Genomic DNA, 111,297 nt, shown 5'->3' with positions numbered 1-111,297 from the left:
CAAACCGGATGCGAAGCTGTCCGACATCGTCGCTTTTCTCGCCCAGAACCAGCTGAAGATCGTCGGCGGGCCGACCGCCGACGGCGTCTTCCGCCTCGGCGTCCCGGCCAAGACCGGCGCCGACTATCAGAAACTGCTTGGCCTTATTGCCGCCCAGCCTTTCACCGAAGCTGCCCTGGAGGGAAGGAAACCGGCTGATGGCGGCTAAGGCGGTCACTCGATTGACGGCGGCGATGACAATCTTCGCCACGTCTGCCGTCGCACAAACCAACGATCCTAACCTCACCCAGGCGGAGATCGACTGCCTGAATCGGGAAGTGCTGCCAACGCCGACTGCGCCAAAGGCGGCTGCTCGGCAACACGCTGGTGCGCTTCGGCATTCCGGATGGCCGCCCGGTCGGCGTCATGCAGGCACAGCTTGCCGCCGACGGCCGCATTTTGCGGCGTGAGGCCAACCATGTCTACTCGCTGCAGCAGGCGGCCAGCATCGTCAATTATGCGTTCGAACGCATCGCGCTCGACGCCAACGAAGCCAGCGGCGAGAATGTGCGTGTTGGCGTCATCGATACCGGCATCGACGACAAAAATCCGGCGCTCTCCGGTGTCATTGCCGGGCAGTGCCATACCCGACGTGCCGATCAAGGCGCGCGACCACGGCACTTCGGTCGACGGACTGATCGCCGCCAATCTGTTGCATGCGGCCCCGATCGCTCCGCCGAATGGGTCGAGAAAGCGCTCGCCGGCACGGCAAGGGACCTCGGCCCCAGGGGCCGCGACAATGATTTCGGTTTTGGCCTGCCGGACACCAAAGCGGCCGAGGCGGCCAAGGAATAAGTCCAAAGCTCTAACGCTTCTGCATTTGTGCATGCCGTTCTCCCGGAGCCGCTGCATAATGTTGGGCATCAGATATTGGGGCAAAACTCAATCGGCCGGTTACCTCAAATGACCTATATGGGTTCGAACTCGGTCGCTCAGGGTCATTGAGTTTTGATCCCTAGGCCGGGGCGCCGGCTACCGATCCCCTGACCACCAGGTCGACCGGCCAGACCTCGCCGCGAGCGCCCTGCTCCAGGCCGGAAATCCGCGCCGCCAGCCGTTCGGCGATGCGTGCGCCCGCCAGGCGGATCGACGAACGTGTCGTCGACAGCGGCACCGAAAAATTTTCCGGCTTCAGCCAGGGAAAGACGTCGTCATGGGCGATCAGCGACAGGTCGCCCGGAATGGTCAGGCCGAGATCGCGCACCGCGCGCACCACGCCGAGTGCCATAATCAGGCTGGAGCAGGCGATCGCCGTCGGCGGGTCGCTTTGTTCCAGCAGACGCCTGGCGGCGCGATAGCCGTTCTCCTCGGTCATTGTCAGGGAACAGACATGCTGATCACGAAGCACCAGGCCGCTTGCCGCAAGCGCGCGCCGCACGCCGCGCTCGCGATGTATGGCGAAGGTCTCGCGATCGTCGCCATTGATAAGCGCCAGACGCCTGTGACCGAGCTGCACGAGAAGCCGCGCCGCCTCGTGGAAGGCGCCCTCATTGTCGATGTCGGTGAAGGGGTAGTCGAAATCGAAGCCTTCGCTGCGGCCATGGACGATGAAGGGAATGCCGAGCGTGTTGACCAGCGCCACCCGCCGGTCGGCCGGTCTCGGGGAGGAGATATAGACCGCGTCGACCTGCCGGTTGGCGACAATGCGGCGGTAGGTCGTCTCCTGGTCGTCGGCATCGGCCGGTGACAGCACCAGGTCGAGTTCGTGCGAACGCGCATAGTCGCCGAGGCCGGACAGGAACTCGACGAAATGCGGGTCGATATCGACGGTCGCTCCCGTCGGCAGCACATAGCCGATCATGCCGGTCTTGCCGGTCGCCAGCCGGCGGGCGCTCGGATTGGGGCGATAGCCATGACGCTTGGCGGCATCGACCACCCGCCGGCGCGTTTCCTCGTTGACTTCCGGGTAGCCGTTCAGTGCGCGGCTCACCGTTGTCTGCGAAAGCGCCAGCATGTGGGAGAGCTGCTTGAGGTTCACCGGAGGCCTCCAAACCTCAAAGCGCTTTTAATCTGAAACGATCTGGCCCTACGAACCGCGTTGCCGAGCGCAGTGACCATACGCAGGGTTCGGACCGGTTTGAAGCCGAATTTGCTGCTGCACCGCCAGAAAACTGTGCTGCAGCGCACTTTTGCCGGCACCCGGCCGGAAAAATTAAATCGATTAGCCTGGCTTCCTATTGACTCGCGGTCAATTCAGTGGCGAGATCAAAATGACCAAAGCGCTTTGGAAGACTCCACGAAAGGTTGCAGTTCCTTTCCGACTGAGTCACAGTCCTGCGGCGCCGGCGGACGGAATGGAGGTTTCGTTCGGTGTTTGTCACCACTGGGAGGGAATACCGATGAAGAAAATGCTTCTGCTGGGCGCTGCGTTTGCCACGCTCGCCCTGGCCATGCCCGCGCAAGCCGAACTGAAGTTCAAGCCGGGCGAAGATCCCCGTTTCAACTGGGCCAACTACGACGAGCTCAAGAAGGTCGACCTCAAGGGCGAGACACTGACGATCTTCGGGCCGTGGCGCGGCGAGGACGAAGGGCTTATCCGCACCGTTCTCGATTATTTCTCCGAAGCCACCGGCGCCGAGATCAAGTATTCCTCGTCGGAGAATTACGAGCAGCAGATCGTCATCGACACGCAGGCCGGCAGCCCGCCCAACATCGCCGTGCTGCCGCAGCCGGGCCTGATCCAGGATCTGGCATCGAAGGGCTTACTGACGCCGCTCGGCGACGACACGGCCAACTGGGTCAAGGACAATTACGGCGCGGGCCAATCCTGGGTCGACCTCGGCACCTTCAAGGACAAGGACGGCAAGCCCGGCTTCTTCGCCTTTCCTTATAAGGCCGACGTGAAATCGCTGGTTTGGTACTCGCCGGACAATTTCGAGGAAGCCGGCTACAAGGTGCCGAAGACGCAGGAAGAGCTTGCCGAGCTCGAAAAGAAGATCATCGCCGACGGCGGCACGCCATGGTGCATCGGGCTTGGTTCGGGCGGCGCCACTGGCTGGCCGGCGACCGACTGGGTTGAAGACATCATGCTGCGCACCCAGACGCCCGAGACCTACGACAAATGGGTGAAGAACGAAATTCCGTTCAACGATCCGGCCGTGGTCAACGCCATCGACATTTTCGGCAAGATCGCGACCGACGACAAGATGGTCGAGGGCGGCGCCAAGGCGGTTGCGGCGACCGATTTCCGCGACAGCCCGAAGGGCCTCTTCTCGGTGCCGCCGAAATGCTATCTGCACCACCAGGCATCGTTCATCCCGACCTTCTTCCCGCAAGGCACCAAGATCGGCGAGGATGCCGACTTCTTCTATTACCCGCCTTACGCCTCCAAGCCCGAGCTCGGCACTCCGGTGCTCGGCGCCGGCACGCTGGCCATGATCACTAAAGATAGCAAGAGTGCCCGCGCATTCATCGAATTCCTGAAGCTGCCGCTCGCTCATGAGATCTGGATGGCACAGGGCGGCTTCGTGACGCCGTTCAAGTCGGTCAACAAGGACGCCTATGCCAGCGACGCGCTGAAGAAGCAGGGCGAGATCCTGGCCAACGCCTCGACCTTCCGCTTCGATGGGTCCGACCTGATGCCGGGCAAGATCGGCGCCGGCGCCTTCTGGACCGGCATGATCGACCTTGTCGGTGGCAAGTCCGCCCAGGACGTCGCCACCGACATCCAGAAAAGCTGGGACGCGATCAAGTAAGCGGCCGGCTCGAGTCCCATGTGATGCGGTCCGGGCCTCAAACGGCCCGGACCTTCTTCGGTGCTTGGCGTCGCGTCGATTGTCGTGAGCACGACGCATTCCGGCATGACGCGCGCCCAGTGACCTGCTTTTCGGCTGGTCGCGCTCCAGACAACTGAATCGGCGCATGATCCCGTCGCCAAAGCCATTCTCGACTGGCGGATCCGTGCGCAGGGGGAGGGACCCATGGCGGCTCAGATTTTTTCGGCGATATTCGTCATCATCATCGGGGTGGGCGGCTGCGTCGCCTATTTCTGGGGTGCCAACAAGGCACTCGACACGATCTTTCCGGCACGCGGCGTTTCCGGCAAGGCGGCGATCAACAATCTGCGCCGGCAGGGGGTGATCCGGCCCTGGCTGTTCGTCGGCCCGGCGATGATCATCCTCACCATCTACCTGATCTACCCGGTGGTGGAGACGCTGAGGCTGTCGTTCCTCGATCGCGGCGGCGCCCATTTCGTCGGCTTGGCCAACTATCAATGGGCGTTCGGCGACCGCGAGTTCCGCAATTCGATCCTCAACAACATCATGTGGCTGGCGGTGGTGCCAGCCGCCTGCACCTTCCTCGGGCTGATCATCGCCGTGCTCACCGACAAGATCTGGTGGGGCACCATCGCCAAGAGCCTGATCTTCCTGCCGCTCGCCATCTCCTTCGTCGGCGCCAGCGTCATCTGGAAATTCATCTACGAATATCGCGGCGAGGGCCAGACACAGATCGGCCTGCTCAACGCCATCATCCAGTATTTCGGCGGCCAGCCGCAGGTCTGGATATCGCTGCCGTTCTGGAACAACTTCTTCCTGATGGTCATCCTGATCTGGATCCAGACCGGCTTTGCCATGGTCATCCTGTCGTCGGCCTTGCGCGGCATTCCGGAAGAGACGCTGGAAGCCGCCGTCATCGACGGCGCCAACCCTTTCCAGATCTTCTGGAAGGTCATGGTGCCGCAGATCTGGGGCACCATCGCCGTCGTCTGGACCACCATCACCATCCTGGTGCTGAAGGTTTTCGACATCGTGCTGACCATGACCAACGGCCAGTGGAACAGCCAGGTGCTGGCCAATCTGATGTTCGACTGGATGTTCCGCGGCGGTGGCGACTTCGGCCGCGGCGCCACCATCGCCATCATCATCATGATAGCGGTCATTCCGATCATGGTCTGGAACATCCGCCAGGCGAACAAAGAGACGGAAGGACATTGAGATGACTGTCTCGACCGGAAAGTCCTTTGTCAGCCGTTTCGGCGTCCATATCGCCGTTTTCATCTTCGTTGCGATCTGGACGATCCCGACGCTCGGCATTCTGGTCTCGTCGCTGCGCGACAAGGACCAGATCATCGCTTCGGGCTGGTGGAACTCGTTCACCAGTTCCAGCCAGACGGAAGCCGGACGGCTGCCGCCCGCCTCGGCGCAGGTCGAGAAGGACGGCAAGTTCGTCCTGCAAGGCAACATCTTCGGCGACGGCCCGGCCCGTAATATCAGCGCCTTCGGCGTCAAGTCGGCAGCGCCGACGCAATATCCCGCCGGCACGACAGCCGATCTCGGCGACGGCGTGACCCTGCAGCTCAATGCCGACGGCAGTTTCGTCATGACCTCGCCGAAGGCTTTCGAAGGCGAACGCGGCCAGCGCGTCTATTACGCCTCCTCGGCGCCGCCGAAATTCACCACCGACAATTACGACACGGTGCTGTTTTCGGAAGGCATCGGCCGCTCCTTCATGAACTCGCTGACCGTCACCATTCCGGCGACCGTCATCCCGATCCTGATCGCCGCGTTCGCCGCTTACGCTTTGGCCTGGATGCGCTTTCCCGGCCGGGCCCTGCTCATCGCCGTCATCATCGGCCTCCTGGTCGTTCCGCTGCAGATGTCGCTGATCCCGCTGTTGAAGCTCTACAACGGCGTCGGCAGCTTCTTCGGCGTGCCGTCGAAGACCTATCTCGGCATCTGGCTGGCGCATACCGGCTTCGGCCTGCCTTTCGCCATCTATCTGTTGAGGAGCTATATCGCCGGCCTGCCACGCGAGATCATGGAGTCTGCGCGCATCGACGGGGCCAGCGATTTCGAGATCTTCGTCAAGATCGTGCTGCCCTTGTCGTTCCCGGTGCTGGCCTCGTTCGCCATCTTCCAGTTTCTCTGGGTGTGGAACGATCTGCTGGTGGCGATGGTTTTCCTTGGTACCGAGGGCGACCAGATCGTGCTGACCGCCAAGCTCAATGCGTTGCTCGGCTCGCGCGGCGGCGACTGGGAGATCCTGACGACGTCGGCCTTCGTTACCATCATCGTGCCGCTGATCGTGTTCTTCTCGCTGCAGCGCTATTTCGTCCGCGGGCTGCTTGCCGGCTCGGTGAAAGGAGGTTGAGATCATGCAATCCGCTTTGAAGGCCACACCGAAGCCCGATCTCGCTATCGATCGCGACTGGTGGCGAGGTGCCGTGATCTACCAGATTTACCCGCGCAGCTACCAGGATTCGAACGGCGACGGTATCGGCGACCTCAGAGGCATTATCGGCCGGCTGCCCTATATCGCCTCGCTCGGCGTCGACGCCATCTGGATCTCGCCGTTCTTCAAATCGCCGATGAAGGACTTTGGCTACGACGTGTCGGACTATTGCGATGTCGATCCGATGTTCGGCACGCTGGCGGACTTCGACGCGCTGACCGCCGAGGCGCACCGGCTTGGCCTCAAGGTGATGATCGACGAGGTGCTCTCGCACACCGCCGACGTCCATCCCTGGTTCAAGGAGAGCCGCTCCAGCCGCAGCAATCCAAAAGCCGACTGGTATGTCTGGGCGGACGCCAAGCCGGACGGCACGCCGCCCAACAACTGGCTCTCGATCTTCGGCGGCTCGGCCTGGCAGTGGGACACCAGCCGCCAGCAATATTACCTGCATAATTTCCTGGCCGAGCAGCCCGACCTCAATTTCCACAGCCGCGCGGTCCAGGATGCGCTGCTCGACGTCACCCGCTTCTGGCTGGAGCGCGGCGTCGATGGTTTCCGCCTCGATACCATCAATTTCTACTTCCACAGCCAAGGCCTGGAAGACAATCCGCCGCTGCCGCCCGAGCAGCGCAACGACCAGACGGCGCCGGCCGTCAACCCCTACAACTACCAGGACCATCTCTACGACAAGAGCCGGCCTGAAAACCTCGGCTTCCTCGAACGCTTCCGCGCCTTGCTCGACGAATATCCGGCGACGGCCGCGGTTGGCGAAGTCGGCGATTCGCAGCGTGGGCTGGAAGTCGTGGCGGCCTATACGGCCGGCGGCAAGCGCGTCCATATGTGTTACTCCTTCGACTTCCTGGCGCCGGAGAAGATCAGCGCGGCGAAGGTGCGCTCGGTGCTGGAAACCTTCGGCAAGGTGGCCAGCGACGGCTGGTCGTGCTGGGCCTTCTCCAACCATGACGTGATGCGCCCTGCCTCGCGCTGGGCAGCCGCCGAGCCGGACCCGACCGCGTACCTCAAGGTCATCTCGGCGCTGCTGATGTCGTTGCGCGGCTCGGTCTGCATCTATCAGGGCGAGGAGCTCGGGCTCAGCGAGGCCGAACTCAGCTTCGAGGATCTGCAGGACCCGTACGGCATCCGCTTCTGGCCGGAATTCAAGGGCCGCGACGGCTGCCGCACGCCAATGGTTTGGGACGGCGCTGCCCGCAATGGCGGCTTCTCGACGGCAAAGCCCTGGTTGCCGGTGCCGGCCAAGCACCTTGCGCAAGCGGTCAATGTGCAGCAGGGCGACGACGGCTCGCTGCTCGAGCACTACCGGCGCTTCCTGGCTTTCCGCCGTGCTCATCCGGCACTGGCCAAGGGCGATATCGAGTTCATCGAAAGCGAGGGCGACACCGTCGCCTTCACACGCCGCGAAGGCAACGAGCAGATCGTCTGCGCCTTCAATCTCGGCGCAAAGCCGGCCGAGGTCGATCTTGGCGGCCGCTCACTGCAGCCCTTGCCGGGACACGGCTTTTCGGGACAGACTGGCGCCGGCACTATCCGCCTCGGCGGCTATGGCGCCTGGTTCGGGCGTATCGACTGAATTCAAGGAAGAACTGGAGAGTACCATGGCCGATGTCACGCTAAGGCAAGTGAGGAAATCATATGGCAATCTCAACATTCTGCACGGCGTCGACCTCGACATAAAGTCGGGCGAATTCATCGTCTTCGTCGGTCCGTCTGGTTGCGGCAAGTCCACCTTGCTGCGCTGCATCGCCGGGCTGGAGGAGATCACATCAGGCGAGCTCAAGATCGACGGCGAGATTGTTAACGACGTGCCGCCGTCAAAGCGCGGCATCGCGATGGTGTTCCAGTCCTATGCGCTCTATCCGCACATGACCGTCTACGACAACATGGCGTTCTCGATGAAGATCGGCAAGGAAAGCAAGGCCGAGATCGACAAGCGGGTGCGCCAGGCGGCCGAGATCCTGCAGCTGACCAAATATCTCGACCGCCTGCCCAAGGCGATGTCGGGCGGCCAGCGCCAGCGTGTCGCCATCGGCCGCGCCATCGTGCGCAATCCCAAGGTCTTCTTGTTCGACGAGCCGCTATCCAACCTCGATGCGGCGCTGCGCGTCGCCACTCGCATCGAGATCGCCAAGCTCAAGGAATCGATGCCGGCCACAACGATGATCTATGTCACCCACGACCAGGTCGAGGCCATGACGCTGGCCGACCGCATCGTGGTGCTGAAGGAAGGCCATATCGAACAGGTCGGCACGCCGATGGAGCTCTACAAGCGGCCCGGCAACCTGTTCGTCGCCCAGTTCATCGGCTCGCCGGCGATGAACATGCTGCCGGCGACGATCGACAGGACCGGCAACCCGACGGTCGTCAGCCATGTCGGCGGCCGCAAGGCAACGGTGCCGATCGCAACGCCTGCCTCGGCGAAAGGCGCTGCGGTGAGCTTCGGGGTGCGGCCGGAGGATCTGATGATCGCAGCCGGCGCCGACTATTTGTTCGAAGGGACGGTCGATTATGTCGAGCAGCTCGGCGAGGTCCAACTCGTCTATGTCGACATCGGCCGCGCCGACCTGCCGCTGGTGACCAAGCTGCCGGGCAATGTCGAGGTCAAGCGCGGGGCGTCGATGCGGCTGACGGCGGATGCCGGCGACCTGCATATTTTCGACGCGGACGGACACTCCTTCGCGCTCCATGAAGCAGAAGCAAAGGCGGCTTGAGGCAGGCGTTTTTTCCGCCACGCAGAGACAAGAGCGGCGGGCATGGCCCGCCGCTCTTGTTTTTAATTTCCGGTTCGGCTGTTAGTTGTTGCCGAAGAGGTTGCGGTCGGCGCCCTGAGGCGCGGACTTGGGCACATCGCCAGACGAATTCAGCAACTTGTAGATCGGCGAGTTGCTGTCACGCACCGAATATGTCTGCGTCTTGTCGACATTGACGGTCGACTGCTTGTTGATGTCGCTCCCGCCAACATTGTCGTTTTGGGCATAGGCGCCGCCGGCGGCAATCAAGAGAGCGGCGGCAGTAAGAACAATCTTTTTCATTTGGATACTCCTGGATTTTCGGATCAAAGCGGCGGGCATGCCCGCCCGCCTTGATGGTGGGATCGGCTGTTAGTTGTTGCCGAAGAGGTTGCGATCGGCGCCCTGGCCGACCGGCTGCTTTTCAGCCTGATCCGACTTCTTGAGGGAGGCCGTGTACGAGCTGTCGACCGCGACAGCCGGCTGGTTGGCTCCGTTGGAACCATAATTGTCGCTGCCGGCGAAGGCGCTGCCGGTGATGGCCAAAACGGCGACGGCGGCAAGAAAGATCTTTTTCATTTCAATACTCCTGAATTTTTTCAGATCCCGGGCGGCGGATATGCCCGCCGCCCTGATGCTGGGATCGGCTGTTAGTTGTTGCCGAAGAGGTTCCGGTCGGCGCCCTGGACAGGCTGCTTGTCAGCATCAGCCGGCTTCTGAATGGAAGCCGTGTACGAGCTGTCGCCCGAGGCGGCAGGCTGGTTCGCACCATTGGAACCATAATTGTCGCTGCCGGCGAAGGCGCTGCCGGTGATGGCCAAAACGGCGACGGCGGCAAGAGCGATCTTATTCATTTTTAGTACTCCAGTATCTTAGTCTCAGTCCGTCTAGCGGCGTGTCTTGGGAGGAGTTCGCGTCGTTCGGACCGCCCCGATGTGGGAAAGCCAATGGCCAGTTTCCAATCACGAAGTTGTTTGGTGTGGACCAAGAATCTACACCTTGAAATTGTGCCACGGATTCCCTCCGCCACATTTTTATTATTTAATATCAGCGAGATATCCCATCGCCTCGGTCTGGCTGCAAGGTGACTTGGGAGGCAGCGTTCACAGCGTCCTGCACGCATTGTCAACAGAAACGAACCGTTCGGTTCGATTTTTTAAACCGATAAAAGTCACAGCCGGGGTTGTTTGTCGAATCGTTAACCATTTCAGCCAAGCGCGGCCTCGCCGTTCCGCCGGTTTTCGGCCCGTTTAGGCCGGCCGGCAAAGGCAGCAACCGGGCAAGCAGAACCGGTCAGACCCCGTAGCGTTCGGTGCGGATTAGAGCCGCAGGCACCCCGGCATCGATCAGTGCCTCGGCGGCGGCCGTCACGAATGCGTTCGAGCCGCAGACAAAGGCCAGCTTCGGCGGCGCGGGCAGCCTGGTCATGGCTTGCACCATCATCGCGGCGTCGACCCGCCGCGCATAATCCGCCGGACGGCGGGCCGGCTCGCGCGTCAGCGTCAGCACCAGGTCGAAGCCATCCCGGCGCTCGGCGAGGTCGATCAGCTCGTCGCGAAAGATCACCTCGTCCCAGACCCGCGCCGAAACCACCAGGGCGGCGGCAACCAGCGACCCCCGCATCGCCCGGTGACGGACCATCGACATCAGCGGCACCACGCCCGACCCACCGCCGGCGAGCAGGAGCGGTCCGCCATCGCCGTCGGACCAGACGAAATGGCCGCCGAGCGGCCCGCGCAATTCGAACTCGTCGCCCACTGCCGCGATCTCGTGAAAGAACGGCGAGACCTCGCCGTCCTCGAGTTTTTCAATCGCCAGCTCGATGGTCTCGCCGGTCTCCGGTGCCGAGGCGATGGAGTAGGAGCGCCGCGCCTGATAACCGTCAGGCGCCGTCAGCCTGACATCGACATGCTGTCCGGCACGGTAGGCGAAGGGCCGCGACGGCTGCAGGAAAAAGCTGGTGACGCGCGGCGTGCGCTTTTGGATGCGGGTGATGGTGACTATCTGCCAGGGCGACTGCGCCGCCGGTGCGTCGCTCATGGATCGTTCGTGTAGCGCTGCTCGCGCCACGGGTCGCCATAGATATGATAGCCTCGCAACTCCCAGAAACCCGGCTCGTCACGCTCGGTGAACTGCAGCCCGTTCAGCCATTTGGCCGATTTCCAGAAATAGAGATGCGGAACGAGCAGCCGCGCCGGGCCGCCATGGTCGAGGGTGATCGGCTTGCCCTCGTAAAGCAGCGCCACCATCGCCTTGCCGCCGGTGAGATCCTTCGTTGGCACGTTGGTGGAATAGCCGTCGAAACCCAACGCCAGCGTGAAGGCGGTGGGCGGCTCGATGCCGGCGTCGGCAAGGATGTCGTCGACCAGCACGCCCTGCCACGCCGTGTCGAACTTGGTCCATGCGGTGACGCAATGGATGTCGCGCGTCATCTTGGTCAGGGGCAGCGCGTTGAACTCGGCCCAGTTCCACTTCTTGATCGGCCGCGGCCCGTGCTTAAGCGTGAACGACCAATCCTCGGTGCGCACATGCGGCGTCGGGCCGGCCGACAGGACCGGGAAACCTTGCTCGAGATATTGCCCCGGCGGGAGACGTGCACCCGTATCCGTCGGCGGCTTTCGTCCAGAAGAGAAGCCTCGGGTAGCCATCGAGAATATCCGTTGCGCAAGGTCCAATCGACCTTTGTCAGTTTTCTCGAAGACGCGCGCGCGGGCAACCGAAATCTTGGCTCGGCCGGCAATGCCCTCCATCGATCTTGGCAGCGCGGCGCCTGCCTCAGCCACTGGCGAAGGGGACGGCAACAAACATCTGGGCGTCGCCGCGCTGGACAAGCAGCAGCACCGATTTCTTGCCGGATTTGGCAGCCTGCACGATCGCCTGGTTAGCCTGCCTGGCGCTTCTCACCGGATGCTGGTCGACGGCGACGATGATATCGCCGGGCTGGATGCCGGAAGCCGATGCCGCCTTGTTTGGGTCGACGCGCTCGACCAGTGCGCCGTGCTGGTTGCCTGCCAGGTTCATTGCCTGGCGTACATCCGGGGTGACATCCATCAGGCGGAGACCGAGCGCCGGTGCACGGAGGCCCTGCTCCGTCGACGGCTGACCCTGATCGCCGGTCACCGATCCCGTTGCCATGTCGTCTTCGTTGCGCCCGATCTCGACGGAGATCTGCAGGCTTTGGCCCTTGCGCCAGACATTGAGGGTTTCCCTCGTGCCGGGCGCAACGTCGGCGACGGCGCGCGACAGGTCCCTTGGGTCCTTTATGTCGCGATCGGCGAAGCTGGTGATGACGTCGCCGGTCTCGATGCCGGCCTTGGCGGCCGGCGATCCGTCGCTGACCTGCGCGACCAGCACGCCGGCCGGGTGATCGAGGCCGATGGCGCTCGCCATATCAGGCGTCACCGGCTGGATCTGGACGCCGAGGTAGCCGTACTGGATGGAGCCGCCCTTCATCAGCTTGGCGACGACCTTTTGCGCCTGGTCCGAGGGGATGGCGAAGCCGACGCCGACGCTGCCGCCATTCGGCGAAAAGATCGCCGTGTTGATGCCGACGACATTGCCGTTCACATCCGTCAGCGGGCCGCCGGAATTGCCCCGGTTGATCGGTGCGTCGATCTGGATGAAGTCGTCAAACGGCCCGCTGTGCAGGTCGCGGCCGCGCGCCGAGACGATGCCGGCCGTGACCGTGGTACCAAGGCCGAAAGGATTGCCGAAGGCGAGCACCTGGTCACCCGGCATGAGCTTGTCGGAATCGCCCCATCTGACGGTCGGCAGGGGCTTGCCCGCTTTGACCTTGAGCACGGCAAGATCGTTCTTGGCGTCATGGCCGATCAATTTGGCGGGAAGCTCGGTGCCGTCGTCGAGCGTCACCTTGATCGATTGGGCGCCATCGACAACGTGATTGTTGGTGACGATGGTGCCGTCGCTGGCGACGATGAAGCCTGAACCGAGGGCCTCGGTGCGCGGCGCCTGTTCCGGCGGTGTTTTGGGAGCGGGCAATCCCTGGTCACCGAAGAAATGGCGGAAATAGTCGTCGAAAGGAGAGGTTCCGCCAAAGGGAGAGGCGTCGCTCATGGTGTCGGGCTGTTGTACTTTCATGACCGTCGTGATGGTCACCACCGCCGGTTTATCGGCCGCCACGACCGGCGCGAACGAGCCGCTCGGCGCCGTCATGCCGGTGACGGGAGGGGTGACCGTTGCCGCCAGGACATCATTCAGCCTGGGAGCGAGAGGCAGGGCGAAAGGGCTGACGATCAGCGCTGCGCCCAGCAGAGCGGCGACGCGATGTCTGCGAAGGGTCTGGATTGGTGACATGGCCGTTGTCCGGGCGAGAGATTGGTGAAGCGCCCTAACGTTCCGTCACCGGAACAATTCATCGGCGCGTCGGTCGTCGGCCTTGCCTGTCTCGCCTGTCAGGCAGCCGACCGGATCGACAGCCCCGCATCTAGGGCGCCGATCATGGTTTCCAGATAATGTTACGAAGATTTAATTTTCGGCTGGCAACCGCCGTGCCGGGCTGGCGCCGAAACCCGAAAACAAAAACCCGCCTTGAAGCGGGTCGTTGGGGCAGATCAGCACCATAGCCAAATTACTAGCATAGCTGCCGGCACAAAGCAAGAACAAAATAGCTGCCCAAGCCAAATCGCTTCAGGCCGCCCCTCACTGCCCCGCCAAGGCTTCTATGCCGCTGTCCCGTCCGTTCGCCTGAGATACGCCGAGGCGATCTCGTGCATCCGCCTGCCGTCGAAGCTCGGTCCATGACCGCCATGGCCGATCCGGATCGGCAGGTCGAGCAGCCGCTGCATGGTGCGGCGGTAGGCGGCACGATCGGAATCCGGCAGGTCGTCGATCAGCGTGGCGTCATAGATGGCGTCGCCGGCGAAGAACAGGCCGTCTGCCTCATCGAACAGCGCGATCGAATCCGGAGAGTGGCCTGGCAGGTGCAGGACGCGGAATTGCCGGTCGCCGAGGTCGATGCTATCGCCCTCGTCCAGGGTCCGGTCCAACGGCGCCGGGGGAATCTTGTAGTCGGCCGCTTTCCAGCCCTTTGCCGGCAGTCTGGAGACGGCGCCTGCCAGATCACGGAACATGTAGGCGTAGGTCACCGCTTCGTCCATGCTGTCGAACTGCGTGGCGCTGTGGCGCGGACCTGCCCGCAACGGAAACTCGTGCAACGAGCCGACATGATCGAGATGGATATGCGTGGCGACGACGAGCAGCGGCTTGCCGGCCGGCGTGTCGATCTGCGGCGCCAGCGGGCAGATCCCCATGCCGGTGTCGACCAGCAGGTCGACATCGCGGCCGCGCACATGCCAGATGTTGGCGCGCACGAAATCATGCACGAAGGGCTCGGTCAGCATCGTCGTCTTGGCGTCGACGATGGTTTTGCTGAACCAGCTGTCCATCAGATCAAGGCCGGCATCAGACGAACGGCTTGCCGACCTTGTACTTTCGCGGAACCAGCCGCTTCAGATAAGCCATGCCCGCATCGGACAGCCGGTTGACGTCGGGCAGCATGAAATCATCCGGCATATGGCGCGTCTTGCCGGCGACGTTCTTCAGCGGCACCTTCTTCAGCACGGTTTTCTTGCCGTCATATTGCAGCGCCACCGAACCGCCGCCCTCGTCGGCCACGGTGACGGCGAAGGCGCCGGCATCGAAGGCCTCCTGCGCGTCCACCGCGCTGATGGCGCCGACATAGCCGCGCGGCATATAGCCGAGCGCATCGACGCGCGCCCGCTTGCCCGGCAATCCTTCGGCGAGCGCGCGCTCCAAGGCTGCCGGCAGGTCGCTGCCCGACAGCTTGACGTTGCCGTGCTGGTCGCGCTCCAGCCTTTCCGGCGGCACCAGGCTTTCGACCAGCGCCTTGCCGTCGGCGGTGCTGACGCCTTCGGAGACGGCAACGATGCAGCGCTTGTGGCAGTCGAGCGTGGCGCGCACGTCGTCGATGAAACCGGCCGCCGAGAACGGCCGCTCCGGCACGTAGACGAGATGCGGGCCGCTGTCCTGGTCGAGCTGCCAGGCCGCGGATGCGGCCGTCAGGAAACCGGCATGCCGCCCCATGACGATGCCGACATAGATGCCCGGCAGAGCGCGGAAATCGAGATCGACCGAAAGGAATGCTCCAGCGACGAACTCGGCCGCCGACATGAAGCCGGGCGTGTGATCGTTCTCCTCGAGATCGTTGTCGATGGTTTTCGGCGCATGCACGAAGGCGATCTTGCCGCCGGCGGCGTCGGTGAGGATCTGCTGCGTACCCGAGGTGTCGTTGCCGCCGATGTAGATGAAGGCGTCGGTACCGGCTTTCTTCAAGCCATTGAGAATGAGGTCGCAATAGGCGGCATCCGGCTTGTCGCGCGTCGAACCAAGCGCGGCGCTCGGCGTCGCCGCGATCAGCCGCAGGCGGTCCTCGGGGATGGCGGAAAGATCGACGTAATTGCCGTCACGAATGCCGCGCACGCCGTGGATGGATCCCAGCACCTTGGCGCCGGGATGCCGTTTGCGGATTTCGAGCGCAGCACCCACCACGGTTTGGTTGATGACGGCGGTCGGGCCGCCGCCCTGCGCGATGACAAAAGTTCCGGCCATTGTTCACGTCTCCCGGGCGATGAAATCGCAGGCACATTCGCCTGTCTTGCGGCATCGCGCAACGGCAGAGTGATCGCTGAAGGCGAAGCCGCCGTTCAGACGACGACGACCGGGTTTTTCTTGGAGACGCGGCTGTAGAGATCGATGACGTCCTGGTTGATCAGGCGCACGCAGCCCGACGACATCGCCTGGCCGATGCTCCACCATTCGGGCGAGCCGTGGATGCGATAACCGGTGTCGCTGCCGTTCTGATAAATGTAGAGGGCACGCGCGCCGAGCGGATTGTCGAGGCCGCCCGGCTGTCCGCCTTGCCACTTCACCAGTTCCGGCCTGCGGGCGATCATCTCGGGCGGCGGGGTCCAGACCGGCCATTCCTTGCCGTACTGGATGTTGGCGCGGCCGGACCAGCGGAATCCGTCCTTGCCGATACCGACGCCGTAACGGATCGCCTCGCCGCCGGGCTGCACCAGATAGAGCAGCCGTTCCTGCGAGTGAACGACAATGGTACCGGGCTGCTCGCCGGTCGGATCGACGACGATCTGGCGGCGAAACTCCGGCTTGATCTTGAAGTAGGGCACCTCCGGCACGTTGAAGCCACCGTCGGTAAGCGAAGCGTACATCACGTCGGGGCTGGTGATGTTCTTGTCGACGCTGATGCTCGGACGGACGGGCCGGATCGAGCCGGTGGTGACGTCGTCGAGCTGGAGCGACGGCAGATCCAGCGTCTGGCTGCAGCCTGTGACGCCGAGCAGCGCCAGCGCGCCGGCGCCGGACAGCACCGTGCGGCGGGAAAGCTGTAGTTCGGTTTCGATTGCGTCGCCATTATGCGGCAGCGACAGACCGTGCGGCAACTCACGCATTTACCCAAACCCTACGCTGTCGGCGGGAAACACGGTCCGGCCGGATAGCAGGCATTTTCACCAATCATGGTTGAAAAAGCGTGAAGGCCAACCGCCTGGCGTTAAGGAGGGGCTTTTTCGATTCTTGCCTCTTTACATCTGCGCGAGGCCAAGGATTTATCCTCTTCTTTAAGCTCAAGGAGAAGAAAATGTCCTTCGAAACCTGGGCCGCGTTTGCCGCCGCCTCGGCAGTCCTTCTGGTCATTCCAGGCCCGACCATCCTGCTGGTGGTTTCCTATGCACTCGGCCAAGGCTGGCGCACCGCGCTGCCGATGGCAGTCGGCGTGGCGCTCGGCGACTTCACCGCGATGACACTGTCGATGCTGGGCATCGGCGCGCTGCTGGCGGCGTCGGCCACCGTATTCACGGTGCTGAAGGTGATCGGCGCCGGCTATCTGATCTATCTCGGCATCAAGCTGTTTCGCGCCGGCGGCGCGCTCCGGGCCGAACCGCGCACCGATGCGGTGTCATCGGCGAAAATGGCGGCGCATGCCTGGCTGGTTACTGCGCTCAATCCGAAAAGCATCACCTTCTTCGTCGCCTTCCTGCCGCAGTTCCTCGACCGGCATGCGGATTTCTGGACACAGATGCTGATCTTCGAGACGACCTTCCTGACGCTCGCCTTCGCCAACGCCTTCGGTTATGCGCTGATCGCCGCAAGGGCGCGCAACGTCGTGCGCAATCCAAAGGCGATCCGCATCTTCAACCGCACCGGCGGCACGCTGCTGGTCGGCGCAGGCATCGCCACGGTCGCGATGCGATCGGGTAACTGAGGACACGCCATGGCGGTCAGGGATGCATTCGGCCTGACACTGTCTGGCGCGACGGAGGCCGGGTTTTCGTCCTACAGCCAGGCCGTGCGCGAATTGCAGTGCTTCATCGGCGATCCGGTCGGCTCCATTGACCGGGCAATCGCCGACGATCCCGGCTTCGTCATGGCGCAGGTGTTCAAGGGTTATCTCTTTGGCCTCGCCACCGAGCGTGAGGCGACGGCGGTGGCCAAGGCATGTCACGAGGCGGCGCTGCCGCTTGCCGCGACGACACGTGAGCAGGCGCATGTCGCCGCCCTTGGCCACCTTGCGGAGGGACGCTGGCACGAGGCCGCCCGCGTGCTGGAGGATATCGCCATCGAGTTTCCGCTCGATGCGCTGGCGCTGCAGACCGGGCACCAGATCGACTTCTTCACCGGCAACGCGCGCATGCTGCGCGACCGCATCGGCCGCGCGCTGCCGTCCTGGCAGAGCGGCATGCCGGGCTATCACGCCATACTCGGTATGCAGGCCTTTGGCCTGGAGGAAATGGGCGATTACGCGCGCGCCGAAAAACTTGGCCGTACGGCGGTCGATCTCGAGCCGCGCGACGGCTGGGCCCAGCATGCGGTGGCCCATGTCATGGAGATGCAGAGCCGGCAAAAGGACGGCATTCTGTGGATGCGCGCCAATCCCGAAGCGTGGACGCGGGAAAGTTTCCTGCAGGTGCACAATTGGTGGCACCTGGCGCTGTTCCACTACGATCTCGGCGAAATCGACGAGGTGCTGGCGCTCTATGACGGGCCGATCTATGGCGAGCGCTCGACGCTGGCGCTCAACATGGTCGATGCCTCGGCGATCCTGTGGCGGCTGCATCTCGGCGCCGTCGATGTCGGCAGCCGCTGGGCGGCGCTCGCCGCCAACTGGTTGCCCAAGGCCAGCGCCGGCCATTATGCCTTCAACGACGCCCACGCAATGATGGCGTTTGTCGGTGCCGGCCTCGACGCGCCGGCCAGCGGCTTGCTCGAGGCGCAGCGCGAGGCGATGCGCGGCAAAGACGACAACGCCGCTTTCACCCGGGATGTCGGCCATCCCCTGACGCTCGCCATCAAGGCATTCGGCGAGGGCAATTATGCCGGGACGATACGCCTGATCCGGCCGATCCGGGCGATCGCCCATCGCTTCGGCGGCAGCCACGCCCAACGCGACGTCATCGACCTGACGCTGATCGAGGCGGCATTGCGTTCCGGTGATGGCGCGCTGGCAAGGGCGCTGGCGGCGGAACGCGCGCTGGCGCGGCCGGACAGCCCGTTGTCGGCACTGATTTCACGGCGCGCAATCGCTCTCGCCGCGAATTGACCAAGACTAAATCTTGCCTTAATAACTGCCCCGGCCAGATTTTTTCGAGCGTCGAAAAAATCTTCGCGTGTTGACTGGAGCGTTTTTCCGGCAGCACGATTGCCGGGATATCTTCGCCGCCCGTGTCGCAGGACTGGGCCGGGGAGCAAGAAAGACCGTCGCCGCCAGGCCTGACGGATATGGGAGGAAGCATGTATCTCGGCCTCGATCTCGGCACGTCGGGCGTCAAGGCGCTGCTGATCGATGCAAGGCAGGGCATCGTCGGCTCCGGCCATGCGCCGCTCGATGTGTCGCGCCCGCATCCCGGCTGGTCCGAGCAGAACCCGGCCGACTGGATTCGCGCCTGCGAAGCGGCGATCGCCGAGCTGAGGTCCATGCATGCGAAGGAGCTCGCGGCCGTCAAAGGCATCGGCCTTTCCGGCCATATGCATGGCGCCACCCTGCTCGATGCCGCCGACCAGGTGCTGCGCCCCTGCATCCTTTGGAACGACACACGCAGCCACGCCGAGGCGGCTGCACTCGATGCCGACCCACGCTTTCGCAAGCTGACCGGCAACATCGTCTTTCCCGGCTTCACCGCGCCAAAGCTCGCCTGGGTGAAAAACAACGAACCGGCTGTTTTTGCCAAGGTGGCAAAGGTCCTGCTGCCGAAAGATTTTTTGCGGCTCTGGCTTGCCGGCGACCATATTTCGGAAATGTCGGATTCGGCTGGCACGTCGTGGCTCGATGTCGGCAAACGCGCCTGGTCCTCCGACCTGCTCGCCGCGACGTCGCTCGACGAAAGGCAGATGCCGTCATTGGTCGAAGGCACGGCCAAGGCCGGTGCCTTGCGCGGCGAACTGGCTGCGAAATGGGGCATGCAGACGGGCATCCCGATCGCCGGCGGCGCCGGCGACAACGCGGCCTCGGCCTGCGGCATGGGCACGGTCGGGGCCGGCCAGGCTTTCGTCTCGCTCGGCACGTCGGGCGTGCTTTTTGCCGCCAACGCGTCCTATCTGCCCAATCCGGAAAGTGCGGTGCACACATTCTGCCACGCACTGCCCGGCACCTGGCACCAGATGGGCGTCATCCTGTCGGCAACCGATTCACTCAACTGGCTGTCGGCAATTGCGGGAAAAAGCGCCGTCGAGTTGACCGCCGAACTCGGCGATGCGCTGCAGGCGCCGACCGGTGTCTCCTTCCTGCCGTACCTGTCAGGTGAGCGGACGCCTCACAATGATTCCGTCATTCGGGGCGCCTTTACCGGGCTTGCCCACGAGTCCGGCCGCGCGGCGCTGACCCAGGCCGTGCTCGAAGGCGTCGCCTTCGCCTTCCGCGACAGCCTCGAAGCCCTGGCCAAAGCCGGCACGACGCTGACCCGGGTGACGGCGATCGGCGGCGGCTCGCGTTCGCGCTACTGGCTGAAGGCCATCGCCACAGCGCTTGGCCTGCCAGTCGATATTCCAGCCGACGGCGATTTCGGCGCCGCCTTTGGCGCCGCCCGGCTTGGCCTGATCGCGGCGACCGGCGCCGATCCGCGCGCCGTGTGCACGGCGCCGGCGACGGACGCCACGGTCGAGCCGGTCGCCGCCCTCGGCGGTGCCTATGCAGATGCCTATCAGCGCTACCGCCAGCTTTACCCGGCCATCAGGAGCGCCACGGCGTGAGCGGTTTCCCGCCCTCGCCGTGGCCTGCCGAGAAGGCCTCACTGTGCCGGCACCTTGTCGAGAAAGCCGGTAACACTTTTCAGCCGGCCATTCTCGATGACGCCGATATCGGTGCCTTCGATGACGGACTCGACGCCTTCCGGCCCGAGATTCCAGGAGAAACGGATGGTATCGGCGAAGCCGTCCGGCTTGCCTTTCAGCGAGAACCTGAAGCCGGCAAAGCGCTGCTGCACGCCTTCGATCAGCGCGGCGATGCCGTCATGGCCGTCGCCCTGCATGATCGGATCGCGGTAGCCGACGTCCTCGGCGAAGGTCGCCTCGAGCAAGGCTTTCCTGCGTGCGGTGTCGCTCTCGTTCCAGGCGGCGATGTAGTTTTCGGCAATGGTGTTGAGGTCGGTCATGGTCTGTCTCCTTCGTTGGGTGGCTTTGACATGAGCCTTTTCGACCAGCGCCAGCGCGAAACCAATTACGCCTGAGGTAATCAGGCCGAACCATGCGAGAGGAAAAGAACATGAGCAGCGGTTTTTTCGGCGACATCCAACAGATCAAATACGAGGGACCGGATTCGACCAATCCGCTGGCCTACCGGTTCTACAATCCCGACGAGATCGTCGCCGGCAAGCGGCTCGAAGACCATCTGCGCTTTGCCGTCGCCTATTGGCATTCCTTTGCCTGGCCGGGCGGCGATCCGTTCGGCGGCCAGACATTTGACCGGCCGTGGTTTCCGAAGGCTGGCAGCACCGACACCATGGAGTTGGCCAAGCTCAAGGCCGATGTCGCCTTCGAGATGTTTTCGTTGCTGGGCGCGCCTTATTTCTGCTTCCACGATGCCGATGTGCGGCCGGAGGGCCGGGACTTTTCCGAAAGTGCGGCGCGGCTCGACGAGATCGCCGATTATTTCTCGGAAAAGATGAAGCAGACCGGCGTCAAGCTGTTGTGGGGCACGGCCAACCTGTTCTCCAACCGCCGCTTCATGTCGGGCGCCGCCACCAATCCCGATCCGGACGTCTTTGCCTATTCGGCGGCGACGGTGAAACACTGTATCGACGTCACCAAGCGTCTGAACGGCGAGAACTACGTGCTGTGGGGCGGCCGCGAGGGCTATGAGACGCTGCTCAACACCGACCTTGCCCGCGAGCAGGAACAGGCCGGCCGTTTTCTCAATCTGGTCGTCGATTACAAGCACAGGATCGGCTTCGAAGGCACCATCCTGATCGAGCCGAAGCCTCAGGAGCCGACCAAGCACCAGTATGATTACGACGTCGCCACCGTCTATGGCTTCCTCAAGCGTTTCGGACTGGAGAATGAGGTCAAGCTCAACATCGAGCAGGGCCACGCCATCCTGGCCGGCCATTCGTTCGAGCATGAACTGGCGCTGGCCAATGCGCTGGGAATCTTCGGCTCGATCGACATGAACCGCAACGACTACCAGTCGGGCTGGGACACCGACCAGTTCCCCAACAATGTGCCGGAGATGGCTCTCGCCTACTATCAGGTGCTGCAGGCCGGCGGCTTCAAGACCGGCGGCACCAATTTCGACGCCAAGCTCAGGCGCCAGTCGCTCGATCCGCAGGATCTGCTGATCGGCCATATCGGCGGCATGGATTGCTGCGCTCGCGGCCTCAAGGCGGCAGCGCGCATGGTCGAGGACAAGGCGCTGTCCGGCCCGCTCGCCGAGCGCTATGCCGGCTGGGATTCGGCCGAAGCCAAGGCGATGCTTGCCGGCAAGCGCACGCTGGAGGAAATTGCCGAGCGCGTCGTCAAGGAGAAGATCGAGCCGCAGCCCAGATCCGGTCGTCAGGAACTACTCGAAAACGTCGTCAACCGGTACGTCTGAGGCATACCATCCCGCGGCCGCATTGTTCAGCGGCCGCGGGATAAAGACGACTTTCCGCGGGGCTGACACCGACAAGGTTTGCCCGTGCGAAACTTTCGGTCTGCTTGCTGACCGGGCCTGGCATTTGCCTTAGCCGTGATCGAGGCCTCTCAGGTAGGCGCAGAACATGTCGGCCATGGCGTCGGCGTAGGCTTCGATCTCCGCGGGGGTTCGGGGCAACTCCGAGAACTGCTTCCCCACCGTGCTGAGCGTCGTCATGACCAGGTCGCCGGCCAATTCGCGAGTCGCTTGCGCGGCGTTGGGCAACGCCTTCTGCATGAAGAGCTGGATGGTGCGGTCTCCGGACGCCCTTGCCGCCTGCGCCTCAGGCGCGTCGCGGTAAAGCGGTGCGGCGTCGTCGAGCGCCACACGCACCGCGGCCTCGTCACACTCCGAGCGGAGGAAGGCGTGGACCAAGGCGCGCAGCCGTTCAAGTGGCGGTTTCCCGACATCCTCGAGGATGTCGCGCAGCAAATCGGTCGTCTGCCGCCATTCGTCGCTCTGGAGCCGGAACAGGATCGCCGCCTTGTTCGGAAAATACTGATACAGCGATCCGACACTGACACCGGCCTTCTCGGCCACCCGCGCCGTGGTGAAGCGCTGCGCGCCTTCCTTCGCCAAAACCTGAACAGCAGCCTGCAAAATCGCAGCAACGAGCTCCGCCGAGCGGGCCTGCTTGGGCTGTTTTCGCGAGGAAATCCGCGGACTGCGGTGATCGCTCATTGAGAGGCGCGCCAATGCGATTAGTAAATGCGAATGATTAGTCGTATTTTGAATGTCGCACAAGAACACATTCCATTCTGACTGGAGACCGATATGACCACACTGACGACACCGCCGCTCGCGCCCCTGCTGGACCGCCTGTTCGAGGAAGCCGCTGCGGCAATGAGCCCTGCAGTGGCGGAATTCTCCGCCGAGGAGCGGAGCCGCCTCGTTCGAAGCAAGACCGAATACCTCGATTTCTATGGGCGGCTAAAGGACCTCTGGCTTCCCGTTTCGCGAGAGACCGGCACGCTGCTCTACATGCTGGCACGGGGCAGCAGCGCAAGGACGATCGTTGAATTTGGAACCTCGTTCGGCATCTCGACCCTGCACCTTTCCGCAGCCTTGCGGGACAATGGCGGTGGCCGCCTCATCACCAGCGAGTTCGAGCCATCCAAGGTGGCGCGCGCCAGGAACAATCTGACGGCAGGCGGTCTCATCGACCTGGTGGAAATCCGAGAAGGAGATGCGGTGCAAACATTAAGCGTCGATCTTCCCGAAACCGTCGACCTGCTTCTGCTCGACGGCGCCAAAGCGCTCTATCCAGAGATCTTGAGTCTGGTCGAAAGCCGCCTCAGGCCGGGCGCCTTCGTCGTTGCCGACAACGCCGATCTTTGCCCCGAATACCTCGAGCGGGTGCGCTCGACCGGAAGCGGCTACATGTCCACGTCGTTCAGCGAGGATGTCGAGCTGTCGATGCGGCTTGGCTGAAGCACTGCCTGACCTACTGGTACGATCGTGCCCAAGATGGGCGGCGGCGGACAAAACTTTGCCCGGCGCCGCCCATCAATCGCCTCGCTCTTGCCTTCAAACAGCCGTCACGAACCTCCTATAGTGTGGTTCGTGGCGGGAACGGAAAGAAGGAGGCGAAACGATATGCAGCACGAACGCGAAATCGACGCCCTGCTCTCATCTGGCGAGGCCGGATCGATCATCGACCGGCTGATGGCGCTGCCGCATCCGAAGCAAGGTGCGCTGAGTGCGAACGAATGGGATCGCGCGGTCGCCAGCCGCTTCGAGACCCATCTTGCGAGACAAATGCGCTCGCAGATCGACGGCAACAGCGACCGCCAGGACGCTGCCTGATCTACCTTTGTCTATGCATGCCGTTGTGCCAAAACCGCTACGCACTTTTGGGCGACATGCATTATCCCTGACGCAGCCTGACCGGCGCTTCGCCGAACGCTCTTGAAAACGCTCTGGAAAATGCCGCGGCGGACGAAAACCCCGTTCGCCCGGCAATATCGGCCATGGCCACGCGCGTGTCGACCACCAGCCGGCGCGCGGCGCCGAGGCGCAGCCTGAGATAATAGGCGCCGGGCGTTTCACCGATCGACTTGCGAAAGATACTTTCCAGCGTTCGTGCCGTCACCCCGGCGCGCTTGGCCACCGCGCCTATGGTCAGCGGCTGGTCGATATGCGCTTCCATCAGCCGGATGGCTTGCGCCAACCTGGGATCATAGCCGTCGAGACGGCCGAGCGAGACCAGCGGCTGCGCGTCGGTCGCGGCGCGCGCCTGGTCGTAGATGAAGACGCTCGCGACATCGAGCGCCACCGCCATACCGAGCCGCGTGCGAATCAGATGCAGCATCAGGTCGAAGGTCGGCGAGGCGCCGCCGGAGGTGAACACCGGGCCGTCGATGACGTAGCGATCGGGGCGCACGTCGACGCCGGGAAAGGCCGACGAGAAATCCTCCATGTCCTCCCAGTGGGTGGTGGCGCTGCGCCCTTCCAGCAAGCCCGCGCGCGCCACCAGCCACGTACCCGCCTCGACGCCGCCGCAGGCGCGTGCCGCGCGCGCCGCCCGGCGCAGTCCGGACAGCAGGGCCGATGTGGCATAGTTCTGCGTGCCGAATCCGGCGACGACGACCAGCATGTCGGTTGTGTCAGCCGCATCGAAGCGGCCGCTGACCGCCACCGGCAGGCCGCATGTGGTAACCGGCGCCTCGCCCGTCACCGAGACCAGCCTGAAATCGAACAGCGTCTCACCGGCAATGCGGTTTGCGGCGCGTAATGGATCGACGGCTGAGGCGACGCACATGATCGATGAGCCGGAGAATACCAGCAGCGTTACCTTGAGCGGCAAACGCTCGGCCTGAAAGATCGTCGGTTTTTCGTGTTTGGTCACACGATCTTCGTAAAACGCAAAACAGTTTCCGGCAAGTCAGGCATTCTTGCCCTACGTCCTATTGGGAGAGAGTCCGATGCCGTTAGCGATGAACCGTGAGGTCTTCATTACCTGTGCCGTGACCGGGTCCGGCAGTTCGCAGGATCGCAGCCCGCATGTGCCGCGTTCGCCCAAGCAGATCGCCGATTCGGCCATCGAGGCGGCAAAGGCAGGTGCGGCGATCGTCCACTGCCATGTGCGCGATCCCGAAACCGGCAAGCCCAGGCGCGACGTACACCTTTATCGTGAAGTAACGGAGCGCATCCGCGCGGCGGATGTCGACGTGGTTTTGAACCTGACCGCCGGCATGGGCGGGGACATGGTGTTCGGCCCGCCGGAAAACCCGCTGCCGCTGAACGAAAAAGCCACCGACATGGGCGGTGCCAGCAACCGCATGGAGCACGTCCGCCAGTGCCTGCCGGAGATCTGCACGCTCGACTGCGGCACTATGAATTTCGCTGAGGCCGACTATGTCATGACCAATACGCCCGGCATGCTGCGTGCCATGGGCGGCATGATGACGGCGCTCGGCGTCAAGCCGGAGATCGAGGCCTTCGACACTGGGCATCTGTGGTTCGCCAAGCAATTGGTCGAGGAAGAAGTGCTGAAGCCGGACGCCTTGGTGCAATTGTGCATGGGTGTGCCGTGGGGGGCGCCGGACGACCTCAACACCTTCACGGCGATGATCAACAATGTGCCGGCGACCTGGAACTGGTCGGCTTTTGCCATCGGCCGCAACCAGATGGCCTACGTCGCTGCCGCGGTGCTCGCCGGCGGCAATGTCCGCGTCGGGCTGGAGGACAATCTCTGGCTCGACAAGGGCGTGCTGGCGACCAATGCGCAGCTGGTCGAGCGGGCGGTCAGCATCGTGTCGAATATGGGCGCCAGGGTCATCGGCCCGGACGAAGTCCGCAAGAAGCTCAACCTGACGAAGCGCGCACCGCTTTGAACAGGGAATCGGTTGGGAGGAGCCACCGATGAAGACCGTGAAATTCACCGCCATGAAGGACGGCGACCGCGAGGATTATGCCTTCCTCACCGAGCACGAGATCGACTACGCGGCAAAGACCGGCGAACGGCTGCTCGACGCGCTCGTCCAGCTGGATGCGGGCCTCTCGGGCTACAAGATCACCCGGCTCGGCCATTCGCTGCAAGCGGCAACGCGGGCCTGGCGCGACGGCGCCGACACCGACTGGATTGCCTGCGCCTTGCTGCACGACATCGGCGACATCTACGCGCCCTATAATCACGACGAGTATGCGGCGTCGATCCTGAAACCCTTCGTTCGCGAGCAATGCACCTGGGTGGTGGAAAAGCACGGCGATTTCCAGCGCCTCTATTACGCCCATCACCTCGGCGGCAATCCGCACGCCCGCGACCGTTTCGCCGGGCACATCTACTTCGACGATTGCGATGAGTTTTGCGAACGCTGGGATCAGTCGAGCTTCGACCCCGACTACGAGACATTGCCGATCGATTTCTTCCGGCCCTTCGTGCTCGAAGTGTTCGCGCGGCAAGGCCTATGACGCGTCCGTGATCCGTGCCGGCGAACGCGTCGCCCTCACCGACCCCGCAACAGCCAGCACAAGAACCGGAGCTTCCGCATGAGCATCATCAACAAGGCGGCCGCCATCGGTGGTGGCGTGATCGGCGCCGGCTGGGTCGCGCGGCTGCTGCTCAACGGCATCGACGTATCGATCTTCGATCCCGACCCCGAGGCATCACGCAAGGTCGGCGAGGTGATGAAGGGAGCGCGACGCGCCTACAAGCAGATGCTGCCCGGCGGCTTGCCGAAAGAGGGCAAGCTCACCTTCGCCAAGACGATCGCCGAGGCAGTGGCCGATGCCGATTTAATCCAGGAAAGCGTGCCGGAGCGGCTCGACCTGAAGCACCGCGTGCTGGCCGAAATCGACCTTTATGCGCCGGCCAACGCAATTGTCGGCTCCTCCACTTCCGGCATCAAGCCGACCGACATGCAGGTGGCGATGAAGAAGCATCCGGAGCGGCTGGTCGTCGGCCATCCGTTCAACCCCGTCTATCTGCTGCCGCTGGTCGAGATCGTCGGCGGCGAACAGACCTTTCCCGAGGCGATCGAGGTCGCCAAGGAGATGTATGCCTCGATCGGCATGAAGCCGGTGGTAATCCGCAAGGAGATCGAAGCCTTCGTCGGCGACCGCCTGCTCGAAGCGGCATGGCGCGAGGCGCTGTGGCTGGTCAAGGACGGCATCTGCACGGTCGAGGAGCTCGACGACATCATGCGCTATGGCTTCGGCCTGCGCTGGGCGCAGATGGGCATGTTCCAGGTCTATCGCGTCGCCGGGGGCGAGGCCGGCATGCGCCACTTCATGGCGCAGTTCGGCCCGTGCCTGAAATGGCCCTGGACCAAGCTGATGGACGTGCCGGAGTTCAACGACGAGCTGGTCGAGCTGATCGCGACCCAGTCCGACGACCAGGCGCACGGTCTGTCGATCCGCGATCTCGAAAAGATCCGCGACGACAATCTGGTCGCCATCATGGAGGCACTGTCGAAGCAGAACAAAAGCAAAGGCTGGGGTGCCGGCGCCTTGCATAGGGACTACACCAGGCAGTTGGCCAAGCTTGCGGCGAAGAAGCCCAGCGCCTCCAGGGCGGCCGAAAAGGCCAAGGCTGAAAAGCTGAAGAAAAAGAAGAAAGGCTGAACCATGGATTTTGGTCTTTCGGAGGAGCAGAAGCTCATCGTCGAGACGACGCGGGCCTTCGTCGAGAACGAGCTTTACCCGCATGAGCGCGAGGTTGAACGCACCGGTGTGCTGCGCCGCGAGCTGATCGAGGAGATCAAGGCCAAGGCGATCGAAGCCGGCCTCTATGCCGCCAACATGCCAACGGAAGTCGGCGGCGCCGGGCTCGATACGGTGACCTGGCTACTCTATGAAAAGGAGCTCGGCCGCGCCAATTACGCGCTGCACTGGACCTGCGTGGCGCGGCCCTCCAACATCCTTTTGGCCGGTACGCCGGAGCAGCGCGAGAAGTATCTGTTCCCGTGCATTCGCGGCGAAAAATGGGATTGCCTGGCAATGACCGAGCCGGGCGCCGGCTCCGATCTGCGCGGCATGAAGGCAACCGCCGTGCAAGACGGCGACGACTGGGTGCTGAACGGCACCAAGCATTTCATCAGCCACGCCGACCTCGCCGATTTCGCCATCGTCTTCATGGCCTCAGGGGAGGAAGAGTCTTCGCGTGGAAAACGCAAGAAGATCACCGCCTTTTTCGTCGACAAGGGCACCAAGGGCTTTACCGTGCGCGAAGGCTACCGCAACGTCTCGCATCGCGGCTACACCAACGCCATTCTCGAATTCGACGATTGCCGGCTGCCGGCGAGCCAGGTACTCGGCGAGGTCCACAAGGGCTTCGAGGTCGCCAATTCCTGGCTCGGCGCAACGCGCCTGCAGGTCGGCGCCACCTGCCTCGGCCGCGCCGAGCGGGCGCTTGGCCACGCCATCGAATACGCCGCGCAGCGCCAGCAGTTCGGCCAGCCGATCGGCAAATTCCAGGGCGTGTCGTTCAAGCTCGCCGACATGGCGACCGAGCTGAAGGCCGCCGACCTGATGGTGTTCGAAGCCGGCTGGAAGTACGATCGGGGCACCGTCACCGACCAGGACATGGCCATGGCCAAGCTGAAGGCCACCGAAATGCTTGCCTTCGTCGCCGACGAGGCGATCCAGATCCATGGCGGCATGGGGCTGATGGACGACCTGCCGCTGGAACGCATCTGGCGCGACGCCCGCGTCGAGCGCATCTGGGAAGGCACTTCCGAAATCCAGCGCCACATCATCTCGCGCGCGCTGCTGCGCCCGTTCGGGGGCTAGAGCGTGACCCCAAAAAGTGGAATCCGGTCTTTGGAAAAGATCATGCTCAGACGAAAAGATGACAATGCACAGGCTTGAACGTCTTTTGCGGCCGAAATCGATCGCCGTCTTCGGTGGTGCGCAGGCGGCGGCCGTCGTCGCGCAATCGATCAAGATGGGCTTTGCCGGCGAGATCTGGCCGGTGCATCCGAGCAAGGACGAGGTCGCCGGCCGCAAGGCCTATCGCTCGGTGGCCGAATTGCCCAGTGCGCCGGATGCCGCTTTCGTCGGCGTCAACCGGCACTTGACCATCGAAGTGGTCAAGGCGCTGGCGGAGCGCGGCGCCGGCGGTGCGGTCTGCTTCGCCGCCGGCTTTCTCGAAACCGAGGCCTATGACGAAGACGGCGAGCGGCTGCAGGCCGAACTGGTCGCGGCGGCCGGCCAAATGCCGATCATCGGGCCGAACTGCTATGGGCTGATCAACTACGCCGACGGCGCGCTTTTGTGGCCCGACCAGCATGGCGGCATCAGGCTGCCGGAAGGCGGTCGCGGTGTTGCCATCATCACCCAGTCGTCGAACATCGCCATCAACATGACGATGCAGAAACGCGGCCTGCCGATCGCCTTCCTGATGACCGCCGGCAACCAGGCGCAGACCGGGCTTTCCGAAATGGCGCTCGGCCTGATCGAGGACGACCGCGTCACCGCGCTCGGCCTGCATATCGAGGCCTTCGATTCGGTAGCCGGCTTCGAAAGGCTGGCGGCACGGGCACGCGAGTTGAAGAAGCCTGTTATCGCCATGAAGGTCGGCCGCTCCGAGCAGGCGCGGCAGGCGACCGTGTCGCACACCGCGTCGCTGGCCGGCTCGGACGCGGCGTCCGGCGCCTTCCTGAGGCGGCTCGGCATCGCCCGGATCGATTCAATTCCCGCCTTCATCGAGGCGCTCAAGCTACTGCACGTCACCGGCCCCCTGCCCGGCTACCGGCTGTCATCGATGAGCTGCTCGGGCGGCGAGGCGTCGGTCATGGCCGACAGCGCCGAAGGCCGCTGGGTGACGTTTCCGCCACTCACCCCCGAGCACCGCGCGCGGGTCAAATCGACGCTCGGGCCGCTGGTCGCGGTGGCCAACCCGCTCGACTACCACACCTTCATCTGGAACAACGAGCCGGCGATGACCGCCACCTTCACCGCCATGGTGTCTGGCGGCTTCGACCTCAATATGCTGGTGCTCGACTTTCCGCGTCCCGACCGCTGCTCGGACACGGACTGGTGGGCGACGCTGCGCGCCTTCGAATCGGCGCTGAAGACCAACAGCGCGCAGGGCGCGATCGTCTCCTCGCTGCCGGAAAACCTGCCCGAGGAATACACTGCCGGCCTGATGGCGCGGGGCATGGTGCCGCTGTTCGGCATTTCCGAGGCCATGGACGCCGCCCAGGCGGCAGCCTTCATCGGCTGGGCGTGGCGCGAGCCGCAGGCGCAGCCGATCGACACTTCGGCGTCCGGCGCGCCGGCCGGCGACCATGTCACGCCGGACGAGGCCGAGGCGAAGGCGCGGCTCATCGAGGCCGGGCTCCCCGTGCCGAAGGGCGAGCGCGCCGGCAACGCGGTCGAAGCTGTGATCTCCTCGATGGCGCTCGGCTTCCCGGTGGCGCTGAAGGCTCTTGGCGTCATCCACAAGTCCGAGCTCGACGCGGTCCGGCTCAACCTCAGGGATGCCGAATCGGTCAGCACCGCCGCCCATGATCTCGGCCCGCTCGGCACCGGCCTTTATGTCGAGCGCATGGTGCGCGACGGCGTCGCCGAGCTGCTGGTCGGCTTCACCCGCGACCCGATGTTCGGCGCGGTAATGACGCTAGGCACCGGCGGCGTGCTGGTCGAGCTGTTGCGCGACAGCGTCACACTGATGCTGCCGGCGACCCGTGACGACATCGAGGCCGCTTTGCGCGGGTTGAAGCTGTTCCCGCTGCTCGACGGTTATCGCGGTCGGCCGAAGGCCGATGTCGCAGCTGCAATCGATGCGATATCGGGCATTGCCGCTTTCGTGCAGCAAAATGCCGGCGAGATCGAGGAGCTCGACATCAATCCTCTGATCGTCTGCACCGAGGGCAAGGGCGCCTGGATCGCCGACGCGCTGCTGGTGCTGGGAGAGAACAAAAATGTCTGACGTCATCACCACCCGCCGCGAGGGCACGATCCTCGAAGTCATGCTCGACCGGCCCAAAGCCAATGCCATCGACCTGAAGACGTCGCGGCTGATGGGCGAGACGTTCAAGGGGTTTCGCGACAATCCCGACCTGCGCGTCGCCATCGTCAAGACCGCCGGCGACAAGTTTTTCAGCGCCGGCTGGGACCTGAAGGCAGCGGCTGGCGGCGATGCCGTCGACGGCGACTATGGCGTCGGCGGCTTCGGCGGGCTGCAGGAATTGCGCGACCTCAACAAGCCGGTGATCGCCTGCGTCAACGGCATGGCGGTCGGCGGCGGCTTCGAGCTGGCGCTGTCCTGCGACCTCATCTACGCGTCGGACCACTCCTCTTTCGCGCTGCCCGAAATCCGCGCCGGCACGCTGGCCGATGCGGCAACGATCAAGCTGCCGAAGCGCATCCCCTATCATGTCGCCATGGACCTTTTGTTCACCGGCCGCTGGATGGATGTCGCCGAGGCGCATCGCTGGGGCCTGGTCAACGAGGTGCTGCCCAAGGAAAGACTGGAGGACCGCGTCTGGGAGATCGCCCGGCTGCTCGCCAGCGGCCCGCCGCTGGTCTTCGCCGCGATCAAGGAAACGGCCCGGGTCGCAGAATCGCTGACCTTCCAGGATGCCATGAACCGGGTGACGCGCCGGCAACTGCCGACGGTTGACGCGCTCTACGGCTCGGAGGACAATCTCGAGGGTTTTCGCGCCTTTGCCGAAAAGCGCGATCCGGTGTGGAAGGGCAGATAGTGAGTGTCCCTGGAACGACGGCGTTCCGTCCCAGAGGAGGGTGTTCAGGCGGATTCGTCACTATCCGTTCCGTTCCCATGACAAACTACAAGAAACTCATCGACGCCGAGACCTGGGCCTTCATCGAGCGGACCAATTCGTATTATCCGCCGGATACGATCGACTACACGATCGCCGAGCAGCGCGCGATCTACGACCGGATGTGCCGCGAATTCTCTGCCGGCTATCCGGATGGCGTGACGGCTGAAACCACCGTCATTGCCGCGCCAGCGCACGACGTCCCGATCCGCATTTATCGCAGCGCGGCGCCGAACGCCTCTGCGATGGTGCTCTATGTCCATGGCGGCGGCTACATCCTCGGCGGGCTCGACAGCCACGACGATGTCTGCGCCGAGCTTTGCGCCCGCACCGGCTATGAGGTGGTCTCGGTCGACTACCGGCTGGCGCCGGAACATCTGCACCCGGCCGCCTTCGACGATGCGATGGGCGCCTTCGAATGGGCCACCGCCACTTACGAATGCCCCGTCCTGCTCTGCGGCGACAGCGCCGGCGGCAATCTCGCCTGTGCCGTCAGTCATGCGACGCGTGGCCACGTGACAAAGCCGGTCGGCCAGGTGCTGATCTATCCTGGCCTTGGTGGCGATCGTTCACTCGGTTCCTATGTCACGCATGCCGAAGCGCCAATGCTGACGATGCGCGACCTGGAGTTCTATAAAAACATCCGGACTGGCGGAGTGGACGCTACAGGCGACATCACTTTGTCTCCGCTCGCCGACGCCGATTTCGCCTATCTGCCGCCTACCGTCGTGATCACCGCCGAATGCGACCCGTTGTCGTCGGACGGTGAAGCCTATCGCGACCGCGTCGTTGCCGCAGGCGGACGCGCCTGGTGGTTCGAGGAGCCGGGGCTGGTGCACGGCTATCTCAGAGCCAGGCACACGGCCGGCCGCGCCCGCTCGAGCTTTACCCGGATTGTCGATGCCGTGACGGTACTTGGGAAGGGCGAATGGATCTGGTGAGGGCTGTCCTCCTCGCCGCGAAGGGCCTTTATCGGCCGCTATAGCTCTACTTGCGGCGGCGTCGGCGGCCGGAGACCCGCCTCAACCAAGGTCCCAAATGAAAGGCGCTCATCAGCAGGTACATCGGGACCATGCCGCCCAGCGGCGACGCATCTTGCCCGGTCGAGCACATCATATCCGGCGCTGCGCCGAGAAACGTCAGCAGCGCCATGGTTGCGAAGGTCGGCGCGGCCGCAAAGGACAGCCAATCGGCTGCGCCAAGGCCGGCCGGGCTCGCATCGCCGGTGGATCCGCCTGCATGAATCTCGCTCATGGCCATAGTCCTGCATAGCGAGCGGGATGCGGTCGAATGAACGTGCATCCCGCTCCTCCAATTGTCCTAGCCGCATTTCCGCGACGCCAAACGTTCTATTCGGTGCGGTTCCGGAACGCGGCCTCTCCGGCGTCCGACACCTCGACCCACTTTTTGTCGGGAACGGTTTCGGCGTCGTAATTGTCGTGCCAGTTCCACCACTTGTACGTCGGCGTCTGCGGATAGCCTTCGGGCGAATCCTCCCAAACCTCCTGGCGGCCGAGCGGCGACAGGTCGAGATAGCTCCATACGGTCCCCATCGCCTCGTCGCCGCGGTTGTTGATGAAGTAGGTACGGAACACGCGATCACCATCGCGGATGAACACGTTATGGCCGTGCCACTCGTCAACGCCGAAATCGGCATCGAAGCTGTCGGTGATGGTGTACCAGGGCATTTTCCAGTCCATCCGCGCCTTCAGCCGCGCAATGTCGGCCTGGGGTGCGCGCGAGGCGTAGGCAAGCGTGGTGTCGCGGGCGTTCAGATGGGCAAGATTGCCGACCTGGTCTGCCCCCAGCGAGCAGCCGCGGCAAGCGTGATCGGGCCAGCCGAATACGCCGGGCTCGAAGAAAGCGCGGTAGACGATCAGTTGACGGCGGCCCTCGAACAGGTCGAGCAGGCTCATCTTTCCGCTGGGCCCCTCGAACGTATAGGTCTTCTCCACCGCCATCCACGGCATCCGCCGACGCTCGGCGGCCAAGGCGTCGCGAGCCCGGGTCACGGTCTTCTCCTTCACGAGCAACTGCTGGCGCGCGGCCTCCCACGCGTCAGGCGAAACGACCGGTGGTGTCTTCATCGCGAGCCGCGTCGTCTGCTCGCCTGTGCCATTCTGATGTGCCGTCATTGTGCATCTCCCTTGCTGGTCTGTTGTCGCACCATTCCCGGCGCGACGTGTTGCTGATTGGTCATGAGCCAGGATAGGGGCGATAGCGGATTGGCGAGAGTGACAAGTGTGACGCGATTCCGACGGGTCCGCTGATCACGGCCAAATTTGCCGCCCGCGACGCCTCTGCTCATTCCTACCCGGACTGCTGGATGGGCCGTGCGCCGGCCAGGTAGCGATCATTGTCAAACGGTTCGGCCTGGTTGCTTTCCGGGCTCCACAGCTGCCGATGGGTTCGTGTGAGATCGCCGAGATAGACATGCAGGGCACCGGATCGCGCGCTGCCCGTATTCGCAACCGCATGCACGGTATTTGACGCCATGTGCACGACGGCAGGCGCTGCGATGTCCTGCCTTTCGGGAACATCGAGTTCGCTGCCGGCAACGGGATAGATGAAGTTCGTCTCGCTGCCCTTGTAGATGCCGATCAAGGCATCCATCAGGTGGTTGTGGGGCGGGTACTGCAGGCCGGGCGACAACGTGATGTGATAGATCGTCAGGTTCGGACTCGCATGCAAAAGAACCTCGTCGTCGTCTTCTTCGTGAGCGAGTGTTCCCGATGCGTGAAAACGGTTGGTGTAGTCGCCCAGGACCGTCCTTACCGCTTCGAGGGGATCTGGCCCCTTCGCGGCATTGACGATATCATCGGCAACAGCGTAGAGAGGCGAGTTGGCGGGTAAAGGCATATCAGTTATCCTCCCTGAGATGCTCAGAGTTTCAACCTGAGGCGCTCACGCTAGCGAATGCCGATGCCAGCGTCAACCGGACAGCCAAACGGACAAAATATGAAAACGACGAAGTTGACCGCCGAGCCGGCGAGGCCGGCCACGGTCGAGGCGACAGCACTGTCAGCCGCCGACGTCCTTCGCAGGGAACAGGCATATGAGCAGCTGAGGAATGACATCATTGCCTGCGTGCTGCGCCCCGGCGAAGCGCTGACCGAAAAACAGATCGGCGATCGATACCAGATCAAAAAGGCGACCATCCGCGCGGCGTTGGCCCGCCTGATGCAGGAAGGTCTGGTCAGGAGCGAGCCGCGCCGCGGCTACGTCGTTGCAACGCTCAGCCTGCGGGACGTCAACGAGATCTTCGATGTCCGCAGCTTGATCGAACCGGAAGTGTTCAGGGTGGCGGCATCGAACATTACCGAGCGCGGGCTGGAGGACATCGGGCTGGCAGCGAAAAAAGTGCTGAAGCCGGAGACGTTGCGTAGTCACGTTGCATTCCTGGCGGCTGATCGTGCGTTTCGTCTGGCCCTTGCGGAGCTCTCGGGAAATTTACGATTGGCGCATCTACTGGACCAGATACTCGACCAATCGGCGCGGGTTCTCCACCTTGGGTTCAAGTCCCGCGACTTCACCCAGTTGATCATCGCCCAGCAAAAGGAACTGGTTCTTGCCTGCGAGGCAGGCGACGCTTCCGGCATCGTCAAACTTGCCCGTTCGCAGTGCCTGTTTCTCAAGAAGCAGGTGCTCGAGGCTTTGCTTGCCGGTTCCAAGCTTCAGGACGTCAATTTGCAGCCCTTCGCCTAGAGCGGTTCTCCTGGAACCGGTAACCCGCTCTAACTAACTGTTTTGCCGCATTTATGCGGACGCCTAGTGATTCCATTTGGCTGCAAAATGCTCCAAGGGAAGTTGGCCGTTCGGTGCGACCGCCACCTTGGCGCAACGGCCGCCGGCGGGGCTTGTTTCACCCCACCGAGGAAGAGGCCGCCGAGCGACCAGAATGCCTGGCCGCCAAGCGACTGCTCCGGCTCCTGCTCGACAATGATGGCCTTCTTGCCGGCCGCAGTCAGTTCGGCCGCCGCGACAAGGCCGGCAAGGCCGGCGCCGACAATGATCACATCCGCATCGTCGGGCATCTATTTGGCCATGATCTCGTCCAAACCGGCCCGCTGCAGGATCACGGCCGGCCTAGACTGCCTCCCAGCCTTCCTTCTCGCCGGCGCGGAAGATGGCATCGATGACCTTCTGGTTGAGCACCGATTCTTCCAGGGTGAAGACACGATCCTTGCCACCCTGTGCCGCCCGCGCGAAGGCCTCGACTTCCAGCCGGTACTGTTGCGTGCCGGGAAAGCGGAAGACCTGCGCCTCGCTGTGGTTCTGGTTGTGCAGTTCGACGCGGTGGTGGTCGTAGAGTCCGGCGTTAAACGGTGAGAACACCTCGATGAAGCCCTTCTCGCCGTGGAAGACCATCACCTGGCGTGCCGCCATCTGCGTCGAAAGGTAAAACGACAGCTCGAAGTCGCCGAAATCGGCGCGGATCGAGGAATAGATGTCGGTGCCGAATGTCTTGTCGCGCTCGATCGTCGCCTGGACGCGCAGCGGCTCCTTGCCGGTCGAAAAGCGCGTCGATACCGTCGGATAGACGCCGATGTCGGGCAGCGCGCCGCCGCCGAGATCGAGCTTGTTGCGCATGTTGTTGGGGTCGACATTGTAGTAGGAGAACGCGCCCTGGACATGGCGCAGCCGGCCGATGGCGCCGTTGGCGATCAGCTCGCGCACCTTGATCCATTGCGGATGGTAGACGACCATGAAGGCTTCGCAGACCAGCACCTTCCTGGCATCGCGCAGCTTGATCAGTGGCGGAATGTCCTTGGCGTCGAGAGCCAGTGGCTTTTCGACCAGAACATGCTTGCCGGCCTCGATCGCCTTGGCTGTCCATTCGACATGCTGCGAGGTCGGCAGCGGAATGTAGACGCCGTCGATGTCGCTGGAGGCGAGCAGTTCCTCATAGGAGCCGAAAGCGTGGTGCGCGCCGAAGCGTTCGCCCAGCGCCCGTGCTTTCGACAGATCGCGGCTGGCGATCGCCGACAGCACGCTGTTCTCCGCCTCGACGATTGCCGGCAAAAGCTGCTCGCGGCCGATTTTGGCCGTCGACAAAACACCCCATCGGAACATCAGATTTCTCCTCTCGATTGCAGGCCTGGAGGTTTGCCTGAAATCGGCGGAAAAGCCAATGCGGGAGCGTGGTTCCTCGTCCCACGAAGTGGGGAGAGGAACCCAGGTCCTGCAGCGACGGTGAAATCGCAGGAAGAACCGCTCAACCCCTTCTACCCGTCAGCGTCATATTGAATTCGACGACGTTGGAATAAATCGGCGTGCCGACATCCATGCCATAGCGCGACCGCAACACCTTGCCTGTGACGTGGAACTTTATCGTGCCCGCCTTGAGGCCGCCGAGCTCGGCCGTGAACTTTTCCTGAAAGGTCTTGCCGCGCGCCGTCAGCTGGCCGGTGACAAGGGCCGACGTGTCGCCGGTGCGTTTGACGCTGGTCGAACGGAACTGGATCTCCGGATTGTTGGTCGCGTCGAAAACCGCGTCCGAGCGGAGAAAGGCATCGATGCGGCTTTGGCCGGTACCGACGCTTTCGGGGAAGATGGTGAAATTGACCTGGGACCGGCCGACATCGCTGTTGTCGATGAGGATATTGCCCTTGAAGCGGGAGAAGGCACCGTCGAGCCCGCCGCCGCCGAGCTTGGCGATGGAGAAGTGGATGCTGGAACTCCCTGGGCTGATCGTGTAGCTGCCGGCCGCCTCGCCAAGGGCAACGGCGGCGAAAACAGGCATGGCAAAACAAGCGGCGGCTGCCGCAAATCCGAAGATGCGCGCGTACATGGAAATGGTCCTCTTGGCAGGCAACGCTTTCTTGCGTCCTCGCCCCATGAACGAATGAGCCGCCCGCTCTATTCCGTCTCGCGATGTGACGAAGCCGTGATCATGCGCGTCAGCACGGTATCCCTCAGCCAGAAATGATGACGCAGCGCAGCAGCGAGATGCAAAGCGACAAGTCCGATGCCGGCATAAGCGAGATACCAGTGCGTCGCTGCCCAGAAGCTTTCTGCCATGTCTGATTCACCAAGCGGCAGATTGGGCATGACGAACAGATTGAACGGCACGCTCGGGATCTCCAGCACCGAGACCGAGACCAGCGCCCAGCCGGACAGCGGCAGAGCGAGCTGAAAAGCATAAAGCGCAAGATGGACAAGCGGCGCCGTGCGGCGCTCGAAAGGGCCGACTGAGCGCGGCAGCGGCGGGGCCGGTCTGCCAAGGCGCCAGGCGATGCGCAGGATGACCAGCCCAAGCAATAGGAAACCGAAAGATTTATGCAGCTGAATCAGCTCGAAGGCGGTGCGCTGGCTGGACAGCCGCACCATGACGAAGCCGAGCACGAACTGGCCGATAAAGAGCGCCGCGATCAGCCAGTGAAGGATGATCGCTGTCCAGCCGTAGCCGGTCGGCTGGTGTTTGGGCAGTGCTGACATGGTCTGTGAACGAATGCCAGGTCGGCTTTCTTCCATCCCGGAAAGGCGGTTTCCACTTATGTTGGGAGACGACCAATTGCCCGTGCCAACGGCCGTAAGACGAGCATTCACGCCTGAATAGATTGCCCTCCGCTGTTCCGACGGTGCCGCTATATGCTCACTTTGAAGAAATCGACAAAGGCCCTGAGCGCCGGCCGCATCTGGCGTCGGCTCGGATAATAGACGAAGAAACCATCGAAGGGCGGGCACCAGTCCTCCAGCACGCGAACGAGCTTGCCGGCGGCGAGCGGGTCGCGGACATAGTCCTCGAACACGAAGGCGAGCCCGGCGCCGTCAACCGCAGCATTGGCAATCAGATGGTCCTCGTCGAGGATCAATGGCCCTTGCACCGGGATTTCGATCTCCTCGCCGTTTTTCTCGAATTCCCAGCGATAGATGATGCCGCTGGAGAAGCGGAAGCGGATGCAGCGGTGAGCGGCGAGATCGCGCGGATGCTGCAGCTTGGGCCTGGTCTCGAAGTAGGATGGCGTGCCGACCACCGCGCCGCGAAGGTTCGGCCCGATGCGCACTGCGATCATGTCGCGCTGCAGGCTCTCGCCCAGCCGCACACCGGCATCGAAGCCGCCCTCGACCACATCGGTGAAGCGGTCATCGATGACGATCTCCAGCACGATGTCGGGATAGGCAGCCGCAAAGGCGCCGAGCCTTGGCGTCAGCGCCAGGTGGGCGGCGGTGCGCGGCACGGTCAGCCGGAGATTGCCCGCCGGCCGGTCGCGCGCCTCGATCGCCGATTCCAGCGCCAGGTCGATTTCCGACAGCGCCGGCCTGAGGCGCTCGAGCAGCTGCGCGCCCTCCTCGGTCGGAGCGACGCTGCGCGTGCTGCGCGCCAGAAGGCGCACGCCGAGGCGCGCTTCCAGGCTGGACACCGCGTGGCTGACCGCCGACGGCGCGATTGCCAGCTCCTTGGCGGCGCCGCGAAAACTGCCGCATTGGGCGACCGTTGCCAGCACGGCAAGCTGTGAAAGATGTGTTCGCTTCATTGATCTATTTTTGGGAACAGCCCGTGCAAATAAGAGGCGATTATCGAACGCTGCGCAAGACGGTATCTCCGTGGCATCACAACCATCACAACAAGGAGACACGTGATGCAAACCCGCAAGCTCGGCAATGAACTCGACGTCTACCCAGTCGGCCTCGGCTGCATGGGGATGAGCTTTGCCTATGGTGGTCAGCCGGAGGCGGGGGCGATTGCCACGCTGCGCCACGCCGTCGAGATCGGGGTCAATTTCTTCGACACCGCCGAGGTCTATGGCCCCTACGAGAACGAGATCCTGGTCGGCAAGGCGCTGAAGCCGGTGCGTGATCGTGTGACGATCGCGACCAAATTCGGCTTCAAGATCCTCGAAGAAGGCAGCGGCACCGAGCGCATGGCCGGCGTCGACAGCCGCCCGGAGCATGTCAAGGCGGTGGCCGAAGCGTCGTTGAAGCGGCTGGATACCGAGATCATCGATCTCTACTACCAGCACCGCGTCGACCCCAGCGTGCCGATCGAGGATACGGTCGGCGCCATGGCCGAGCTGGTACGCGAGGGCAAGGTGCGGGCGCTCGGCCTGTCGGAGGCGAGTGCGGCGACCATCCGCCGGGCGCATGCCGTGCATCCGATCGCCGCGGTTCAGAGCGAATATTCGTTGTGGAGCCGCGATCCGGAGGAGGAGGTGTTTGCCGTCTGCCGCGAGCTCGGCATCGGCTTTGTCCCCTATAGCCCGCTCGGCCGCGGCCTGCTCACCGCCACGATCGCCAAGCCCGATGTTCTCGGCGCCGACGACTGGCGCCGGGGGTTGCCGCGCTTTCAGGCCGACGCCATGGCGGCCAATGCGGCGGTCGTCGCCGTGCTGGAAAATATGGCCGCAGAGAAGGACGTGGCGCCGGCGCAGCTGGCGCTCGCCTGGGTGCTGCATCAGGGCGACTTCATTGTGCCGATCCCTGGTGCCCGCAAGATCCGACATCTCGAACAGAATACGGCGGCAGCCGATATCGTGCTGACCCAGGCCGAGATAGCAGCCATCAGCGATGCGCTGTCGCCGGACAAGGTTGTCGGCAAGCGCTACACCGAGGAGCTGCTGGCCCTGGTCGACGGGTGAACTGCAATCGACAGCGCAATCGAAACGGGGCGTTTCGGCACCCCGTTTCGAATGCCGCAGCGGTGCAAAATAATCGCGAGAAATTGGCACCCCCTCTGTCCTGCCGGACATCTCCCCCTCAAGGAGGGAAATTGGACGTCACCTCGGCTTTCGCCAATCACCGGCGCCGGAAGGGCGGGCAGGGCGATGGAACTGCCAATCTTCCCCCTTGCGGGGAAATGCCCGGCAGGGGCAGGTGCCTCGCGCCGACATTCTACCAAGGCACGACAGTAATCTCCGGCCAGCGCTCCTGTGCCCGCCTGCCCTTCATTTCATGGGTCCGCTGATTATCCAGCACCCTATTCGGCGTGATGCGGAACGAAAAGATGTCGTCGAGCCCGAACGGTGCCACCAGATCGAGGCGCCCCTCGGCATCGAAGCGGACGCCGACGGCATGCGTCTTCGACGCAAAATAGCTGACCGATTCGCTAGCGCTCATATAACGCGGGCATTCCTGCCCGAACTTGCTCGGATACCACAGATGCACCCGCGCCTGATTGCGCACCTCGACCGGCAGCTTCAGCCCTTCGAAATGCCTCGCGGCACGGCGAATGACCAAATCCTCGGCCTCATAGGACAGATCGCTCTCGTCAAAATAAAACAGGTCGACATCTTTGATGCCGTACCCCGAGGGCTTTCCGGTCAGATGATTCCAGACGCTGTTGTAGAGCGCGCCGGAGACGACCAGCCAGTCGGGGAGGTCAAGCGTGCGCACCCGCGACAGCGTCTCGCCGATCAGCGGATCGGACGAGACGATATCGAGAAAGACTGCACGCTGTTCCTCGAAGGGCAGCCCTGAATAGCGCAAATGGCCCATCGCCCTTTGGACGGCGATTCGCCAGGCGCTCGCAACCCCTCAGCCGCGCAGCACGCCGCCGGTCTGCTTGCCGACATTCTCGACGATGCGCTTGGCCAGCGCCTCGAAATCCTCATCGGTCAGCGTCTTTTCGACCGGCTGGATCGACACCTCGATGGCGATCGATTTCTTCGCCGCGCCGAGGGCTGCACCCTCGAAAACATCGAACACCGAGACGCCGGAAATCAGCTTCCTGTCGGCGGCTAGGGCGGCGCGAACGAGTGTGCCGGCTTCGACCGCCTTGTCGACGACGAAGGCGAAGTCGCGCTTGACCGCCTGGAAGGCGGACAGATCGAGCCTTGGCTTTGTCCGCGTCGGCTTGGCCTTCGGCTCGGGCACCGCATCAATGAATACTTCGAAGCCGCAGAGCGGGCCGGAGACGTCAAGCCCTTCCAGCGTCTTCGGGTGGAATTCGCCGAATGTGCCGAGCACGACCTTCGGCCCGAGCTTGATCGTGCCGGAGCGGCCGGGATGATACCAGGCCGGGCCGCCGGCCTCGATCTGCAGCCGCTCGACCGGCGCGCCGCAGGCTTCGAGTGCTGCGATCGCATCGGCCTTGGCATCGAAGACGCCGACGGCGCCGGCGCTGCCCGCCCAATGGCGGCCGGAGCCGTCGAGCTTGGCGGTGCCGCGCCGCACGCCGGCGGCAACGCGCCGCTGCTGGTCGGCGCCGTCGCCCTCATAAGTGCCCGACACTTCGAACAGCGCGACATCGCCGATGCCCTTGTCGGCATTGCGCTGCGCTGCCGCGATCAGCCCCGGCAGCAGCGACGGCCGCATATCCGACATATCGGCGGCGATCGGGTTGGCAAGCTTTAGCGCCTGCTGGCCGCCGCCGAACAATTCGGCGTGTTTTGCCGGAATGAACGACCAGGTGACGGCCTCCATCATGCCGCGCACGGCAAGCGCCCGCTTGGCGGCGCGGGTGCGTATCTGCAGCACAGTCAGGATCTTGGCGTTGACCGCATCGTGCGAACCAAGCGGCTGCGGCGCGATGTTGTCGACGCCGTGGATGCGCATGACCTCCTCGACAAGGTCGGCCTTGCCGTCGACATCCGGCCGCCAGGAAGGCACCGCTACATTGACGACATCGCCCGTGCCCTCCGGCCTGAAGCCGAGGCGGGCAAGAATGTCCAGGCTCGTCAAGCGCGACACTTCGATGCCGGTCAGCCGCTTCACTTCCGACAAAGGGAACGAGACGATCTTCGGCCGATGGCCGGCATAGCCGACGACCTCGGTTTGCGCCGGCGTGCCGCCGCAAAAATCGAGCACCAGCTTCGTTGCCAGCTCCACGCCCGGAACCATCATTTCCGGGTCGACGCCACGCTCAAAGCGGTAGCGTGCATCGCTGATGATGCCGAGCGTGCGGCCGGTGCGGGCGGTGGCGATCGGGTCCCAAAGCGCCGACTCGATCAGCACGTCGGTGGTGTTCTCGTCACACCCGGAATGCTCGCCGCCCATGATGCCGGCGATCGATTCGATGCCGTCCTGGTCTGCGATCACGCACATCTCAGGCGTCAGCGTGTATTCGCGGCCGTCGAGCGCCAGCACCTTTTCGCCGTCACGCGCCCGGCGCACGGTGAGATTGCCGGTGACCTTCCCAGCGTCAAAAACATGCAGCGGCCGACCGCGGTCGAAGGTGACGTAATTGGTGATATCGACGAGCGCACTGATCGGCCTCAAGCCGATGGCGAGAAGCCTTTGCTGCAGCCATTTCGGCGACGGTCCGTTCTTGACGCCGCGCACCAGGCGCAGCGCAAAGCCGGGACAGAGCTCCGGCGCTTCGATCGTCACCTTTATCGGCGTCTCGCCCCTGCCTGGGATCGGCTCTATCGGCGCGCTCTTCAGCGTGCCGAGCCCGCTCGCCGCCAGATCGCGGGCGATACCATGGACACTGGTGGCATCCGGCCGGTTCGGCGTCAGATTGATCTCGATCAGCGGGTCGTCGAGATGGGCATAGGCGGCGAAACTGGTGCCGACCGGCGCATCGGCCGGCAGGTCGATGATGCCGTCATGCTCTTCGGATAATTCGAGCTCACGTTCGGAGCACATCATGCCGTGGCTTTCAACGCCGCGGATCTTGCCGACGGTCAGCGTCACGTCGATGCCGGGGATATAGGTGCCCGGTGCTGCAAAGGCGCCGATCAGGCCGGCGCGGGCGTTCGGCGCTCCACACACGACCTGCACAGGTGGCTTGCCGTCGCCGGTGTCGACGGTCAGCACGCGAAGCCGGTCGGCATCTGGGTGCTGCACCGCCGTCACCACCTTGGCGATGACGAAGGGGGCTAGGCTCGCCCGGTCGTCGACATGCTCGACCTCAAGGCCGATAGAGGTGAGACGCTCGACGATTTCCGCCAGCGAGGCGTCGGTCTCGAGATGATCCTTGAGCCAGGAGAGGGTGAGTTTCATGACTGTGTTCCGTCTGGTCTTTGCCGGCTGACTGGTCTTTCCAGGCTGACTGGTCTGGGCACATCGCACTTGAAGCTATGCGGCGGCGCGTCGGACATGTGCAGGAAGGCGAGCTGTCCGCGGATTTGCTGCAGCCCGCTCGTCACGCGCTCAAGCCCCCGAACAGCGTTGGCATGTCGAGCGGCCTAAAACCGTAATGCGAAAGCCAGCGGACATCGGCGTCGAAGAAGGCGCGCAGATCCGGCATGCCGTATTTCAGCATGGCGATGCGGTCGATGCCCATGCCCCAGGCGAAGCCCTGATATTCGTCGGGATCGAGGCCACCGTAACGGAGCACATTGGGGTGCACCATGCCGCAGCCGAGGATCTCCATCCAGTCGGAGCCTTCGCCGAAACGCACCTCGCCCGGCCGCGAACGATCGCACTGGATATCGACCTCGAGGCTGGGCTCGGTGAACGGGAAGAAGGACGGCCGGAAGCGCATCTTCACGCTCGGCACCTCGAAGAAGGCCTTGCAGAACTCCTCTAGCACCCACTTCATATTGGCGACATTGGCCGATTTGTCGATCACCAGCCCCTCGACCTGATGGAACATCGGCGAGTGGGTGGCATCGGAATCCTGGCGGTAGGTCTTGCCAGGAATGACGATGCGGATCGGCGGCTTCTGCATCTCCATGGTGCGGATCTGCACCGGCGAGGTGTGGGTGCGCAACAGCTTGCGCTCGCCCTTCTCGTCCGGCTGGAAAAAGAAGGTGTCGTGCATCTCGCGCGCCGGGTGGCCTTCCGGGAAGTTCAGCGAGGTGAAGTTGTAATAGTCGGTCTCGATGTCGGGGCCTTCGGCGATGGCAAAGCCGAGATCGCCGAAGATCGCCGCGATCTCATCGATGACCTGGCTGATCGGATGGATGCGGCCGCGCTCGGCCGGCGATTGCCTGACCGGCAGCGTCACATCAACCTTCTCGGCGGCGAGACGCGCCATAATCGCCGCGTCCTTCAGCTCGGCGCGGCGAACAGAAAGCGCCTCGGTGACGCGGTTCTTGAGGCCGTTGATCGCCGGGCCCTTGACCTGGCGCTCCTCGGCGCTCATCGAGCCGAGCGTCTTCAGCATCTCGGAAACCGAGCCCTTCTTGCCGAGGGCCGAGACACGCACCGCCTCGATCGCCTGCTCGTCGGCGGCCGAGGCAATCTCGGCCATCAGGGAATGTTCGAGAGTTTCCATGTCACTCATGTTCCAGATCCGATTGGAAGCAAAGAAAAACCCGCGCCAGCCCTGCCAGCGCGGGTTTCCCAAATCAAGTGTCGAATAGCTTGGGAAGCGCTGGTCTTAAGCGACAGCGCTTTCAAAAGCATTCGGCGTGGTGTTCTTGAGATATTCGAGCGCGACCTTGGCCTTGGCCACGAGTGCGGCGAAGGCCTGCGGCTCGTGGATGGCCATATCCGACAGGATCTTGCGGTCGATCTCGATGCCAGCCTTGTTGAGACCGTCGATGAAGCGGCCGTAGGTCAGGCCATGCTCATGCGTCGCCGCATTGATGCGCTGGATCCACAGCGCGCGGAACGAACGCTTGCGATTCTTGCGGTCGCGATAGGCGTACTGCAGCGACTTTTCCACCGCCTGCTTGGCGATGCGAATGGTGTTCTTGCGGCGGCCGTAAAAACCCTTGGCGGCTTTCAGGACCTTCTTGTGCTTGGCGTGCGAGGTGACGCCTCTCTTTACGCGTGCCATGTCATGATCTCCTTAAAAGCAATTCCAGGAAAAGTGCCTAGCGGTTTTCCGTTCGGAATTGCGTAAAACAAATGCGTGTCCAGGCCGAATGCTCTAAAGGCCGTTCGGCAGAAAATTCTTGATGACCTTCTTGCCGTCCGGTTCAGCCAGAACCATCGTGCCGCGGGCATTTCGAATGAACTTGTTGGAACGCTTGATCATGCCGTGACGCTTGCCGGCCGCAGCCGACAGAACTTTACCCGTACCTGTGATCTTGAACCGCTTCTTGGCGGCCGACTTGGTCTTCATCTTGGGCATTTTGCTACTCCGTTTATATGCGCACCAATGCGCTTTTTGTTCGCTTCAGGCCGACCAAAGCCCGAAAAGCTAATGAAACCGCCACGGCATGCCCTGCCGGGCGGTTTTTTGGGAACGGCGGTCCTATACGTCAAAGCGGGCTGGCGCGCAACACCCCGTGCCGAGCAACACTGTACTCAGCAACACTGCACTCAGGGGAGACGGAACAGCACCGGCAATATGCCGGACTGCTGGGCGCCGTCGATCAGTTCGAAAGCCGGCAAGGCAACCAGGAAGACCAGACCGTCCAGCAGCGTGGTTCGCAGCAGGCGCGGCTTGAAGCCGCCGGTGTCGCCTTCCTGGTATAGCGACAGCTTCGGAAAAAAGCGCGGCACTTTCGCCAGGTAGGCCTGGTATGGCGCGCCGAGAACCTCCTTGAGGAATTTCTCCTCGCGCAGGATAACGATGTAAAAGGCACCAGCGCAGAGCGCTGCAAAGCCGATCGTGGCGGTGATGGAGCCGATCTGTGCGCCGACACCGGCGGCAGCTAAAGTAGAGAAGACATAGAGCGGGTTGCGGGTGATCGAATAGGGGCCGCCGGTCACCACTTCGGAGGATTTGCGACCGCCGATATAGAGCGTCGACCACAAGCGTCCGACGATGCCGAGAAAGATCAGCACGACGCCAACCATTTCGATCGTTTCATGCACAGGCGTATCGGGCGGAAAAACCGACTGCCCGAACAAAAGCATCGCGAACAGGACGACGACGACGACGGCAAGCACCATCCTGCGTGTGTGCTGGTAGCTGCCCAGCCCATATTTGGCTTCCGAATGCTTGACGTCATTGACCATGTCGGGAATCCGATCGTCGAGGGAACCAGAGCGTCTTTGCTCTCGCCGGCGATCGCAGCGTCTGGCCAAGAAAACAGGCGCCCCGCCGATCGCCGGGACGCCTTGCAACATGATTCAGGCGGATTTTATGCACGTCGCCCAAAAGTGCGCAGCGGTTTTGCGACAACGACATGCACAAAACAGAACTAAAGCGCAACGCGCTTTAGCGGGGCGCCAGCACCATCATCATCTGGCGGCCTTCGAGCTTCGGTTCGGCTTCGACCTTGGCGATGGGCGCCACTTCCTCGCGAACCTTGTTCAGAAGCTGCATGCCGAGTTCCATATGCGCCATCTCGCGACCGCGGAAGCGCAATGTCAGCTTGACCTTGTCGCCTTCCTCGAAAAAGCGCCGGACAGCCTTCATCTTGGTCTCGTAGTCGTGGCTGTCGATGTTCGGGCGCATCTTGATCTCCTTGATCTCGATGACCTTCTGGTTCTTGCGCGCCTCGGCCGCCTTCTTCTGGTTGGCGTATTTCAGCTTGCCGAGATCGAGGATCTTTACGACGGGCGGCACTGCATTGGGCGATATCTCGACCAGGTCGAGCCCAGCCTCTTCGGCGAGCAGCAATGCGTCGTTGATGGAGACATCGCCGCGGTTCTGGCCTTCGGCGTCGATTAGCTGGACCCGGGGAACCCGGATGTCACGGTTGGAGCGCGGGCCTTCCTTGGTGGGCGCCGCTGCTTTGAAAGGTCTGCGAATGGTCGTGGTCTCCTTGAGCCGTTTCGTTAAGGGGTTCTTCAGTTCAGAATTGCGAACGCGCAATGTGGTGAGCGCGCGGTCGGAGTCAATAGCACAGCATTCTCAGGAAATCACCTGCCCGATGAATGCTCCTCTGCACCAAGCGAAGAAAGTAGCAGAGCACTTTTCGTTGAACCCCCGCTTGTGCCAAAAGACCGGCGTGAGGGAATACACCATGAGCACCACCCCGATCTTCCTGGCCGTCGACGGGACGAGCATTGCCGTCAGGCATGCGGCAGGTGCCGAGCCCGGCATCGTCTGGCTTGGCGGCTACAAATCCGACATGCTGGGCACCAAGGCCGAAACCTTGTCGGAATGGACGCGCAAAGAAGGCCGCGCCTTCCTGCGCCACGATTATTCCGGCCACGGCGAATCGAGTGGTGCCTTTGCCGACGGCACCATCTCGAAATGGCTGGGCGAGAGCCTGGCGGTTTTCCGCCGCTTCACCCGGGGCAGGCAAATCCTGGTCGGTTCGTCGATGGGCGCCTGGATCGCGCTGCGCATGGTGCAGGAGTTGCACAAGGCGGGCGAGAACAGCGTCGCCGGCCTTGTGCTGCTGGCGCCGGCGCCCGATTTCACGTTCGAACTGGTGGAGCCGGTGCTGACCGGGGCGCAGAAGCGCGACCTCAGGAAAAAGGGCTTTTTTGAAGAGCCGTCGGACTATTCCGCCGAACCGTACATCTACACGCGCGGACTGATCGAGGACGGCCGCAACAACCGGGTGATGACCGGGCCGATCGACACGCACTGTCCGGTCCACATCCTGCAAGGCCTGGCCGATCCCGACGTGCCGTCGAGCCATGCGTTGAAGCTGGTCAGCCTGCTGCCGGCCGACGACGTCACGCTGTCGCTCATCCCCGACGGCGACCACCGCCTGTCGCGGCCGCAGGATCTCGACATGCTGGTGCGGGCGGTGGACGCTATGGTGCGGCAGGCGGGATAGAGGCATGCGCATTTCCATTCCGGTGTCCGCCTTCGTGGCGGCGATCGTCGGCTTCGGCGGTACGCTGGCCATCGTCATTGCCGCCGCCAAGGCGGTCGGCGCAACGCAGGTCGAGACGGCAAGCTGGGTGACGGCGCTTTGCCTGGCGATGGCGATCGAGAGTCTGTGGCTGTCCTGGCGCACAAAAATGCCGGTCATCACCGCATGGTCGACGCCAGGCGTGGCGCTGATCGCCGCGTCGACCGGCTTTTCGATGGGTGAGGCGGTTGGCGCCTTCGTCGTCACCGCGGTCCTGCTGATCGCCACAGGCCTGTTCGGGCCCTTGACCAAGCTGATCGCCAGAATACCGGCGTCCGTCGCGTCCGGAATGCTGGCCGGCATCGTCGTCACCTTCGCCATCAATGCGGTCAAGACCGTTCCCGTCGACCCCTGGCTGATCCTGCCGCTGGTTGCGGCGTTCTTCGTCATCCGCCTGTTCAACCCGGCGCTGTCGGTGCTGCTGGTGCTGATCGGCGGCGGTCTCGCCGCCTTCCTCACCGGCCGGGTCGGCGGTCTGCCGGCACCGGAACTCTCGAGCTTGACGCTGGTGATGCCGCAGTTCACCGCCACTGCAATCATCGGCCTCGCCTTGCCGCTCTACCTCGTCACCATGGCCTCGCAGAACCTGTCCGGCCTCGCCGTGCTGAGGGCAGCCGGCTATCATCCCGAACCCGGGCCGCTGATCGGCGTCACCGGCCTGTTTTCGCTGCTGACGGCGCCGTTCGGCGCCTCGACCACCAATCTGGCGGCAATCTCGGCGGCGATCTGCACCGGGCCCGACGTGCATCCCGATCCGGCCGAGCGCTGGAAGACCGGGCCGTTCTATGCGTTGGCCTATCTCGTCTTTGCCCTGTTCGGCGCCTCGCTGGTGGCGATCTTCGCCGTATTGCCGCAGAGCCTGATCGCGCTGGTCGCCGGCCTGGCGCTGATGGCGCCGCTCGCCAATGCATTGTCGATCGCCTTGAAAGACGAGAACGAGCGGATGGCCGCCACGGTCACCTTCGCCGTCACCGCATCGGGGCTGACGCTGTTCGGCGTCGGCGCGGCGTTCTGGGGGCTGATTGCCGGATTAGTCGTGCTTTTCCTCGAAAATCTCAAAAAGCGATAATCATTTCAGCCGCTTGTCCGGTTTTGGCGATCGCTGTCTTGAATCGCCGTTTTCTCCATCCCATTTCGATTCAACGCAGCCGGATTTGGCTGTCTCCAACTGAAGGATTGGGAGAAATGAACACATCTGCATTGATCCGTCCGGCCTGGACGCCGGCGACCATCGCGTTGATGGTGATCGGGTTCATGGTGTTCTGGCCGCTCGGCTTGGCCATGCTCGCCTACATCATCTGGGGCGACCGGCTCGAGGGCTTCAAGCGCGACGTCAACCGCGCCACCGACGGCATCTTCGCCGGTTGCCGCCGCGGTTCCGACAAGGCCGCGCGCTGGGGTCATGGCTCCGCCCGCACCGGCAACGTCGCTTTCGATGACTGGCGCGAAAAGGAACTCGAGCGGCTTGCCGAGGAACGCCGCAAGCTCGACGAGATGCTGAGCGAGTTCGACGAATATGCCCGCGAGTTGCGCCGCGCCAAGGATCAGGAAGAGTTCGATCGCTTCATGGCCAATCGCAACAAGTCGACGTCCCCCACGACCGGGTCGGCGACGAACAACAAACCCAGCGGCAACTCGACGCCAGGCCTGCTCGACGAGTAAGGTCCCGTGCGCGGATAGATAATCCAACGGCGTCGCGTCAGCGGCGCCGTTTCTTTTTTGTTCTAGTCGTTTCCCTCGAATCACGTATCGTCCCGGAATGTCCTTCGGCTTCTTTCGCACCCCGACGAAACCCAAGCCCACGCCCGTCGTGGAGCGCGAGCATTGCGTTGCCGGCCGCACGCTGCCGCTCAAGATCGTCGAGAACGACCGGGCGCGGCGCCTGACGCTGCGCATCGATTCCGGTGGCCGTGGTCTGCGCATCACCGTGCCGCCGGGGCTGCGGCGCGGCGAGGTGGAAAAATTTCTCGACCGCCATCAGGACTGGCTGGAGCAAAGGCTGGCCAAAGTGCCCAACCGGCCGCAGGTGCGGCCCGGCATCAAGATACCGGTGCGCGGCGTGCCGCATCGCATCGTCCACGAACCGTCGAAACGCGGCACCGTCACGCTGTCGCGCGACGAGCGCGGGCCGCTGATGATCGTGCATGGCGAACGCGTGCATCTGCCGCGCCGCATCGCTGATTTCCTCAAGCGCGAAGCCAAGCGCGAGATCGAGGCGCTGGTGACCAAGCATAGCGCGGCGATCGGCAAGCGCGCCAAGGCGATCCGCTTCAAGGATACGTCGAGCCGCTGGGGGTCGTGCACGTCGGACGGCAATCTGTCGTTTTCCTGGCGCATCATGATGGCGCCACGGCCGGTGATAAACTACCTCGTCGCGCATGAGGTGGCGCATCTCAAGGAGATGAACCACGGGCCTAAATTCTGGAAGTTATGCGAGCAGCTTTGCCCGGATACCGAGCGCTGCAAGGATTGGCTCAAGCGCAATGGCGGCGCGCTGCAGGCGATCGCGTTCGAGTAGTTGTCCAATCAATCGTCATTTGCCGCGTTCAACTCCTCCGGCCGCAACCCCTCATCGACATGGCGGGGCCAGGGCAGAAAATCCTTCTCGAAGGTCTCGTTGCTGAAATAAGCCAGCGCCCGGTGCGCCTCGGCGCCGTTGAAAGCCGCCTTGTCCATCAAATGAGCGATGACCTCATGGGCCTGCGCCAGCTTTTGCCTGAGTTCCGCGACGGTCTTTTCCGGCATGATCTTTGTTCTCCCGCCTTTGTGCCTGAGCAAGTAGCGTTGCGCTCTTATACCAGCAAGGTAGCGCGTTCCGCTCTTACATTAGCAAGGTAGCGCGTTCCGCGCCGGCGGCAAACAGGATGCTTTTTCTCGACTCTTTGGCCGTTTCGTGCCAATCCCGCGCCATGGCGCTCGACATCAAGATATGCGGGTTGAAGACCGACAAGGCACTGGCCGCGGCATTGGCCGGCGGCGCCAGCCATGTCGGCTTCATTTTCTTTGCCAAAAGCCCGCGCTATGTCGAGCCGGCGGAAGCCGGCCGCCTGCGCGAAGCGGCGCGCGGCAAGGCCAAGGCGGTTGCGGTGACGGTCGACGCCAGCGATGCGTTCCTGGATGAGATCGTTGAAAAGATGCAGCCCGACATGCTGCAACTTCACGGCGCCGAGCCCCCCGAGCGGGTGGCCGAGGTGAAGGCCCGCTACCGCTTGCCGGTGATGAAGGCGCTGCCGGTCGGCGAGGCTGCCGATCTCGCGCGGGTCAAACCCTTCATCGGCATTGCCGACCGCTTCCTGTTCGATGCCAAGCCGCCTAGGGGTTCGGAATTGCCGGGCGGCAACGGTCTTGCCTTCGACTGGCGCATTCTGGCTGGCCTTGACGCCGGCGTTGATTACATGCTTTCCGGTGGGCTCAATGCCGGCAATATCGGCGACGCCTTTCGGCTGGCGAACCCGCCCGGAATAGATGTTTCTTCGGGCGTGGAGAGCGCGCCGGGCGTCAAGGAACCGGCGCTGATCGAACAATTTTTCCGCGCCGTCGGGGCAGCACGCGACAACCGCGCCGCCTGACCACGCTTCAAACCTCAGACCAGGAGATCGGCGATGGACAAGCCGGCGATACCGAATTCCTTCCGCACCGGCCCCGATGAGCAGGGCATGTTCGGCATTTTTGGCGGTCGTTTCGTTGCCGAAACGCTGATGCCGCTGATCCTCGAGCTGGAGCGGCACTGGAACGAGGTCAAGAACGACCCGGATTTCAAGGCCGAACTGACCGATCTCTCGACGCATTACGCCGGGCGGCCGTCGAAGCTCTATTTCGCCGAAGGCCTGACCAGGCATCTTCGTGAGGTCTCCTTGGCAAAGGGCCTCGGGGGCGGCGCAAAGGTCTATTTCAAGCGCGAGGACCTGAACCACACCGGCTCGCACAAGATCAACAACTGCCTCGGCCAGATCCTGCTCGCCAAGCGCATGGGCAAGACGAGGATCATCGCAGAGACCGGTGCCGGCCAGCATGGCGTCGCTTCCGCCACGGTCGCGGCGCGCTTCGGGCTTCCTTGTATCGTCTATATGGGCGCGACCGATGTCGCCCGGCAAAGCCCCAACGTCTTTCGCATGAAGCTTCTGGGCGCCGAGGTGCGGCCGGTGACGGCCGGCCACGGCACACTGAAGGACGCCATGAACGAGGCCCTGCGCGACTGGGTGACCAACGTCGAGGATACCTATTATCTGATCGGCACCGCCGCCGGCCCGCACCCCTATCCGGAGCTGGTGCGCGACTTCCAGTCGGTGATCGGCACCGAGGCGCGCGCCCAGATCCTCGAGCAGGAAGGCCGGCTGCCTGACACCATCATCGCTTGCGTCGGCGGCGGTTCCAACGCTATCGGCCTGTTCCATCCCTTCCTCGACGACAGTGGGGTGCGCATCATCGGCGTAGAAGCCGGAGGCCGCGGCCTCGACGGCATCGAGCATTGCGCCTCGATGAGTGCCGGCGCGCCCGGCGTGCTGCATGGCAACCGTACCTACCTCCTGCAGAACGCCGACGGTCAGATCATGGACGGCCACTCGATCTCGGCCGGCCTCGACTATCCCGGCGTCGGGCCGGAGCACTCATGGCTGCGCGATTCCGGCCGCGTCGACTACGTGCCGATCCTCGACAGCGAGGCGCTGGAGGCGTTCCAGTTGACGACACGCGTCGAGGGCATCATTCCTGCGCTTGAATCGGCCCATGCCATTGCACAGGCGGTGAAGATCGTGCCTGACATGGACAAGGACCAGATCGTCATCGTCAACCTGTCCGGCCGCGGCGACAAAGACGTGCATACGGTGGCCAATATGCTGGGCATGGAGATCTGATCATGGCCACCCGTATCGACCGCCGCATGGCAAAGCTGAAGGCCGAGGGCCGACCGGCACTCGTAACCTATTTCATGGGCGGCGACCCTGACTACGACACGTCGCTCTCGATCATGAAGGCGCTGCCCGGCGCCGGCAGCGACATCATCGAGCTCGGCATGCCGTTTTCCGATCCGATGGCCGACGGCCCGGCGATCCAGGCGGCCGGCTTGCGGGCGCTGAAGGGCGGCCAGACACTGGTCAAGACACTGAAGATGGCCTCGGAATTCCGCGCCGGCGACAGTGAAACGCCGATCGTCTTGATGGGCTATTACAATCCGATCTACATCTACGGCGTCGAGCGCTTCCTGAGCGACGCGCTGGCCAGCGGCATAGACGGGCTGATCGTCGTCGACCTGCCGCCGGAGATGGATGAGGAACTTTGTATGCCGGCACTCAAGGCCGGCATCAATTTCATCCGGCTGGCGACGCCGACCACCGACGACAAGCGCCTGCCCAAGGTGCTGCAGAACACCTCCGGCTTCGTCTATTATGTGTCGATGACCGGTATCACCGGTTCGGCGCTGGCCGACACCGGCAAGGTGGCGGCAGCTGTCAAGCGCATCAAGAGCCATACCGACCTGCCGGTCTGCGTCGGCTTCGGCGTCAAGACAGCAGAGCAGGCGCGCATCATCGGCGCGTCGGCCGACGGCGTCGTTGTCGGCACCGCGATTGTCAATGCAGTCGCCAACGTGCTGGGGCCGAAGGGCGAAAAGACCGCCGATCCGGCCGAGGCCGTCGCCACGCTGGTCAGCGGGCTTTCGCAAGGGGTTCGCGCGGCTCGCCTTGCTGCCGCCGAATAATCTTCCTACGTCTTCTTAAGGGACAGGAGCCGAAGCGATGAACTGGATCACCAATTACGTCCGTCCGAAGATCAATTCGATGCTCGGCCGCCGCACCGACATGCCGGAAAATCTATGGATCAAGGATCCCGAGACCGGCGAAATGGTGTTCCATAAGGATCTGGAGCAGAACCAGTTCGTCATCCCGTCCTCCGGCCACCATATGAAGATATCGGCTAAGGAACGGCTGAAATTCTTCCTCGACGACGGCAAATACGAGACGCTGGAAAACCCCAAGGTCGTTCAGGATCCGCTCAAGTTCCGCGACGAGAAGCGCTACGTAGACCGGCTGAAGGATGCCAAGGCCAAGACCGGCATGGAAGACGCCATCATCAATGCGCTGGGCACGGTCGAGGGCGTGCCGGTGGTGGTGACGGTGCAGGATTTTGCCTTCATGGGCGGCTCGCTCGGCATGGCGGCAGGTGACGCCATCGTGCATGGTTTCGAGGTGGCCTTGCAGCGCAAGCGGCCGCTGATCCTGTTTGCGGCCTCCGGCGGCGCGCGTATGCAGGAAGGCATCCTGTCGCTGATGCAGTTGCCGCGGACCACGGTCGGCGTCGACAGGCTGAAGGAGGCCGGCCTGCCCTATATCGTCGTCCTGACTAACCCGACGACCGGCGGCGTCACCGCCTCCTACGCCATGCTGGGCGACGTGCATATTGCCGAGCCAGGCGCGCTGATCGGCTTTGCCGGACCGCGTGTCATCGAGCAGACGATCAGGGAGAAACTGCCCGAAGGCTTCCAGCGGGCCGAATATCTGATGGAACACGGCATGGTCGACATGGTGGTGTCACGGCTGGAGATGCGCCAGACGATTGCGCGGCTGCTGAGAATGCTGCTCAAGCTGCCGGAAGAGCAAAAACCGCAGGAGCCGGAGATCCTGCCGCCGTCGGTGATTCCGGCCGAAGCCCGGCCGCACGCCTGACGCATTCGCCACCAACTGCGGTTGCGCGCCATCCGTGACGCGCCTAGAGCGGTTCCGGTTCTCCTGGAACCGGTAACCCGCTCTAACTATCTGTTTTGCCGCATTTATGCGGACGCCAAATGATTCCATTTGGCTGCAAAATGCTCTAGGATTCGCCATGACCACGCTTGCCGCCGACCGCGAAATCGAAAGCCTGATGGCGCTTCACCCGAAGGGCTTCGACCTTTCGCTCGACCGCATTTCGCGGCTGCTCGAACGCCTCGGCAATCCGCAGGACCAGCTGCCGCCGGTCATCCACATCGCCGGCACCAATGGCAAGGGCTCCTGTGCCGCCTTTTCACGGGCGCTGCTCGAAGCAGCCGACTACCGCGTCCACGTCCACACTTCGCCACACTTAGTGAACTGGCACGAGCGCTACCGGCTGGCCGCCGATGGCGGCGGCAGGCTGGTTGACGACAAGGTCTTCGCCGAAGCCATCGCCCGGGTCGCCGAGGCCAATCAAGGCCAGAAGATCACCGTCTTCGAAATCCTCACCGCCGTCACCTTCCTGCTGTTTTCTGAACATCCGGCCGATGCCGTCATCCTCGAGGTCGGCCTTGGCGGCCGCTTCGACGCCACCAATGTCATCGCCGAGCCGGCCGTGTCGGTGATCATGCCGGTCTCGCTCGACCACGAAGCCTATCTCGGCGACCGCGTCGAGCTGATCGCCGCCGAAAAGGCCGGCATCATCAAGCGCGGGTGCCCGGTCGTCATCGGCGCGCAGGAAAGCGAGACGGCCCAGCAGGTGCTCATCGAAACCGCCGAACGGCTCGACTGCCCCGCCTTCGTCTATGGCCAGGATTTCCTTGCCTATGAGGAAAACGGCCGCATGGTCTATCAGGACGAAGATGGATTGATGGACCTGCCGCCACCGCGCCTGCCGGGGCGCCATCAATTCGCCAATGCAGCGGCAGCGATCGCGGCGGTCAAGGCGGCCGGCTTCGAGATCAGCCACCGCGCCGCCGAGAAGGCGATGGCGAATGTCGCCTGGCCGGGCCGCATGCAGAAGCTGCCGCAAGGCCGGTTGGCCGAACTGGCGCCGAAGGGCGCCGACATCTGGCTCGACGGCGGCCATAATCCCGGCGCCGGCGTGGTCGTCGCTGAGGCGCTGGCCGAGCAGGAGGAAAAGAACCCGCGGCCGCTGTTCCTGATCTCGGGCATGATCAACACCAAGGACCAGAGCGGCTATTTCCGGGCCTTCAAAGGGCTGGTGCGGCACGTCTACACCGTGCCGGTGAGCCTGAGCGACGCCGGCGTGCCGAACGACGAACTGGCGACCCGCGCCATTGAGGCAGGCTTGTCGGCCGAACCGGTTAGTTCCGTTGCAAGCGCACTGATGCTGCTGCGCGACACATGGGACGGACCGCCGCCGCGCATCCTGATCGGCGGATCGCTTTACCTGGCCGGCGCGGTACTGGCCGAAAACGGCACGCCGCCAACCTGAGGCGTGCGTTCGCCCGGGCCGCGATGACGCCACACCTGTCAGATCACCGCGAGGAGCCAGTCATGATCAAGGTAAAGCAGCTCGCACACGTTTGCATTTTCGCGAATGACCTGGAGATGACGCGAAGCTTCTACCGGGACGTCCTCGGCATGGACACTCAGTTCAATTTCCTGCGCGACGGGAAGATTTTCGGCTTCTACCTCAATTGCGGCGGCCGTAGCCATGTCGAGGTGTTCCAGAAAGACGGCGCAAGCTATAGCGACTTGAACCAGATCAACCACTTCTGCCTCGAGGTGGAAAACATCGACGCCGCGATCGCCCATCTGGGGTCAAAGGGGGTCGATGTCACTTCCAAGAAACGCGCGTGCGATGACACCTACCAGGCCTGGATCCGCGACCCCAACGGTGTGAAGATCGAACTGTTCGAATACACTGAGAAAAGCGCACAATTCCTCGGCGGCGATCGTATCGCGGATTGGTGAATAGCGCCGCGCCGGACAATTGTAGCGGCGCAGCCGATGGTTGGTGGACTATTTCAACTCGACCTCGATGAAGGCGAATTCGCCATCGTTTGCGCTGATAACGTCATGTTCGACGCCCTCATTGCGGAAATACGGCGAGCCCTTCTTCATTTCGGCAAAGGATTCCCCATCCTTGGTCAGGAGCTTCACCTTGCCGTCGGTCAACGGCACGATCACATAGTCGTGGCCATGGCGGTGCCAGCCGGTGTTGTCGCCCGGGGCGAAGCGGTATTCGGTGACAATGACTCGCTCATTGTCGATGAAGACGGTGGCCTTGGCGGATCCGGTCATATCGCTCCTCCTGCTTTAAGCCAGACAAGAGCATGAGATGGCAAGTGGCGAGTGCCAGATCTGCGGATCGGTGGCGCCACAAGAAAGCCCGGCGCGAGGCCGGGCTTTTCTGCAAAATTCTGATCGGATCAGGCGAGGCTGCCGTTGATCCAATGCGACAATGCCGTTTTCGGCGCAGCACCGACCTTCATGTCGGCGACTTCGCCGCCCTTGAAGATCATCAGCGTCGGGATCGAGCGCACGCCGAACTGCGCGGCCAGCTCAGGATTCTCGTCTATGTTGAGTTTGGCGATCTTTATCTTGCTGCCGAGTTCGATGGCGATGTCCTCGAGCGCCGGGGCGATCATCTTGCACGGGCCGCACCATTCCGCCCAGAAATCGACCACGACCGGCTCCTTGGCGTTGAGCACGTCGGCCTGGAAATTGCTCTTGTCGACCTTGACGGTGGCCATACTGAGATCCTTTCGATTTGTTCGTCGCACCAAATGTGGTGGTGATCGCGTCCGTCTTCAAGCAAGTGTTGTGTCACGCTCCCGTGAGTCTAGCAAGCGCGTCGTCCATGGCCGCTGCCGGCAGATCGATCAGCCGCGGCGCCTCGGTGAACAGCAGCGCCGCCGAGACCTCGCGTCCCGGATAGAGCGGCCGAAGCAGCGCGCGATAGAGTGCGAGCTGCAATACATAGGCTTGCGGCACTTCGGCGAGCGTAGCCGGCGCTGGCCGATTGGTCTTGTAGTCGACGATCGAAACCTTGTCCGGCGTTACTGCCAGCCGGTCGATCTTGCCGGAAATCGAGCGCAGTTTGCCCCTCACCTCCAGGCTGCCCATGATGGCGATTTCAGCGCGCGAGTCTGGCGCAAACAGCGGCGCGAAGCGGCTGTCAGCAAGAATTCTGAAAACGCCAGCCAGTGCCTTGTCGCGCTCGTCGTCGGGCCATGCCGCGCCGGCTCTTGCCAGATAGCGTTCGGCGGCATCCCGGCGTTTTCCCTCGTCGATGCCGGGCAGCATCTGCAGCAATTTGTGCAGCGCCAGCCCGCGCACGACGGCAAAGCCAGGCTCGGCGTCGGCATCCAGCACCGGCGAACGCGTGTCGGCCACCGCTTGCCGCGCCTCGTCGATCAGCACCGAGGCGCCGGACGGCGAGAGCGGCCGCGGCAATTCCTCGAAGGGCGGCAGAGGCTGGAACAGGGTTTCCGGCAATGGCGCGAAGCGTTCAGCCTGTCGTGCCTCATCCAGGGACGCCAGTGGCATGGGCGTCAGTTTCGTCACCTGGAAACGATGCACGGTCTCGCCGGTGGCGGGATGCCGGCGTTCTTCGCTCTCCCTGGCACCGACCAGTGCGCGGCTGACGATCGAATGCCAGGTGCCGGTATTTGGCGCCCGTTTGCCATGATAGCCGCAGACGATCAGCCGATCCTCGGCGCGGGTCATGCCGACATAGAGCAGCCGGCGATATTCATCGTCGGCGAGCTCGCGGGCGCGGGCCGATGCGGCGCGTGAAAACCCATTGGCGACATCGCTGGCCGAACGCCAGAGATAACCCTTGCCCTCCCAGCAGTCGCCCGAGCCCTCGAACGGCATCAATCTCGGCAGATGCTGGTCGCTGAACGGCGCGGAGCCGCCATCGACAAGGAATACCACCGGCGCCTCCAAGCCTTTGGCGGCATGCACGGTCATGACGCGAACCTCGTCGCGGGTCTGGTCCATTTCGCGCTTGATCTCGGGGCCGGCGTTTTCCAACGTCGACAGGAACGATTCCAGTCCTGGCAGGCCGGTCCGCTCCTCGGCCAGGCAAAAATTCAGGAATTCGTCGAGGATGTCGCCGGCCTCCGGCCCGAGCCGCGCGATCATCTTCTTGCGTAGGCCGTCGCGGGCGAGAGCTGCAGCATAGAATTCGAACACCGGCTTGAATGCGGCCTCGTTCGACCATGTGTCGAGCCGGCTGACGACGGCGGCCAATGCCTCGTTTTCGCCGGCATGCCGGCGCAGCGAGGCGATCAGCGAAACGCCCGACGGCCTCTCCGCAGCAAGCGCGAAAAGCTGCTCTTCCGAGACATCGAAGATCGGGCTGCGCAGCACGGCGGCCAGCGACAGATCGTCCTCGGGCTGGATGAGGAAATGACCGAGTGCGATCAGGTCCTTCACCGCAATATGGCCAGGCAGGCTGAGCCGGTCGGCGCCGGCCACGGGGATGTCGCGGCGCTTCAACGCCCGTGTCAGGGCATGGACGAAGCGGTCGCGCTTGCGTACCAGCACCAGCACGTCGCCGGGCCGGAGTTTCTTGCCACGCCCTTCGATGACCTCGGCGCCGCCGATCCAGCCGGCAATAGTCGCTGCAACGTTTTCGGCAACGCGCACCGCCGGTGCGTGGGCGTGATCCACCGCTTGCGTCCAGTCGTCCGGTTCGTCGACGGTGTCGGCGCCGAGCGAGGGCCAGACCTCGACATAGCCCGGCGCATCGTTGCGGATCGCCTTGTGGTCGAGCGGATCGGGATCGTGGCTGATGCCGCGCCGCACGTTCGGGTCGGCAAAGACACGATCCACCGCCGCAAGCACGTCGTCGGTCGAGCGAAACGACCAGGTCAGCTTGAGATCGGCGAAGGCGGCGGCGGCGGATCTGACTTTGCCGGCAAACAAAATCCGGCTGTCGGCAAAGGAGTCCGGGGCGGCTCCCTGGAAGGAATAGATCGACTGCTTTTCGTCGCCGACCGCAAAGATGGTGCGGTGGACGGCGTCGCGTGCGCCGAGTCCGGCAAAGAACTCCTCCGCCAGCCGCTTGACCACCTCCCACTGGTCGGGACTGGTGTCCTGCGCCTCGTCGAGGAGGATGTGGTCGATGCCCTGGTCGAGCTTGTATTGCACCCATGGGCCGGCGTCGGGCCGCGCCAGTAGATGGACCGTGCGGGTGATCAGGTCGTTGAAGTCGAGGAAGCCGCGGGCGCGCTTCAATTGCTCATAGCGGGCGATCAGCCAGTCGGCGATGGTCAGCGCCGCACGGGTGCCCTCCAGCATCCTGAACAAGGCCAGCCGGTCGGACATTTCGAGAATGGCTTCGACCGCCGCCAGATATCGTTCGGCAAGATCGGGCAACCGGTCAAGCAATGCCCTTTTAAACGTCTTTGCCGGATCGTAAGGCTCGCCGTCGGCCCTCAGGAAAGCCTTGGAGAGCAAATTCAGGCGACGTACCGGATGCTCCTCGGCGAAGGCGAGACGGGCGTATGGCAGCATATTGTTCAGCACCACGCGCGCATCGGCGGCCTCGGCCGCCCGTGAAAAGGTGACGAGATAATCCGGCAGGAAGCCGGGCAGCGGCCAGACGGAGGCGGCTATGCCTTCGGCCGTCTGGCCGGCGCGGAACTGAAACTCGTCGAACAGCGCCTGAAAACCCTCGCCGCCGGCCGCGGCGATGAACGCACGCAAACCATCGCGCTTGCGCACGATCTCGGCCAGCAGTGCGTCGAGCCCATGTTCGCCGCCGCGCTCCAGCGCGGTGGCGAAGGCCTCGGCCAATGCCGTATCGCCTGCAACGCCGCCCGAAATCATGTCGCGGCGGGCGGCGGCGAACAGCGAAGCCTCCATTTGCGGATCGAGCATTTCGAAATGCGCCGGGATATTGGCTTCCAGCGGGAACTGATGCAGCACCGATTCACAGAAGGCGTGGATGGTCTGGATCTTCAGCCCGCCCGGTGTCTCCAGCGCCTCCGCAAACAACCGCCGCGCCCGGCGCATGGTTTCGCGGTCGGGCTGGCGGCCGTCCAGCGCCTCTATCCGTGTCGAGAGCTCGGCATCGCCCAAGGTCGTCCATTGCGACAGGGTGGAAAACACACGGTTCGACATGTTGGCGGCTGCGGCACGCGTATAGGTCAGGCACAGGATCTTGGACGGATCGGTGCCACGCAGCAAAAGCCGGATAACGCGCTGGGCGAGTACATGGGTCTTGCCGGATCCGGCGTTGGCCGACACCCAGGCGGAATTGCGCGGGTCGGACGCGCTTGCCTGGCTCGCGGCAGTGTCGCTTGGAATGGGGTAGGCCTTTTTCATGCCTCCCCTCCCTCATCATCGGCGTCGCCGCCGGCCGACCATTCGAGCACGCGGGCGAGATGGTCATAGTCGCCGTCGGTCTCGCCCTCGCGGAACGGCAGCGCCCGCGACAGATAACCGGTCGCCGGGTCGGCGTAGTGGATCAGCAGTTTTTCCAGCCGCGCCCACGCTTCTTCGGCGAGATCGGCGGCGGTTCGCGGCCTGCGGTTGTATTCGAGGATGGATTCCTCGAACACTTCGCCATTCGGCCTCAGCCGCACGAAGGCCAGTTGCGACGGCTCGCATGCGCCAAGCTCCTTGAAAGCGCCGCGCCTGAGCAGCGCGCCCTCCAGCGCCAGTTGCGGCGCGAGCAGCGTGTGCGCCTGTGCTTTGGATGGCGACGAGCCGGTCTTGTAGTCGAGGATGTCGGCCATTCCGCCAGCCAGCAGATCGATGCGATCGGCATAGCCGGACAGGGTTACGCCGGATCGGCCGACCCCGGTCTTTTCGGCGCCTTCCTCGGCATGCCGCCGTGCCACGGCTGCGGCCCGGCCGCGCTCCCATTCGATGATGCCGGCGGCAAGCTTTTCGAAGCGTGGCCACCACACCGCCTCGACATCGGCGGGCAGCGCAGCCTCGGCAAAGCAGGAGCGGCCTGCGGCGATGAGCCCGTCCAGCGCCTCCGGCGCGCGCGGGTCGGTCACCCTCGCTGAGAAGAGGTGCAGAATTGCGTGAAACAGCGTGCCACGCTCGGCAGCGCCCGGATCGCGAATGACCGGATCGAGCGGCATCAGGCCGAGTATCCTTCTGGCATAGACCGCATAGGGATCGCGACGCAGCGTTTCGATCTCGGTGACCGAGAAGTGGTGCGGCCGTACGGTGAGCGGCGGCTTCGGCTGCGGCCGCGGCGCAAAGTCCTGCTTTTCGCCGGCATCGAGCACACGCGCCCAGGCAAGCAGTTCATCGCCGCGCCGGCGAAGTGCCGTAGCATGGTCCTCGCCGACGAAGGTAAGGATACGCTGCAGCCAGCGCGAGGGCACCGACGGTGCGTCGCCAGAACGGGCGGAGCGGGCCAGCACCAATTTCTTGGCGCCCATGGCCATCTGGAAATCATGGGCGGCAAGGCCGATGCGCCGCTCCGGCGGTTCAAGATCGATGCCGGTCTTCATCAGCCGCGACATGAAGCGGTCGCTCTCCGGCTTGCGCGGCCATACGCCTTCGTTGAGCCCGCCGACGACCAGCGTGTCGACATCCTGAAGCCGCGCTTCCAGCACACCCCAGATGGCGATGTTCCTGTCGGTGCCTTGCGCCGGCTTGACCATCTCGGGCGCGATCAGCGCCTCCATCACGTCAGGCCATTCGTCAGCCGCGAAGGAGAACGACACCGAGGCCGCGACCAGCCCGCGCAAGAGCTCGGCAAGCTTTTCGCCGGCATCGCCGGCATAGAGTTCGCTCAGGCTGCCGTCGGCGGCGCGTCCGAGGCTTTCGAGCGCAACGACGCTGGCACGCACAAGCGTGACAAGATCGGCATTCTCCTGGCCGCGAAAAGCTACCAGCGGCGCCAGCGCAGCCGTTAGCCGGATCAGCAGCTCGCGCGCCTGTTCGATGCGCCTGACCGAGAGGCGCGATCGCCAGAAAGGCGGGCGGCGATTGCCGCCGCCGTCGAATTCGAGGAGCCGGGTGTCGAAGAGCTGCGGCAGCGACGCGACGTCCGGACGCCCGGTGCCACCGCGCAGCGCCACGAGTTCGACGATTTCGGCCGCATGGCGCACGCTTGCCCGCTCCTGGCCGAGGCCTAGCAGGGGATGCTTGAGCAGCGACAGCAAGGCGACCGGGTCGCCCGGGCGGAAGGCTGCCTGAAGCGCCAGCCTGAGCAGGCTGGCGGCTGGCGTGTTGATGAGCGGCGTGCCCCCGGAATCGTCGGCGGCGACGCCGAAGCGCAACAGCTCGACCGAGACGCGCCGCGCCAGCGCGCGATCGCCGGTGACCAGCGCGGCGCGCTGGCCGGGCCGTTCGACGGCCTGTTTGAGCGCGACGGCGATCGCCACCGCTTCATCGCGTTCGCTGGCGGCTTCGAGAAGCGTCACGTCAGCGAAGGCCTCGGCAATATCACCGGCCGTAAAGCGGGCGCGCGTCTCGGCCCAGAGCTCGGTAGTCTCCGCCGGGCGAAGCGCTTCGCCGACGAGTGCGGCGCGCAATGCAAGCGGCCGCGGCGCAACAGCAAGGTCCTCGACGTCGGCGCGCGGCACGCCGATCTTGCCGATCAACTTTGCCAGGCCGTATTGCGGGTGGCCAAGCAGGGCCGGGCGCGCACCGAGCGCACTGATGGCGGCAAAGGACGGCTCGTCCAGTGTCCGGTCGAGCCCGGGCAGCACAACGGCGCCATTGGGCAGACCGGCGATCACGGCAAGCAGCTCGGCCGTGGCTGGGATCGATCCTGTGGAGCCGGCGGCGATCACCGGCCCGGCCGGCGGATTGCGCCTCAGCCGCGCTGCCTCCAGCCTTATCAGGGCATTGCGATGCGCGGCGGGATTGGAGCGATGGCGTTCCTCGAGCAGCTTCGGCCAGTTCTCGGTCACGATGCTCAGGAAATCGAGCGTCACCTGCCACCAGCCTGCGAGATTGCCGGTCACAAGGTCGGCGAGCCTCGCCCAATCCGTGCCCTCGGTCTCGATCTCATCCATCAGCCGCGCCAGGTCGCGCGCCAGCCAGAGGGCGTCGGCGGCGGAGGCCGGGATGACGATCTCCTCGTCGAACAATGCGGCGACATGTGCCGGCAGGCGGCGTTTCCACGCTCGCACCAGCGGCGCCAGCAGCAGCAGGCGCTCGACCGCGGCGATCGGCGGCGCAAGGTCGATGGCGGCCGAAGCTCCTGCCTCGAAGGCCGCTTCATCTTCGTCGAATTCGCCAAGCGGGCGGATGACCGGCAGGATCGCCGAGCGGCTTCCCGAGCGCGAGAGAGCATCGACGAATTCGCCGCGAAGCGCCCGCGCCGCACGGCGCGTCGGCACATAGATGGTGAGATCGGCCAGCATCAGCGGATCGCCATCGTAGGCAAAGCCGGGAACCAGGCGCCCTGCAAGCAGCGCCTCGGCCAGCGTCGGCAGGAACGGCGCTCCGGGCGGGATCGAGAAAACGCGGCGGGAGCCGCTCATTTCGACTCGGTAAGAGCGCCGGGTGCCTCAGCAACAGCATTGGGCGTGCCGGCAAGCGCGGCGGCGACCGCTGCTTCCGCCCGCGGGATCGCGTCAGGTGTGCCGACAGTGATCCAGTGACCCTGCATCTTCATGCCGAACAGACGGCCGGCGGCGATTGCCGCGTCGAAATAGGCGTTGAGCGACAGCGGGCCAGCCGGCGCGTCCTTGAAGATGCGCGGATGGACGATTGCGGCGCCGGCATAGATCAGCCCGGCCGGATCGTTGTTCGCACGCCGCAAGGCGCCGTCCGGCGCCATCAGGAAATCGGTGCCGCCGCTATGTCCGGTTGCCGACTGGAGATCCGCAAGCATCAGCAGAATGTCCCTTGTCGCGCCCTCCCATGCAAGAGCAAGTCGCCTGAGATTGGAAACGCCGCTGTCGATCCAGAAGGTGTCCGCGTTAAGCACATAGAAGGGCGCCCCTAACCAGGGCAACCCCTTGACGATACCGCCGGCAGAGTCGAGCAAGCCGCTGCTCTCATCCGAAATGACGATTCTCGGCGCATTGCGGCGGGCTACATGGTCCACGATCTGTTTCGGCAGGTAATGGACGTTGACGACGGCCTTGGCGACGCCGGCTTCGGCCAGGCAATCCAGCCCCCAGTCGAGCAATGTCTTGCCGGCGATCTTGACCAGCGGCTTCGGCATGGTATCGGTGATCGGCCGCATGCGCTTGCCGAGCCCGGCGGCGAGCACCATGGCGGTCGTTGGCATCGGTCCCTCGTCCGACGCCGCCAGGCCTAAATCCTTAGCCGTCAAATCGAGCGTTCCTCCAGCAAGCCGTGGGCGATGTAGAAATCCTGCAGCCCGGCCAGCGCCGGATGCGCCAGCGCCCGGCGAAGATAGTCGCGGATGCGCGGCAGATGCTTCAGATAATAAGGCTTGCCGTCGCGTTTTTCGAGCCGCACGAAGATGCCGAGTACCTTGGAATTGCGCTGTGCGGCCATGATTGCATAGGTTTCGAGGAATTCGTCCTCGTCGAAGACGCCGGCCGCGCGCCGCGCGGCGATATAGGCGGCGAGCGTGTGCTTTTCGATTTCAGGTGAAATGGTGACGCGCGCGTCCATGGCGAGCGATGCGACGTCGTAGGCGGACGGTCCGATCAGCGCATCCTGGACATCGACGACGCCGAGGCGGTCATGACCGGAACGGTCAGCGCGCCAGATCAGGTTGGGCGAATGGAAGTCGCGCAACATAAGCGTGTATTCGCGCCCCTCGAGCCGATCGAGCACCGCATTCCATTCGCTGCGGTAGCCGGCGCGCAGCGCCTCGCTTGGCGGAGCGCCTGAAATCGCCGGGACATACCAGTCGACCAGCAATTCGGCCTCGATCATCATGGCGTCGCGGTCGAAAGGCGGCACCTCGTGGAAGACACCGGGGCCGGCCTGCATACGGGCCGGCCATGTTTTGCCGTGCATCATGGCAAGCAGTTCGGCCGCCGCCGCATAACGCTCGGCCACCGGCTGGCCGCGCTTGTCCAAAAATCCTTGGGAACCAAGATGTTCCAGCAGGAGAAAACCCTGGTCGAGGTCCTGGGCGTGGATTTCCGGGACGCTGACGCCGCCGGCCCGCAAGGCCCGGTCGATGGCGACGAATGCCGAAACGGATTGCGCGGTGTGGGCGATGTCGGCATAGGGTTTGCCGTCGCGGACTGGCGGTCCGAGCACCAGCCTTGGCGAGTTCATCAGCACGCGCGGCGGAAATCCGGCGAGCGTGACGATCTCGTAGGAGCGAGCCGAGGCATCACCAATGAAATATCGCCGCTGCGCTTCGCCCCAACCGGCCTGCCCGAGAAAATCGCGCATTGCCAGCGATCGCGCCGCGCGCTCGAAGGCGGCGCCCTCTCCCGACAGTCTCGCCAGTCGGCCGTCGCCCTGCTGGAGAAATTCGACCAGCACCGACGTATTCGGCAAATATGCCTCTGCCCGCTCCGGCCATTCGACCAGCGCAGCCCCTTGTGTCACCGCCTCGTCGAAGCCCAGCTCGTCCAGCTCGGATGCCGTGCCCAGGCGGTAGAGATCGAAATGATGGACCGGCACACGCGTGTCGTAGCTCTGGACCAGCGTGAAGGTCGGGCTCGGCACGTCGAGGCCGGCATCGTCGGCCAGCGCCCTGACCAGCGCCCGTGCCAAGGTCGATTTGCCGGCGCCGAGATCGCCCTTGAGAGCGAGCACGTCGCCAATGCGCAGCGACATGGCGAGATCCTCGCCGAGCCTTGCCGTCGCAGCCTCGTCGGCGAGAAAACGCTCCAGCACCAACACCGCCATCGAACGCGCTACTCGGCCGCCGCGCGGATGCCCGACGGCGTGTCGGGAAAGGCGCAAACAACCGTGGTGCCCTTATCCCTGCCGGTCTCGATGCGGACGCTGCCGCCATGCAGTTCGACAAAGCTCTTGACGATCGACAGGCCGAGCCCGGCGCCACGGCGGCGGCCGCCATTGGTGCGCGGCTCGAAGCGCCGGAACACTGACTCAAGCAGGTCCGGCGGCATGCCGGGGCCGTCATCGTGAACGGAAAATTCCACGCCGTCGGCAAGCTGGCGGCAGGCGAGCGTTATGGTGCTCGCCTCCGGCGCGTAATTGGCGGCATTGCTGAGCAGATTGTAGAGTATCTGGCGGACGCGGATCTCGTCGCCGTGGAAGGTCTTCGGCGCGGCAGCCGCGTCGATCCTAAGCTTGATCGCATGTTCTTCCAGCCGATCGGCGACCAGTTCGGCGGCGGCTGTAATGGTTCGATTGATGTGAACTTCGGAAATGTCGAGTTCCATGATGCCGGCATCCACCGTCGCCAGATCGAGGATGTCGTTGACGATGGTGAGCAGGACCGAGGAGGACGAGCCGACATGCCCGATATATTCGCGTTGCTTCTGGTTCAACGGACCAGTCGACGGCAGTGAAAGAAGCTCGGTAAAGCCGATGATGTTGGTCAGCGGCGAGCGCAGCTCATAGGAGACGTGCTGCACGAATTCGTTCTTGATCTGGTCGGACTTTTGCAGCGCCTCATTCTTGTCCTTCAGCGCCCGCTCGACATTGACGCTGTCGGTAACGTCGACAAAGGTCATCATCACCTGGCCGTTGGGCAAAGGGATGACGGCGTAGCGCAAAACGGTGCCGTTGTTCAATTCGGTCTGGCCGTGGCGGTCGCGGCGCTCGTCGTCGAAGCCGGTGATGGCGGCAACGAACCCGCCCCACGGACTGTCGACGGCACGGCGGTCGCAAAGTTCGCGGATCGTCGAGACATGGACGTTGGGTTTCGAGGCATCGGCATCCAGCCCCCACAGTGCCGCGAAGGCCGGGTTGGACAATCTCAGCCTGCCGTCGGGGCCGAACACAGCGACGCCTTCGGCAAGGTTGTCGAGCGTCTCACCCTGAACCCGCACAGCGGTCTGATAGCGGCTTTCAAGGTCCATCTTCTCGGTCAGGTTCTCAAACACCCAGGTGACGCCGCCCTTGGGCTGCGGATTGGCGACGACGCGAATGGTTTTGCCGTCCGGCAGATGCCACCAATGCTCCTGCGATTCAACCGCGCGGTAGGCGCCGAGCAGGCTCTCTTTCCAGCGCCGCCATTCGGGCTGCTCGGCGATCTTGCCTTCGCTGCGCAGGCGGTCGAGCAGCAAGGCGTTATCCGGCGCGCTGTGCAGGAAGCCGCTGTCGAGGCCCCATAGTTTCTGGAACGCCTGATTGAAAAACCGCAATTTCTCGTCGGTATCGAAAATCGCCACGGCGGTGTTGAGCTGATCGAGCGTGTCGGCGTGGCTCTGCACGGTCCGCTCATATTCGGCGCGAATGGCCTCGATGGCGCTGATGTCGCAGGCAAGACCAGCCGAACCATCCGCCCCGGCAAAATCGGTCACGGCAAACATACGGCGGTCGCCTTCGATCACCGTGGAGAGCGTCTGTTCGAAGACGGGGTGCGACTTGTGCTGCGCAGCGATGGTGTCGCGCGCCTGGCCTCCGAGGAATTCCTTGCCGTCACGAACCGCCGCTTCGGCATTCTCGGCCTCGACCGCTTCGGCATAGGCCCGGTTGACCCATTTCAGCCGCCCGTCGACGGCCCGCAACCATGATGGCATCTTGAGCGCATCCAGAAGGCCGATCAGCGTCTCATGGTCGGCGGCCAAGCGCTGGTTCTCGATCTTCAGCCTGGCCTGGCTTCGCTGTGTCTCCGAAAGCGAGACGAAGCGAACCAGCACATGCGCCGCACTCTTGCGGCCGTGAACCTCGAGCGGCTGGCCGGCCTGCGATTCGATGACCAGATCGAACGGCTTTGCCTTGTCCCGCAGTGATGCGACGGCATGTTCGAGTGCGGCCGCCGAACGCGGCATCAGCCAGCGGCCGAAAGCCAGGAAGGCCGCCCGGTCCTCCGGCGCGCCGCTCTCGATCGGCAATGTCCCGACAAGCTCGGGCTTCTTGTTCTCGGCCGCCCATACGACCACGCGCTGATCGCGCGAATGGAGCAGCGCCTCCGAGCGCTGCAGCGCGGCATTGACGTCGGCGATGCGGGTCCTGAGCTCGGCATTTTCCGCCGCGGTGCGCGCCCGTTCGCGGATCAGAAAGATGGCCGACAGCAATGCCGCCCCCATGACGCCGACGAACATGGCGAGTTGCATGACCTCGACCGTGCTGACCGACAGCCCGGCCTTTTGCGCCACGCGGGTTTGCGCATGTGCAGTAATGCCAAGCAGCGGACCAACCAGCGCGGAAGAAGCAAGCAGCACCCCGACACGGCTGCCGGCACGCCACAAAAGGCTGCCGCCTCTGGCAGCGGAGCCCGTGATCGAATCGTTATGGCCGCCGGAAACGGCCTGTCCCGCGCAAGGCGGGTTATCCCCCGGCATGTCTTGGTCCTCTTCGCCGCCTGAATGCAAGACCGCCCTGATGCGTGCGCCCGGGCCTCGTCCCCGGACCGCGAATCAGCACCATAGCGCTTGCGCGAATCGGCGTGAAGAATCAATCAGCGCAAAAATAAAGCCGGGCGAAAAGTCAATCGCCCGGCTTCAATATCTAGTGGCAAGTTTCGCCGTGGTTAATAGCGGTAGTGTTCCGGCTTGAACGGTCCCTGCGGAGTGACGCCGATATAGGCGGCCTGTTCGCCAGACAGTTCGGTCAGGCGGGCACCGAGCTTGTCGAGATGCAGGCGCGCGACCTTTTCGTCGAGATGTTTCGGCAGGACATAGACCCGGTTCTCGTACTGGCCGGGCTTGGTGTACAGCTCGATCTGGGCCAACACCTGGTTGGTGAAGGACGCCGACATGACGAAGCTCGGATGGCCGGTGGCGTTGCCGAGGTTGAGCAGGCGACCTTCCGACAAAAGGATCATCCGCTTGCCGTCCGGGAAGGTGATCATATCCACCTGAGGCTTGATGTTGGTCCATTTCAGGTTGCGCAGCGAGGCCACCTGGATCTCGTTGTCGAAGTGACCGATGTTGCCGACGATCACCATGTCCTTCATCAGGCGCATGTGGTCGAGGGTAACGACGTCCTTGTTGCCGGTGGTGGTGATGACGATGTCGGCCGTCGGCGCCGCGTCTTCGAGCGTGACCACCTCGAAACCGTCCATCGCCGCCTGCAGCGCGCAGATCGGATCGACCTCGGTGATCTTGACGCGGGCGCCGGCGCCCTTGAGCGAAGCCGACGAGCCCTTGCCGACGTCGCCATAGCCGCAGACGACCGCGACCTTGCCGGCCATCATCGTGTCGGTGCCGCGGCGAATGCCGTCGACAAGCGATTCCTTGCAGCCATATTTGTTGTCGAATTTCGACTTGGTGACGGAATCATTGACGTTGATCGCCGGGAACGGCAGCAGGCCCTTCTTCTGCAGTTGATAGAGCCGGTTGACGCCGGTCGTCGTCTCTTCGGTGACGCCGCGGATCGCTTCCTTCTGCCTGGTGAAGAAGCCGGGTGATGCCTGCATGCGCTTCTTGATCTGGGCAAACAGGATCTCTTCCTCTTCGCTGCCCGGATTGGACAGCACATCCTCGCCGGCCTCGGCGCGGGCGCCGATCAGGATGTACATGGTGGCATCACCACCGTCGTCGAGGATCATGTTGGAGGTGCCGCCATCGGCCCACTGGAAGATCTTGTCGGTGTAGACCCAATAATCCTCCAGCGTCTCGCCTTTGACGGCAAACACCGGAATTCCGGCCTCGGCAATGGCCGCGGCGGCGTGGTCCTGGGTCGAGAAGATATTGCAGGAAGCCCAGCGGATATCGGCGCCGAGCGCCTTCAGCGTTTCGATCAGCACCGCCGTCTGGATGGTCATGTGCAACGAGCCGGTGATGCGCGCGCCCTTGAGCGGCTTCTTGTCGCCGAATTCCTCGCGGCAGGCCATCAGGCCCGGCATTTCGGTTTCGGCGATCTCGATCTCCTTGCGGCCCCAGCCGGCAAGCGCGATATCTGCGACCACATAGTCCTTGCTACCCGTCATGGCAGTGCTCCGATGCGAATTGATTGCGGGACGCGCCCCGCCCCGAAGGCGTGTCGGAGGGCGCGAGTTGCCGGCCTGACTAGCAGATCGGGAGTTGGACGACAATGGGATATAAAGAAATCTTTATCCGTGCATGTCTTCGGAAGCGATCAGCACGTCAGCATTCCTCGCCAAAACGGGAAGCAACCAGTTGCTCCAGCGCATCGATGACCTCTTCGGCCTCCGGGCCGGTGGCGGTGACGCGGATCGAATAACCGGGGCTCGCCGCCAGCATCATCAGGCCCATGATCGAGGTGCCGCCGACCTTGACGCCGTCCTTCTCGACCTGGACCGTGGCATTGAAGCCGCTGGCAATTTGAACGAACTTGGCCGAGGCGCGCGCATGCAGGCCGCGCTGGTTGACGATCGGAAAGTCGCGAACGATCTTGTCCTTTTCCGGCAACAGCGCGCTCATTTGCTGCTCAGGAGTTGACTGGCGACATTGATGTATTTGCGGCCGGCAGCCTGCGCCTCATCCAGGGCTGCCGTCATGTTGTCGCCCTTGCGAACGCTGGACAGCTTGATCAGCATCGGCAGGTTCATGCCGGCAATGACCTCGATGCGGCCGGATTCCATCACGGAAATGGCGAGGTTGGAGGGCGTGCCGCCGAACATGTCGGTCAAAACGATGACGCCTGATCCCGTATCGACGCGGCCGACTGCGTCGATAATGTCGCGGCGGCGCTGTTCCATATCATCGTCGGCACCGATCGCCACGGTCTCGAAATTGTCTTGTGGCCCAACGACGTGTTCCACGGCATTGCGGAACTCGGCGGCCAGTTGACCGTGCGTTACAAGCACGAGTCCGATCATTCTTTGGTGGCTCCCGTCATCGCCGCTTCACAGGCGCATTTTATGCTCGCCGACCGTTCCAGGCGGCGGGAGCGCTATCTTGTCGACGCAAGGCCCGTTGACAAGCCCAAAATTGCGCCGGCCCAAGCCAATTTGACGCATTGCAGCAAAAAATCGAAATCGGATCACAGGAAAGGCGCAATCGATAGACGCGACATCACTGCCGGCAAGGCGGCCGCGACATTGCGCCCGGCAAGATCGATGCGCGGCACTGTCACGCCGACAACGAGCTCGCTGCAGTCTTCCTGGAAGCGGACCATTTTGCCGGCTGGCACCAGCCGGATAATGAGGTCGATCACGCAGCTTGGCTCGAACTGTATCGGTTTGGGGCCGAATCCCGGCACCTCGACGAGGCCGGCTATGCTGGCTGGTGCGCGGCAGACCAGCCGCCCCTCGCAATCGGCGGCAAAGAGCTGGTCATCGCCGAGCAGCCGGGAAAACAGCCCGCGCTGGCTGCAATGATCGATCAAGGCGAGCGCCAGCGTCGTCTTGCCCAAGCCGGACGGTCCGGTGATGAGAATGCCGCGATCACCTATCAGGATCGCGGTGCCGTGAATGTGTTCAGGCTGCACAATAGGACCAGGCGTGATTGGAATTCATCCCTCAGCCTTCCGCCGGCAGCGTCACCACGAAGCGCGCGCCCTTGATCTCGCCAGGCTTGGTGCCCGGGATGTTCTCGGCGCTCAGCGTGCCGCCATGGGCTTCAACGATCTGCCTGGATATCGACAGGCCAAGGCCCGAGTTCTGGCCGAACGCCTCGCCGGCCGGCCGATCGGTATAGAACCGCTCGAAAATGCGATCGATGTTATCGGCCCGGATGCCGGGGCCATTGTCGTCGACGGTGACGATGTTGAACTTGCCGGCGCGTGCCAGCGATATGGTGATGTGGCCACGATCTTCGGGAACGAACGAGCGGGCATTCTCGATCAGGTTGGTGATCACCTGGCCGATCCTCAGATCATGGCCGACGACGAAGTAGCCTTTCACGCCCTGCGGCAGTTTGGCGACTTTGAACTCGATCTCGACCGCCTTCTTGTTGCGCGTGGCCTCGCGCGAGACGGCGACCAGATCGGTGATGAACTTCTTCAGGTCGACGGTTCCCGCGTCCTCCCGCGCCAGCTCGGCGTCAAGACGGGAGGCATCGGAAATATCGGTGATCAGGCGGTCCAGCCGCCTCACATCGTGCTGGATGATATCCATCAGCCGGCTCCGCGAATTGTCGTTCTTGGCCAGCGGCAATGTCTCCACAGCGCTGCGCAGCGATGTGAGCGGGTTCTTCAGCTCGTGCGAGACATCCGCGGCAAAACTTTCGATCGCCTCGATACGGGCGTAGAGCGCATTGGTCATGTCGCGCACGGCGATCGAGAGATTGCCGATCTCGTCCTGGCGGTCGGAGAAGTCGGGGATTTCCTCCCGGTTCTTGACGCCGCGGCGAACCCTGACCGCCGCCGCGGAAAGCCGGCGAAGCGGGTTGGCGATGGTGGAGGCCAGCAGCATCGACAGGATGGCGGTAACCAGGGCGGCGATGCCGAACACACGTAGGATCGCCTTGCGCTCGGCCGCGACGATCTTGTCGATGTCGCCGCCTTCGGTCGACAGCATCAGCACGCCGAGAACGGCACGGAAGCGCTGGATCGGCACCGCCACTGAAACGATCTGCTCGCCCTGCTCCGAGATCCGCACGATCGTCGACGGACTGCCGGTAAGCGCCTTGACCACTTCCGGAAACGCAGCGCCGTTGCCGCCCGGCTGCTCGCGATAAACAGGCAGCTGCTTGTTGCGGAAAAAATCAAAGACGAATTTCTGGATGCGCTCCAGAAGGTCCGGCTGCTCCTCTTCGACCGGCGGCAGGTCGTAGCGAAGGATCTGGCCGCGCGAATAGAGATGGCGGGAATCGAGCAGCAGGTTGGCGTCGCGGTCATAGATGCGGGCGCGCGTGCGCGTCGGCGAGATCAGCCGCCTGAGCACCGGCGCCACGCGCTCCGGATTGATCGGGAAATCGAGATTGTCGAGCTGGTCGGAGCCCGGGCCGAGGCTTTCGCCGGCCTGCAACTCAAGCAGCTTTTCCGGATCGATGCTGATGGAATCGGTTTCGACCGTCGCTGACGCGGCGATTGCGCCGGCGATGATCTCGCCTTGGGTCATCAGGCTCTCGACACGGGCGTCGATCAGCCCGTCGCGAAAGGTATTGAGATAGAGAATGCCGGTGACCAGGACGGCAAGGCCGGCAAGATTGAGAAAGAGGATACGCCGCGTCAGGCTGGAAAAGATGTGATGGCCGAGAAACCGGCGCATCGGCACCGTAATTTTCGACACGAAGGCGGGCAGAATCCGCGGCGGGCGCCTGGCGGCGCCCGACCGTCTCACTCGCTCTACTTCCACTGCCATCGAATAGCAGCTCCCGCTCGGTAATTAGTGAGTAGTGAGTAGGCAGCAGGAATAGAGAAATGGTTGACCGAGATCGCGGCGATGCATGGGTGGCCGCTCGCATCATTCAAAACTGACTACCGACTATTCCCTACTGCCTACTGCCTATTCATGCTTCGCGGAACCGATACCCGACTCCGTAAAGGGTTTCGATCATTTCGAAGTCATCATCGACGGCCTTGAACTTCTTGCGCAGCCGCTTGATGTGACTGTCAATGGTGCGGTCATCGACATAGACCTGCTCATCATAAGCGGAATCCATCAGCGCATCACGGCTTTTTACGACGCCCGGTCGCTGTGCCAGGGAATGCAGGATGAGGAACTCGGTGACGGTCAGCGTCACCGGCTCGCCCTTCCAGGTGCAGGTGTGGCGCTCCTGATCCATGACAAGCTGGCCGCGCTCAAGCGACCGAGCCTGCTGGTTGGGCGCCTTGGCCGCCGCCTCGCGGGTGCTGGCGCGGCGCAGCACGGCGCGGACGCGTTCGACCAGAAGACGCTGCGAGAAGGGTTTGCGGATGAAGTCGTCGGCGCCCATCTTGAGGCCGAACAGTTCATCGATCTCATCGTCCTTGGAGGTCAGGAAGATCACCGGCAGGTCGGATTTCTGACGCATCCGGCGCAGCAACTCCATGCCGTCCATGCGCGGCATCTTGATGTCGAGGATGGCGAGGTTCGGCGGGCGCGCCGCCAGTCCCTCCAGCGCCGATGCCCCATCCGTGTAGGTTTCGACCCGATAACCCTCGGATTCGAGGGCGATCGAAACCGAAGTCAGAATGTTGCGATCGTCGTCGACAAGCGCGATTGTTGCCATTTCAAGCGGCTCCCTCATGAGCTGTCCCTTCTTTCGTCGAGAAGGGGCTTTTGCAGGACAAATTAGGTACAAAATGTGGCATAGGCTTTATCCGCTGTCACGCGCGGCACGCCGGCGGCCACAATTGTACCTCGATATGGATTGGACGAATGAACATTGCCAATCCTTTGGGCAACCATCAGTGTTTTTGCACATATAAACGATTTAAACAACTTTCAAAATATTTAAATCGATTAATGATTTGATATCATTCGCCTTTTCTGGTTTTGACGTTATTAGCTCCTGCAATGGGGTTTCCGGAATTCGCCGGTAAAGACGCGGTAAATCGAAGAAGGGACACCCATGTCGGAAGCCGGCAAACGCAATCCTGCATGTGCAATCGATCGGATCGGCCTGAGAACCACTGGCGTGGTGCGCTATAATTTCGGCGCGGCCGCGCTCTACGAGGAGGCAATCCGCCGTGGCGAGGCCCGACTCACCGCGCATGGCGCGCTTGCCGCCGAGACCGGGCAACACACCGGCCGCTCGCCCAGGGACAAATTCGTGGTGCGCGACGAAAGCACCGCGCCGCATGTATGGTGGGACAACAACAAGGCGATTTCGCCGATCCAGTTCGATACGCTGCTTGCCGATTTTCGCGCCCATGCGGCTGGAAAGGACCTTTATGTGCAGGACCTGGTCGGCGGTGCCGACGAGGAACTGAAGCTGCCGACCAGGGTGATCACGGAGCTTGCCTGGCACTCCTTGTTCATCCGCAATCTGCTCATCCGGCCTGCAGCCGCCGAACTCAAGCATTTCGTGCCCTATTTGACGATAATCGACCTGCCGTCGTTCCGCGCCGATCCCGCCCGCCACGGCACGCGCGGCGAAACGGTGATCGCGGTCGATCTTTCGCGCATGATCGTGTTGATTGGCGGTACCTCCTATGCCGGCGAGATGAAGAAGTCGGTGTTCACCGTGCTCAACTATCTGCTGCCGACAAAAGGCGTCATGCCGATGCATTGCTCGGCCAATGAAGGGCCCGCCGGCGACGCGGCCGTTTTCTTCGGCCTTTCCGGGACCGGCAAGACGACGCTGTCGGCCGACCCGTCGCGCACGCTGGTCGGCGACGACGAGCATGGCTGGGGACCGCACGGCATCTTCAATTTCGAAGGCGGCTGCTATGCCAAGACGATCAAGCTTTCGGCCGAAGCCGAGCCGGAGATCTTCGCCACCACCCAGCGCTTCGGCACCGTGCTGGAGAATGTGGCGCTCGACGCCGGCCGCGTGCCGGATTTCGACGACGGCGGGCTGACCGAAAACACGCGCTGCGCCTACCCGCTCCATTTCATCCCGAACGCCAGCAAGACGGGGCGCGCCAGCCACCCGAAGAACATCATCATGCTGACCGCCGACGCATTCGGCGTGATGCCGCCGATCGCGCGCCTGACCCCGGCGCAGGCGATGTATCATTTCCTCTCCGGCTATACCGCCAAGGTGGCCGGGACCGAGAAGGGCGTTACCGAACCCGAAGCGACATTTTCGACATGCTTCGGCGCACCGTTCATGCCGCGGCATCCGTCGGAATACGGCAATCTGCTGCGCGAGCTCATCGCCCGCCACGGTGTCGATTGCTGGCTGGTCAACACCGGCTGGACCGGCGGCGCCTACGGCACCGGCAAGCGGATGCCGATCAAGGCAACGCGGGCGCTGCTTGCGGCGGCGCTCGACGGCTCGCTGAAAGCGGCCGACTTCCGCACCGACGCCAATTTCGGTTTTGACGTACCGGTGACGGTTGCCGGCGTCGACCGCGCCATTCTTGACCCGAGGTCGACCTGGGTCGACAAGCCCGCCTACGACCGGCAGGCGGCAAGGCTGGTCGGCATGTTCGTCGACAATTTCGAAAAGTTCGAAGCCCATGTCGACGCCACCGTGCTCGGCGCCGCACCACGCATGCAGGTAGCGGCTGAATAGCCGTCGCCCCTGGTGATGCTTCAAGGCCCGGCTTCGATCGGGCCTTTTCTTTTTCCGCCTGCCGCGCCATGACTGCGGCATGAACGCCGACGACAAGATCATCATCACCGACGATGCGGTGATTAATCCGGCCGACCTGCACGAGGACTTCATCCGTTCGTCCGGCCCGGGAGGCCAGAACGTCAACAAGGTGGCGACGGCGGTGCAATTGCGCTTCGATGCCGCCAATGCGGCTGGCCTGTCGGAGCGGGTGCGCGAGCGGACCATCGAGCTTGCCGGCCAGCGCGCCACCAAGGACGGCGTCATCGTCATCGAAGCCGGACACTTCCGCACCCAGGAGCAGAACCGGGCGGACGCCCGGGCGCGGCTGACGGCATTGGTTGCCAAGGCCGCCGAACCACCGCCGCCGCCGCGCAAGAAGACCAGGCCATCCAAAGGCGCGGTCGAAAGACGGCTCAAGAGCAAGGCCGGGCGCGGCTCGATCAAGAAAATGCGCGGCCGGGTTGAGGATGAGTGACAGCCGAAGCGGCTTCGGATCTCAGATCGCCGGCGTAAAGTGCGCAGCTACTGTCGGAAGCTGCTTTCGGGTCGCCGTTTTCGTTTGACGGTGGCATTCTGATTTTCCAGACCAACGGATCAAGCGACGCGATGCTCGTACTGCCCAAAGGCGTCCGCCATATGCCCGGCCACCTGTCGCGCGCCATGCAGGAAGTGCTGGTGGAAGATATCAGGAAAGTCGTGGAGGAAGCCCCGCTGTTCGTGCCGGCAATGCCGCGTACCGGCAAGGAGATGAGCGTGCGCATGACCAATTGCGGCCCGCTGGGCTGGGTCACCGACAAGGAGCACGGCTATCGCTACCAGCCGACCCACCCGGTGACCGGAATGCCCTGGCCTCCGATCCCGGAGATGCTGCTCGATCTGTGGCGGGACGTATCTGCCTATGCGCACCCGCCGGAGGCCTGCCTGGTCAATTTCTATTCGCAGGATGCCAAGATGGGTCTTCACCAGGACCGCGACGAGAGCGATTTCTCCGCGCCTGTCGTCTCGGTCTCGCTCGGCGATGATTGCCTGTTCCGGGTCGGCCAGACGACGCGCGACGGCGCCACCAAATCGTTCAGGCTGAAGAGCGGCGACGTCGTCGTGCTTGGCGGCGAAGGGCGGCTCTGCTTTCACGGCGTCGACCGTATCTACCCCTCGACCTCGGCCTTGTTGAAGAACGGCGGGCGGATCAATCTGACGCTGAGGCGGGTGACGACGCCGAAATAGGCTGTTCGGGTGCCCGGGGGTGCCAGTACCACGACCGCCGTTGTAGCGTTTGGCCAGCAGCAGGGCACTGCCCGGCCAGGGTTGCAAGCCCGGAGCCTGGCGGTGCGTTGCATCGTTGCGCGCACGCCAGGCCTGGAGCGCCAACAGCCGATCTCGGGCGGTCTGGGAATCGCATCATCTCGAGCCGTTCCGCAAGCCGAGGCAGGCACTGGCGAATACCCAGTGGCGAAGCACCACATAGTTGACGAGCGGGACCACGATGCATGTCAACACAATCGGAATCTGCGCCTGCAGGCCCAGAATCCCGGACAACACGGCGGGCAGAAGAAATGACACCGCCAGACCAAGCAATGTCAGCACGAAAAAGCGAGGCGCCTCGAAACGATGCGCCCCGTTGGAAGCGAAAGTAAAATACTTGTGGCCGGCGTAGGAGAAGAGGGCCGCGATGGCATAAGCGAGCACCGAGGCCGAAGCCGGCCGCATCGACACCGCGTCCCCCATCGAAAATACCGCGGCAAGCAGTGCGTAGAGCAGAGTCGCGCCAACGCCGATAATCAGGAAACGCGCCGGCCGCTTTGCAAGTCTGAAGCCCGAACCGGCGCTAAACACGGCCGCTGCACACATATTGCGCACCGAGCGGCAGATTTGAGAGCCAGCCCTCGACCCTGCGCGCGACGGAATTCGCGAAGGGAAACATCAGGAAATGCCTGCCTGCAACCTGTGTGAGGCCAGCCGCCTCCAGGAGACGGCCGGCTTTGCGGCGACTGATCAGCATGGCGTCTTCATCGAATGGGCAGCGAAGCACGGCAAGGCGTGTCAGCGGATTGTACGGGTTGTGCTCGATAACCGACACGACGCCGCCGGGCCGCACGACGCGCCGCATCTCGCAAACGAAGCTCGACCAATGTTCGGGCGGCACATGATGGACGACGCAAACGGCGAATGCGAGGTCGAATGTGCCATCCGCGTAAGGCAGCACGGGAGCCGTGTAGTCGGCATAGGTGACCCAGGGGTTTTCCTCACGCGCCCGGGCGATGGATTCCCTCGAAATGTCGCAGCCGTGAAGGTCTGGAAAAAGCGGCTTCACGTAAGGATGCAGCGCGCCGATCCCGCAGCCGACATCAAGCGCCCGAACGCTGCCGTCGCGCCTCGCGATACCGCGTGTCGCGATCAGGTCGGCGAGAGGAGCCAACTTGGCCTGCAGGAAGAAGTCATGCTTCAGCCCGGAGAACCTGATCGAGTCGTCGACCGTCCTGTTATAGGTGGTGCGATATTGATCGAAGAGTTCGGCCATCAACCAAACCTTCTGTCGCGTGACGCCGACAACGTCGCCTCGGTGTTTCGATTGTCGACTTCCGCCCGGAGCGCGTCCTCGAAGCCAGTAAGGCGATCAATGACGTAGAGCGGCCGGCGCTTGATCTCGGAGTGGATCCCGCCAACATAGAGGCCGACGATACCGGTCATGAACAGGTTGATCCCCGACAAGAAGGAAACAATAACAACTGTCGACGTCCAGCCTTGGACAACACCGAAACTGAATGCCCAGGAAGCCACGGCGAAGAGCCCGAGCAGCGCGGCTACCCCCGAGATAGCGAGCCCGGCCCAGAGCGCCACACGCAATGGTTTTTCCGAAAAGCCGATGACCCCGTGGACAGCCAGGCGGAGCATCTTCCAGAAAGGATACTTTGTTTCACCTGCGGCGCGCGCCGGTCGCTCGAATGAAACCGCCGTCTGCTTGAATCCCATCCAACCGAACATGCCGCGCACGAAACGGTTGCGCTCCGGCATCTGCTTGAACGTATCGAGAGCCTTGCGGCCGATTAGTCGGAAATCGCCAACGTCGCGGGGAATGTCGACCGAAGTCATCTTCTCCATCAGCCGGTAGAAGATGCTGGCTGTCAGCCGTTTGAACCAGGTTTCGCCTTCGCGCCGCATACGCCTCGCGTAGACGATTTCATAGCCCTCCTTCCACTTTTCCACCAGTTGGAGAACGACTTCCGGGGGATCCTGGAGGTCGGCATCCATGACCACCACGGCTTCGCCGGCAGCCGCATCCATGCCGGCCGTAATTGCAATCTGGTGCCCGAAATTGCGCGACAGTTCGATCAGCCGGAAGCGTGGCTCCTCGGCAACCATCCCACGCAGGTAGATCACACTCGTGTCGGTACTGCCGTCGTCGACGAAAATAGCCTCTGCCGGTGCGTCCAGCACGTCGAGCAGGGCGACTATTCGCCGGATAAGGAGTGGAAGAACCGCCTCCTCGTTGAAGATCGGAATGACCAGGGAATAGCGGAGCTGCGTCGCACGAACTCCGGTACTGCTCGCGTTGATCACAGACTGCTCCCGACAGATCCGCTGGAATTGCCCATCGAACACTAGCCGGGATAGCCTAAGGCGCCGTTAACCGCGCCGTTACAGTTTCCTGAGCGCCACTTCCTCGACCAGATGGTTGGCGCCCTTGCGCAGGATGAGATCGGCTCGGGCGCGGGTCGGCAATATATTCTCGCGCAGATTCTTCAGGTTGATGTTGGTCCACAGACCCTCGGCGATGGCGCGGGCCGCATCCTCGGAAAGTTGCGAATAGCGGTGAAAGAAGGAGGCCGGGTCGCGGAAGGCGGTTTCGCGCAACCGCATGAAGCGGGCGATATACCAGTGATGGATCAGCGCCTCCTCCGCATCGATGTAGATGGCAAAGTCGAAGAAATCCGACAGGAAAGGCACGATCTTGCCGTCCTTCGGCAGCTTGCCCGGCTGCAGGACGTTAATACCTTCGAAGATCAGGATGTCGGGCCGGTCGATGGTTTGGAACGCGCCCGGAATGACGTCATAGGTCAGGTGCGAATAGACTGGCGCGCGGACGTTGCGCTGCGCCGATTTGATGCCGGACAGGAAACGCAGCAGCGCGCCGACGTCGTAGCTGTCGGGAAAGCCCTTGCGCTCCATCAGATTGTTGCGGCGCAGGACTTCGTTCGGCAGCAGGAAGCCGTCGGTGGTGACCAGGTCGACCTTGGGACTCGACGGCCAGCGCGCCAGCAGCTCCTTTAGCACGCGCGCCGTGGTCGATTTGCCGACCGCGACGGAACCGGCAATGCCGATGATGAACGGTGTCTTGGCCGCGTCCAGCGCGTTGAAGAAGGCCTGGCGCTGCCTGAACAGGAGTTGACTGGCTTCGACATGAGCCGACAACAGCCGCGACATCGAAAGATAGATGCGCTCGACCTCGTGGAGATCGACCGGATCGTTCAGCGACCGCAGACGGCGGACCTCGTCCTCGGTGAGGGTCATCGGCGTATCGGCGCGGAACCGCGACCATTGCTCGGCCGAGAAGAAACGATAGGGTGAATACTTCTCGGTAGGAGCGAGCTGGTCCATCGAGTTCCTCCGCAGCGATCAGCCCCGGTCCAGCCGAGACGCCTTTTCGGCGATGCCTGAACGACCGGTGCGGCGTTCAAGCTCGTTGAGCACATCGCTCAGCGGAATGTCCGCTATGCCGAGAACGACAAGCCAATGATAGATGAGATCGGCGCTTTCCGAAACAAGCGCGTCCCGGTCGGCGCTGACGGCTGCGATCACCGTTTCGACTGCCTCTTCGCCGAGTTTCTGCGCTGCCTTGCTCATGCCGCGCTGAAAGAGCTTGGCCGTCCACGAATCCGGATCGCCGGAGCGCGCGCGTTCGCCAATAATCTTCTCCAGATCGGAGAGCGAGAACTCGGTCATGACGGCGTTCACAGCCTCTTCTTAGCCGGAAAGGCTCTAGGACCGATTACCCGGCGAGTCCAGCCGCATCGGCAGTCCGGCCTGAGCCATGTGCAGCTTGGCCTCGGCGATGCTGTAGGTGCCGAAATGGAAGATCGACGCCGCCAGCACCGCGCCGGCATGGCCGTCGCGAATGCCTTCGACAAGGTGGTCGAGCGTGCCGACGCCGCCGGAAGCGATGACCGGCACGCGTACGGCGTCGGCGACCGCGCGGGTAAGTGCTATGTCGTAGCCGGCCTTGGTGCCGTCGCGGTCCATCGATGTCAGCAGGATCTCGCCGGCGCCGAGATCGACCACTCGCCGAGCGAACTCGACGGCGTCGATGCCGGTCTTCTCGCGGCCGCCATGGGTGAATATCTCCCAGCGATCGGCCTCGCCCGCAGCGGACACTTTCTTGGCATCGATGGCGACGACGATGCATTGGTTGCCGAATTTGTCCGCCGCTTCGGCGACAAAATTTGGGGTCTTCACCGCCGCCGTGTTGATCGACACCTTGTCGGCGCCGGCCAACAGCAGCTTCCTGATGTCGGCGACCTGACGGACGCCACCGCCAACGGTCAGCGGCATGAAACATTGTTCGGCGGTGCGGGCGACGACATCGAAAATGGTCTCGCGGTTTTCCGACGAGGCGGTGATGTCGAGAAAGCAGAGCTCGTCGGCGCCGGCCGCGTCATAGGCTTTTGCCGCTTCGACGGGATCGCCGGCATCGACCAGGTCGACGAAATTGACGCCCTTGACGACACGGCCGTTCTTGACATCCAGACAGGGGATGACGCGGGCTTTCAGCATCAGATCCTCTCGATCGCCGCAAGAAAGTCGACGAGCAGCTGGCCGACGACGGGCGGAACCTCGGACTGGGAATCAAAGGCCGGGTCGTAGGCCGAGAGCGTAACGCCGACGATCGGGATGGACCTGGCCAGTCCGCAGGCAAGCTGCCGTAACTGTTCCGGGCTCGGACCGCCCGGATGCGTGTAGCGGTTCACCTGCAGCACATTCGGATCGACGACGTCCAGGTCGAGATGCAAATGCGCCCGCACAGTCCCTGTCGCCGTGAGCTTTCCGATCATATCGAGTGCACCGGCACATTCGGTGCGCACGATCGGCAAGGTTTCCAGCAGGCGCTTTTCGTCGGGATCGAGGTCGCGGGCATCGACCAGCATGCAGCGCGCCGGGTCTATCGGCCGGAACCCCGGAATCGCTGCCACCATAGGACGCCAGCAGAGCCCGAGCGTCGCCGCCAGCGCCATGCCATCGAGAAAGCCGTAGGCCGACGTCTCCGGCGTGTTGAGATCGCCATGCTGGTCGATCCAGATGATCGAATCCGCGGCTTCACCGGCGACCGCACCGGCGGCGGTCAGGCAATTTCCAGCAAGGATAATCGGGAAGCGTCCTCCATCGCGGGCGAGGCCGACCTTGGCCGCGACGGCGTTGCAGACGGCGAAGCCGGTTGCAATTTCGCGCCCCTGCTCGTCTCCGACCTTGCCGATATCTTCGACGGCGACGTCATGGCCGGCCACGGTCAGGGCTTCGACGAGCCCACCGCCGACAATGGCGTCCGGCCCCTGGCCGCACCCTTCGTGATAGTGCCCGCTGTCATAGGGGGCGAGGATAATCGAGACCTTCACGTATCACACCCCTGCCATCGGTTTGCCACGCAGGATCGCCAGTGCCTCGGCCGGGTCGATGCGGCCGTCGTAGAGTGCGCGGCCGGAGATCGCGCCTTCGAGCTTCTGCGCATCGGGCATGGTCATGCGCACGATGTCGGCGATCGAGGCGAGCCCGCCCGAGGCGATGACCGGGATCGAAACCGCCTCGGCGAGATCGATGGTGGCGTCCCAGTTGATGCCGCTCAGCACCCCGTCGCGATCGATGTCGGTGTAGATGATGGCGGCGACGCCGGCGCCTTCGAATTTCCTCGCCAGTTCGATGACGCCGAGACTCGAGGCCTCGGCCCAGCCTTCGACCGCGACCTTACCGCCCTTGGCATCGATGCCGACGGCGATCTTGCCCGGGAATGCCTTGCAGGCCTGCCTGACCAGATCCGGATCGCGCACCGCCACGGTGCCAAGAATGACGCGGGCCAGCCCACGGTCGAGCCAGTCCTCGATCTGCGCCAGGGTGCGGATGCCGCCGCCGAGCTGCACCGGACTGCTCGTCGCCTTGAGGATGGCGCCGACCGCGGCGCTGTTGACGCTCTGGCCCTTGAAGGCGCCGTTGAGGTCGACGACGTGCAGCCATTCGAAGCCCTGCTCTTCGAAGGCGCGCGCCTGAGCGGCGGGATCGTCGTTATAGATCGTCGCAGTTGCCATGTCGCCATGCCTGAGGCGCACACATTTGCCATCCTTAAGGTCTATGGCCGGAAACAGGATCACCTTCAGGCGCCTTCGACGATGACAAAGTGGCCGGTCGAGCCGGCGAGCCTGTACTTCAAGGCCTCCTGGTATTCAGGCGAGCCGTAGCATTCCAGCGCCATTTCATAGGATTCGAATTCCACCAGCACGTGGCGATTGCCTGTCGGTCCTTCCGGGCTGATATACCGCCCGGCGCGCACCGGGAACTTCGCCCCGTATTTCGCGAAAGCCGCGGCATTGGCCTCGATGTACTGCTTGTAGATCTCGGGATCGTGGACATCGACCATTGCCATCCAATAGCCCTTCTTGCTCATGGTTCAGGGCCTCCAGCCTAGGAAATTGGTGATCAGCGCCAGGCCTAGCGCCTGGCTCTTCTCGGGGTGGAATTGCGTTCCGGCTAGGTTGTCGCGGGCGACAGCGGCCGTTACCGGGCCGCCGTAGTCGGCAACCGCCAGCACCTCATCCTCTTTCCGTGCATGGAGATGGTAGGAGTGGACGAAATAGGCGTGCAGTCCCTTGCCGCCCGTCGCAATGCCGGAAAACAGCGGATGCTTGCGCTTCAGGTCAATCGTGTTCCAGCCGATCTGCGGGATCTTCAGTGTCGGATCGGCCGGCGTGATCTCCTTGACGTCGCCGGCGATCCAGCCAAAGCCCTTTGTGACGGTCTTTTCCAGGCCCCGCTCCGACATCAGCTGCATGCCGACGCAGATGCCGAGGAACGGCCGAGCCTTGGCGATCGCCACCTCCTCCACCGCTTCCCACATGCCGGCGACCGCACGCAGTCCAGCGGCGCAATCGGCATAGGCACCGACGCCGGGCAGGACGATGCGGTCGGCGGTCCTGACCCGCTCGGCATCGGCGGTGAGTTCGATCGCGGCGGCAATGCCGGCTTCATGCGCAGCACGCTCGAAGGCCTTGGTGGCCGAGCGCAGATTGCCCGACCCGTAGTCGATGATCACGACCCTCATCTCAGGGCTTTCCCGGAATATGGTTCAGCCCCAGTGCCAGGCCCATCTGCGCCGGCCGGGCATGTGCTGCGTCTGGGACGATACGCTGCGCATGAGTTTGTGCATCCGAATCCGCAGCGGCTTCCAACACATAGCGGATGTCGGCGTCGTCGAGCCTGTCGGCCTCGACGACGCCCCATTCATGCCAGCCGCGACGGCGCAGGGCTGCAATTCGCAAGCCTTGTCCCTCCAGCCCGACAAAGAGCATGACAAGGAAGGATAAAAGCGAGCCGGCTGTTTCCAGGTCCAGCCTTTCGCCCAGCATCGAGAGCAGGCCCATGGCGACAAACGCCAATGCCGCCTCGACCCACAGCCGGTGCCAGGCCAGCCACAGCGGCGGCACCAGGAAGCCGAGCCAGGCAAAGCCGTCACGGATAAAGGTGGTGTCCACGCTTTCACCGCGGCCTGGCGGCTCCATCACGACATAGATGGCCATGGCGTTACCCTTTCAGGGATCCCTTGGTGGAGGGAACCGCGTCCGGCTGGCGCAGGTCGCGCTCAAGTGCCGAACGCAACACACGCGCCACGGCCTTGAAGCAGGTCTCGGCGATGTGGTGGTTGTTGGCGCCGTAATGATTGGTGATGTGCAGCGTGATGCCGGCATTCTGCGCCAGAGCGTGGAAGAATTCGCGCACCAGCTCGGTGTCGAACATACCGATCTTCGGCGACGAGAACGAAACATTCCAGACCAGAAAAGGCCGGCCGGAGACATCGATTGCCGCCCGCGTCAGTGTCTCGTCCATGGCAAGGTCGATCGAGGCGTAGCGCATGATGCCGCGCCGCTCGCCCAATGCCTTGGCCAGCGCCTGGCCTAGCGCGATGCCCGTATCCTCGACGGTGTGGTGGTCGTCTATATGCAGGTCGCCCTTGGCCTTCACGGTCATGTCGATCAGCGAATGGCGCGACAACTGGTCAAGCATATGGTCGAAGAAGCCGACGCCCGTCGAAATGTCGGATTTGCCAGAGCCGTCGACCTGCACCGACACGGAAATGTCGGTTTCCCTGGTCTTGCGGCTTATCTCTGCGGAACGGGGCGCCATGACCTCATCCTTGTCTCAGATTTGCAACGTCAGGCGTTCACAGGCCTGAAAACGAAAGCCTTCTAGCAGCATGATCCGGCGATTGCCAGTTACCGCTGCGGAGCACTATCCGGCCCGGCGGATGGCCGGTTTGCAATCGTCCGGCCTATGCATACATATGGCCGATCAAGTCACTCGTAACGCACCCATCGCCTCGATGGGATCGGTGCTTGTCGGAGCAGGAAATGTCGAATGAACTGACCATGCATGCCACGACCATCCTGACCGTGCGCAAGGGCGGCAAGGTGGTGATCGCCGGCGACGGCCAGGTCAGCCTCGGCCAGACGATCATGAAAGGCAACGCCAAGAAGGTGCGCCGCATCGGCAAGGGCGGCAACGTCATCGCCGGTTTCGCCGGCGCCACCGCCGATGCCTTCACTCTGCTGGAGCGGCTGGAAGCCAAGCTCGAACAATATCCCGACCAGCTGACACGCGCCTGCGTCGAGCTTGCCAAGGACTGGCGCACCGACCGCTATTTGCGGCGGCTGGAAGCGATGATGCTGGTGGCCGACAAGTCGGTGTCGCTGGCGCTGACCGGCACCGGCGACGTGCTGGAGCCCGAATTTGGCGTCATGGCCATCGGCTCCGGCGGCAATTACGCGCTGGCAGCCGCACGCGCGCTGATGGACAGCGACAAGGGCGCAGAGGAGATCGCCCGCAAGGCGATGCAGATCGCGTCAGACATTTGCGTCTACACAAACAACAACTTCGTCGTCGAAACCCTCGATGCCGCCTGAGCGGAGCCTCCGCTATGGTTTTCGGCCGGTGACCCAGAGGGACCTGCCGATGATCGCCGGCTGGCTTGCCGAGCCGCATGTCGCCGAGTGGTGGGACGGCCCAGAGACCGAGATTGCGGAGATCCGCGAGCATATCGACAGCATTTCGGTCGAGCCGCTGATCATCGAGCTGGACGGAAAGCCCATCGGCTATTTGCAGAGCTACGATCCGCATCTGGAGGACGGCCATCCCTATAGCGACCAGCCGTTCGGCACGCTCGGCATCGATCTGTCGATCGGCGTGCCCGAGCTTGTCGGGGTCGGCCACGGCTCCGCGATCGTCCGGCAGTTCGTCGAGCAGCTTTTCGAGGAAGGTACGCCGCGCGTCATCATCGACCCGGACCCCGCCAATGCACGGGCTATCCGTGCCTATGAAAAGGCCGGTTTTACGGCTATCGATCGCAGGAAGTCGGAATATGGCGATGCCGTGCTGATGGCCATTGATGCCCCAGAGGGTGATGCCGGACAGGGTGACGCAGAAGAGGGGCAATAGCAGCATGAGCGTATCCAGCGACAAAACCGTCTCGGCCTACGAAGACAGTTGGCGAATGGGGCTCCTGCTGGTTCTCGGCCTGGTCATCTTCCAGGCCGGGGTCCTCTACGGCATGGGGCGGACGCCGATCTGTACCTGCGGCTATGTCAAGCTGTGGCACGGCATCGTGCAAAGCTCCGAGAATTCCCAGCATATTTCCGACTGGTACAGCTTCTCGCACATCATTCACGGCTTCCTGTTCTATGCGCTGGCGTGGTTCCTTTTCCCGCGCTCGCCGATCGGGCTCAGGCTGGCGTTTGCCGTCGTCATCGAGGGCGGCTGGGAGCTGCTCGAGAACAGTCCTTTCATCATCGACCGCTACCGCGCCGGCACGATCTCGCTCGATTATTATGGCGACAGCATCATCAATTCGGTGTCGGACACGCTGGCCATGGTGCTGGGGTTTGTCATGGCGCGAAGGCTTCCTATATGGGTGATCGTCACCCTCGCCCTCATCTTCGAATTCGGTGTCGGCTATCTCATCCGGGACAATCTGACACTCAACGTGATCATGCTGCTGCATCCGTTCGAGTCCATTCGGCAGTGGCAAAGTGGAATTTAGTGATATGAGCACCTTTTCTCCCCGCGAAATCGTTTCGGAACTCGACCGCTTCATCATCGGCCAGAAAGACGCCAAGCGTGCGGTGGCGATTGCCTTGCGCAACCGTTGGCGCCGCCAGCAGCTCGAGGGCCAGATGCGCGAAGAGGTGATGCCGAAGAATATCCTGATGATCGGCCCGACCGGTGTCGGCAAGACCGAGATTTCACGCCGCCTGGCACGCCTTGCCGGTGCGCCTTTCGTCAAAGTCGAAGCCACCAAGTTCACCGAGGTCGGTTACGTCGGCCGCGACGTCGAGCAGATCATCCGCGATCTGGTCGAGATCGCCATCGGGCTGGTGCGCGAGAAGATGCGCGAGGACGTCAAGGCGCGTGCCCACATCAACGCCGAGGAACGGGTGCTCGAAGCGCTCGTCGGCAAGACGGCGAGCCCAGCCACCCGCGACAGTTTCCGCAAGAAACTGCGCGACGGCGAGCTCGACGACAAGGAGATCGAGATCGAAGTGGCCGATACCGGCAATGGCGGCATGCCTGGCTTCGAGATCCCCGGCATGCCGGGCGCCAATATCGGCGTGCTCAACATCAACGACATGCTGTCGAAGGCGATGGGCGGCAAGAAGACCAAGTTGCGCAAGACGACCGTCAAGGAGTCCTACGGGCTGTTGATCAGCGACGAGTCCGACAAGCTGCTCGATCAGGACGAAGTGGTGCGCAGGGCCCTCGAATCGACCGAGAATGACGGCATCGTCTTCCTTGACGAGATCGACAAGATCGCCTCGCGCGAAGGCGGCATCGGTGCCGGTGTTTCGCGTGAAGGTGTACAGCGCGACCTGCTGCCGCTGGTCGAAGGCACCACGGTTGCGACCAAATATGGACCGGTGAAGACCGACCATATCCTGTTCATAGCCTCGGGCGCGTTCCACGTCGCCAAGCCCTCCGACCTGCTGCCGGAATTGCAGGGCCGCCTGCCGATCCGCGTCGAGCTGCGGGCGCTGGAGAAGGACGATTTCGTCCGCATCCTCACCGAGACCGAAGCCAGCCTGATCAAGCAGTATATCGCGCTGATGAAGACCGAAGGCGTCGACCTGGTCTTCACCGATGACGCGATCGATTCGTTGGCCGGCATCGCCGTGGACCTTAACGCCAGCGTCGAGAATATCGGCGCCAGGCGGCTGCAGACGGTGATGGAACGGGTACTGGACGACATCTCCTATGACGCGCCGGACCGTAACGGCACCTCGGTGACAATCGATGCCGCCTATGTCGAGAAGCATGTCGGCGATCTCTCCAGAAACACGGACTTGTCGCGTTTCATCTTGTAAGAGACTCTTGATTCTCCAAGAGGCCGGGAATTACCCCCCGGCCTCCGTCAAATTCGGCCCGGCATTCCGGAGGTGTGGCCAAATGGAAGCATCCGGCAAGCTTTCGTCCCGTCCGGTGCAGGCGTCTCTCGACTCCCGGTGGAGCATTACCTAGTTTGCCGCCGATTATTTGGGCGGCGGCGCATGAAAAAACTGATCCTCGTCATTTTGGGGCTGACGCTGGCGACAGCGATGTTCGCCGCGCAAGCGGCAACGATGGTGCCGCCGGGCAACCGCAACACCGAGCAGCCTGACATACCGGGCGCATCGAGCCGGCGCACCCAGGCGACCAACACCACCTTCCAGGCGAAATACCGCAAAGTCTTTGCGCTGCTCCAGAACGATGCCGCGCTGCGCGGCAAGATCAAGCAGGCAGCCGCGGCCTATGGCATCGACCCAATGCATATCGTCGGCGCCATCGTCGGCGAGCACACCTACAATGTCGATGCCTACGACCGGCTGCAGACCTACTACGTCAAGGCGATCTCGTATTTATCGAGCAAGCTCTCCTTCGCCTATGACGGCGAGGACATCACCGATTTCGTGCAGCGGCCGCAATTCGCCAAATGCGCAGGGAAGTCCGATAGCTACGACCTATGGGAGTGCCGCGAGCAGGTGTGGAACCGGTCGTTCCGCGGCAAGACCGTCAACGGCGAGAGCTTTCCCAACGACCGCTTCGGTGCCACTTTCTTCCAGCCTTATTATGCCGGCCAGACTTTTGGCCTTGGCCAGCTCAATCCGCTGACGGCGCTGCAAATGAGCGACCTCGTGCACAAGGTTTCCGGCCTGCCGGAACTCGACGTCGGCGACCCCAACGCGGTCTACAAGACCATCATGGATCCTGACCTGACACTGCCTTATGTCGCAGCAACGATCCGGAAATCGATCGACGCCTATAGAAGCATCGCCGGCTTCGACATCTCAGGCAATCCCGGCATCACGTCGACGCTCTACAATGTCGGCAACCCCGAACAGCGCGCCTATGCGCTGAAGGCCGAGAACGACAAGCGCCGCGCTGCGGGCGAGCCGGAAAAACTGCCTGAGGAAAATTACTATGGCTGGCTGATCAACGACAAGCTGCCGGAGCTGAAAGCGCTGTTTTAGCCAAACGCGTTCGGCCAACTATCCACGCCCTCAGCTCACGCCGCCAGCAGCGACTTCAGCTTGACGGTGTGCGAGCCTAGCGCTTCCGGCGCCGGCTTTGCCTGCTTTGCAATCAGCATCTCGGCCAGCCTTATGTCACGGGCGACCGCGTTGCCGGGGCCGATGCCGCTTGCCGCAACCAGCCTGCCGTCCTCGGCCAGATGAAACAGGATGAAGGCGCCGTCGCCAACGTCGCGGCGAACGATGCTGCGGCCTTCGTCCGACAGGCCGGCGATCTGCAGGGTCAATCCGTACTGATCTGACCAGAACCAAGGCACCGCCGAATGCGCCTCGCCGGCGCCAAGCATGTTCCTTGCGGCGAGTGCGCCCTGCTCCTGCGCATTGCGCCAGGCTTCCAGCCGCACGCGCCGGCCGCCATAGATAGCGAGCGGAAACGAACAGCAATCGCCGGCTGCAAAGATATCCCGGTCGCTGGTGCGAAGCTCGGCGTCGACGGCGACACCATTGTCGATGGTCAGCCCCGCCTCCGCGGCAAGTCCGGTCACCGGCACGGCGCCGATACCGATCACGGCAAGATCGGCGACAATGTCGTGCCCACCGGCAAGCGCGATGCGCACTTCGGCGCCGTCATCGACAATGGCCGCGATGCCCTCGCCGCACAGGATTTTTACGCCTTCGGCTTCATGCGCCGGATGGATGACCTGCGCGATCTCGGCCGGCACGCCGCGCATCAGAATGCGCGGCTGCGCCTCGATGACGGCGACCGAGGCACCCAGCCTGCGCGCCGCCGCGGCGAGCTCGAGCCCGATGAAGCCGCCGCCGACTATGGCGATGCGATTGCCGGCGCTGAGATGAGCGCGAATGGCCAGCGCGTCGTTGAAGGTTCGGAGGTAGACGCAGCGCCCGCCAAGGCCCGGCATCGGCAATTTGCGCGGCACAGACCCGGTCGCCAGCAGGAGCTTGTCGTAGGCCAGGGCGGAACCATCTGACAGGCGCACGACATGCGCCGTGCGGTCGATCGCCACAGCCAGAACCGAATGGATATGCCGGATAGAGCGCTCGGCAAGGATCGCGTCGCTGGCGATCGCCTTGATCAGGGGCGCGTCGGCGACCATCGCGTCTTTCGACAGTGGTGGGCGCTCATAGGGAAGATGCGGCTCGTCGCCGACCAAGGTTACGGGGCCATCATAGCCGAGCTCGCGCAGCGCAAGGGCCGCGCGCCCGCCGCATTCGCCGGCGCCGATGACGACCATTCCCTTCGTCATCATCAACCGATCCGGACAAGGACTTTGCCGGCGTCGACTTTGACCGGATAAGTTCTTAGATCGACGCAGACCGGCGCGCCCCTGGCAGCCCCTGTCTTGTAGTTGAAGCGGCCATTGTGCTTCGGGCACTCGATGATGTCGTCCATGACCAGCCCGTCAGCCAGATGCACCTTCTCATGCGTGCAAAGCCCGTCGGTGGCGAAATACTCGTCGTCGGGGCTGCGATAGATAGCAAAGGTGCGGCCGCCATGGTCGAAGCGCATCACGTCCTCTTCGTCGATGTCCTCGACGTCACAGGCCTCGACCCAGTCGCTCATCTACGGCTCCCCAATACTTGGCACCTTCGGCATGGGCTTGTCATTCGGCAGCCACCGCAGCGGTAGCGTTGTCGTTGTGGAAGTCCTCGCGATAGGGCCTCGCCGTCGGCGGCAGTTCGCGCTTGATGAAATAATCCTCATTGCGCAGCTGCCGCAGGAAGGTCGGTATCATCTCGCGGTAGCCGGCCAGGATGGACGCTGTCGGCGCCGGCAGATCGTGCTTGATCAGCTCATGCAGCCTGGGCAGCGCATGATAGGGCACCATGGGAAACATGTGATGCTCGACGTGGTAGTTCATGTTCCAGTAGATGAAGCGGCTTATCGGGTTCATGTAGACGGTGCGGCTGTTGAGCCGGTGATCGGTGACGTTTTCAGCCAGGCCGCCATGCTGCAGCAGGCCGACCATGACATGGTGCCACGCGCCGTAAAGCCTGGGCAGCCCGACCAGCATCAGCGGCAGGAACGAGCCCGTGTAGAGCGCCAGCGCAATGGTCGCGGCATAGACTGTCGTCCAGATGCGGGCAATGCGAATTGCCTTCGGCTGCTCCTGGTCGGGAATGAAGGTTCTTTCGGCCGGACTGACGATACCGGCTGCATTGCGCAGCATGTCCCTCATCGCATGCCAGGCGTCGAGAATGCCGACGAAGTTGAGCACGACGCGCAGCAGATCGGGCGGACGCATCACCGAGATCTCCGGATCGCGGCCGACGATGATGGTATCGGTATGGTGGCGCGTATGGCTCCAGCGCCAGGTCACCGGGTTGCGCATGATCATGAAGCAGGCGATCTGATAGACCACGTCGTTCATCCACTGCGTCCTGAAGGCGGTGCCGTGGCCGCATTCGTGCCAGCGTGAATCGGTGGAGGAGCCGTAGAAGACGCCGTAGACGAAGAAGAACGGCACGCACCACCAGCTGCCCCAGAACCAGACGCCGCCGGCTCCGCTCAGGATTAAGGCGCCGAGCCAGATGATCGTATCGCGGATCGCCGGGCCGTCGGAGCGCTGCATCAGCTCCTTCATCTGCTTGCGTGGCACGTCCGTGTGATACCACTCGGCCGCCGCCAGCCCGCTCTCGATGGCGAGCTTCGCGTCGCGGCCGATCAGGCTGTAGTCACGCCGGGACGCTGCTGTGGCGATGGTGTTCCCGGTTCGGAGTCCAATATCCACCATGGCGGAGGCCTCGATCATAGTCGGTCCGCATTCAAATAACGCCGAAGCCTGATAGGCTCAATATCACAAAGATAGTTTCTATCATTTTCCATCATGAGGGTGTAAAAGCCGGACAATAGAGCGAGGCAGCGATGGCGAAACGGCCGACGATTACCGACCTGGCACGCATTTCGGGGGTCAGCGTTGCCACCGTCGACCGGGTGCTGAACAACCGGTTGCCGGTGCGCGAGGAAACCGCGCGCCGCGTCTATGAAGCGGCGACCAGCATTGGCTATCACGCAGCCGGGCTGATCAAGCAGCGGATGCGCCATGAATTGCCGGAGTATCGGCTCGGGTTCCTGCTGTTGCGGCGGGAGGACGTCTTCTACAGCGAATTTGCGCGCGAGCTTGAACTGGCGGTATCGCAGTCGCCGCGCTTTCGCGGCGTGGCGACCATCGACTTCGCCGGCTCGCTGGCGCCGGACGAGATCGTCGAGCGGATGCGCAGGCTGGCCGCCAAGTCCAGGGCCGTCGCCCTGGTCGGGCCTGATCACCCGACGCTGACGGTCGCCGTCGAGGCTCTCAAAGCCAATGGCGTGCCGGTGTTCTCCCTGCTTTCCGACTTTGCGTCCGGCATTCGCGAGGGCTATGTCGGCCTGGACAATCGCAAGGTCGGCCGCACCGCTGCCTGGATGATCTCGAAGGCTGCGAAGAGGCCTGGCAAGGTTGCCCTCTTCGTCGGCAGCCATCGCTTCCATGGCCATGAGCTTCGCGAGATCGGTTTTCGCTCCTTCTTTCGCGAGCAGGCGCCGGAATTCACTCTGCTCGAGACGTTGGTCAATCTGGAAGCCAACCAGATCACGCATGATGCAATGATCGAGCTTCTAGCCCGCCACCCTGATCTCGTCGGCTGCTATGTCGCCGGTGGCGGTATGGAAGGCGCGATCTCGGCACTCAGGGAGGCAAAGCCGATAGAGGTGCCGGCGGTCGTCTGCAACGAGATCACGCCCGACTCCCGCTCGGCGCTGGCGGATAATTTCCTGACGATGGTGATCTCGACGCCACTGGCAGCGCTTTGCCGCGAGCTTGTCGGGCTGATGGCGCATGCCATCGAGACCGGCGCTGCGAATGCGCCGGGCCAGACCTTTCTGCCCTTCGACATCTATCTGCCGGAAAACATCTGACGTCGCGGTCATTGGCGGCAGACATGATGTAATCTATCAGAACGCTTTCAGGCTTGGCTTGCCTGAGCGTCCGTCCAAAAGCGCTTGAAATGCCGAAAATCCATCCTTCATGGCGAAATCTCGCTTGACGCCCACGCGAAATGGAATAAATATTTCACCAACTGAGCATTTTGGTTCTTTCGTTCCGGAAGATCTGTTTCAGGCAAATGCCTCCGGAACTAAAACGGCAATCGGGAGAGAATTCCCTGCGAGATCGGGGATTCCGGGTAGATCGGTGCAGCCGGACACCAATGTGGAGGAGAAATAAAATGAAAAAACTGCTTTTGGGCGTCGCGTTCGCGGCGCTTATGAGTTCGTCCGCCTTCGCTGCCAAGATCGGCGTGTCGATGGCGTTGTTCGACGACAATTTTCTCACCGTGCTGCGCAACGGCATGATCGAGCAGGCCAAGGGCATGGACGGCGTCGAACTGCAGGTGGAGGATGCGCAGAACGACGTCGCCAAGCAACTCGACCAGATCAAGAACTTCGCCGCCTCGGGCGTCGACGCCATCATCGTCAACCCGGTCGACACCTCGGCGACCCAGGCGATGTCGGACGCAGCCGCCGCTGCCAAGATTCCACTGGTCTATGTCAATCGCGAGCCGGTCAACGTCGACACGCTGCCCGAAAACCAGGCCTTCGTCGCCTCGAACGAAGCCGATTCCGGCACGCTCGAGACCAAGGAGGTCTGCCGCCTGTTCAAGGAGGCCGGCAAGACTGAAGCCAACGTCTATGTGATCATGGGCGAGCTGTCGAACCAGGCAGCAGTGCAGCGCACCAAGGACATTGACGACGTGATCGCCACGCCGGAGTGCAGCTTCATCAAGATCATCGATAAGCAGACGTCGAACTGGAAGCGCGAAGAAGCGCAGAACCTGATGACCAACTGGCTGTCGACCGGCAAGCCGTTCGACGGCGTCATCGCCAACAATGACGAAAGCGCGATCGGCGCCATCCAGGCGATGAAGGCCGCCAACATCGACATGAAGTCGGTTGTCGTCGGCGGCGTCGACGCTACCCAGGACGCGCTCGCGGCGATGCAGGCGGGCGATCTCGATGTGACGGTGTTCCAGGACGCCGCCGGCCAGGGCGCCGGCGCGCTTGACGCGGCGCTCAAGCTGGCGAAGGGCGAAAAGGTCGAGCACAAGGTCTATATCCCGTTCCAATTGGTCACGCCGGCGAATATCGACAAGTTCCTGAAGAAGAACTGAGGCAGCGGACCGGAGCGGCGCACCAGCGCCGCTCCTCCTTCTCTCTCGGCCTGAAGAGCGGCCGAAAGAGACTGTGGCTGACGGAGGAAGCACGATTGGCACAGACATCTCACGGCGTCGGCGGCCTCAGCTATGATGCGAAGCGGCGCGCATGGCCGGCCGAATTCAACGTCTTCCTGGCGCTCGTCATCCTGGTCGGCGCTTTCGAGCTGATCGGCCGGGTCTTCCTGGGCGACAGCTTCCTGTTCAATACCCGCGACAATATCGATGCGATCTTCAACGAAGCGCGCCTGCAGATCATCATCCTGCAGGTGTCGATCGTCGGCATCATTGCCATCGGCGTGACGCAGGTGATCATTACCGGCGGCATCGACCTGTCCTCAGGTTCGATCGTCGGCGCCACGGCAATGATCGCCATGAGCTTCGCCCAGGTGGCGACCGTCAACGGCAACCCGAACCCCAAGGCGATGTTCATCGCCCAGGGCTGGACCGACCTGCCGGTGATCGTGCCGGTGCTGGTCGCGATCGGCTGCGGACTGCTGGCCGGCCTGGTCAACGGTGCATTGATCGCCTTCACCCGCATTCCGCCGTTCATCGCCACGCTCGGCATGATGGTCACCGCGCGCGGCATCGCCAAATGGTGGTCGAAGGGACAGCCGATCTCGTTTCCGACCGAGAGTTTCGCCGCCATCGGCAAGGGGCTGATGCCGGTCATCATCTTCATATCGCTCGCGGTGCTGTTTCAGCTGATCCTGAGCTACACCAAATATGGCAAGCACTGCTATGCAATCGGCTCCAATGAGGACGCCGCGCGCATGTCCGGCATCAACATCGCCAACCACAAGATCCTCGTCTACGTCATTGCCGGCGTCCTCGCCGCGCTCGCCGCCGTGGTGCTGAGCTCGAAGAATCTCACCGCCCAGGCCGGCATGGGTGTGATGTACGAGCTCGACGCGATCGCCATGGCGGTTATCGGCGGCGTCTCGCTGTCGGGCGGCCGCGGCTCGATTATCGGGACGGTAATCGGCTCGCTGATCTTCGGCGTCATCATCTCCGGCTTCACCTTTCTGCGCCTCGACGCCTATTATCAGGAGATGGTCAAAGGCGTGATCATCGTCGGCGCAGTCGTTCTCGACCAGTGGCGCCAACGCCTGCGGGCAATGAGGGCTTGACCATGTCGGACATCGTCCTGAAGACGGAAAACCTGACCAAGTATTATGGCGGCGTGCATGCGCTGGAGGGTGCCAACTTCGAGCTGCGCAAGGGCGAGCATGTCGCTATCATGGGCGACAACGGCGCTGGCAAATCGACCTTCGTACGCCAGATCACCGGCGTCGAGCAGCGCACCAGCGGCAGGATGTGGTTCGACGGCAAGGAAGTGAATTTTGCCGGCCCGATCGAAGCCCGCGAGGCGGGCATCGAGACGGTGTTCCAGAACCTGGCGCTCGCCGACGATCTCGACGTGCCCTCGAACCTGTTCCTCGGCCGCGAGCGGGTGCTGTTCAATCTAGGACCCTTCTCGATCCTCGATCGCAAGTTCATGCGCAAGGCGACCGAGGCAGCCTTGGTCCGCACGGCGGTCAAGATCCCCAATCTTTCCAACACCATCCGCCATATGTCGGGCGGCCAGCGCCAGTGCGTGGCAATTGCCAGAACCGCGACCTTTGCTTCCAAACTCATCATCATGGATGAGCCGACGGCGGCACTCGGCGTGCAAGAGACGATGCAGGTCGAAAACATCATCCGCACGCTGAAGGAAAATGGCGAACCGCTGATCCTGATCTCTCACAACATGCGCCAGGTGTTCGACCTGGTCGACCGCATCGTCGTTTTCCGGCGCGGCCGCATCGTCGCCAATTTGCGCAAGCAAGACACCGACGGCAACGATATCGTCTCCTACATCACCGGTGCCAAGACCGGGCAGGCGGAGCTTGCGGCGTAACGGCAACGAGGCCACCGGCGCTGACACGCCCTCCCTTCCCAACCATCCTCAAAGGAAAATTCTTCATGCCTCTTCGCTTTGCTCTTCTCGGTGCCGGCCGTATCGGCAAGGTCCATGCTCGCGCCGTTGGTTCCAATCCGCAGGCCAGGCTGGTTGCAGTTGCCGACGCCTTCGAGAAGGCGGCGACCGATCTGGCCTCTGCCTATGGCGCCGAAGTGCGCAGCATCGATGCCATCGAGAAGGCCGGCGATATCGATGCGGTCGTCATCTGCACGCCGACCGACACTCATGCCGATCTGATCGAGCGCTTCGCCAAAGCGGGTAAAGCGATTTTCTGCGAGAAGCCGATCGACCTCGACGCCGCCAGGGTGGAACGTTGCCTGGCCGTCGTCGACAAGGCCGGCGCCACCCTGATGGTCGGCTTCAACCGCCGCTTCGATCCGCATTTTGCCGCCGTGCGCAAGGCGATCGACGACGGCGCCATCGGCACCGTCGAAATGGTGACGATCACCTCGCGCGATCCCGGCCCGCCGCCGCTCGACTATATCGGCCGCTCGGGCGGCATCTTCCGCGACATGACCATTCATGATTTCGACATGGCGCGCTTCCTGCTCGGCGAGGAGCCGGTGGCGGTCAGCGCGCACGCTTCGGTGCTGGTCGACAAGAAGATCGGCGAAGCCGGCGACTTCGACAGCGTCAGCGTCATCCTCGAAACCGCCTCCGGCAAGCAATGCGTCATCTCCAACTCGCGCCGCGCCACCTATGGCTACGACCAGCGCATCGAGGTGCATGGCTCGAAAGGCATGATCGCGGCCGAAAACCAGCGGCCGGTGTCGATCGAACTGGCCAACGAGAAAGGTTATACGCGGCCGCCGCTGCACGATTTCTTCATGACCCGTTATCTCGACGCCTATGCCAACGAGATCGCCGCCTTCATCGCGGCAGCGACGTCGGGCAAGAAGGCGGCGCCGAGCGGCCAGGATGGCCTGGTGGCGCTCAGGCTGGCAGATGCGGCGCTGAAATCGGCCAAGGAAGGCAAGACCGTCCGCCTCGACAAAACAATCTGACTATCAAGCACAGGAGCAAGGCGATGAACGGTTCAGCCGGTCGCAATTCCGAAACACGCGCCATCGTCACCGGCGGCGCGCAAGGCATCGGCTTCGCCGTGGCCGAAGCGCTGGCCGACGAGGGCTGCCGGGCGCTGGCGCTGATCGGCCGCTCGCAGGAAAAGGGCGACAAGGCTGTCGCAACTCTCAAGCGGGCAGGCGTCGATGCCATCTTCATCGGCGCCGACGTCTCAGAGGTGGCCGACTGCAAGCGTGCGGTCGAAATGGCGATTGGCCATTTCGGTACCGTCAACGCGCTGGTCAACGCGGCTGCCACCTCGGCTCGTGGCTCGCTGGTCGAGACCTCCGAGAATCTCTTCGACCAGATATTCCAGACCAATGTGCGCGGCCCGTTTTTCCTGATGCAGGGCGTGGTGGCGCATTTGCTGGCGCGCAAGGCACCGGGCTCGATCGTCAACGTGCTGTCGATGTCGGCGCATTGCGGCCAGTCGTTCCTGGCACCCTATTCGTCGAGCAAGGGTGCGCTGGCGACACTGACCAAGAATGTCGCCAATGCCTATCGCGGCAATCGCATCCGCTGCAATGCGGTGCTGCCCGGCTGGATGGACACCGAGGGCGAAGCGATCGTGCAGAAAAAATGGCACGACGCGCCGGACGACTGGCTGGAAAGGGCCGAGGCCGCGCAGCCGATGGGTCAATTGGTGAAACCGGCACAGCTTGCCCGATTGATCAGCTATATGATCAGCCCGCAGTCCGGCGTTATGACCGGATCGCTGGTCGACTACGACCAGAGCATCGCCGGGGCGTCGCCGGAGTAAGGCCAGCTGAGTGGCCCTGCGTCTGTTGCGTCGGCATCGCCATTCCCACATAGTCAACGTAGTCGGACTAGTCACGGGGATTAAGATGCCGCCTGCACCTAAGAATACCAATTGGACGCTCGCCGGGGCAAAAGCCCGGCTCTCAGAGGTCATCGAGCGCGCGCAGTCGGCGCCGCAGACGATCACCAGAAACGGCAAACCGATCGTGGTTGTCGTCTCGGCCGAGGAATGGCAGCGCAAGACCGCACGCAAGGGTACGCTTGCGGAGTTCCTGTTGGACTCCCCGCTGCGCGGCGCCGATCTCAACCTTGAGCGTCAGCGTGACGAACCGCTAGGGCGGCAAGAGCACGTCTGATGCATCCCTATTGGATCAAGGTAAGCGGCCACCTCGGGGTTGGCGTCACCGCGCAATCGGAAGCCGACGCGCTACAACTCTTTTCGCTTGCCTTTGGGTCTGCCGAGAATGTTGTCGGCATCGAGATCATCAAGGACATGAATGACCTTGACCAGAGTCACGTCATACCCAATCTGGGCGTGGCCAACTGGTTTCGGCGTGGCATCTGGTTTCCCCAAGGCCAGGAGCACATTTCAAACTGAGACACTGCTTCGCCTCATCACCCACGTGACAAGCGCCCCCGCATCGATTATATGAACCGCATGATCAACCTGACCGCCACCTATTGGTACTTTAGCAGCTCGCTGGCGGCGGGAGGATTGCGCTCGATCTGAAGATTGCAGCATCAAAAATCCGAACAGCCGCCAGACCTGGCGGCTTTTTTGTTTGCCGGCAGGTCTCCTAAAGCATGATCCCGAAAAGTGGCATCCGGTTTTCGGAAAAGATCATGCTCCAAACAAACAGGAGCAGAAAGCCGTGTTGACGACCACAGACGATCTTCGGGTCAAAGAAATAAGGGAATTGAGCACGCCGGACGAGGTGATGCGGGAGATACCCCGCACGCTGACGGCGACGCGCACCGTTGCCGCATCACGCAACGCGATCCACGCCGTGCTGACCGGCGCCGACGACCGGCTGGTGGTTGTCGTCGGCCCCTGTTCGATCCACGACCCGGCCGCTGCCGTAGACTATGCCAGTCGTCTGGCGACGCTGCGCGAAAGCCTGTCGGACCGGCTGGAGATCGTGATGCGGGTGTATTTCGAGAAGCCGCGCACGACGGTCGGCTGGAAAGGCCTGATCAACGATCCCGATCTCGACGGCAGCTTCAACATCGACAAGGGGTTGCGGATGGCCCGGAACGTGCTCTCCGCGGTCAACAATCTCGGCCTTCCGGCAGCCACCGAATTCCTCGACATGGCCACCCCGCAATATATTGCCGACCTCGTCGCCTGGGGAGCGATCGGCGCGCGCACGACCGAGAGTCAGATCCATCGCGAACTGGCGTCAGGCCTGTCCTGCCCGGTCGGCTTCAAGAACGGCACCGACGGCAATTTGCGGATCGCCGCCGAAGCCGTGAAATCCGCCGCCCAGCCGCATCATTTCATGGCGGTGACGAAAGGTGGGCGCAGCGCCATCGCTACGACCACCGGCAACGAGGACTGCCACGTCATCCTGCGCGGCGGTATTGTGCCTAATTATGACGCGGCAAGCATTGCTGCTGCCTGCGCGGAACTCGGCCGGATCGGCGTGGCGCCGCGGCTGATGATCGATGTCAGCCACGCCAACAGCAGCAAGAAGCCGGAAAACCAGCCAGGGGTGGCAGCCGAGGTGGCGGGCCAGGTCGCGGCGGGCGACGAGCGCATCATCGGCATCATGATCGAGAGCAACCTTGTCGCCGGCCGGCAGGATGTCGTGCCCGGCAGGCCGCTTGTCTATGGCCAGAGCATCACCGATGGCTGCATCGACTGGGCAACCACCGAGACGGTGCTTTACGGCCTTGCCGACGCGGTCGAGCGGCGCCGGTCGGTGCGCCGCGCCATGATATCAAGCCGTCCGGGAGCCGCGTGACCCGGCCGGCGCCGCTGCCATGGACGTTGCGCCCTTCGGGCTCGGAATTCACGCCGCCTTCAAGCCCTCCCAGACGGTGAGCGCCGAAACCGCAACGAGAAGCAGTCCGGCCGCCCGGCCGGCAAGAGCGGTTGCCCTTGGATTGGCGACCAGCAGATCCCGGCTGCGACCGGCGGTAATTGCGAGTCCGCCATAGACAGCGAACTGCGTGGCGATCGTCATCAGCCCCATGATGATCGCCTGCATCCAGATCGGACCGTAATCCGGCCTCAGAAACTGCGGATAGACGGCAAGAACAAAGAGATAGGCCTTTGGATTGATCAGGCAGGTCATGATCCCCTGGCGAAAGGCCTTCCATGCGGAGCGGCTGCCGGCAGGGCCGTCATGGCCGACGGTGATGGAGCTGCGCATCAGCGTGATGCCGATAAAGGCCATATAGGCCGCGCCGGCAATCAGCAGCGGATTGAAGAGGATCGGCAAGAAATGCATGAGCAGGCCGACGCCGAGCGCGCCGTTCAGCGTATGCACCACGCCGCCCAGCATGATGCCGCCGGTCGCCGCAAGCCCTCTGCTGCTGCCGCCGGTCAGCGCATTGGCAAGCACGAAAAGCATGTCCATGCCGGGCACGATGATGATGCCGAAAAGGAGGAGAAAAAAGAGCCAGAGGTTTGCCGCGTAGTCCATGTCAGTTGCCTGTCACCTCATGCAGGCGAGCTGCAGAGGAACTTGTTGATTTTCAATCCGATAGGCGATCCTATAGGTCAGTCCAACTGACGAGGTGTTGTCAGTTGCCTTCGGGCCGAGTGAGGGAATGCGCAAGGCGTCGCGTCTGTTCGAGATCATCCAGATCCTGCGGCTGGCGAGGAAGCCGGTGACGGCGGCAATGATCGCCGAGCGGCTGGAGGTGACGGTGCGCTCGGTCTATCGCGACATTGCCGCGCTGCAGGCGATGCGGGTGCCGATCGAGGGCGGGCGCGGCATCGGCTACATATTGCGTCCTGGCTTCGACTTGCCGCCGTTGATGTTTTCGATCGAGGAGATGGAGGCGATCGTACTGTCTCTCGCGCTGCTCGAACGCACGGGCGACAGCGAGCTCAAGCAGGCGGCCAAGCGCGTCAGCGCCAAGATCGCCGGCGCGGTGCCGCCGCCTTTGCGCCAAACGCTCGACGCCAATCAGTTACATGCATGGGGTTTTGCCGCGCCATCGGCCTCCGCGGTCGATCTGGCGTTGGTGCGCCGTGCCATCCGCGACGAGGCCAAGCTGGACCTTTCCTACCGCGACGAACTGGGCCGAGCCACCGAGCGCATCATCTGTCCGATCGCCCTCATCTACTACTCCGAAACCGCCAACATCGTTGCCTGGTGCGAGCTGCGCCAGGCAATCCGCAATTTCCGCAGCGACCGGATCGAGGATTGCCAGGCGACGGGACTATGGTTCAAGGGTGAAGGCGACGGTTTGCGGCAGGTCTGGGTGAACGGGTGGGAAACGGACACCTCGGCCGCAGGCGGCTGAAGCGGCCACTGTGAAGCGGATGCCGGGGGGAGGGGCTACCTCACGTCCTCCCAGCGGCTCTCACTGAACGACCTGGCCATCGCGTGCACGGTGCGCTCGATCTCCAGGCCTTCGTCGAAGTCGATGATGCGCGCCGGCTTGCCGGCCAGCCGCGTCAAAAGTTCCCTGCATTCGATGATCTTGAGATCGTTGAAGCCAAGCCCGTGGCCGGGTGCCGGCAGGAAGGCGTCGTAGGGCTTGTGGTGCGGCGCCACCAGGATCGTGCGATAGCCTTGCTCGGTCGGCCGGTCGGCTGTCAGATAGAGCTGGAACTCATTCATCCGCTCCTGATCGTACAGGATCGAGCCCTTCGAGCCAAAAATCTGGATGGCGATCCGGCCTTTGCGGCCCCAGGCCGAACGGTTGACCAGCAGCGTGCCGGCGATGCCGTTTTCGAGATGCATCAGGATACTGGCGATGTCGTAGGTTTCGACCGCGCGGCGCCCGCCAGAGGCGACGCGGCGTTCGGCATAGGGTTTGGCCATGTCGCACATGACGCGGGCAACGCGGCCGAACAGCACGGCGATGAGCGAAAGCGGATGCACAGCGAAATCGTCGAGCGCGCCGTAACCGGACGCCGCCTCGTGCTTCCAGAAGAACAGCGCCTCCGGATCGGCCATGAAGTCCTCGTCCATCTCGATGCGCAGATGGTTGACCTCGCCGATGATCTTCTCGTCGAGCAGCGCGCCGATATGGCGGATCGCGGGGTTCTGGATGTAGTTATAGCCGAGCGCGGCGACTTTGCCGGACTTTTGGGCCGCCGCAGCCATTGCTTGCGCCTCCGCAAAACTCGGCGCCATCGGTTTTTCACACCACAGATGCTTCCCGGCTTCGAGGATGGCGATGGCCATTTCGGGGTGGAACTGGTTCGGCGTGGTCAGCGAGATGACATCGACGTCGGGATCGTCGACCACCGCGCGCCAGTCACCGGAGGCCCTGGCGAAGCCGAATTCGCTGGCACGGCGTTTGGCAAGGTCCTCGTTGACCTCGCCCAGATGAACCAGCCTTGGCTTGTCCACATCGGAAAAGACGGTGCCAACCGCGTTCCAGGCAATTGCGTGGCACTTGCCCATGAAGCCCGTGCCGATAAGACCTACCCCGACCATCCGCTTGCCTCCCTGTGTGCAAAGTTTGTGTGGATGAATTAGTCCAATTTGTCTGCAGATGGAACGCTTGTCTCATTTTTTATGGTGTTCTTGCACAGGCCCGCTATGATGGGGCACAGAGGGAACCAGACGATGAGCCTGGGCGGAGCGACGATGGACGAACGGGTGCCGCGCGATTTCGAGACGCTGCGGGCGACGATCCTGGAGCGGCGCCAGAACCTGCCGAAACGTATAGCCCAGATCGCCGCCTATGCGCTCGACAACCCAGACGATATCGCCTTCGGCACCGCCGCCAGCATCGCCGCTTCCGCCGGTGTCCAGCCTTCGACGCTGATCCGCTTTGCCCAGCAGCTTGGTTTTGATGGTTTCACCAGCCTGCAGTTGGTGTTTCGCGAGCGTCTGCGCGAGCGCAACTCGTCCTATGATGAAAGGCTGGCGGCATTGCGCGCCAAGGCCGAGGAAGGCGCCGGCCACCGCGCGATCTTCGATGGTTTTGTTGCCGCAGCCAGCACCTCACTCAACGACATTTCGCGCACGCTGAATGAAGACCATTTCGAAGATGCGATCGCCTTGCTGGCCAAGGCCGAAACCATTTACGTACTGGCCAAGCGGCGCTCCTACCCGGTCGCCTCCTACATCGCCTACGCATTGGGCAAGCTCAAGATCCGCAACCAGCTGATCGAATCGGCCGCCGGCCTCAATGCGGAGATGATCGGCTTTGCCTCTCCAAGGGACGCCGTCATCGCCATCAGCTTTTCGCCCTATGCCCCGGCCACCATCGAGGAGGCGCGCGTCATTTCGGAGCAAGGCGTGCCGATCGTGGCGATTACCGACTCCTCGTTTTCGCCGCTCGCCCAATTCGCCAGGGTCTGGTTCGAGGTCGCCGAGGCCGATTTCGCCGGCTTCCGCTCGCTGTCGGCGACGATGGCTTTGGCCATGGCGCTGACCGTCGCCGTCGGCGAGAAGCGGCGCGATAGCGGAAAGAAGCGCAAGCCTTAGAGCACCTCTATTGCCGTTTCGCCTCCTGCCAAAAGCCGCGCTGCGTCGCGGGCAGGCGGCGATCCGAACTGGCGGGCATACTCCCGGCTGAACTGGGAAGCACTCTCATAGCCGACAGCGAAGGCGACACGCGCCACGTTGCCCGGCTGGGCAATCAGCAGATGGCGGGCTTCCAGCAAGCGGATTTGCTTTTGATACTGGATTGGGCTCATGGCCGTCGCCGCCTTGAAGTGACGATAAAACGCAGCACTGCTCATATGGGCGATTTCGGCCAGATCCCCGACCCGGACCGGCTGATGGGGATGCGAGCGGATCCGGGCGATCGCCTGGCCAATCCGGGACAGATGGCCGTCGGCGCGCGCAAGTTCACGAAGCTTTCCGCCTTGCGGGCCTTGCAGGAGCCGAAACAGCATCTCCCGCTCGAGCATGGCCGCGAGAACGGGAATCTCCGCTGGCCGGTCAAGCAGCCGCAGCATTCGACGCAACGCGTCGAGCAGGTCGACATCAACGGGAGAGGTGGAGAACCTGTCGCCGCCGAGGACCGGCCCGTGCTCAACGAGGAGCGCGGCGACAGCCTGCAGGTCAAGGGTCAAGCCAATGGCCAGATAAGGACGTGCGGCGCTCGCTTCGACTATCTGGCTGATGCTGGGCGTCTCGACAGTGTAGATGAAATAGCTGGCCGGGTCGTAACGAAGAGCCCGGTCGCCGATCAGAACCGTCTTCGCGCCCTGCAATACGAATAAGACCCCCGACCCCCACACACCCGGCAATGGCGCCGTCGCGACTTCGCTGCGGCCGATCGAAACGCGGGGAATCGCCGTTCTTATTCTTCGTCCGCGCGCATGGCGGCCGGCGATTTCGATCAACTCCTGCAGCGCCTCGCTCATTGCGCCAGCATCGCGCATTCGCACCGGCCGCGCAACAGCGTGAGAGGATTAGGCAAGAGCTGGAGAGTTTCCGGCGCGCGGCGCCCGCTGCCTCGCGCCATTTGTGGGTCTTCGACAGCAAACATGGAGACACGATATGACGGCATCGAAAACTGCGCTGGTGACCGGCGCCAACAAGGGTATAGGCCGTGAAATCGCCCGGCGAATGGCGACCATGGGCTTCAAGGTCTGGCTCGGAGCCAGGAGCGCCGAACGCGGCATGGCGGCGGCGCAGGCATTGCGTGCCGAAGGCCACGACGTAGAGTGGCTTGAGCTGGACGTCACGAGGGATGACAGTGTGAAGGCGGCAGCCGAGGCGTTCGGGCAGGCCAGCCGGCGCCTTGACGTGCTGGTGAACAACGCCGGCGACGCCATCAACTACGACCTGCCGCCGAGCCAGCAGCGGATCGCCGATATCCAGGCCACCTACGACGTCAATGTCTTCGGCCCGATCCGCGTGACCCAGGCATTCCTGCCGCTGCTGCTGGCAGCACATGCTGCGCGGATCGTGATGGTGAGCAGCTCCACCGGCTCCATCGGCCGGGCGCTGGATCCCGCCACCACGAACCACGCCATCAATATGATGAGCTACGGCAGCTCCAAGACAGCGTTAAACGCCATCACGGTGGCCTTCGCCAGGGAGCTCGCACCGCAAGGCATCAAGGTCAACGCCGCCGCGCCCGGGTACACTGCCACCGATCTCAACGGATATAAAGGTCACCGTACGGTGCAGCAGGCGGCCGAGATCGTCATTCACCTGGCGACCTTGGACGCCGATGGCCCGACCGCCGGGTACTTCAACGATGATGGCCCACTTCCTTGGTAAATCAGCTGGTCTCAGTGGTAGACACTTGACGTTCGTCTGACTTCAAAGTTTCTGAACGCGCGAGCCTTGCACAGCACTTTTCAGCTTGGGAATGCTCGTTCCATATTGACTATGGATTGGAATTATTATTTCATATTGCTGGCGCCACGCTGCCGCTCGCGCGTGTTACCCAAGACAACAAAGCCGATGGGAGGTTCGAATGGGCGAGGCCGTGGAAGCGAAATATTCGCCGCTCGACATCATCACGATCGGCCGCGCTTCCGTCGATCTCTACGGCCAGCAGATCGGCTCGCGCCTTGAGGACATTACTTCCTTTGCCAAGTCGGTCGGCGGCTGTCCGGCCAATATCGCAGTCGGCACTGCCAGACTAGGCCTGCGCTCGGCGCTGCTCACCCGCGTCGGCAATGAGCAGATGGGCCGGTTCATCCGCGAGCAGCTGACCCGCGAGGGCGTTTCGGTCCAAGGCCTTAAGGCCGATCCGGAGCGGCTGACCGCCCTGGTGCTGCTGTCGGTCGAGGATGAAGGCGTCTCGCCGATGATCTTCTATCGCAGCGATTGCGCCGACATGGCGCTTTCGGAAGACGACATCGATGAGGCGTTCATCGCTTCGGCACGCGCGGTCATCGTCACCGGCACGCATTTTTCACGACCCAACAGCGACGCCGCCCAGCGCAAGGCGATCCGTGTCATGAAAGCCAAGGGCGGCAAGGTGGTGTTCGACATCGACTACCGCCCCAACCTGTGGGGTCTCGCCGGCCACGCCGAAGGCTTCGAGCGCTATGTGAAATCCGACCGCGTCTCGGCGCGGCTGAAGACGGTGCTGCCCGACTGCGATCTCATCGTCGGCACTGAAGAGGAAATCATGATCGCGTCGGGCGCAGACGATTGCCTGAGCGCGCTGAAAACCATCCGCTCGCTGTCGGCGGCAACCATCGTGCTGAAGCGCGGCGCCATGGGCTGCATCGTCTATGACGGGCCGATCAGCGACGATCTCGAGGACGGCATCGTCGGCAAGGGGTTTCCTATCGAGGTCTACAATGTGCTTGGCGCCGGCGACGCCTTCATGTCGGGCTTCCTGCGCGGCTGGCTCGGCGAGGAAAGCCTGGCGACGGCGGCGACCTGGGCCAATGCCTGCGGGGCATTTGCCGTGTCGCGGCTCCTCTGCGCACCTGAATACCCGACTTTCGAGGAATTGCAGTTCTTCCTGAAAAACGGCAGCAAGCACCTGGCGCTGCGCAAGGACGAGGCGATCAACCACATCCATTGGGCGACCACGCGCCGGCGCGACATCCCCTCGCTGATGGCGTTCGCCTGCGACCACCGCGTCCAGCTGGAGGACGTCGCGGCAAAAGCCGGCGCCGATCCGTCGCGGATCCCGGCTTTCAAGGTGCTGACCGTCAAGGCTGCGGCCAAAGTCGCGGCCGGCCGCGCCGGCTATGGCATGCTGCTCGACGAAAAATACGGACGCGAGGCGATGTTCGAATTCGCCCACCATTCCTTCACCTGGCTCGGCCGGCCGGTCGAGTTGCCGGGTTCGCGGCCGCTTCGCTTCGAGTTCTCGCAAGACATTGGTTCGCAACTGACCGAATGGCCGGTCGACCACTGCATCAAGTGCCTGTGCTTCTATCATCCCGATGATCCGGCGGAGCTGAAGACCGAACAGCAGCAGAAACTGCGCGCTTTGTTCGAGGCCGCGCGGAAAGTGGGCAGAGAACTGCTGGTGGAGATCATCGCCGGCAAGCACGGCAAGCTCGACGACATGACCATCCCGCGCGCGCTCGAGGAACTCTACGCACTCGGCATCAAGCCCGATTGGTGGAAGCTCGAACCGCAGGCATCGCACGGCGCATGGGCAAAGATCGAGGCGGTGATCCTGAAAAACGATCCGTGGTGCCGCGGGATTGTGCTGCTCGGTTTGGAAGCGCCGCAGGACGAGCTGGAAGCGGCCTTTGCCGCCACCGCCAAGGCGCCCATCGTCAAGGGCTTTGCCGTCGGCCGCACCATCTTCATCAACGCGGCCGAACAATGGCTTGCCGGCAAGATGTCGGACGATGAAGCGGTTGCCGACATGGCATCTCGCTTCGAGAGACTGACCGAGGCGTGGCTTGCCGCGCGCGGCCGCAAAGCAGCATAAGAAGGCGCGGCATAAGGACTGCGGAGGAACCGACATGACCAAGACAATCCGCCTGACGATGGCGCAGGCTCTGACCCGCTTTCTTGCTCGACAGATGACCGAGATGGACGGGAGGAAGGTGCCGATCTTCGGCGGCGTCTGGGCGATCTTCGGCCACGGCAATGTCGCCGGCGTCGGCGAGGCGCTGTACCAGGTTCGCGACGAGCTGCCGACCTTCCGTGCCCATAACGAGCAGGCAATGGCGCATGCGGCGATCGCCTATGCCAAAGCCAATTTCCGCCGCCGCTTCATGGCTGCGACCAGTTCGATCGGCCCCGGCGCGCTCAACATGGTGACCGCTGCGGCGCTTGCGCATGTAAACAGGTTGCCTGTCCTGCTTCTGCCCGGCGACGTCTTTGCCAATCGCATTCCCGACCCTGTCCTGCAGCAGGCCGAGGATTTCTCCGACGGCACGGCGACCGTCAATGACTGCCTCCGGCCGGTGTCGCGCTATTTCGACCGCATCACCCGGCCGGAGCAGATCATGCCGGCGCTCAACCGCGCCATGCAGGTGCTGACCGATCCCGCTGAATGCGGCCCGGTGACGCTGGCGCTGTGCCAGGACGTGCAGGCAGAAGCGTATGACTACCCCGAGAGCTTCTTTGCCGAACGAATCTGGCATCAGCGGCGACCGCGTCCGGATCGCCAGGAGCTGGCCGCCGCGGTGGCGGCTCTTAAAGCGGCGAAGAAGCCATTGGTGATTGCCGGCGGCGGCGTACTCTATTCGCAGGCCTCGCGTGAACTGGCCAGACTGGTGCAGGACGCCGGCGTTCCGGTCTGCGAGACGCAAGGCGGCAAATCCTCGCTGCCCGACGATCATCCGCTGAACATGGCGGCGGTCGGCGTCACCGGCACTTCGGCGGCCAACAGGCTGGCCGAAGAGGCCGACGTCGTGCTTGCCGTCGGCACCAGGCTGCAGGACTTCACCACCGGCTCCTGGGCACTGTTCAAGAATGCCGGCAGGACCATTATCGGACTCAACGTCCAGCCCTTCGACGCCGGAAAGCACCAGGCGCTGCCGCTGGTCGCCGATGCGGCGGAAGGGCTCGCCGAACTCGGCGAGGCGCTGAAGGGCTGGAAGGCGCCTGCCGCCTGGACCGACAATGCGATCAAGGGCAAAAAGGAATGGCAGGCGGAGGCGGGCAAGGTGACTGCGTCGACCAATGCCGCCTATCCGTCCGACGCGCAGGTGATCGGCGCCGTACAGCGCGCCATGGGCTCCGGCGTGGTACTGCTCCATGCCGCCGGCGGCTTGCCCGGCGAGTTGCACAAGCTCTGGCAGGCGGGCGCGCCCGGCTCCTACCACGCAGAATACGGGTTCTCGACAATGGGCTATGAAATCGCCGGCGGACTCGGCGTCAAGATGGCCAAGCCGGACCAAGAGGTAGTCGTGATGATCGGCGACGGCTCCTACCTGATGCTCAATTCCGAGATCGCGACCTCTGTGATGCTCGGCCTCAAGCTGACCATCGTGCTGCTCGACAACCGCGGCTATGGCTGCATCAACCGGCTGCAGATGGCGACCGGCGGCGCCAACTTCAACAATCTGCTGAAGGACGCCCGTCACGAAACCTTGCCCGAGATCGACTTCGCCGCGCATGCTGCGAGCATGGGTGCGATTGCCGAAAAAGTGCCATCGATCGCCGGGCTGGAAACGGCGCTGGCGCAAGCGAAGAAGAACACGCGAACGACCGTGCTGGTCATCGACACCGACCCGCTGGTTTCGACCGAGGCCGGTGGAAGCTGGTGGGATGTCGCAGTGCCGGAAGTCTCGGCACGGCCGCAAGTGAATGCGGCGCGCAAGAAATACGAGGAAGCGCTGAGCGGGCGGGTTCTTTGAGCCATCCGCGAACGCGCCTCGAAATGTCCGAAACTGGAGTGACGACTTGAAAGCCAAACTGGGCATGTCCCCCAT

The 111,297-nt window shown here is 63.2% G+C and carries 113 protein-coding genes and 2 pseudogenes (2 of these 115 only partly in view); 55 read left to right on the top strand and 60 right to left on the bottom strand.

Features of this window, described 5'->3' with window-relative positions:
• A protein-coding gene (locus NMG46_RS01710) for an anti-sigma factor (RefSeq protein WP_254816003.1) crosses the window boundary here: on the top strand, positions 1 to 208 show its final stretch. Its footprint begins 461 nt before the window's first position; only the last 208 of its 669 coding nucleotides appear in the window; its start codon lies beyond the left edge, outside the window; the stop codon is at positions 206 to 208.
• Between the two features lie 128 nt (positions 209 to 336).
• Positions 337 to 834, top strand: a pseudogene (locus NMG46_RS01705) (peptidase S8); the annotation flags it as partial.
• A 160-nt stretch (positions 835 to 994) separates the two neighbouring features.
• Here NMG46_RS01705 and NMG46_RS01700 read toward each other — a convergent pair.
• The gene (locus NMG46_RS01700; RefSeq protein WP_254816002.1) at positions 995 to 2,017 is read right to left on the bottom strand and encodes a substrate-binding domain-containing protein; all 1,023 of its coding nucleotides are present in this window, start codon (positions 2,015 to 2,017) and stop codon (positions 995 to 997) included.
• Between the two features lie 361 nt (positions 2,018 to 2,378).
• Between NMG46_RS01700 and NMG46_RS01695 the strand changes: the two genes are divergently transcribed.
• The 5 genes from NMG46_RS01695 (at position 2,379) to NMG46_RS01675 (ending at position 8,936) form a co-directional block, all read left to right on the top strand.
• Positions 2,379 to 3,734, top strand: a complete 1,356-nt coding sequence (locus tag NMG46_RS01695; protein WP_254816001.1) for an ABC transporter substrate-binding protein — start codon at positions 2,379 to 2,381, stop codon at positions 3,732 to 3,734.
• Positions 3,735 to 3,959: 225 nt separating this feature from the next.
• Complete coding sequence (locus NMG46_RS01690; RefSeq protein ID WP_254816000.1) at positions 3,960 to 4,973, top strand: carbohydrate ABC transporter permease; 1,014 nt, start codon at positions 3,960 to 3,962, stop codon at positions 4,971 to 4,973.
• 1 nt (position 4,974) lies between these two features.
• On the top strand, positions 4,975 to 6,129 hold the full coding sequence (locus NMG46_RS01685; protein ID WP_254815999.1) for a carbohydrate ABC transporter permease: 1,155 nt from the start codon (positions 4,975 to 4,977) through the stop codon (positions 6,127 to 6,129).
• A 4-nt stretch (positions 6,130 to 6,133) separates the two neighbouring features.
• Positions 6,134 to 7,798, top strand: coding sequence for an alpha-glucosidase family protein (locus NMG46_RS01680; RefSeq protein ID WP_254815998.1), 1,665 nt, complete (start codon positions 6,134 to 6,136; stop codon positions 7,796 to 7,798).
• A gap of 25 nt (positions 7,799 to 7,823) precedes the next feature.
• Positions 7,824 to 8,936, top strand: a complete 1,113-nt coding sequence (locus NMG46_RS01675) for an ABC transporter ATP-binding protein (protein ID WP_254815997.1) — start codon at positions 7,824 to 7,826, stop codon at positions 8,934 to 8,936.
• Positions 8,937 to 9,017: 81 nt separating this feature from the next.
• On the opposite strand, the gene NMG46_RS01670 is transcribed toward NMG46_RS01675, so the two are convergent.
• The 9 genes from NMG46_RS01670 to NMG46_RS01630 form a co-directional block, all read right to left on the bottom strand.
• A complete protein-coding gene (locus NMG46_RS01670; RefSeq protein ID WP_254815996.1) occupies positions 9,018 to 9,257 on the bottom strand; it encodes a DUF680 domain-containing protein in 240 nt (79 codons plus the stop codon).
• A 69-nt stretch (positions 9,258 to 9,326) separates the two neighbouring features.
• Positions 9,327 to 9,533, bottom strand: coding sequence for a DUF680 domain-containing protein (locus NMG46_RS01665; protein ID WP_254815995.1), 207 nt, complete (start codon positions 9,531 to 9,533; stop codon positions 9,327 to 9,329).
• A 71-nt stretch (positions 9,534 to 9,604) separates the two neighbouring features.
• On the bottom strand, positions 9,605 to 9,808 hold the full coding sequence (locus tag NMG46_RS01660; RefSeq protein ID WP_254815994.1) for a DUF680 domain-containing protein: 204 nt from the start codon (positions 9,806 to 9,808) through the stop codon (positions 9,605 to 9,607).
• A gap of 439 nt (positions 9,809 to 10,247) precedes the next feature.
• The gene (locus tag NMG46_RS01655) at positions 10,248 to 10,994 is read right to left on the bottom strand and encodes an FAD-binding oxidoreductase (protein ID WP_254815993.1); all 747 of its coding nucleotides are present in this window, start codon (positions 10,992 to 10,994) and stop codon (positions 10,248 to 10,250) included.
• Positions 10,991 to 11,602: a molybdopterin-dependent oxidoreductase gene (locus tag NMG46_RS01650; protein WP_254815992.1), complete on the bottom strand. Its 612-nt coding sequence runs from the start codon at positions 11,600 to 11,602 to the stop codon at positions 10,991 to 10,993. Before NMG46_RS01650 ends, NMG46_RS01655 begins: the two co-directional genes overlap by 4 nt.
• Positions 11,603 to 11,729: 127 nt before the next feature.
• Entirely contained in the window at positions 11,730 to 13,268 is a 1,539-nt protein-coding gene (locus tag NMG46_RS01645) for a DegQ family serine endoprotease (protein ID WP_254815991.1), read from the bottom strand.
• 365 nt (positions 13,269 to 13,633) lie between these two features.
• Complete coding sequence (locus tag NMG46_RS01640; RefSeq protein ID WP_254815990.1) at positions 13,634 to 14,359, bottom strand: MBL fold metallo-hydrolase; 726 nt, start codon at positions 14,357 to 14,359, stop codon at positions 13,634 to 13,636.
• 16 nt (positions 14,360 to 14,375) lie between these two features.
• On the bottom strand, positions 14,376 to 15,542 hold the full coding sequence (locus tag NMG46_RS01635) for a diphosphate--fructose-6-phosphate 1-phosphotransferase (protein WP_254815989.1): 1,167 nt from the start codon (positions 15,540 to 15,542) through the stop codon (positions 14,376 to 14,378).
• A gap of 95 nt (positions 15,543 to 15,637) precedes the next feature.
• Positions 15,638 to 16,402 carry a L,D-transpeptidase gene (locus tag NMG46_RS01630; RefSeq protein ID WP_254815988.1) on the bottom strand — a complete coding sequence of 255 codons (765 nt, stop codon included), beginning with the start codon at positions 16,400 to 16,402 and terminating at the stop codon, positions 15,638 to 15,640.
• 188 nt (positions 16,403 to 16,590) lie between these two features.
• Between NMG46_RS01630 and NMG46_RS01625 the strand changes: the two genes are divergently transcribed.
• From NMG46_RS01625 to xylB, 3 genes are all read left to right on the top strand, one after another.
• Positions 16,591 to 17,214 (top strand): LysE family translocator, encoded by a 624-nt coding sequence (locus NMG46_RS01625; protein WP_254815987.1) that lies wholly within the window; start codon positions 16,591 to 16,593, stop codon positions 17,212 to 17,214.
• Between the two features lie 9 nt (positions 17,215 to 17,223).
• Entirely contained in the window at positions 17,224 to 18,549 is a 1,326-nt protein-coding gene (locus tag NMG46_RS01620; RefSeq protein WP_254815986.1) for a tetratricopeptide repeat protein, read from the top strand.
• Between the two features lie 191 nt (positions 18,550 to 18,740).
• A complete protein-coding gene (xylB, locus tag NMG46_RS01615) occupies positions 18,741 to 20,195 on the top strand; it encodes a xylulokinase (RefSeq protein ID WP_254815985.1) in 1,455 nt (484 codons plus the stop codon).
• A 38-nt stretch (positions 20,196 to 20,233) separates the two neighbouring features.
• Here xylB and NMG46_RS01610 read toward each other — a convergent pair whose 3' ends face one another.
• Entirely contained in the window at positions 20,234 to 20,596 is a 363-nt protein-coding gene (locus tag NMG46_RS01610) for a nuclear transport factor 2 family protein (RefSeq protein ID WP_254815984.1), read from the bottom strand.
• Positions 20,597 to 20,706: 110 nt separating this feature from the next.
• On the opposite strand from NMG46_RS01610, the gene xylA reads away from it, so the two are divergent.
• Positions 20,707 to 22,032 (top strand): xylose isomerase, encoded by a 1,326-nt coding sequence (xylA, locus tag NMG46_RS01605; RefSeq protein WP_254815983.1) that lies wholly within the window; start codon positions 20,707 to 20,709, stop codon positions 22,030 to 22,032.
• Between the two features lie 129 nt (positions 22,033 to 22,161).
• On the opposite strand, the gene NMG46_RS01600 is transcribed toward xylA, so the two are convergent.
• The gene (locus NMG46_RS01600; protein ID WP_254815982.1) at positions 22,162 to 22,794 is read right to left on the bottom strand and encodes a TetR family transcriptional regulator; all 633 of its coding nucleotides are present in this window, start codon (positions 22,792 to 22,794) and stop codon (positions 22,162 to 22,164) included.
• Positions 22,795 to 22,887: 93 nt separating this feature from the next.
• On the opposite strand from NMG46_RS01600, the gene NMG46_RS01595 reads away from it, so the two are divergent.
• Positions 22,888 to 23,544, top strand: a complete 657-nt coding sequence (locus tag NMG46_RS01595) for an O-methyltransferase (protein ID WP_254815981.1) — start codon at positions 22,888 to 22,890, stop codon at positions 23,542 to 23,544.
• Between the two features lie 165 nt (positions 23,545 to 23,709).
• Positions 23,710 to 23,919: a hypothetical protein gene (locus tag NMG46_RS01590; RefSeq protein ID WP_254815980.1), complete on the top strand. Its 210-nt coding sequence runs from the start codon at positions 23,710 to 23,712 to the stop codon at positions 23,917 to 23,919.
• A gap of 61 nt (positions 23,920 to 23,980) precedes the next feature.
• Here the strand turns inward: NMG46_RS01590 and NMG46_RS01585 are convergent, their stop codons facing one another.
• Complete coding sequence (locus tag NMG46_RS01585) at positions 23,981 to 24,961, bottom strand: GlxA family transcriptional regulator (protein WP_254815979.1); 981 nt, start codon at positions 24,959 to 24,961, stop codon at positions 23,981 to 23,983.
• A 76-nt stretch (positions 24,962 to 25,037) separates the two neighbouring features.
• Between NMG46_RS01585 and NMG46_RS01580 the strand changes: the two genes are divergently transcribed.
• The 7 genes and pseudogenes from NMG46_RS01580 to NMG46_RS01550 all read left to right on the top strand — a co-directional run bounded on the left by NMG46_RS01580 (position 25,038) and on the right by NMG46_RS01550 (position 32,782).
• Positions 25,038 to 25,949: a 3-keto-5-aminohexanoate cleavage protein gene (locus NMG46_RS01580; RefSeq protein WP_254815978.1), complete on the top strand. Its 912-nt coding sequence runs from the start codon at positions 25,038 to 25,040 to the stop codon at positions 25,947 to 25,949.
• A gap of 28 nt (positions 25,950 to 25,977) precedes the next feature.
• Positions 25,978 to 26,608, top strand: a pseudogene (locus tag NMG46_RS01575) (HD domain-containing protein).
• Complete coding sequence (locus NMG46_RS01570) at positions 26,605 to 27,678, top strand: 3-hydroxyacyl-CoA dehydrogenase NAD-binding domain-containing protein (protein WP_254815977.1); 1,074 nt, start codon at positions 26,605 to 26,607, stop codon at positions 27,676 to 27,678. Before NMG46_RS01575 ends, NMG46_RS01570 begins: the two are co-directional and overlap by 4 nt.
• Positions 27,679 to 27,681: 3 nt before the next feature.
• Positions 27,682 to 28,845: an acyl-CoA dehydrogenase family protein gene (locus NMG46_RS01565; protein ID WP_254815976.1), complete on the top strand. Its 1,164-nt coding sequence runs from the start codon at positions 27,682 to 27,684 to the stop codon at positions 28,843 to 28,845.
• 64 nt (positions 28,846 to 28,909) lie between these two features.
• A complete protein-coding gene (locus NMG46_RS01560; protein ID WP_254815975.1) occupies positions 28,910 to 30,988 on the top strand; it encodes an acetate--CoA ligase family protein in 2,079 nt (692 codons plus the stop codon).
• Positions 30,981 to 31,763, top strand: coding sequence for a carnitinyl-CoA dehydratase (locus NMG46_RS01555; protein ID WP_254815974.1), 783 nt, complete (start codon positions 30,981 to 30,983; stop codon positions 31,761 to 31,763). Before NMG46_RS01560 ends, NMG46_RS01555 begins: the two co-directional genes overlap by 8 nt.
• A gap of 77 nt (positions 31,764 to 31,840) precedes the next feature.
• On the top strand, positions 31,841 to 32,782 hold the full coding sequence (locus tag NMG46_RS01550; protein ID WP_254815973.1) for an alpha/beta hydrolase: 942 nt from the start codon (positions 31,841 to 31,843) through the stop codon (positions 32,780 to 32,782).
• A gap of 46 nt (positions 32,783 to 32,828) precedes the next feature.
• Here the strand turns inward: NMG46_RS01550 and NMG46_RS01545 are convergent, their stop codons facing one another.
• The 3 genes from NMG46_RS01545 to NMG46_RS01535 all read right to left on the bottom strand — a co-directional run bounded on the left by NMG46_RS01545 (position 32,829) and on the right by NMG46_RS01535 (position 34,700).
• Entirely contained in the window at positions 32,829 to 33,095 is a 267-nt protein-coding gene (locus tag NMG46_RS01545) for a hypothetical protein (protein WP_254815972.1), read from the bottom strand.
• A 95-nt stretch (positions 33,096 to 33,190) separates the two neighbouring features.
• Complete coding sequence (locus NMG46_RS01540; RefSeq protein ID WP_254815971.1) at positions 33,191 to 33,976, bottom strand: DUF899 domain-containing protein; 786 nt, start codon at positions 33,974 to 33,976, stop codon at positions 33,191 to 33,193.
• A 175-nt stretch (positions 33,977 to 34,151) separates the two neighbouring features.
• A complete protein-coding gene (locus NMG46_RS01535; RefSeq protein WP_254815970.1) occupies positions 34,152 to 34,700 on the bottom strand; it encodes an autotransporter in 549 nt (182 codons plus the stop codon).
• A gap of 99 nt (positions 34,701 to 34,799) precedes the next feature.
• On the opposite strand from NMG46_RS01535, the gene NMG46_RS01530 reads away from it, so the two are divergent.
• Positions 34,800 to 35,546, top strand: a complete 747-nt coding sequence (locus NMG46_RS01530; RefSeq protein WP_254815969.1) for a GntR family transcriptional regulator — start codon at positions 34,800 to 34,802, stop codon at positions 35,544 to 35,546.
• A 29-nt stretch (positions 35,547 to 35,575) separates the two neighbouring features.
• On the opposite strand, the gene NMG46_RS29640 is transcribed toward NMG46_RS01530, so the two are convergent.
• The 5 genes from NMG46_RS29640 to NMG46_RS01505 form a co-directional block, all read right to left on the bottom strand.
• Entirely contained in the window at positions 35,576 to 35,875 is a 300-nt protein-coding gene (locus NMG46_RS29640) for an FAD-dependent oxidoreductase (protein ID WP_302893579.1), read from the bottom strand.
• A 52-nt stretch (positions 35,876 to 35,927) separates the two neighbouring features.
• On the bottom strand, positions 35,928 to 36,914 hold the full coding sequence (locus NMG46_RS01520; protein WP_254815968.1) for a Gfo/Idh/MocA family protein: 987 nt from the start codon (positions 36,912 to 36,914) through the stop codon (positions 35,928 to 35,930).
• Between the two features lie 142 nt (positions 36,915 to 37,056).
• Entirely contained in the window at positions 37,057 to 37,632 is a 576-nt protein-coding gene (locus tag NMG46_RS01515; RefSeq protein ID WP_254815967.1) for a YceI family protein, read from the bottom strand.
• Positions 37,633 to 37,700: 68 nt separating this feature from the next.
• Positions 37,701 to 38,279 (bottom strand): cytochrome b, encoded by a 579-nt coding sequence (locus tag NMG46_RS01510; protein ID WP_254815966.1) that lies wholly within the window; start codon positions 38,277 to 38,279, stop codon positions 37,701 to 37,703.
• Between the two features lie 149 nt (positions 38,280 to 38,428).
• Positions 38,429 to 39,319 (bottom strand): LysR family transcriptional regulator, encoded by an 891-nt coding sequence (locus NMG46_RS01505; RefSeq protein WP_254815965.1) that lies wholly within the window; start codon positions 39,317 to 39,319, stop codon positions 38,429 to 38,431.
• Positions 39,320 to 39,424: 105 nt separating this feature from the next.
• Here NMG46_RS01505 and NMG46_RS01500 point away from each other — a divergent pair, with 105 nt between their 5' ends.
• Positions 39,425 to 40,420: an aldo/keto reductase gene (locus tag NMG46_RS01500; protein WP_254815964.1), complete on the top strand. Its 996-nt coding sequence runs from the start codon at positions 39,425 to 39,427 to the stop codon at positions 40,418 to 40,420.
• A 253-nt stretch (positions 40,421 to 40,673) separates the two neighbouring features.
• Here the strand turns inward: NMG46_RS01500 and NMG46_RS01495 are convergent, their stop codons facing one another.
• The 7 genes from NMG46_RS01495 to infC all read right to left on the bottom strand — a co-directional run bounded on the left by NMG46_RS01495 (position 40,674) and on the right by infC (position 47,319).
• The gene (locus NMG46_RS01495; RefSeq protein ID WP_254815963.1) at positions 40,674 to 41,276 is read right to left on the bottom strand and encodes a nucleotidyltransferase family protein; all 603 of its coding nucleotides are present in this window, start codon (positions 41,274 to 41,276) and stop codon (positions 40,674 to 40,676) included.
• 39 nt (positions 41,277 to 41,315) lie between these two features.
• Positions 41,316 to 43,724, bottom strand: a complete 2,409-nt coding sequence (gene pheT / locus NMG46_RS01490) for a phenylalanine--tRNA ligase subunit beta (protein WP_254815962.1) — start codon at positions 43,722 to 43,724, stop codon at positions 41,316 to 41,318.
• 142 nt (positions 43,725 to 43,866) lie between these two features.
• A complete protein-coding gene (pheS, locus tag NMG46_RS01485) occupies positions 43,867 to 44,952 on the bottom strand; it encodes a phenylalanine--tRNA ligase subunit alpha (RefSeq protein ID WP_254815961.1) in 1,086 nt (361 codons plus the stop codon).
• A gap of 96 nt (positions 44,953 to 45,048) precedes the next feature.
• Positions 45,049 to 45,450: a 50S ribosomal protein L20 gene (rplT, locus tag NMG46_RS01480; RefSeq protein ID WP_006201247.1), complete on the bottom strand. Its 402-nt coding sequence runs from the start codon at positions 45,448 to 45,450 to the stop codon at positions 45,049 to 45,051.
• Between the two features lie 93 nt (positions 45,451 to 45,543).
• Entirely contained in the window at positions 45,544 to 45,747 is a 204-nt protein-coding gene (gene rpmI / locus NMG46_RS01475; protein ID WP_006201248.1) for a 50S ribosomal protein L35, read from the bottom strand.
• Positions 45,748 to 45,938: 191 nt separating this feature from the next.
• Complete coding sequence (locus NMG46_RS01470) at positions 45,939 to 46,580, bottom strand: isoprenylcysteine carboxylmethyltransferase family protein (RefSeq protein ID WP_254815960.1); 642 nt, start codon at positions 46,578 to 46,580, stop codon at positions 45,939 to 45,941.
• Positions 46,581 to 46,782: 202 nt separating this feature from the next.
• Positions 46,783 to 47,319: a translation initiation factor IF-3 gene (infC, locus tag NMG46_RS01465; protein WP_023677573.1), complete on the bottom strand. Its 537-nt coding sequence runs from the start codon at positions 47,317 to 47,319 to the stop codon at positions 46,783 to 46,785.
• 214 nt (positions 47,320 to 47,533) lie between these two features.
• On the opposite strand from infC, the gene NMG46_RS01460 reads away from it, so the two are divergent.
• The 4 genes from NMG46_RS01460 to NMG46_RS01445 all read left to right on the top strand — a co-directional run bounded on the left by NMG46_RS01460 (position 47,534) and on the right by NMG46_RS01445 (position 50,897).
• Positions 47,534 to 48,301: a carboxylesterase gene (locus NMG46_RS01460; RefSeq protein WP_254815959.1), complete on the top strand. Its 768-nt coding sequence runs from the start codon at positions 47,534 to 47,536 to the stop codon at positions 48,299 to 48,301.
• A gap of 4 nt (positions 48,302 to 48,305) precedes the next feature.
• On the top strand, positions 48,306 to 49,448 hold the full coding sequence (locus NMG46_RS01455) for a benzoate/H(+) symporter BenE family transporter (protein ID WP_254815958.1): 1,143 nt from the start codon (positions 48,306 to 48,308) through the stop codon (positions 49,446 to 49,448).
• 116 nt (positions 49,449 to 49,564) lie between these two features.
• Positions 49,565 to 50,041, top strand: coding sequence for a DUF2852 domain-containing protein (locus tag NMG46_RS01450; protein ID WP_254815957.1), 477 nt, complete (start codon positions 49,565 to 49,567; stop codon positions 50,039 to 50,041).
• 97 nt (positions 50,042 to 50,138) lie between these two features.
• The gene (locus tag NMG46_RS01445) at positions 50,139 to 50,897 is read left to right on the top strand and encodes a M48 family metallopeptidase (protein ID WP_254815956.1); all 759 of its coding nucleotides are present in this window, start codon (positions 50,139 to 50,141) and stop codon (positions 50,895 to 50,897) included.
• Between the two features lie 8 nt (positions 50,898 to 50,905).
• Here NMG46_RS01445 and NMG46_RS01440 read toward each other — a convergent pair whose 3' ends face one another.
• Positions 50,906 to 51,124 (bottom strand): hypothetical protein, encoded by a 219-nt coding sequence (locus tag NMG46_RS01440; protein WP_254815955.1) that lies wholly within the window; start codon positions 51,122 to 51,124, stop codon positions 50,906 to 50,908.
• A 164-nt stretch (positions 51,125 to 51,288) separates the two neighbouring features.
• Here NMG46_RS01440 and NMG46_RS01435 point away from each other — a divergent pair, with 164 nt between their 5' ends.
• The 6 genes from NMG46_RS01435 to NMG46_RS01410 all read left to right on the top strand — a co-directional run bounded on the left by NMG46_RS01435 (position 51,289) and on the right by NMG46_RS01410 (position 57,003).
• Positions 51,289 to 51,948 (top strand): phosphoribosylanthranilate isomerase, encoded by a 660-nt coding sequence (locus tag NMG46_RS01435; RefSeq protein WP_254816377.1) that lies wholly within the window; start codon positions 51,289 to 51,291, stop codon positions 51,946 to 51,948.
• A gap of 33 nt (positions 51,949 to 51,981) precedes the next feature.
• Positions 51,982 to 53,232: a tryptophan synthase subunit beta gene (gene trpB, locus NMG46_RS01430; protein ID WP_254815954.1), complete on the top strand. Its 1,251-nt coding sequence runs from the start codon at positions 51,982 to 51,984 to the stop codon at positions 53,230 to 53,232.
• 2 nt (positions 53,233 to 53,234) lie between these two features.
• Positions 53,235 to 54,074, top strand: a complete 840-nt coding sequence (gene trpA / locus NMG46_RS01425) for a tryptophan synthase subunit alpha (protein ID WP_254815953.1) — start codon at positions 53,235 to 53,237, stop codon at positions 54,072 to 54,074.
• A 37-nt stretch (positions 54,075 to 54,111) separates the two neighbouring features.
• Positions 54,112 to 55,038: an acetyl-CoA carboxylase, carboxyltransferase subunit beta gene (accD, locus tag NMG46_RS01420; protein WP_254815952.1), complete on the top strand. Its 927-nt coding sequence runs from the start codon at positions 54,112 to 54,114 to the stop codon at positions 55,036 to 55,038.
• Between the two features lie 157 nt (positions 55,039 to 55,195).
• Complete coding sequence (locus tag NMG46_RS01415; protein ID WP_254815951.1) at positions 55,196 to 56,521, top strand: folylpolyglutamate synthase/dihydrofolate synthase family protein; 1,326 nt, start codon at positions 55,196 to 55,198, stop codon at positions 56,519 to 56,521.
• Positions 56,522 to 56,583: 62 nt separating this feature from the next.
• Positions 56,584 to 57,003 (top strand): VOC family protein, encoded by a 420-nt coding sequence (locus NMG46_RS01410; RefSeq protein WP_254815950.1) that lies wholly within the window; start codon positions 56,584 to 56,586, stop codon positions 57,001 to 57,003.
• Positions 57,004 to 57,051: 48 nt separating this feature from the next.
• Here the strand turns inward: NMG46_RS01410 and NMG46_RS01405 are convergent, their stop codons facing one another.
• The 13 genes from NMG46_RS01405 to NMG46_RS01345 form a co-directional block, all read right to left on the bottom strand.
• Positions 57,052 to 57,333, bottom strand: a complete 282-nt coding sequence (locus NMG46_RS01405) for a cupin domain-containing protein (protein WP_254815949.1) — start codon at positions 57,331 to 57,333, stop codon at positions 57,052 to 57,054.
• Positions 57,334 to 57,461: 128 nt separating this feature from the next.
• Entirely contained in the window at positions 57,462 to 57,785 is a 324-nt protein-coding gene (gene trxA, locus NMG46_RS01400) for a thioredoxin (RefSeq protein ID WP_023677558.1), read from the bottom strand.
• A gap of 73 nt (positions 57,786 to 57,858) precedes the next feature.
• Positions 57,859 to 61,371, bottom strand: coding sequence for a double-strand break repair helicase AddA (gene addA / locus NMG46_RS01395; RefSeq protein ID WP_254815948.1), 3,513 nt, complete (start codon positions 61,369 to 61,371; stop codon positions 57,859 to 57,861).
• Positions 61,368 to 64,505, bottom strand: a complete 3,138-nt coding sequence (gene addB, locus NMG46_RS01390; protein ID WP_254815947.1) for a double-strand break repair protein AddB — start codon at positions 64,503 to 64,505, stop codon at positions 61,368 to 61,370. Before addB ends, addA begins: the two co-directional genes overlap by 4 nt.
• Positions 64,502 to 65,260, bottom strand: a complete 759-nt coding sequence (locus NMG46_RS01385; protein WP_254815946.1) for a nucleotidyltransferase family protein — start codon at positions 65,258 to 65,260, stop codon at positions 64,502 to 64,504. The genes addB and NMG46_RS01385 overlap by 4 nt, the downstream gene beginning before the upstream one ends.
• A gap of 41 nt (positions 65,261 to 65,301) precedes the next feature.
• Complete coding sequence (gene tsaE, locus NMG46_RS01380; RefSeq protein ID WP_254815945.1) at positions 65,302 to 66,813, bottom strand: tRNA (adenosine(37)-N6)-threonylcarbamoyltransferase complex ATPase subunit type 1 TsaE; 1,512 nt, start codon at positions 66,811 to 66,813, stop codon at positions 65,302 to 65,304.
• An 8-nt stretch (positions 66,814 to 66,821) separates the two neighbouring features.
• Entirely contained in the window at positions 66,822 to 69,383 is a 2,562-nt protein-coding gene (locus NMG46_RS01375) for a PAS domain-containing sensor histidine kinase (RefSeq protein ID WP_254815944.1), read from the bottom strand.
• Between the two features lie 188 nt (positions 69,384 to 69,571).
• Positions 69,572 to 70,972, bottom strand: a complete 1,401-nt coding sequence (ahcY, locus tag NMG46_RS01370) for an adenosylhomocysteinase (RefSeq protein WP_254815943.1) — start codon at positions 70,970 to 70,972, stop codon at positions 69,572 to 69,574.
• Between the two features lie 157 nt (positions 70,973 to 71,129).
• Positions 71,130 to 71,426 carry an HPr family phosphocarrier protein gene (locus tag NMG46_RS01365; protein ID WP_023677551.1) on the bottom strand — a complete coding sequence of 99 codons (297 nt, stop codon included), beginning with the start codon at positions 71,424 to 71,426 and terminating at the stop codon, positions 71,130 to 71,132.
• Entirely contained in the window at positions 71,423 to 71,824 is a 402-nt protein-coding gene (locus tag NMG46_RS01360) for a PTS sugar transporter subunit IIA (RefSeq protein ID WP_254815942.1), read from the bottom strand. The genes NMG46_RS01365 and NMG46_RS01360 overlap by 4 nt, the downstream gene beginning before the upstream one ends.
• A 164-nt stretch (positions 71,825 to 71,988) precedes the next feature.
• Positions 71,989 to 72,435: an HPr kinase/phosphorylase gene (locus NMG46_RS01355; RefSeq protein WP_254815941.1), complete on the bottom strand. Its 447-nt coding sequence runs from the start codon at positions 72,433 to 72,435 to the stop codon at positions 71,989 to 71,991.
• 31 nt (positions 72,436 to 72,466) lie between these two features.
• Entirely contained in the window at positions 72,467 to 74,251 is a 1,785-nt protein-coding gene (locus tag NMG46_RS01350) for a sensor histidine kinase (protein WP_302893519.1), read from the bottom strand.
• Positions 74,252 to 74,399: 148 nt separating this feature from the next.
• Positions 74,400 to 75,101 (bottom strand): response regulator transcription factor, encoded by a 702-nt coding sequence (locus NMG46_RS01345; RefSeq protein ID WP_023677547.1) that lies wholly within the window; start codon positions 75,099 to 75,101, stop codon positions 74,400 to 74,402.
• A gap of 342 nt (positions 75,102 to 75,443) precedes the next feature.
• Here NMG46_RS01345 and NMG46_RS01340 point away from each other — a divergent pair, with 342 nt between their 5' ends.
• The 3 genes from NMG46_RS01340 (at position 75,444) to NMG46_RS01330 (ending at position 78,320) form a co-directional block, all read left to right on the top strand.
• Entirely contained in the window at positions 75,444 to 77,054 is a 1,611-nt protein-coding gene (locus NMG46_RS01340; RefSeq protein WP_254815940.1) for a phosphoenolpyruvate carboxykinase, read from the top strand.
• Positions 77,055 to 77,133: 79 nt separating this feature from the next.
• On the top strand, positions 77,134 to 77,571 hold the full coding sequence (arfB, locus tag NMG46_RS01335; RefSeq protein WP_254815939.1) for an alternative ribosome rescue aminoacyl-tRNA hydrolase ArfB: 438 nt from the start codon (positions 77,134 to 77,136) through the stop codon (positions 77,569 to 77,571).
• A gap of 131 nt (positions 77,572 to 77,702) precedes the next feature.
• On the top strand, positions 77,703 to 78,320 hold the full coding sequence (locus NMG46_RS01330) for an alpha-ketoglutarate-dependent dioxygenase AlkB (protein ID WP_254815938.1): 618 nt from the start codon (positions 77,703 to 77,705) through the stop codon (positions 78,318 to 78,320).
• Between the two features lie 174 nt (positions 78,321 to 78,494).
• Here NMG46_RS01330 and NMG46_RS01325 read toward each other — a convergent pair whose 3' ends face one another.
• The 12 genes from NMG46_RS01325 to hisB form a co-directional block, all read right to left on the bottom strand.
• Positions 78,495 to 78,944 (bottom strand): GtrA family protein, encoded by a 450-nt coding sequence (locus NMG46_RS01325; protein ID WP_254815937.1) that lies wholly within the window; start codon positions 78,942 to 78,944, stop codon positions 78,495 to 78,497.
• A complete protein-coding gene (locus NMG46_RS01320; RefSeq protein WP_254815936.1) occupies positions 78,922 to 79,614 on the bottom strand; it encodes a class I SAM-dependent methyltransferase in 693 nt (230 codons plus the stop codon). Before NMG46_RS01320 ends, NMG46_RS01325 begins: the two co-directional genes overlap by 23 nt.
• Positions 79,614 to 80,651 (bottom strand): glycosyltransferase family 2 protein, encoded by a 1,038-nt coding sequence (locus tag NMG46_RS01315; RefSeq protein ID WP_254816375.1) that lies wholly within the window; start codon positions 80,649 to 80,651, stop codon positions 79,614 to 79,616. Before NMG46_RS01315 ends, NMG46_RS01320 begins: the two co-directional genes overlap by 1 nt.
• An 81-nt stretch (positions 80,652 to 80,732) precedes the next feature.
• Positions 80,733 to 81,692 carry a type I pantothenate kinase gene (coaA, locus tag NMG46_RS01310; protein WP_254815935.1) on the bottom strand — a complete coding sequence of 320 codons (960 nt, stop codon included), beginning with the start codon at positions 81,690 to 81,692 and terminating at the stop codon, positions 80,733 to 80,735.
• A gap of 18 nt (positions 81,693 to 81,710) precedes the next feature.
• Positions 81,711 to 82,037: a phosphoribosyl-ATP diphosphatase gene (locus NMG46_RS01305; protein WP_254815934.1), complete on the bottom strand. Its 327-nt coding sequence runs from the start codon at positions 82,035 to 82,037 to the stop codon at positions 81,711 to 81,713.
• Between the two features lie 36 nt (positions 82,038 to 82,073).
• Positions 82,074 to 82,868 (bottom strand): imidazole glycerol phosphate synthase subunit HisF, encoded by a 795-nt coding sequence (hisF, locus tag NMG46_RS01300; RefSeq protein ID WP_254816374.1) that lies wholly within the window; start codon positions 82,866 to 82,868, stop codon positions 82,074 to 82,076.
• Positions 82,865 to 83,701: an arginase family protein gene (locus tag NMG46_RS01295; RefSeq protein ID WP_254815933.1), complete on the bottom strand. Its 837-nt coding sequence runs from the start codon at positions 83,699 to 83,701 to the stop codon at positions 82,865 to 82,867. The genes hisF and NMG46_RS01295 overlap by 4 nt, the downstream gene beginning before the upstream one ends.
• Positions 83,702 to 83,704: 3 nt before the next feature.
• Entirely contained in the window at positions 83,705 to 84,448 is a 744-nt protein-coding gene (hisA, locus tag NMG46_RS01290) for a 1-(5-phosphoribosyl)-5-[(5-phosphoribosylamino)methylideneamino]imidazole-4-carboxamide isomerase (protein WP_254815932.1), read from the bottom strand.
• Between the two features lie 2 nt (positions 84,449 to 84,450).
• On the bottom strand, positions 84,451 to 84,741 hold the full coding sequence (locus NMG46_RS01285; RefSeq protein ID WP_254815931.1) for a DUF1330 domain-containing protein: 291 nt from the start codon (positions 84,739 to 84,741) through the stop codon (positions 84,451 to 84,453).
• Between the two features lie 3 nt (positions 84,742 to 84,744).
• On the bottom strand, positions 84,745 to 85,395 hold the full coding sequence (hisH, locus tag NMG46_RS01280; RefSeq protein ID WP_254815930.1) for an imidazole glycerol phosphate synthase subunit HisH: 651 nt from the start codon (positions 85,393 to 85,395) through the stop codon (positions 84,745 to 84,747).
• Between the two features lies 1 nt (position 85,396).
• A complete protein-coding gene (locus NMG46_RS01275) occupies positions 85,397 to 85,870 on the bottom strand; it encodes a DUF2628 domain-containing protein (protein ID WP_254815929.1) in 474 nt (157 codons plus the stop codon).
• A gap of 4 nt (positions 85,871 to 85,874) precedes the next feature.
• On the bottom strand, positions 85,875 to 86,474 hold the full coding sequence (gene hisB, locus NMG46_RS01270) for an imidazoleglycerol-phosphate dehydratase HisB (protein WP_254815928.1): 600 nt from the start codon (positions 86,472 to 86,474) through the stop codon (positions 85,875 to 85,877).
• Between the two features lie 224 nt (positions 86,475 to 86,698).
• Between hisB and hslV the strand changes: the two genes are divergently transcribed.
• The 5 genes from hslV to NMG46_RS01245 all read left to right on the top strand — a co-directional run bounded on the left by hslV (position 86,699) and on the right by NMG46_RS01245 (position 90,844).
• Entirely contained in the window at positions 86,699 to 87,250 is a 552-nt protein-coding gene (gene hslV / locus NMG46_RS01265; RefSeq protein WP_254815927.1) for an ATP-dependent protease subunit HslV, read from the top strand.
• Positions 87,240 to 87,782, top strand: coding sequence for a GNAT family N-acetyltransferase (locus tag NMG46_RS01260; protein ID WP_254815926.1), 543 nt, complete (start codon positions 87,240 to 87,242; stop codon positions 87,780 to 87,782). The genes hslV and NMG46_RS01260 overlap by 11 nt, the downstream gene beginning before the upstream one ends.
• 4 nt (positions 87,783 to 87,786) lie before the next feature.
• Complete coding sequence (locus tag NMG46_RS01255) at positions 87,787 to 88,383, top strand: DUF2585 domain-containing protein (protein ID WP_254815925.1); 597 nt, start codon at positions 87,787 to 87,789, stop codon at positions 88,381 to 88,383.
• Positions 88,384 to 88,387: 4 nt separating this feature from the next.
• Entirely contained in the window at positions 88,388 to 89,701 is a 1,314-nt protein-coding gene (hslU, locus tag NMG46_RS01250) for an ATP-dependent protease ATPase subunit HslU (protein WP_254815924.1), read from the top strand.
• A 183-nt stretch (positions 89,702 to 89,884) separates the two neighbouring features.
• Positions 89,885 to 90,844, top strand: a complete 960-nt coding sequence (locus NMG46_RS01245) for a DUF1402 family protein (protein WP_254815923.1) — start codon at positions 89,885 to 89,887, stop codon at positions 90,842 to 90,844.
• Positions 90,845 to 90,879: 35 nt separating this feature from the next.
• On the opposite strand, the gene NMG46_RS01240 is transcribed toward NMG46_RS01245, so the two are convergent.
• From NMG46_RS01240 to NMG46_RS01230, 3 genes are read right to left on the bottom strand one after another with little or no spacing between them, the layout of a single operon-like run.
• Complete coding sequence (locus NMG46_RS01240) at positions 90,880 to 92,109, bottom strand: NAD(P)/FAD-dependent oxidoreductase (RefSeq protein WP_254816373.1); 1,230 nt, start codon at positions 92,107 to 92,109, stop codon at positions 90,880 to 90,882.
• Between the two features lie 2 nt (positions 92,110 to 92,111).
• Complete coding sequence (locus tag NMG46_RS01235; protein ID WP_254815922.1) at positions 92,112 to 92,426, bottom strand: MocE family 2Fe-2S type ferredoxin; 315 nt, start codon at positions 92,424 to 92,426, stop codon at positions 92,112 to 92,114.
• A gap of 40 nt (positions 92,427 to 92,466) precedes the next feature.
• Complete coding sequence (locus NMG46_RS01230; RefSeq protein ID WP_254816372.1) at positions 92,467 to 93,597, bottom strand: fatty acid desaturase family protein; 1,131 nt, start codon at positions 93,595 to 93,597, stop codon at positions 92,467 to 92,469.
• Positions 93,598 to 93,728: 131 nt separating this feature from the next.
• On the opposite strand from NMG46_RS01230, the gene NMG46_RS01225 reads away from it, so the two are divergent.
• The 9 genes from NMG46_RS01225 to NMG46_RS01185 all read left to right on the top strand — a co-directional run bounded on the left by NMG46_RS01225 (position 93,729) and on the right by NMG46_RS01185 (position 101,800).
• Entirely contained in the window at positions 93,729 to 94,760 is a 1,032-nt protein-coding gene (locus NMG46_RS01225) for a LacI family DNA-binding transcriptional regulator (protein ID WP_254815921.1), read from the top strand.
• Positions 94,761 to 95,068: 308 nt separating this feature from the next.
• Positions 95,069 to 96,010: a sugar ABC transporter substrate-binding protein gene (locus NMG46_RS01220; RefSeq protein WP_254815920.1), complete on the top strand. Its 942-nt coding sequence runs from the start codon at positions 95,069 to 95,071 to the stop codon at positions 96,008 to 96,010.
• Between the two features lie 95 nt (positions 96,011 to 96,105).
• Entirely contained in the window at positions 96,106 to 97,182 is a 1,077-nt protein-coding gene (locus NMG46_RS01215; RefSeq protein ID WP_254815919.1) for an ABC transporter permease, read from the top strand.
• A gap of 2 nt (positions 97,183 to 97,184) precedes the next feature.
• Positions 97,185 to 97,952: an ATP-binding cassette domain-containing protein gene (locus NMG46_RS01210; RefSeq protein WP_254815918.1), complete on the top strand. Its 768-nt coding sequence runs from the start codon at positions 97,185 to 97,187 to the stop codon at positions 97,950 to 97,952.
• Between the two features lie 65 nt (positions 97,953 to 98,017).
• Positions 98,018 to 99,019: an inositol 2-dehydrogenase gene (gene iolG, locus NMG46_RS01205; RefSeq protein ID WP_254815917.1), complete on the top strand. Its 1,002-nt coding sequence runs from the start codon at positions 98,018 to 98,020 to the stop codon at positions 99,017 to 99,019.
• 23 nt (positions 99,020 to 99,042) lie between these two features.
• Entirely contained in the window at positions 99,043 to 99,837 is a 795-nt protein-coding gene (locus NMG46_RS01200) for an SDR family oxidoreductase (protein WP_254815916.1), read from the top strand.
• An 85-nt stretch (positions 99,838 to 99,922) separates the two neighbouring features.
• Complete coding sequence (locus NMG46_RS01195; RefSeq protein WP_254815915.1) at positions 99,923 to 100,192, top strand: type II toxin-antitoxin system Phd/YefM family antitoxin; 270 nt, start codon at positions 99,923 to 99,925, stop codon at positions 100,190 to 100,192.
• A complete protein-coding gene (locus NMG46_RS01190; RefSeq protein WP_254815914.1) occupies positions 100,192 to 100,434 on the top strand; it encodes a hypothetical protein in 243 nt (80 codons plus the stop codon). The genes NMG46_RS01195 and NMG46_RS01190 overlap by 1 nt, the downstream gene beginning before the upstream one ends.
• Before the next feature lie 274 nt (positions 100,435 to 100,708).
• Positions 100,709 to 101,800 carry a 3-deoxy-7-phosphoheptulonate synthase gene (locus NMG46_RS01185; protein ID WP_368389273.1) on the top strand — a complete coding sequence of 364 codons (1,092 nt, stop codon included), beginning with the start codon at positions 100,709 to 100,711 and terminating at the stop codon, positions 101,798 to 101,800.
• A gap of 48 nt (positions 101,801 to 101,848) precedes the next feature.
• On the opposite strand, the gene NMG46_RS01180 is transcribed toward NMG46_RS01185, so the two are convergent.
• Complete coding sequence (locus NMG46_RS01180; RefSeq protein ID WP_254815913.1) at positions 101,849 to 102,484, bottom strand: LysE family translocator; 636 nt, start codon at positions 102,482 to 102,484, stop codon at positions 101,849 to 101,851.
• A 127-nt stretch (positions 102,485 to 102,611) separates the two neighbouring features.
• Between NMG46_RS01180 and NMG46_RS01175 the strand changes: the two genes are divergently transcribed.
• Complete coding sequence (locus NMG46_RS01175) at positions 102,612 to 103,313, top strand: YafY family protein (RefSeq protein ID WP_254815912.1); 702 nt, start codon at positions 102,612 to 102,614, stop codon at positions 103,311 to 103,313.
• A 35-nt stretch (positions 103,314 to 103,348) separates the two neighbouring features.
• Here the strand turns inward: NMG46_RS01175 and NMG46_RS01170 are convergent, their stop codons facing one another.
• Positions 103,349 to 104,458 (bottom strand): Gfo/Idh/MocA family protein, encoded by a 1,110-nt coding sequence (locus NMG46_RS01170; RefSeq protein ID WP_254815911.1) that lies wholly within the window; start codon positions 104,456 to 104,458, stop codon positions 103,349 to 103,351.
• A 153-nt stretch (positions 104,459 to 104,611) separates the two neighbouring features.
• Here NMG46_RS01170 and NMG46_RS01165 point away from each other — a divergent pair, with 153 nt between their 5' ends.
• A complete protein-coding gene (locus NMG46_RS01165; protein ID WP_254816370.1) occupies positions 104,612 to 105,457 on the top strand; it encodes a MurR/RpiR family transcriptional regulator in 846 nt (281 codons plus the stop codon).
• Here the strand turns inward: NMG46_RS01165 and NMG46_RS01160 are convergent.
• Positions 105,454 to 106,344: an AraC family transcriptional regulator gene (locus NMG46_RS01160; protein ID WP_254815910.1), complete on the bottom strand. Its 891-nt coding sequence runs from the start codon at positions 106,342 to 106,344 to the stop codon at positions 105,454 to 105,456. The genes NMG46_RS01165 and NMG46_RS01160 overlap by 4 nt on opposite strands.
• A 136-nt stretch (positions 106,345 to 106,480) precedes the next feature.
• Between NMG46_RS01160 and NMG46_RS01155 the strand changes: the two genes are divergently transcribed.
• From NMG46_RS01155 to iolE, 4 genes are all read left to right on the top strand, one after another.
• A complete protein-coding gene (locus tag NMG46_RS01155; protein WP_254815909.1) occupies positions 106,481 to 107,209 on the top strand; it encodes an SDR family NAD(P)-dependent oxidoreductase in 729 nt (242 codons plus the stop codon).
• A 199-nt stretch (positions 107,210 to 107,408) separates the two neighbouring features.
• The gene (gene iolC / locus NMG46_RS01150; RefSeq protein WP_254815908.1) at positions 107,409 to 109,343 is read left to right on the top strand and encodes a 5-dehydro-2-deoxygluconokinase; all 1,935 of its coding nucleotides are present in this window, start codon (positions 107,409 to 107,411) and stop codon (positions 109,341 to 109,343) included.
• Between the two features lie 34 nt (positions 109,344 to 109,377).
• Positions 109,378 to 111,222, top strand: a complete 1,845-nt coding sequence (gene iolD, locus NMG46_RS01145; RefSeq protein ID WP_254815907.1) for a 3D-(3,5/4)-trihydroxycyclohexane-1,2-dione acylhydrolase (decyclizing) — start codon at positions 109,378 to 109,380, stop codon at positions 111,220 to 111,222.
• 46 nt (positions 111,223 to 111,268) lie between these two features.
• Positions 111,269 to 111,297: the 5' portion of a myo-inosose-2 dehydratase gene (gene iolE, locus NMG46_RS01140; protein WP_254815906.1), read on the top strand. The gene runs 889 nt beyond the window's last position; 29 of the gene's 918 nt are visible here — the first part of the coding sequence; the start codon lies at positions 111,269 to 111,271; the stop codon falls past the right edge of the window.

This window comes from Mesorhizobium sp. LMG 17147 (assembly GCF_024297145.1).
Classification (GTDB): Bacteria; Pseudomonadota; Alphaproteobacteria; order Rhizobiales; family Rhizobiaceae; genus Mesorhizobium.
This window is presented reverse-complemented; position numbering and strand designations above follow the sequence as displayed.

Bases quoted from the DNA above. Each gene is read 5' to 3' on its own strand.
- NMG46_RS01695 (WP_254816001.1), top strand. From the start codon at position 2,379: ATGAAGAAAATGCTTCTGCTGGGCGCTGCGTTTGCCACGCTCGCCCTG.
- NMG46_RS01690 (WP_254816000.1), top strand. From the start codon at position 3,960: ATGGCGGCTCAGATTTTTTCGGCGATATTCGTCATCATCATCGGGGTG.
- NMG46_RS01685 (WP_254815999.1), top strand. From the start codon at position 4,975: ATGACTGTCTCGACCGGAAAGTCCTTTGTCAGCCGTTTCGGCGTCCAT.
- NMG46_RS01680 (WP_254815998.1), top strand. From the start codon at position 6,134: ATGCAATCCGCTTTGAAGGCCACACCGAAGCCCGATCTCGCTATCGAT.
- NMG46_RS01675 (WP_254815997.1), top strand. From the start codon at position 7,824: ATGGCCGATGTCACGCTAAGGCAAGTGAGGAAATCATATGGCAATCTC.
- NMG46_RS01670 (WP_254815996.1), bottom strand. From the start codon at position 9,257: ATGAAAAAGATTGTTCTTACTGCCGCCGCTCTCTTGATTGCCGCCGGC.
- NMG46_RS01665 (WP_254815995.1), bottom strand. From the start codon at position 9,533: ATGAAAAAGATCTTTCTTGCCGCCGTCGCCGTTTTGGCCATCACCGGC.
- NMG46_RS01660 (WP_254815994.1), bottom strand. From the start codon at position 9,808: ATGAATAAGATCGCTCTTGCCGCCGTCGCCGTTTTGGCCATCACCGGC.
- NMG46_RS01655 (WP_254815993.1), bottom strand. From the start codon at position 10,994: ATGAGCGACGCACCGGCGGCGCAGTCGCCCTGGCAGATAGTCACCATC.
- NMG46_RS01650 (WP_254815992.1), bottom strand. From the start codon at position 11,602: ATGGCTACCCGAGGCTTCTCTTCTGGACGAAAGCCGCCGACGGATACG.
- NMG46_RS01645 (WP_254815991.1), bottom strand. From the start codon at position 13,268: ATGTCACCAATCCAGACCCTTCGCAGACATCGCGTCGCCGCTCTGCTG.
- NMG46_RS01640 (WP_254815990.1), bottom strand. From the start codon at position 14,359: ATGGACAGCTGGTTCAGCAAAACCATCGTCGACGCCAAGACGACGATG.
- NMG46_RS01635 (WP_254815989.1), bottom strand. From the start codon at position 15,542: ATGGCCGGAACTTTTGTCATCGCGCAGGGCGGCGGCCCGACCGCCGTC.
- NMG46_RS01630 (WP_254815988.1), bottom strand. From the start codon at position 16,402: ATGCGTGAGTTGCCGCACGGTCTGTCGCTGCCGCATAATGGCGACGCA.
- NMG46_RS01625 (WP_254815987.1), top strand. From the start codon at position 16,591: ATGTCCTTCGAAACCTGGGCCGCGTTTGCCGCCGCCTCGGCAGTCCTT.
- NMG46_RS01620 (WP_254815986.1), top strand. From the start codon at position 17,224: ATGGCGGTCAGGGATGCATTCGGCCTGACACTGTCTGGCGCGACGGAG.
- xylB (WP_254815985.1), top strand. From the start codon at position 18,741: ATGTATCTCGGCCTCGATCTCGGCACGTCGGGCGTCAAGGCGCTGCTG.
- NMG46_RS01610 (WP_254815984.1), bottom strand. From the start codon at position 20,596: ATGACCGACCTCAACACCATTGCCGAAAACTACATCGCCGCCTGGAAC.
- xylA (WP_254815983.1), top strand. From the start codon at position 20,707: ATGAGCAGCGGTTTTTTCGGCGACATCCAACAGATCAAATACGAGGGA.
- NMG46_RS01600 (WP_254815982.1), bottom strand. From the start codon at position 22,794: ATGAGCGATCACCGCAGTCCGCGGATTTCCTCGCGAAAACAGCCCAAG.
- NMG46_RS01595 (WP_254815981.1), top strand. From the start codon at position 22,888: ATGACCACACTGACGACACCGCCGCTCGCGCCCCTGCTGGACCGCCTG.
- NMG46_RS01590 (WP_254815980.1), top strand. From the start codon at position 23,710: ATGCAGCACGAACGCGAAATCGACGCCCTGCTCTCATCTGGCGAGGCC.
- NMG46_RS01580 (WP_254815978.1), top strand. From the start codon at position 25,038: ATGCCGTTAGCGATGAACCGTGAGGTCTTCATTACCTGTGCCGTGACC.
- NMG46_RS01570 (WP_254815977.1), top strand. From the start codon at position 26,605: ATGAGCATCATCAACAAGGCGGCCGCCATCGGTGGTGGCGTGATCGGC.
- NMG46_RS01565 (WP_254815976.1), top strand. From the start codon at position 27,682: ATGGATTTTGGTCTTTCGGAGGAGCAGAAGCTCATCGTCGAGACGACG.
- NMG46_RS01560 (WP_254815975.1), top strand. From the start codon at position 28,910: ATGCACAGGCTTGAACGTCTTTTGCGGCCGAAATCGATCGCCGTCTTC.
- NMG46_RS01555 (WP_254815974.1), top strand. From the start codon at position 30,981: ATGTCTGACGTCATCACCACCCGCCGCGAGGGCACGATCCTCGAAGTC.
- NMG46_RS01550 (WP_254815973.1), top strand. From the start codon at position 31,841: ATGACAAACTACAAGAAACTCATCGACGCCGAGACCTGGGCCTTCATC.
- NMG46_RS01545 (WP_254815972.1), bottom strand. From the start codon at position 33,095: ATGAGCGAGATTCATGCAGGCGGATCCACCGGCGATGCGAGCCCGGCC.
- NMG46_RS01540 (WP_254815971.1), bottom strand. From the start codon at position 33,976: ATGACGGCACATCAGAATGGCACAGGCGAGCAGACGACGCGGCTCGCG.
- NMG46_RS01535 (WP_254815970.1), bottom strand. From the start codon at position 34,700: ATGCCTTTACCCGCCAACTCGCCTCTCTACGCTGTTGCCGATGATATC.
- NMG46_RS01530 (WP_254815969.1), top strand. From the start codon at position 34,800: ATGAAAACGACGAAGTTGACCGCCGAGCCGGCGAGGCCGGCCACGGTC.
- NMG46_RS29640 (WP_302893579.1), bottom strand. From the start codon at position 35,875: ATGCCCGACGATGCGGATGTGATCATTGTCGGCGCCGGCCTTGCCGGC.
- NMG46_RS01520 (WP_254815968.1), bottom strand. From the start codon at position 36,914: ATGTTCCGATGGGGTGTTTTGTCGACGGCCAAAATCGGCCGCGAGCAG.
- NMG46_RS01515 (WP_254815967.1), bottom strand. From the start codon at position 37,632: ATGTACGCGCGCATCTTCGGATTTGCGGCAGCCGCCGCTTGTTTTGCC.
- NMG46_RS01510 (WP_254815966.1), bottom strand. From the start codon at position 38,279: ATGTCAGCACTGCCCAAACACCAGCCGACCGGCTACGGCTGGACAGCG.
- NMG46_RS01505 (WP_254815965.1), bottom strand. From the start codon at position 39,319: ATGAAGCGAACACATCTTTCACAGCTTGCCGTGCTGGCAACGGTCGCC.
- NMG46_RS01500 (WP_254815964.1), top strand. From the start codon at position 39,425: ATGCAAACCCGCAAGCTCGGCAATGAACTCGACGTCTACCCAGTCGGC.
- NMG46_RS01495 (WP_254815963.1), bottom strand. From the start codon at position 41,276: ATGGGCCATTTGCGCTATTCAGGGCTGCCCTTCGAGGAACAGCGTGCA.
- pheT (WP_254815962.1), bottom strand. From the start codon at position 43,724: ATGAAACTCACCCTCTCCTGGCTCAAGGATCATCTCGAGACCGACGCC.
- pheS (WP_254815961.1), bottom strand. From the start codon at position 44,952: ATGAGTGACATGGAAACTCTCGAACATTCCCTGATGGCCGAGATTGCC.
- rplT (WP_006201247.1), bottom strand. From the start codon at position 45,450: ATGGCACGCGTAAAGAGAGGCGTCACCTCGCACGCCAAGCACAAGAAG.
- rpmI (WP_006201248.1), bottom strand. From the start codon at position 45,747: ATGCCCAAGATGAAGACCAAGTCGGCCGCCAAGAAGCGGTTCAAGATC.
- NMG46_RS01470 (WP_254815960.1), bottom strand. From the start codon at position 46,580: ATGGTCAATGACGTCAAGCATTCGGAAGCCAAATATGGGCTGGGCAGC.
- NMG46_RS01460 (WP_254815959.1), top strand. From the start codon at position 47,534: ATGAGCACCACCCCGATCTTCCTGGCCGTCGACGGGACGAGCATTGCC.
- NMG46_RS01455 (WP_254815958.1), top strand. From the start codon at position 48,306: ATGCGCATTTCCATTCCGGTGTCCGCCTTCGTGGCGGCGATCGTCGGC.
- NMG46_RS01450 (WP_254815957.1), top strand. From the start codon at position 49,565: ATGAACACATCTGCATTGATCCGTCCGGCCTGGACGCCGGCGACCATC.
- NMG46_RS01445 (WP_254815956.1), top strand. From the start codon at position 50,139: ATGTCCTTCGGCTTCTTTCGCACCCCGACGAAACCCAAGCCCACGCCC.
- NMG46_RS01440 (WP_254815955.1), bottom strand. From the start codon at position 51,124: ATGCCGGAAAAGACCGTCGCGGAACTCAGGCAAAAGCTGGCGCAGGCC.
- NMG46_RS01435 (WP_254816377.1), top strand. From the start codon at position 51,289: ATGGCGCTCGACATCAAGATATGCGGGTTGAAGACCGACAAGGCACTG.
- trpB (WP_254815954.1), top strand. From the start codon at position 51,982: ATGGACAAGCCGGCGATACCGAATTCCTTCCGCACCGGCCCCGATGAG.
- trpA (WP_254815953.1), top strand. From the start codon at position 53,235: ATGGCCACCCGTATCGACCGCCGCATGGCAAAGCTGAAGGCCGAGGGC.
- accD (WP_254815952.1), top strand. From the start codon at position 54,112: ATGAACTGGATCACCAATTACGTCCGTCCGAAGATCAATTCGATGCTC.
- NMG46_RS01415 (WP_254815951.1), top strand. From the start codon at position 55,196: ATGACCACGCTTGCCGCCGACCGCGAAATCGAAAGCCTGATGGCGCTT.
- NMG46_RS01410 (WP_254815950.1), top strand. From the start codon at position 56,584: ATGATCAAGGTAAAGCAGCTCGCACACGTTTGCATTTTCGCGAATGAC.
- NMG46_RS01405 (WP_254815949.1), bottom strand. From the start codon at position 57,333: ATGACCGGATCCGCCAAGGCCACCGTCTTCATCGACAATGAGCGAGTC.
- trxA (WP_023677558.1), bottom strand. From the start codon at position 57,785: ATGGCCACCGTCAAGGTCGACAAGAGCAATTTCCAGGCCGACGTGCTC.
- addA (WP_254815948.1), bottom strand. From the start codon at position 61,371: ATGAAAAAGGCCTACCCCATTCCAAGCGACACTGCCGCGAGCCAGGCA.
- addB (WP_254815947.1), bottom strand. From the start codon at position 64,505: ATGAGCGGCTCCCGCCGCGTTTTCTCGATCCCGCCCGGAGCGCCGTTC.
- NMG46_RS01385 (WP_254815946.1), bottom strand. From the start codon at position 65,260: ATGCCAACGACCGCCATGGTGCTCGCCGCCGGGCTCGGCAAGCGCATG.
- tsaE (WP_254815945.1), bottom strand. From the start codon at position 66,813: ATGGCGGTGTTGGTGCTGGAGCGTTTTCTCGCCGACGAGGCTGCGACG.
- NMG46_RS01375 (WP_254815944.1), bottom strand. From the start codon at position 69,383: ATGCCGGGGGATAACCCGCCTTGCGCGGGACAGGCCGTTTCCGGCGGC.
- ahcY (WP_254815943.1), bottom strand. From the start codon at position 70,972: ATGACGGGTAGCAAGGACTATGTGGTCGCAGATATCGCGCTTGCCGGC.
- NMG46_RS01365 (WP_023677551.1), bottom strand. From the start codon at position 71,426: ATGAGCGCGCTGTTGCCGGAAAAGGACAAGATCGTTCGCGACTTTCCG.
- NMG46_RS01360 (WP_254815942.1), bottom strand. From the start codon at position 71,824: ATGATCGGACTCGTGCTTGTAACGCACGGTCAACTGGCCGCCGAGTTC.
- NMG46_RS01350 (WP_302893519.1), bottom strand. From the start codon at position 74,251: ATGGCAGTGGAAGTAGAGCGAGTGAGACGGTCGGGCGCCGCCAGGCGC.
- NMG46_RS01345 (WP_023677547.1), bottom strand. From the start codon at position 75,101: ATGGCAACAATCGCGCTTGTCGACGACGATCGCAACATTCTGACTTCG.
- NMG46_RS01340 (WP_254815940.1), top strand. From the start codon at position 75,444: ATGTCGGAAGCCGGCAAACGCAATCCTGCATGTGCAATCGATCGGATC.
- arfB (WP_254815939.1), top strand. From the start codon at position 77,134: ATGAACGCCGACGACAAGATCATCATCACCGACGATGCGGTGATTAAT.
- NMG46_RS01330 (WP_254815938.1), top strand. From the start codon at position 77,703: ATGCTCGTACTGCCCAAAGGCGTCCGCCATATGCCCGGCCACCTGTCG.
- NMG46_RS01325 (WP_254815937.1), bottom strand. From the start codon at position 78,944: ATGTGTGCAGCGGCCGTGTTTAGCGCCGGTTCGGGCTTCAGACTTGCA.
- NMG46_RS01320 (WP_254815936.1), bottom strand. From the start codon at position 79,614: ATGGCCGAACTCTTCGATCAATATCGCACCACCTATAACAGGACGGTC.
- coaA (WP_254815935.1), bottom strand. From the start codon at position 81,692: ATGGACCAGCTCGCTCCTACCGAGAAGTATTCACCCTATCGTTTCTTC.
- NMG46_RS01305 (WP_254815934.1), bottom strand. From the start codon at position 82,037: ATGACCGAGTTCTCGCTCTCCGATCTGGAGAAGATTATTGGCGAACGC.
- NMG46_RS01285 (WP_254815931.1), bottom strand. From the start codon at position 84,741: ATGAGCAAGAAGGGCTATTGGATGGCAATGGTCGATGTCCACGATCCC.
- hisH (WP_254815930.1), bottom strand. From the start codon at position 85,395: ATGAGGGTCGTGATCATCGACTACGGGTCGGGCAATCTGCGCTCGGCC.
- NMG46_RS01275 (WP_254815929.1), bottom strand. From the start codon at position 85,870: ATGGCCATCTATGTCGTGATGGAGCCGCCAGGCCGCGGTGAAAGCGTG.
- hisB (WP_254815928.1), bottom strand. From the start codon at position 86,474: ATGGCGCCCCGTTCCGCAGAGATAAGCCGCAAGACCAGGGAAACCGAC.
- hslV (WP_254815927.1), top strand. From the start codon at position 86,699: ATGTCGAATGAACTGACCATGCATGCCACGACCATCCTGACCGTGCGC.
- NMG46_RS01260 (WP_254815926.1), top strand. From the start codon at position 87,240: ATGCCGCCTGAGCGGAGCCTCCGCTATGGTTTTCGGCCGGTGACCCAG.
- NMG46_RS01255 (WP_254815925.1), top strand. From the start codon at position 87,787: ATGAGCGTATCCAGCGACAAAACCGTCTCGGCCTACGAAGACAGTTGG.
- hslU (WP_254815924.1), top strand. From the start codon at position 88,388: ATGAGCACCTTTTCTCCCCGCGAAATCGTTTCGGAACTCGACCGCTTC.
- NMG46_RS01245 (WP_254815923.1), top strand. From the start codon at position 89,885: ATGAAAAAACTGATCCTCGTCATTTTGGGGCTGACGCTGGCGACAGCG.
- NMG46_RS01240 (WP_254816373.1), bottom strand. From the start codon at position 92,109: ATGACGAAGGGAATGGTCGTCATCGGCGCCGGCGAATGCGGCGGGCGC.
- NMG46_RS01235 (WP_254815922.1), bottom strand. From the start codon at position 92,426: ATGAGCGACTGGGTCGAGGCCTGTGACGTCGAGGACATCGACGAAGAG.
- NMG46_RS01230 (WP_254816372.1), bottom strand. From the start codon at position 93,597: ATGGTGGATATTGGACTCCGAACCGGGAACACCATCGCCACAGCAGCG.
- NMG46_RS01225 (WP_254815921.1), top strand. From the start codon at position 93,729: ATGGCGAAACGGCCGACGATTACCGACCTGGCACGCATTTCGGGGGTC.
- NMG46_RS01220 (WP_254815920.1), top strand. From the start codon at position 95,069: ATGAAAAAACTGCTTTTGGGCGTCGCGTTCGCGGCGCTTATGAGTTCG.
- NMG46_RS01210 (WP_254815918.1), top strand. From the start codon at position 97,185: ATGTCGGACATCGTCCTGAAGACGGAAAACCTGACCAAGTATTATGGC.
- iolG (WP_254815917.1), top strand. From the start codon at position 98,018: ATGCCTCTTCGCTTTGCTCTTCTCGGTGCCGGCCGTATCGGCAAGGTC.
- NMG46_RS01200 (WP_254815916.1), top strand. From the start codon at position 99,043: ATGAACGGTTCAGCCGGTCGCAATTCCGAAACACGCGCCATCGTCACC.
- NMG46_RS01195 (WP_254815915.1), top strand. From the start codon at position 99,923: ATGCCGCCTGCACCTAAGAATACCAATTGGACGCTCGCCGGGGCAAAA.
- NMG46_RS01190 (WP_254815914.1), top strand. From the start codon at position 100,192: ATGCATCCCTATTGGATCAAGGTAAGCGGCCACCTCGGGGTTGGCGTC.
- NMG46_RS01180 (WP_254815913.1), bottom strand. From the start codon at position 102,484: ATGGACTACGCGGCAAACCTCTGGCTCTTTTTTCTCCTCCTTTTCGGC.
- NMG46_RS01175 (WP_254815912.1), top strand. From the start codon at position 102,612: ATGCGCAAGGCGTCGCGTCTGTTCGAGATCATCCAGATCCTGCGGCTG.
- NMG46_RS01170 (WP_254815911.1), bottom strand. From the start codon at position 104,458: ATGGTCGGGGTAGGTCTTATCGGCACGGGCTTCATGGGCAAGTGCCAC.
- NMG46_RS01165 (WP_254816370.1), top strand. From the start codon at position 104,612: ATGGACGAACGGGTGCCGCGCGATTTCGAGACGCTGCGGGCGACGATC.
- NMG46_RS01160 (WP_254815910.1), bottom strand. From the start codon at position 106,344: ATGAGCGAGGCGCTGCAGGAGTTGATCGAAATCGCCGGCCGCCATGCG.
- NMG46_RS01155 (WP_254815909.1), top strand. From the start codon at position 106,481: ATGACGGCATCGAAAACTGCGCTGGTGACCGGCGCCAACAAGGGTATA.
- iolC (WP_254815908.1), top strand. From the start codon at position 107,409: ATGGGCGAGGCCGTGGAAGCGAAATATTCGCCGCTCGACATCATCACG.
- iolD (WP_254815907.1), top strand. From the start codon at position 109,378: ATGACCAAGACAATCCGCCTGACGATGGCGCAGGCTCTGACCCGCTTT.